General features: G+C 67.1%; 107 protein-coding genes and 1 tRNA gene (1 of these 108 running past the window's edge). 77 read left to right on the forward strand and 31 right to left on the reverse strand.

What is annotated here, in order from left to right; genetic code table 11:
- Window positions 1-302 precede the first annotated feature (302 nt).
- Together AC3WS6_RS08850 and AC3WS6_RS08855 are read left to right on the forward strand one after the other, a co-directional pair.
- Complete coding sequence (locus tag AC3WS6_RS08850; protein ID WP_492500665.1) at window positions 303-518, forward strand: DUF2510 domain-containing protein; 216 nt, start codon at window positions 303-305, stop codon at window positions 516-518.
- Between the two features lie 150 nt (window positions 519-668).
- Entirely contained in the window at window positions 669-1820 is a 1152-nt protein-coding gene (locus AC3WS6_RS08855; RefSeq protein ID WP_492500666.1) for an SNIPE associated domain-containing protein, read from the forward strand.
- 229 nt (window positions 1821-2049) lie between these two features.
- Here the strand turns inward: AC3WS6_RS08855 and AC3WS6_RS08860 are convergent, their stop codons facing one another.
- Together AC3WS6_RS08860 and AC3WS6_RS08865 are read right to left on the reverse strand one after the other, a co-directional pair.
- Entirely contained in the window at window positions 2050-2352 is a 303-nt protein-coding gene (locus tag AC3WS6_RS08860) for a Dabb family protein (RefSeq protein ID WP_492500667.1), read from the reverse strand.
- Window positions 2349-2912, reverse strand: a complete 564-nt coding sequence (locus tag AC3WS6_RS08865; protein WP_492500668.1) for a YbhB/YbcL family Raf kinase inhibitor-like protein — start codon at window positions 2910-2912, stop codon at window positions 2349-2351. Before AC3WS6_RS08865 ends, AC3WS6_RS08860 begins: the two co-directional genes overlap by 4 nt.
- Window positions 2913-3048: 136 nt before the next feature.
- Between AC3WS6_RS08865 and AC3WS6_RS08870 the strand changes: the two genes are divergently transcribed.
- Window positions 3049-3423 carry a DUF488 domain-containing protein gene (locus AC3WS6_RS08870; protein WP_492500669.1) on the forward strand — a complete coding sequence of 125 codons (375 nt, stop codon included), beginning with the start codon at window positions 3049-3051 and terminating at the stop codon, window positions 3421-3423.
- A 16-nt stretch (window positions 3424-3439) separates the two neighbouring features.
- Here AC3WS6_RS08870 and AC3WS6_RS08875 read toward each other — a convergent pair whose 3' ends face one another.
- The 3 genes from AC3WS6_RS08875 to AC3WS6_RS08885 all read right to left on the reverse strand — a co-directional run bounded on the left by AC3WS6_RS08875 (window position 3440) and on the right by AC3WS6_RS08885 (window position 6893).
- Entirely contained in the window at window positions 3440-4579 is a 1140-nt protein-coding gene (locus AC3WS6_RS08875; RefSeq protein ID WP_492500670.1) for an MFS transporter, read from the reverse strand.
- Window positions 4580-4731: 152 nt separating this feature from the next.
- A complete protein-coding gene (locus AC3WS6_RS08880; RefSeq protein WP_492500671.1) occupies window positions 4732-6051 on the reverse strand; it encodes a PucR family transcriptional regulator in 1320 nt (439 codons plus the stop codon).
- Window positions 6048-6893, reverse strand: a complete 846-nt coding sequence (locus AC3WS6_RS08885) for a helix-turn-helix domain-containing protein (RefSeq protein WP_492500672.1) — start codon at window positions 6891-6893, stop codon at window positions 6048-6050. The genes AC3WS6_RS08880 and AC3WS6_RS08885 overlap by 4 nt, the downstream gene beginning before the upstream one ends.
- Window positions 6894-7099: 206 nt before the next feature.
- Here AC3WS6_RS08885 and AC3WS6_RS08890 point away from each other — a divergent pair, with 206 nt between their 5' ends.
- The 6 genes from AC3WS6_RS08890 to AC3WS6_RS08915 all read left to right on the forward strand — a co-directional run bounded on the left by AC3WS6_RS08890 (window position 7100) and on the right by AC3WS6_RS08915 (window position 11233).
- Window positions 7100-8041, forward strand: coding sequence for a Dyp-type peroxidase (locus AC3WS6_RS08890; protein ID WP_492500673.1), 942 nt, complete (start codon window positions 7100-7102; stop codon window positions 8039-8041).
- A gap of 105 nt (window positions 8042-8146) precedes the next feature.
- Entirely contained in the window at window positions 8147-8773 is a 627-nt protein-coding gene (locus AC3WS6_RS08895) for an acetate uptake transporter (RefSeq protein ID WP_492500674.1), read from the forward strand.
- Window positions 8774-8867: 94 nt separating this feature from the next.
- Window positions 8868-9173, forward strand: coding sequence for a nuclear transport factor 2 family protein (locus AC3WS6_RS08900; RefSeq protein ID WP_492500675.1), 306 nt, complete (start codon window positions 8868-8870; stop codon window positions 9171-9173).
- Window positions 9174-9181: 8 nt separating this feature from the next.
- Window positions 9182-9565 (forward strand): nuclear transport factor 2 family protein, encoded by a 384-nt coding sequence (locus AC3WS6_RS08905; RefSeq protein WP_492500676.1) that lies wholly within the window; start codon window positions 9182-9184, stop codon window positions 9563-9565.
- 61 nt (window positions 9566-9626) lie between these two features.
- Window positions 9627-9986, forward strand: a complete 360-nt coding sequence (locus tag AC3WS6_RS08910) for a UBP-type zinc finger domain-containing protein (protein ID WP_492500677.1) — start codon at window positions 9627-9629, stop codon at window positions 9984-9986.
- Window positions 9983-11233 carry an NAD(P)/FAD-dependent oxidoreductase gene (locus tag AC3WS6_RS08915; protein WP_492500678.1) on the forward strand — a complete coding sequence of 417 codons (1251 nt, stop codon included), beginning with the start codon at window positions 9983-9985 and terminating at the stop codon, window positions 11231-11233. The genes AC3WS6_RS08910 and AC3WS6_RS08915 overlap by 4 nt, the downstream gene beginning before the upstream one ends.
- Here AC3WS6_RS08915 and AC3WS6_RS08920 read toward each other — a convergent pair.
- Window positions 11230-14088: a helix-turn-helix transcriptional regulator gene (locus tag AC3WS6_RS08920; RefSeq protein WP_492500679.1), complete on the reverse strand. Its 2859-nt coding sequence runs from the start codon at window positions 14086-14088 to the stop codon at window positions 11230-11232. The genes AC3WS6_RS08915 and AC3WS6_RS08920 overlap by 4 nt on opposite strands.
- Before the next feature lie 232 nt (window positions 14089-14320).
- Between AC3WS6_RS08920 and AC3WS6_RS08925 the strand changes: the two genes are divergently transcribed.
- The 6 genes from AC3WS6_RS08925 to AC3WS6_RS08950 all read left to right on the forward strand — a co-directional run bounded on the left by AC3WS6_RS08925 (window position 14321) and on the right by AC3WS6_RS08950 (window position 19397).
- Window positions 14321-14872, forward strand: a complete 552-nt coding sequence (locus tag AC3WS6_RS08925) for a hypothetical protein (RefSeq protein ID WP_350538891.1) — start codon at window positions 14321-14323, stop codon at window positions 14870-14872.
- An 11-nt stretch (window positions 14873-14883) separates the two neighbouring features.
- On the forward strand, window positions 14884-15042 hold the full coding sequence (locus tag AC3WS6_RS08930) for a zinc transporter permease (protein WP_492500680.1): 159 nt from the start codon (window positions 14884-14886) through the stop codon (window positions 15040-15042).
- 68 nt (window positions 15043-15110) lie between these two features.
- Window positions 15111-16097 carry an NAD(P)H-quinone oxidoreductase gene (locus tag AC3WS6_RS08935; RefSeq protein WP_492500681.1) on the forward strand — a complete coding sequence of 329 codons (987 nt, stop codon included), beginning with the start codon at window positions 15111-15113 and terminating at the stop codon, window positions 16095-16097.
- 86 nt (window positions 16098-16183) lie between these two features.
- The gene (locus AC3WS6_RS08940; protein ID WP_492500682.1) at window positions 16184-17872 is read left to right on the forward strand and encodes an MFS transporter; all 1689 of its coding nucleotides are present in this window, start codon (window positions 16184-16186) and stop codon (window positions 17870-17872) included.
- Window positions 17869-18333 (forward strand): lipocalin-like domain-containing protein, encoded by a 465-nt coding sequence (locus AC3WS6_RS08945; RefSeq protein ID WP_492500683.1) that lies wholly within the window; start codon window positions 17869-17871, stop codon window positions 18331-18333. The genes AC3WS6_RS08940 and AC3WS6_RS08945 overlap by 4 nt, the downstream gene beginning before the upstream one ends.
- The gene (locus tag AC3WS6_RS08950; RefSeq protein WP_492500684.1) at window positions 18330-19397 is read left to right on the forward strand and encodes an FUSC family protein; all 1068 of its coding nucleotides are present in this window, start codon (window positions 18330-18332) and stop codon (window positions 19395-19397) included. Before AC3WS6_RS08945 ends, AC3WS6_RS08950 begins: the two co-directional genes overlap by 4 nt.
- Window positions 19398-19443: 46 nt before the next feature.
- Here AC3WS6_RS08950 and AC3WS6_RS08955 read toward each other — a convergent pair whose 3' ends face one another.
- A complete protein-coding gene (locus tag AC3WS6_RS08955; protein WP_492500685.1) occupies window positions 19444-20655 on the reverse strand; it encodes a cupin domain-containing protein in 1212 nt (403 codons plus the stop codon).
- A 158-nt stretch (window positions 20656-20813) separates the two neighbouring features.
- On the opposite strand from AC3WS6_RS08955, the gene AC3WS6_RS08960 reads away from it, so the two are divergent.
- Genes AC3WS6_RS08960 through AC3WS6_RS08975 form a run of 4 tightly spaced genes read left to right on the forward strand, consistent with a single transcriptional unit; the run spans window position 20814 to window position 24997 of the window.
- Window positions 20814-21542 (forward strand): DUF1275 family protein, encoded by a 729-nt coding sequence (locus AC3WS6_RS08960; protein ID WP_492500686.1) that lies wholly within the window; start codon window positions 20814-20816, stop codon window positions 21540-21542.
- A 19-nt stretch (window positions 21543-21561) separates the two neighbouring features.
- Window positions 21562-23022 (forward strand): class II fumarate hydratase, encoded by a 1461-nt coding sequence (fumC, locus tag AC3WS6_RS08965; protein WP_492500687.1) that lies wholly within the window; start codon window positions 21562-21564, stop codon window positions 23020-23022.
- Complete coding sequence (locus AC3WS6_RS08970; RefSeq protein WP_492500688.1) at window positions 23022-24281, forward strand: threonine/serine exporter family protein; 1260 nt, start codon at window positions 23022-23024, stop codon at window positions 24279-24281. The genes fumC and AC3WS6_RS08970 overlap by 1 nt, the downstream gene beginning before the upstream one ends.
- Complete coding sequence (locus AC3WS6_RS08975; RefSeq protein ID WP_492500689.1) at window positions 24278-24997, forward strand: YoaK family protein; 720 nt, start codon at window positions 24278-24280, stop codon at window positions 24995-24997. Before AC3WS6_RS08970 ends, AC3WS6_RS08975 begins: the two co-directional genes overlap by 4 nt.
- A 303-nt stretch (window positions 24998-25300) precedes the next feature.
- Here the strand turns inward: AC3WS6_RS08975 and AC3WS6_RS08980 are convergent, their stop codons facing one another.
- On the reverse strand, window positions 25301-25675 hold the full coding sequence (locus AC3WS6_RS08980; RefSeq protein ID WP_492500690.1) for a fluoride efflux transporter FluC: 375 nt from the start codon (window positions 25673-25675) through the stop codon (window positions 25301-25303).
- Entirely contained in the window at window positions 25672-26070 is a 399-nt protein-coding gene (locus tag AC3WS6_RS08985; protein WP_492500691.1) for a fluoride efflux transporter FluC, read from the reverse strand. The genes AC3WS6_RS08980 and AC3WS6_RS08985 overlap by 4 nt, the downstream gene beginning before the upstream one ends.
- A gap of 291 nt (window positions 26071-26361) precedes the next feature.
- Between AC3WS6_RS08985 and AC3WS6_RS08990 the strand changes: the two genes are divergently transcribed.
- A complete protein-coding gene (locus AC3WS6_RS08990; RefSeq protein WP_492500692.1) occupies window positions 26362-27198 on the forward strand; it encodes an alpha/beta fold hydrolase in 837 nt (278 codons plus the stop codon).
- 252 nt (window positions 27199-27450) lie between these two features.
- Here AC3WS6_RS08990 and AC3WS6_RS08995 read toward each other — a convergent pair whose 3' ends face one another.
- Complete coding sequence (locus AC3WS6_RS08995; RefSeq protein WP_492500693.1) at window positions 27451-27765, reverse strand: hypothetical protein; 315 nt, start codon at window positions 27763-27765, stop codon at window positions 27451-27453.
- Window positions 27766-27871: 106 nt separating this feature from the next.
- Here AC3WS6_RS08995 and AC3WS6_RS09000 point away from each other — a divergent pair, with 106 nt between their 5' ends.
- Window positions 27872-28093, forward strand: a complete 222-nt coding sequence (locus AC3WS6_RS09000; RefSeq protein ID WP_492500694.1) for a hypothetical protein — start codon at window positions 27872-27874, stop codon at window positions 28091-28093.
- 1106 nt (window positions 28094-29199) lie between these two features.
- Entirely contained in the window at window positions 29200-29928 is a 729-nt protein-coding gene (locus AC3WS6_RS09005; protein WP_492500695.1) for a hypothetical protein, read from the forward strand.
- A gap of 233 nt (window positions 29929-30161) precedes the next feature.
- On the opposite strand, the gene AC3WS6_RS09010 is transcribed toward AC3WS6_RS09005, so the two are convergent.
- A tRNA-Arg gene (locus AC3WS6_RS09010) sits at window positions 30162-30234 on the reverse strand.
- A 16-nt stretch (window positions 30235-30250) separates the two neighbouring features.
- Entirely contained in the window at window positions 30251-31057 is an 807-nt protein-coding gene (locus AC3WS6_RS09015; RefSeq protein ID WP_492500696.1) for an SGNH/GDSL hydrolase family protein, read from the reverse strand.
- A gap of 71 nt (window positions 31058-31128) precedes the next feature.
- Between AC3WS6_RS09015 and argS the strand changes: the two genes are divergently transcribed.
- Window positions 31129-32793 carry an arginine--tRNA ligase gene (argS, locus tag AC3WS6_RS09020; RefSeq protein WP_492500697.1) on the forward strand — a complete coding sequence of 555 codons (1665 nt, stop codon included), beginning with the start codon at window positions 31129-31131 and terminating at the stop codon, window positions 32791-32793.
- 39 nt (window positions 32794-32832) lie between these two features.
- Complete coding sequence (locus AC3WS6_RS09025; protein WP_492500698.1) at window positions 32833-33687, forward strand: LmeA family phospholipid-binding protein; 855 nt, start codon at window positions 32833-32835, stop codon at window positions 33685-33687.
- A gap of 4 nt (window positions 33688-33691) precedes the next feature.
- On the opposite strand, the gene AC3WS6_RS09030 is transcribed toward AC3WS6_RS09025, so the two are convergent.
- The gene (locus AC3WS6_RS09030; RefSeq protein WP_492500699.1) at window positions 33692-34750 is read right to left on the reverse strand and encodes a YihY/virulence factor BrkB family protein; all 1059 of its coding nucleotides are present in this window, start codon (window positions 34748-34750) and stop codon (window positions 33692-33694) included.
- A gap of 149 nt (window positions 34751-34899) precedes the next feature.
- Between AC3WS6_RS09030 and lysA the strand changes: the two genes are divergently transcribed.
- From lysA to prfA, 5 genes are all read left to right on the forward strand, one after another.
- Window positions 34900-36318, forward strand: coding sequence for a diaminopimelate decarboxylase (gene lysA, locus AC3WS6_RS09035; RefSeq protein WP_492500701.1), 1419 nt, complete (start codon window positions 34900-34902; stop codon window positions 36316-36318).
- 63 nt (window positions 36319-36381) lie between these two features.
- On the forward strand, window positions 36382-37689 hold the full coding sequence (locus AC3WS6_RS09040) for a homoserine dehydrogenase (protein ID WP_492500702.1): 1308 nt from the start codon (window positions 36382-36384) through the stop codon (window positions 37687-37689).
- Window positions 37686-38621: a homoserine kinase gene (thrB, locus tag AC3WS6_RS09045; RefSeq protein ID WP_492500703.1), complete on the forward strand. Its 936-nt coding sequence runs from the start codon at window positions 37686-37688 to the stop codon at window positions 38619-38621. Before AC3WS6_RS09040 ends, thrB begins: the two co-directional genes overlap by 4 nt.
- Window positions 38622-38818: 197 nt before the next feature.
- A complete protein-coding gene (gene rho, locus AC3WS6_RS09050) occupies window positions 38819-40849 on the forward strand; it encodes a transcription termination factor Rho (protein ID WP_492500704.1) in 2031 nt (676 codons plus the stop codon).
- A gap of 11 nt (window positions 40850-40860) precedes the next feature.
- Complete coding sequence (prfA, locus tag AC3WS6_RS09055; RefSeq protein WP_492500705.1) at window positions 40861-41940, forward strand: peptide chain release factor 1; 1080 nt, start codon at window positions 40861-40863, stop codon at window positions 41938-41940.
- 52 nt (window positions 41941-41992) lie between these two features.
- On the opposite strand, the gene AC3WS6_RS09060 is transcribed toward prfA, so the two are convergent.
- Together AC3WS6_RS09060 and AC3WS6_RS09065 are read right to left on the reverse strand one after the other, a co-directional pair.
- On the reverse strand, window positions 41993-42646 hold the full coding sequence (locus AC3WS6_RS09060) for a response regulator (RefSeq protein ID WP_492500706.1): 654 nt from the start codon (window positions 42644-42646) through the stop codon (window positions 41993-41995).
- The gene (locus tag AC3WS6_RS09065; RefSeq protein WP_492500707.1) at window positions 42643-44289 is read right to left on the reverse strand and encodes a sensor histidine kinase; all 1647 of its coding nucleotides are present in this window, start codon (window positions 44287-44289) and stop codon (window positions 42643-42645) included. Before AC3WS6_RS09065 ends, AC3WS6_RS09060 begins: the two co-directional genes overlap by 4 nt.
- 173 nt (window positions 44290-44462) lie before the next feature.
- Here AC3WS6_RS09065 and AC3WS6_RS09070 point away from each other — a divergent pair, with 173 nt between their 5' ends.
- A complete protein-coding gene (locus AC3WS6_RS09070) occupies window positions 44463-46007 on the forward strand; it encodes a CitMHS family transporter (protein WP_492500708.1) in 1545 nt (514 codons plus the stop codon).
- A gap of 67 nt (window positions 46008-46074) precedes the next feature.
- Entirely contained in the window at window positions 46075-46476 is a 402-nt protein-coding gene (locus tag AC3WS6_RS09075) for a hypothetical protein (RefSeq protein WP_492500709.1), read from the forward strand.
- Here AC3WS6_RS09075 and epsC read toward each other — a convergent pair whose 3' ends face one another.
- Both epsC and cysK read right to left on the reverse strand, forming a co-directional pair.
- Complete coding sequence (gene epsC / locus AC3WS6_RS09080; RefSeq protein WP_492500710.1) at window positions 46477-47046, reverse strand: serine O-acetyltransferase EpsC; 570 nt, start codon at window positions 47044-47046, stop codon at window positions 46477-46479. It lies immediately after the preceding gene.
- Window positions 47047-47054: 8 nt separating this feature from the next.
- Window positions 47055-47993, reverse strand: coding sequence for a cysteine synthase A (cysK, locus tag AC3WS6_RS09085; protein WP_492500711.1), 939 nt, complete (start codon window positions 47991-47993; stop codon window positions 47055-47057).
- Window positions 47994-48091: 98 nt separating this feature from the next.
- Between cysK and prmC the strand changes: the two genes are divergently transcribed.
- The 16 genes from prmC (at window position 48092) to AC3WS6_RS09165 (ending at window position 64093) form a co-directional block, all read left to right on the forward strand.
- A complete protein-coding gene (gene prmC, locus AC3WS6_RS09090; RefSeq protein ID WP_492500712.1) occupies window positions 48092-48952 on the forward strand; it encodes a peptide chain release factor N(5)-glutamine methyltransferase in 861 nt (286 codons plus the stop codon).
- Between the two features lie 50 nt (window positions 48953-49002).
- Entirely contained in the window at window positions 49003-49710 is a 708-nt protein-coding gene (locus AC3WS6_RS09095) for an L-threonylcarbamoyladenylate synthase (protein ID WP_492500713.1), read from the forward strand.
- Window positions 49707-50879 (forward strand): MraY family glycosyltransferase, encoded by a 1173-nt coding sequence (locus AC3WS6_RS09100; RefSeq protein ID WP_492500714.1) that lies wholly within the window; start codon window positions 49707-49709, stop codon window positions 50877-50879. The genes AC3WS6_RS09095 and AC3WS6_RS09100 overlap by 4 nt, the downstream gene beginning before the upstream one ends.
- Window positions 50876-51451, forward strand: a complete 576-nt coding sequence (locus AC3WS6_RS09105) for a Cg1360 family ATP-synthase-associated protein (RefSeq protein WP_492500715.1) — start codon at window positions 50876-50878, stop codon at window positions 51449-51451. Before AC3WS6_RS09100 ends, AC3WS6_RS09105 begins: the two co-directional genes overlap by 4 nt.
- Window positions 51452-51597: 146 nt before the next feature.
- Window positions 51598-52380 carry a F0F1 ATP synthase subunit A gene (atpB, locus tag AC3WS6_RS09110; RefSeq protein WP_201469476.1) on the forward strand — a complete coding sequence of 261 codons (783 nt, stop codon included), beginning with the start codon at window positions 51598-51600 and terminating at the stop codon, window positions 52378-52380.
- A gap of 59 nt (window positions 52381-52439) precedes the next feature.
- Window positions 52440-52676: an ATP synthase F0 subunit C gene (gene atpE, locus AC3WS6_RS09115; RefSeq protein WP_042541851.1), complete on the forward strand. Its 237-nt coding sequence runs from the start codon at window positions 52440-52442 to the stop codon at window positions 52674-52676.
- A 27-nt stretch (window positions 52677-52703) separates the two neighbouring features.
- Window positions 52704-53258, forward strand: coding sequence for a F0F1 ATP synthase subunit B (locus AC3WS6_RS09120; RefSeq protein WP_201469477.1), 555 nt, complete (start codon window positions 52704-52706; stop codon window positions 53256-53258).
- Complete coding sequence (locus tag AC3WS6_RS09125) at window positions 53258-54046, forward strand: F0F1 ATP synthase subunit delta (protein ID WP_492500716.1); 789 nt, start codon at window positions 53258-53260, stop codon at window positions 54044-54046. The genes AC3WS6_RS09120 and AC3WS6_RS09125 overlap by 1 nt, the downstream gene beginning before the upstream one ends.
- A gap of 47 nt (window positions 54047-54093) precedes the next feature.
- On the forward strand, window positions 54094-55734 hold the full coding sequence (atpA, locus tag AC3WS6_RS09130; RefSeq protein WP_053095761.1) for a F0F1 ATP synthase subunit alpha: 1641 nt from the start codon (window positions 54094-54096) through the stop codon (window positions 55732-55734).
- Between the two features lie 20 nt (window positions 55735-55754).
- The gene (locus AC3WS6_RS09135) at window positions 55755-56654 is read left to right on the forward strand and encodes a F0F1 ATP synthase subunit gamma (RefSeq protein ID WP_053095762.1); all 900 of its coding nucleotides are present in this window, start codon (window positions 55755-55757) and stop codon (window positions 56652-56654) included.
- Between the two features lie 21 nt (window positions 56655-56675).
- A complete protein-coding gene (atpD, locus tag AC3WS6_RS09140; protein ID WP_492500717.1) occupies window positions 56676-58130 on the forward strand; it encodes a F0F1 ATP synthase subunit beta in 1455 nt (484 codons plus the stop codon).
- A 2-nt stretch (window positions 58131-58132) separates the two neighbouring features.
- On the forward strand, window positions 58133-58393 hold the full coding sequence (locus AC3WS6_RS09145) for a F0F1 ATP synthase subunit epsilon (RefSeq protein ID WP_053095764.1): 261 nt from the start codon (window positions 58133-58135) through the stop codon (window positions 58391-58393).
- A gap of 71 nt (window positions 58394-58464) precedes the next feature.
- Entirely contained in the window at window positions 58465-59211 is a 747-nt protein-coding gene (locus AC3WS6_RS09150) for a YaaA family protein (RefSeq protein ID WP_492500718.1), read from the forward strand.
- Window positions 59212-59329: 118 nt separating this feature from the next.
- A complete protein-coding gene (locus AC3WS6_RS09155; protein WP_492500719.1) occupies window positions 59330-60205 on the forward strand; it encodes a large exoprotein in 876 nt (291 codons plus the stop codon).
- Window positions 60206-60477: 272 nt separating this feature from the next.
- A complete protein-coding gene (locus tag AC3WS6_RS09160) occupies window positions 60478-61275 on the forward strand; it encodes a PP2C family protein-serine/threonine phosphatase (protein ID WP_492500720.1) in 798 nt (265 codons plus the stop codon).
- A 58-nt stretch (window positions 61276-61333) separates the two neighbouring features.
- Window positions 61334-64093 (forward strand): FtsK/SpoIIIE domain-containing protein, encoded by a 2760-nt coding sequence (locus AC3WS6_RS09165; RefSeq protein WP_492500721.1) that lies wholly within the window; start codon window positions 61334-61336, stop codon window positions 64091-64093.
- Between the two features lie 40 nt (window positions 64094-64133).
- Here the strand turns inward: AC3WS6_RS09165 and AC3WS6_RS09170 are convergent, their stop codons facing one another.
- Window positions 64134-65129 (reverse strand): asparaginase, encoded by a 996-nt coding sequence (locus AC3WS6_RS09170; protein WP_492500722.1) that lies wholly within the window; start codon window positions 65127-65129, stop codon window positions 64134-64136.
- A gap of 92 nt (window positions 65130-65221) precedes the next feature.
- Between AC3WS6_RS09170 and AC3WS6_RS09175 the strand changes: the two genes are divergently transcribed.
- Window positions 65222-65716 carry an OsmC family protein gene (locus AC3WS6_RS09175; RefSeq protein ID WP_492500723.1) on the forward strand — a complete coding sequence of 165 codons (495 nt, stop codon included), beginning with the start codon at window positions 65222-65224 and terminating at the stop codon, window positions 65714-65716.
- A gap of 12 nt (window positions 65717-65728) precedes the next feature.
- On the opposite strand, the gene AC3WS6_RS09180 is transcribed toward AC3WS6_RS09175, so the two are convergent.
- Complete coding sequence (locus AC3WS6_RS09180) at window positions 65729-66508, reverse strand: lysophospholipid acyltransferase family protein (RefSeq protein WP_492500724.1); 780 nt, start codon at window positions 66506-66508, stop codon at window positions 65729-65731.
- Between the two features lie 123 nt (window positions 66509-66631).
- On the opposite strand from AC3WS6_RS09180, the gene AC3WS6_RS09185 reads away from it, so the two are divergent.
- Together AC3WS6_RS09185 and dxr are read left to right on the forward strand one after the other, a co-directional pair.
- Window positions 66632-67621, forward strand: coding sequence for an FKBP-type peptidyl-prolyl cis-trans isomerase (locus tag AC3WS6_RS09185; protein ID WP_492500725.1), 990 nt, complete (start codon window positions 66632-66634; stop codon window positions 67619-67621).
- Window positions 67622-67658: 37 nt separating this feature from the next.
- Entirely contained in the window at window positions 67659-68741 is a 1083-nt protein-coding gene (dxr, locus tag AC3WS6_RS09190; RefSeq protein ID WP_492500726.1) for a 1-deoxy-D-xylulose-5-phosphate reductoisomerase, read from the forward strand.
- A gap of 14 nt (window positions 68742-68755) precedes the next feature.
- Here dxr and AC3WS6_RS09195 read toward each other — a convergent pair whose 3' ends face one another.
- From AC3WS6_RS09195 to AC3WS6_RS09205, 3 genes are all read right to left on the reverse strand, one after another.
- Window positions 68756-70378 carry a Mur ligase family protein gene (locus AC3WS6_RS09195; protein ID WP_492500727.1) on the reverse strand — a complete coding sequence of 541 codons (1623 nt, stop codon included), beginning with the start codon at window positions 70376-70378 and terminating at the stop codon, window positions 68756-68758.
- Between the two features lie 88 nt (window positions 70379-70466).
- Window positions 70467-71144 (reverse strand): YcnI family copper-binding membrane protein, encoded by a 678-nt coding sequence (locus AC3WS6_RS09200; protein ID WP_492500728.1) that lies wholly within the window; start codon window positions 71142-71144, stop codon window positions 70467-70469.
- A gap of 89 nt (window positions 71145-71233) precedes the next feature.
- Window positions 71234-71812 (reverse strand): hypothetical protein, encoded by a 579-nt coding sequence (locus tag AC3WS6_RS09205; protein ID WP_492500729.1) that lies wholly within the window; start codon window positions 71810-71812, stop codon window positions 71234-71236.
- Window positions 71813-71894: 82 nt separating this feature from the next.
- On the opposite strand from AC3WS6_RS09205, the gene AC3WS6_RS09210 reads away from it, so the two are divergent.
- A complete protein-coding gene (locus tag AC3WS6_RS09210; RefSeq protein ID WP_492500730.1) occupies window positions 71895-73211 on the forward strand; it encodes a M50 family metallopeptidase in 1317 nt (438 codons plus the stop codon).
- Window positions 73212-73247: 36 nt separating this feature from the next.
- On the opposite strand, the gene AC3WS6_RS09215 is transcribed toward AC3WS6_RS09210, so the two are convergent.
- On the reverse strand, window positions 73248-75131 hold the full coding sequence (locus AC3WS6_RS09215) for a chorismate-binding protein (protein WP_492500731.1): 1884 nt from the start codon (window positions 75129-75131) through the stop codon (window positions 73248-73250).
- 251 nt (window positions 75132-75382) lie between these two features.
- On the opposite strand from AC3WS6_RS09215, the gene ispG reads away from it, so the two are divergent.
- A complete protein-coding gene (ispG, locus tag AC3WS6_RS09220) occupies window positions 75383-76513 on the forward strand; it encodes a flavodoxin-dependent (E)-4-hydroxy-3-methylbut-2-enyl-diphosphate synthase (RefSeq protein WP_492500732.1) in 1131 nt (376 codons plus the stop codon).
- An 81-nt stretch (window positions 76514-76594) separates the two neighbouring features.
- Window positions 76595-77461, forward strand: a complete 867-nt coding sequence (locus AC3WS6_RS09225; RefSeq protein ID WP_492500733.1) for an alanyl-tRNA editing protein — start codon at window positions 76595-76597, stop codon at window positions 77459-77461.
- A gap of 80 nt (window positions 77462-77541) precedes the next feature.
- On the opposite strand, the gene AC3WS6_RS09230 is transcribed toward AC3WS6_RS09225, so the two are convergent.
- Complete coding sequence (locus AC3WS6_RS09230; RefSeq protein WP_492500734.1) at window positions 77542-78957, reverse strand: RNB domain-containing ribonuclease; 1416 nt, start codon at window positions 78955-78957, stop codon at window positions 77542-77544.
- Between the two features lie 155 nt (window positions 78958-79112).
- On the opposite strand from AC3WS6_RS09230, the gene AC3WS6_RS09235 reads away from it, so the two are divergent.
- Window positions 79113-79883 carry an isocitrate lyase/PEP mutase family protein gene (locus AC3WS6_RS09235; RefSeq protein ID WP_492500735.1) on the forward strand — a complete coding sequence of 257 codons (771 nt, stop codon included), beginning with the start codon at window positions 79113-79115 and terminating at the stop codon, window positions 79881-79883.
- A gap of 43 nt (window positions 79884-79926) precedes the next feature.
- The gene (locus tag AC3WS6_RS09240; protein ID WP_492500736.1) at window positions 79927-81684 is read left to right on the forward strand and encodes a proline--tRNA ligase; all 1758 of its coding nucleotides are present in this window, start codon (window positions 79927-79929) and stop codon (window positions 81682-81684) included.
- A 75-nt stretch (window positions 81685-81759) separates the two neighbouring features.
- Here AC3WS6_RS09240 and AC3WS6_RS09245 read toward each other — a convergent pair whose 3' ends face one another.
- Entirely contained in the window at window positions 81760-82263 is a 504-nt protein-coding gene (locus AC3WS6_RS09245) for a pyridoxamine 5'-phosphate oxidase family protein (RefSeq protein WP_492500737.1), read from the reverse strand.
- A gap of 122 nt (window positions 82264-82385) precedes the next feature.
- Between AC3WS6_RS09245 and AC3WS6_RS09250 the strand changes: the two genes are divergently transcribed.
- A complete protein-coding gene (locus AC3WS6_RS09250; protein WP_492500738.1) occupies window positions 82386-83426 on the forward strand; it encodes an LOG family protein in 1041 nt (346 codons plus the stop codon).
- On the opposite strand, the gene AC3WS6_RS09255 is transcribed toward AC3WS6_RS09250, so the two are convergent.
- Window positions 83395-84750 carry a flavin monoamine oxidase family protein gene (locus tag AC3WS6_RS09255; protein WP_492500739.1) on the reverse strand — a complete coding sequence of 452 codons (1356 nt, stop codon included), beginning with the start codon at window positions 84748-84750 and terminating at the stop codon, window positions 83395-83397. The two genes, AC3WS6_RS09250 and AC3WS6_RS09255, sit on opposite strands and share 32 nt — an antisense overlap.
- A 131-nt stretch (window positions 84751-84881) precedes the next feature.
- On the opposite strand from AC3WS6_RS09255, the gene nusA reads away from it, so the two are divergent.
- The 5 genes from nusA to AC3WS6_RS09280 all read left to right on the forward strand — a co-directional run bounded on the left by nusA (window position 84882) and on the right by AC3WS6_RS09280 (window position 91825).
- On the forward strand, window positions 84882-85865 hold the full coding sequence (nusA, locus tag AC3WS6_RS09260) for a transcription termination factor NusA (RefSeq protein WP_201469502.1): 984 nt from the start codon (window positions 84882-84884) through the stop codon (window positions 85863-85865).
- Window positions 85866-85939: 74 nt separating this feature from the next.
- The gene (locus AC3WS6_RS09265) at window positions 85940-86179 is read left to right on the forward strand and encodes a YlxR family protein (protein WP_492501477.1); all 240 of its coding nucleotides are present in this window, start codon (window positions 85940-85942) and stop codon (window positions 86177-86179) included.
- 95 nt (window positions 86180-86274) lie between these two features.
- The gene (gene infB / locus AC3WS6_RS09270; protein WP_492500740.1) at window positions 86275-89049 is read left to right on the forward strand and encodes a translation initiation factor IF-2; all 2775 of its coding nucleotides are present in this window, start codon (window positions 86275-86277) and stop codon (window positions 89047-89049) included.
- Window positions 89050-89120: 71 nt separating this feature from the next.
- Complete coding sequence (rbfA, locus tag AC3WS6_RS09275) at window positions 89121-89555, forward strand: 30S ribosome-binding factor RbfA (protein WP_492500741.1); 435 nt, start codon at window positions 89121-89123, stop codon at window positions 89553-89555.
- Between the two features lie 119 nt (window positions 89556-89674).
- The gene (locus AC3WS6_RS09280; RefSeq protein WP_492500742.1) at window positions 89675-91825 is read left to right on the forward strand and encodes a LuxR C-terminal-related transcriptional regulator; all 2151 of its coding nucleotides are present in this window, start codon (window positions 89675-89677) and stop codon (window positions 91823-91825) included.
- Window positions 91826-91842: 17 nt separating this feature from the next.
- On the opposite strand, the gene AC3WS6_RS09285 is transcribed toward AC3WS6_RS09280, so the two are convergent.
- Window positions 91843-92742: an HhH-GPD family protein gene (locus tag AC3WS6_RS09285; RefSeq protein WP_492500743.1), complete on the reverse strand. Its 900-nt coding sequence runs from the start codon at window positions 92740-92742 to the stop codon at window positions 91843-91845.
- Window positions 92743-92817: 75 nt separating this feature from the next.
- On the opposite strand from AC3WS6_RS09285, the gene truB reads away from it, so the two are divergent.
- From truB to AC3WS6_RS09315, 6 genes are all read left to right on the forward strand, one after another.
- Window positions 92818-93711 carry a tRNA pseudouridine(55) synthase TruB gene (truB, locus tag AC3WS6_RS09290; RefSeq protein ID WP_492500744.1) on the forward strand — a complete coding sequence of 298 codons (894 nt, stop codon included), beginning with the start codon at window positions 92818-92820 and terminating at the stop codon, window positions 93709-93711.
- Window positions 93708-94076, forward strand: a complete 369-nt coding sequence (locus AC3WS6_RS09295) for a hypothetical protein (protein ID WP_492500745.1) — start codon at window positions 93708-93710, stop codon at window positions 94074-94076. Before truB ends, AC3WS6_RS09295 begins: the two co-directional genes overlap by 4 nt.
- A gap of 85 nt (window positions 94077-94161) precedes the next feature.
- A complete protein-coding gene (locus AC3WS6_RS09300; RefSeq protein WP_492501478.1) occupies window positions 94162-94581 on the forward strand; it encodes a hypothetical protein in 420 nt (139 codons plus the stop codon).
- A complete protein-coding gene (locus AC3WS6_RS09305; protein ID WP_492500746.1) occupies window positions 94578-95531 on the forward strand; it encodes a bifunctional riboflavin kinase/FAD synthetase in 954 nt (317 codons plus the stop codon). Before AC3WS6_RS09300 ends, AC3WS6_RS09305 begins: the two co-directional genes overlap by 4 nt.
- A gap of 209 nt (window positions 95532-95740) precedes the next feature.
- On the forward strand, window positions 95741-97897 hold the full coding sequence (locus AC3WS6_RS09310) for a DEAD/DEAH box helicase (RefSeq protein ID WP_492500747.1): 2157 nt from the start codon (window positions 95741-95743) through the stop codon (window positions 97895-97897).
- A gap of 213 nt (window positions 97898-98110) precedes the next feature.
- Window positions 98111-99139 (forward strand): ATP-dependent 6-phosphofructokinase, encoded by a 1029-nt coding sequence (locus AC3WS6_RS09315; protein ID WP_492500748.1) that lies wholly within the window; start codon window positions 98111-98113, stop codon window positions 99137-99139.
- A 147-nt stretch (window positions 99140-99286) separates the two neighbouring features.
- Here AC3WS6_RS09315 and AC3WS6_RS09320 read toward each other — a convergent pair whose 3' ends face one another.
- Window positions 99287-100120, reverse strand: a complete 834-nt coding sequence (locus tag AC3WS6_RS09320; RefSeq protein ID WP_492500749.1) for a DUF559 domain-containing protein — start codon at window positions 100118-100120, stop codon at window positions 99287-99289.
- A gap of 208 nt (window positions 100121-100328) precedes the next feature.
- Window positions 100329-102428 (reverse strand): S9 family peptidase, encoded by a 2100-nt coding sequence (locus AC3WS6_RS09325; RefSeq protein WP_492500750.1) that lies wholly within the window; start codon window positions 102426-102428, stop codon window positions 100329-100331.
- 159 nt (window positions 102429-102587) lie between these two features.
- On the opposite strand from AC3WS6_RS09325, the gene AC3WS6_RS09330 reads away from it, so the two are divergent.
- The 4 genes from AC3WS6_RS09330 to AC3WS6_RS09345 all read left to right on the forward strand — a co-directional run bounded on the left by AC3WS6_RS09330 (window position 102588) and on the right by AC3WS6_RS09345 (window position 106824).
- Window positions 102588-103979 (forward strand): inorganic phosphate transporter, encoded by a 1392-nt coding sequence (locus tag AC3WS6_RS09330; RefSeq protein ID WP_492500751.1) that lies wholly within the window; start codon window positions 102588-102590, stop codon window positions 103977-103979.
- Window positions 103976-104311 carry a peptidase gene (locus tag AC3WS6_RS09335; protein WP_492500752.1) on the forward strand — a complete coding sequence of 112 codons (336 nt, stop codon included), beginning with the start codon at window positions 103976-103978 and terminating at the stop codon, window positions 104309-104311. The genes AC3WS6_RS09330 and AC3WS6_RS09335 overlap by 4 nt, the downstream gene beginning before the upstream one ends.
- A gap of 44 nt (window positions 104312-104355) precedes the next feature.
- Window positions 104356-105270: a phosphodiesterase gene (locus AC3WS6_RS09340; RefSeq protein WP_492500753.1), complete on the forward strand. Its 915-nt coding sequence runs from the start codon at window positions 104356-104358 to the stop codon at window positions 105268-105270.
- Window positions 105271-105363: 93 nt separating this feature from the next.
- Window positions 105364-106824, forward strand: a complete 1461-nt coding sequence (locus AC3WS6_RS09345; protein ID WP_492500754.1) for an aspartate ammonia-lyase — start codon at window positions 105364-105366, stop codon at window positions 106822-106824.
- A 62-nt stretch (window positions 106825-106886) separates the two neighbouring features.
- Here the strand turns inward: AC3WS6_RS09345 and AC3WS6_RS09350 are convergent, their stop codons facing one another.
- A complete protein-coding gene (locus AC3WS6_RS09350; RefSeq protein ID WP_492500755.1) occupies window positions 106887-107756 on the reverse strand; it encodes a fumarylacetoacetate hydrolase family protein in 870 nt (289 codons plus the stop codon).
- Between the two features lie 89 nt (window positions 107757-107845).
- Between AC3WS6_RS09350 and AC3WS6_RS09355 the strand changes: the two genes are divergently transcribed.
- The 4 genes from AC3WS6_RS09355 (at window position 107846) to AC3WS6_RS09370 (ending at window position 111155) form a co-directional block, all read left to right on the forward strand.
- The gene (locus AC3WS6_RS09355; protein WP_492500756.1) at window positions 107846-109129 is read left to right on the forward strand and encodes a PrsW family intramembrane metalloprotease; all 1284 of its coding nucleotides are present in this window, start codon (window positions 107846-107848) and stop codon (window positions 109127-109129) included.
- 9 nt (window positions 109130-109138) lie between these two features.
- Window positions 109139-109834, forward strand: coding sequence for an alpha/beta fold hydrolase (locus AC3WS6_RS09360; RefSeq protein ID WP_492500757.1), 696 nt, complete (start codon window positions 109139-109141; stop codon window positions 109832-109834).
- Window positions 109835-110055: 221 nt separating this feature from the next.
- Window positions 110056-110424, forward strand: coding sequence for an FKBP-type peptidyl-prolyl cis-trans isomerase (locus AC3WS6_RS09365; protein ID WP_053095804.1), 369 nt, complete (start codon window positions 110056-110058; stop codon window positions 110422-110424).
- A gap of 176 nt (window positions 110425-110600) precedes the next feature.
- Window positions 110601-111155: a YceI family protein gene (locus AC3WS6_RS09370; RefSeq protein ID WP_492500758.1), complete on the forward strand. Its 555-nt coding sequence runs from the start codon at window positions 110601-110603 to the stop codon at window positions 111153-111155.
- Window positions 111156-111183: 28 nt separating this feature from the next.
- On the opposite strand, the gene AC3WS6_RS09375 is transcribed toward AC3WS6_RS09370, so the two are convergent.
- On the reverse strand, window positions 111184-112476 hold the full coding sequence (locus tag AC3WS6_RS09375; protein ID WP_492500759.1) for an MFS transporter: 1293 nt from the start codon (window positions 112474-112476) through the stop codon (window positions 111184-111186).
- Window positions 112477-112661: 185 nt separating this feature from the next.
- On the opposite strand from AC3WS6_RS09375, the gene rpsO reads away from it, so the two are divergent.
- Together rpsO and AC3WS6_RS09385 are read left to right on the forward strand one after the other, a co-directional pair.
- Window positions 112662-112931 carry a 30S ribosomal protein S15 gene (gene rpsO / locus AC3WS6_RS09380; RefSeq protein WP_017203073.1) on the forward strand — a complete coding sequence of 90 codons (270 nt, stop codon included), beginning with the start codon at window positions 112662-112664 and terminating at the stop codon, window positions 112929-112931.
- 128 nt (window positions 112932-113059) lie between these two features.
- Window positions 113060-113495, forward strand: the 5' end (the start) of a protein-coding gene (locus AC3WS6_RS09385; RefSeq protein WP_492500760.1) for a hypothetical protein. It continues 443 nt past the right edge of the window; 436 of the gene's 879 nt are visible here — the first part of the coding sequence; its start codon is at window positions 113060-113062; its stop codon lies beyond the right edge, outside the window.

Below are 113495 nucleotides of genomic sequence, written 5' to 3' on the forward strand. Positions count from 1 at the left end.
TAAGCCACAGTTGCTCTTCAGCCTCCCTCCGGAGTCGCGAGCGCGGTGCAGGAACCAGCGCGACCACGCCCCCACATCGTGGGCCTACCGCGAGGGACGTTGGGACACGCCTCGCGCCGGGCTCCTTGATCCCGCTTGGTCTCGACTCGGCACCACCGCGGCTCAGCGTTGGCGGACGCCGATAGATACCTACTTGGACACCTGCGTCCAAGCCTCAGTTTTTGACGTCCGCTACTGCTTGGATCGGCTCGGGATGAGTTCATCCTTAGTGTTGCTTGCCTTCGCTGCGTTAGCTTGAGCGGGTGACCTTCGAGAGTACGCAACCCGGTTGGCATCCAGATCCGTCTGGGCAGTTCGAGCAACGTTACTGGGACGGCGCTGTGTGGACGGAACACGTCTTCGCTGCCGGTGCGCAGACTGTTGCCCCGCTGGCCCGCAGCCGTGCAGAGGCTCGAGCGCTTGCATCGTCGCCTGCGGGCGCTTCGGCCCCGGCGCAGGACCCTCCCGCCGTTGAATAGGCGCCGGTTGCGGTTGCCCCGGCAGCTGGAGCGCAGAACGCGCTGGTCCTCGAGAACATCCCGCTCGTCGGTGCACGCAAGCACGCCGAGAAGCTCCGCTCGGAGGTCGCCCGGCTTCAAGGGCTCATCGACCAGTACGGGTTGCAGGAAGTGGCCGCCCTCGATGACCTGAAGCGCCACCTGAACCAGGAAGTCGACGGCGTTCGCGGGCAGGTCGCAGCCGCCTCGGCGGAGCTCGCATCGCGTCAAGCGGACATCGCTTCGACGCAAGCCTCGCTGCTGGACCTGCGCGGAGCCGTCGAGGTCCAGGAGCTCGGTCTCTACGACTACGAGCATCCCGCCGAGGACTCGGTCGCCCTGGCCACGCAGCTCGAAGCACTGCGCGCAGACATCAAGACGGCCGTCCGCGCCGGCCGGGCCACGCAGGCGACGAGCAACTTCACTTTCAACAACAGCACGGCCAAGGGCGCGAAGTTTGTTCGCGACATGTCGAAGCTCATGCTCCGCTCTTACAACGCCGAAGCCGAGAACTGCGTCAAGGCTGTCCGTGCCGGGAACTTGGCCACCGCTCAGAAGCGACTCACCACGGCGCAGGAGCAGATCGCTCGTCTCGGCACGATGATCGATCTGAACATCACGTCTTATTTCCACCAGCTTCGTCTCCGTGAGCTTGAGCTCGCCAACCGACACCTCCGCGCCGTGCAAGAGGAGAAGGAAGCAGATCGCGCGCACCGTGAGGAGCTTCGGGAACAGCGCAAGGCGGAGAAGGAACTCGCTGCGGAGAAGGCGCGCCTCGAGAAGGAGCGCGGGCACTACGCGAACACCATCGCCGCCCTCGAAGCGAACGGCGATCTCGAAGGTGCGGAGCGGATGCGGGCGCGCCTCGCTGATGTCGAGCACGCCATCGAGAACGTCGACTACCGTGCGGCGAACATCCGCGCCGGGTACGTCTACGTCATCAGCAATGTTGGATCGTTCGGGCCTGAGGTGGTGAAGATCGGCCTCACCCGACGCCTCGAGCCGATGGACCGCGTCAACGAACTCGGAGATGCTTCCGTGCCCTTCCGGTTCGACGTCCACGCGCTGTTCTTCGCCGATGACGCCGTGAGCATCGAAGCGATGCTGCACCAGCACTTCGCGGACCGTCGCATCAATCAGATCAACTTGCGCCGCGAGTACTTCCGCACGACGCCCACTGAGGTGCGTGAGGTGTTGAAGGCGCACTCCGTCGAGCTGCTCGACTTCAAGTTGGAGCCCGCCGCGGAAGAGTACATGGCGACCCGTGCGCTGCAGGGCCAGTGAGGCCTTCAACACATAGACGATTGCTAATCTGGGCCGGCGCGAGCGCGATCAGGAATCCAGCAGTCCATGTTGATGATTTGGTTTAGTCTGCATCCCGCCCAGCTCAGGAACGCTTTCAACCGCACTTCGTCGCCGCGACAACGCCCCAAGATGCCTTGATTCCAGTGCGTAGGCGCAGCGTGGCCGTTCCACTGTGTAGGCGGAGCGACCACTAGCCACTCGAGCACGCTTAGGCGTTCGGCGTCTCCCAGTCGATGCCGCCACGCTCGGTGATGAACGTGTGGATCTCTCCGACAGCGGCGCGGTGGATGGGGTTGTTCGCGAAGGCCTCGAGACCTGCCACGTCGTCGAAAGTCGCGAGGACCGCGAAGTCGTGGTTGACCTCCGGGAACGCGACGTTCTCGATGACGTCGATAGACCGGATCGAATCGACGATCCCCACGAGTCCAAGGAGCAGCTCACGGGTTCGGCCGATGGACTCGGCGCGGTCGACATCTTCCCGAAGCTTCCAGGAGACAAGGTGATGGATCATGCGCTCGCTCCGTCCTCGCCGTATGCCGGCTTTCCATCTGCGGTGGTCTCCTGGTATCCGACGAGCTGAGCCCGGCCGATGATGTGCGGTCGCAGCCTCAGGCCGACGATGGCCGGGGTCGCGTCGGCGGCGACTTCGAGTGTCGGGATGTCGAGCGCACTCAGCGTGTAGACATACCGGTGCGGACCGTGGCCGGCGGGCGGAGCGGCGCCGATGAAGATGTCCGTGCCGTATTCGTTGCGGCGGCGCTTCGCTTTCGGCGGCAGCAGATCGTCCTCGGTTCCTGCTCCGCGGACGAGTGCGGTGACACCGGCCGGGATGTCGATGAGCGTCCAGTGCCAGAAGCCCGAGCCGGAAGGCGCGTCCGGGTCGAACACGGAGAGCACATAGCTCTGCGTGCCTTCGGGAGCACCCGACCACTGCAAGGCGGGGGAGCGGTCTTCGCCGCCGCCGGAGGAACCGCGAACCCACATAGGAAGATGCGCGCCGTCGACGAAGTCCGGGCTTGTCAGGGAGAAAGAGGGAACCTCGGGGAGTTTCCAGTTCGGGTCATTGGTCATGACCTCATTCAACGGCTGCACCCGAGCGCGAGCATCGAGCGGGAGTCGGACGCTGCTTCTACATTCGTCCGGTGCGTCCGGTCGGACAGCGCTTCTACCGTGGAGCCATCGTTGCCCGAAAACCTGCGAGGACCTCATGAACAGCCTGCTCATCAAGCGCGTCTACGAACCTGCGGCCGTGGAGGACGGGTTCCGCGTGCTGGTGGACAGGGTCTGGCCGCAGGGCGTCTCGAAGGGGCATGCGGATCTGGATGAGTGGATGCGAGACATCGCACCCACCCCCGTTCTACGGACGTGGTGGGATCACGACCCGGCTCGGATGGTCGAGTTCGCGCAACGGTACGAGGCGGAGCTGGATGCGAACGAGTCGGAGGTGCGCCATCTCGCGGCGGTCGTGAGCGCCCACCCCACAGTCACGCTCCTCTACGGGGAGCACGACCCGGTCGTGAACCACGCCCGCATCCTCCGGGACTACCTTCTGCGGCGTCTCGTGGACGACTTCGACAGCTGAACAGTCTCGCTTGCGTCTATCGCGTCTGTCTGCGCATACGTAGCGCCGCGATGACGGTGACCAGGGCGACCAGAACGACGAAGACGAGCAAGACGGTCGTCTGCGGGACAACCGTCAGGGCTGCCCCAATCGCGAGCACAGGCAGCGCAAGACCGCAGTATGCGATGAGGAAGATGGCAGCCAATGTCTCACCGCGTCGACCAGGTTCAGCGAGCTCGCCCGCCACGGTGACCGCGCACTTGAACAAGGCCCCCACTCCGGCTCCTGCCACTACGCCGCCGATGAGGAACAGAGCAAAGGACGGGAGGACCGCGCCGACAGCGATACCGGCGAGACCCACCCCGCACGCGATAGCGGCGAACAGGAGCTGCGCGCGGCGGGGTACCGCCGACAGCACTACCTGCGCGACGGCTGCCGAGCCGAACACCGCAAAGACTGTGATGCCGGCGATCAGGTGGCTGGTTTGGTCGAACGTGCCGATGAGGATGCTGGGTGCGAGCGACGTGAACAATCCGAAAAGGGAAAATCCCGCGAACGCAGCGAATCCAGCGGCGATGAACGCACTGCGCGCAGCGAGCGGGACCGCGATGCGTTGCGGTCGATACGGACGCGGGGAAACCTGAACGGTTTCCGGGACCAACGTGATGGCAATCGAGAGTCCGACGAGAAGCAGCGCGAACACCGTATGGGGAAGGTGCAGCGGATCCGGGAGGAAATCGGCGAACAGCCCTCCGATGAGCGGACCGAGCGCGAGTCCGCCGAGGTTGGCGCCTCCTGCGACGGATGCCGCGACGATGGTGTTCTCATTCGGTTTCGCTCGTGCGCGGAGCTCTCCGAGGTGTGCGGTCGCTGTTGCTGTGAGGACACCGATGCTCGCGCCGTTGATGACTCGAGCGACCAGAAGACCGGCTACGTCGGTGAACACCATGAACAACACGGCAGAGAGTGTCGAGACGAGGACGGCGATAACGAGCATCCGTCGTCGTCCCATCCAGTCGCTGACGTGCCCGAGGAGGAAGAGGCTCGCAACGACCCCGACGGCGTACGCGGCGAAAATCACAGTGATAGTAGCGACCGGGAAGCCGTCCAGATCCTGGTACAGCGGGTAGAGCGGTGTCGGAACGGTCGAGTACGCCATGACCAGGAGGAACGTCACCGCTACGAGCCAAAAGCTCGCCGCGTGGTGGCGATAAGACGGTGGGGACACGCTCTGACTAGTCACGGGATCTGCTTTCGACATCTGGGACAAAACGGCACCGCCTGATCTTGCCAGAGCGGGCCTCGCTCGAGAGGAGCGGAGAGTGGAGATCATCGAATATGTCCGGCACTCTCCCAGTACGTCGCGAGCTTCAGCGCTAGGTGCAGGGCGCTGCGCTGCATCCCGTTATCCAGGGCCTCCTTCACTACAGGCGGCATGTTCTCGAGCCGGTAGTAAAGAGTGGTGCGGTGAATGTGGAGCGTTTCGCAGACGTCGCGGACGTGATTGGCGGTATCCAGGAGGACCTCGACGGTCTGACGGCGCATCGGGTCGGGATCGTGGATGAGTGTGTGCGCGGCTGGCGAATACCACCGCAGGCGCTCCGGATCTACCAGCACATCCGCAAGGAACAGCCACGGGCCCACGTTGTCCGCGTGAGCGCTCAGCCCGAGCTCCGGAAGCATCTCTACGACTGCTGCGGTCGCGACCGCTCGCCCCGCGACGGGAAGAAGGTCGGTCTCAGTCGCCGAGAGGGCGGCAGATCCAATCGCTTTGAGGGCGACGCCCGCTCTGTCAGCCTCGGACGTGATGAGTGCATCGATGTTCTCCGGGACCCCGTGGCGGCCGACGAAGAGGAGCGCTGCCCCCAACTCGCCGATGAAGATAAGAGCCTGTCGGGCTGTGCTCTCCAGCGCCTGGCCGAGCGCCGCACGTTGGATCACAGGTGCGTCTTCCGCGACGGTGATGGCGCGTACGACCGTCTCCGGCCCACGGGTGACGCCGTGGCTGCGAACGGCCGTAGCAAGCGCCTCGCGACGTGAGGCTGGGTCGCTCGCGAGGAGGGAGCGGAAGACGCTTTCGCGGGCATTGCGTGCCGTTCCCCCCGACCTGGCTTGCAGGAGCGAGCTGGCGACAGTGACGGTCGCGTCGATGGCGCGGAACTCATCTTCTTTAAGGGGGGCGAAGCCGGTCTTGATGAGCCAGATCGTGCCGAGCTGCTCATCGTCGCCCCAGATCGGAACGATGAATCGCTCGTGCGCACCGAACTCGGCGAAGTCGACCGTGAGGGGATGGCGAGTTCGGCTGACCCCGCACTGTTCCGCCCATTCGCGCTCCACCTCAGGTGTCATTCTCGTGAGAAGTGTGCGCACCTGCAGCTCATCGATGTCGTCTCCCTGCGCGCTGGCAGCAACCAGCCGGAAGTCGGTGTCCTGCATCATCACCGAACGGCCGAGGACGTCGGAGAGTTCGTCTACGAGATCCTGCAGGCTTGTCGCTCCGCCCCCCGCAGGCAGCGGGATGAGGTCGGGGCGGATCCCCGCGCGGTGCTCAACGGGTGCTCGAGTCTGTTCTGGCCACACCAACGACGCTACGGAAGGACCGCCGGCAGGTAACAGGTCCGCGTTGTACCACCCTGAGTCAGCGCTCATCGCTCGACTCCGGTCATCCGCACGGTGGCGGCTCCGCCGGGCAGCGACTCCGCGAGCCGCGTAAATAGGCTTGCGCCCAGTCCGCCTGGCTGCGCAGACAACACCGTCAGCTGATATCCCGGCATACTGCGAACCGCGAAGTTCTGCGCGTCGATGGCGATCTCGCCCACCCCGTCGAAGACGAAACGGAAGGTCGCGTCCTCGGGGCCCGAGACATCGTGACGCTCCCAGATGCGTCGGAAGTCGTCGTGAACGGACAACTGCCGGAGAAGCTCCCGCAGGCGCGGAGAGTGCGGGTGTGCGTCGCGCCGCAGCGTCGCAACGGCCGCACGGGCCATCGGCTCCCATTCGCGGAGGCTGCGGCGCATGCGCTCATTGAACAGCGCGCTGACCTGATTCGACCCGGCCGCGAGCCCACCTTCACCGAAGATCGTCGCGAGCGGGTTCGAGGCGATGATGTCCCGGTGAGGGTCGGAAACGTATGCGGGGGTGTGCGTCCACTGCGACAGGGTGCGCGCAATCCGATCTGGCGTGTCGCTGTCGCGGACGAATCCGCGCGGCATCTGCCCCGACACGAGACGGAACGCGTACGCCGTGGATTCGACATCCAGCCGGAGGGCGCGTGCGATTGCGCCAATGACCTGGTCGGAGGGCCGCGCGCCTCGCCCCTGTTCGATGCGCAGGTAGTAGTCGTTGCTGATCCCTGCCAGTTCCGCCACCTCGTCCCGGCGAAGGCCCGCGACACGACGACCACGAGTGCGGGGGAGACCGACATCCTCCGGAGAGATAACGGCGCGCCGTGCCCGGAAGTAGTCTCCGAGTGCAATCAAAGCGGTGTCCATGCGCGCTCCCTGGGGTCGGTGTTCTCAACGTCTGCGTTGGAAACGTACCGGTGGCCGGAAGCCCGCCACATCACCCGAAGCGGCCGCCGATATCCCACGTCAGAGAGTCGAGCCCGTGTTCGACATCTGTCGGATGCCGCCTACTTCCGGAGCGACTCACACTTTTCCAGGCGCCGAGGTACGTGCGCGTGGGAGCGAGGATCTCTATGGCTGGGACGACCGAGGCGGTACAGGCGTTGACGGCGCCGTTGACCGCGAACGCTGTCTTTCTCGTCACCACAATCACCTCTGGCGGGCTGGATCAGGTGCGAGATGTTCTGACGAGTCTTGCCGACACAGTCAAAGCGCTCACTTTCCGTTTTCCCGAGACAGCGTTGACCTGCACGGTCGGGATCGGGAGCCGAATCTGGGATGACTTGACTGGGCTTGCTGCACCGCACCAGTTGCGAGAGTTCACACCGGTCACCGGTGCCGCGCACGCCGCTCCGGCAACGCCCGGCGACCTCCTCTTTCACATTCGAGCTGAGCGTGCGGATGTCTGCTTCGAGCTCGAACGGCAACTCCTGGAGGCGCTCGGTACCTCCGTTGTCGTCCAGGACGAGACGGTCGGGTTTCGCTCCTTCGACCGTCGAGACCTCCTGGGGTTCGTGGACGGCACCGCCAATCCCGTGGGGCCCGACGCGGAATCGTCGGTGTTGGTCGGGGACGAGGACCCTGTGCATGCTGGCGGCACGTACGTGGTCACGCAGAAGTACGTTCATCCGCTCGCTGCGTGGCGAGGTCTCCCCACGGAAATGCAAGAGGCCATCATCGGGCGCACGAAACTCGAGGGTGTCGAGCTGGATGACGCGGAAGAGGGCCAGAAGTCTCACAAGACGCTGACGACCATCACGGACGACGCCGGCGCCGAGCACGACATCCAACGGGACAATATGCCGTTCGGTAGTCCGGGTCGCGGTGAGTTCGGCACGTACTTCCTCGGTTATGCGCGGAACCTCTGGGTCATCCAGCAGATGCTGGAGCGGATGTTCATCGGCGACCCTCCCGGCCTGCACGACCGGCTCCTCGACTTCTCCACCGCCGTGACCGGCTCCGTGTTCTTCGCACCGCGCGTCGACGTCCTCGCCTCCCTTCGTTCCCCGGAGTAACGGCGGCAGGTGATGTCCCCAGCGGCGCCGGGGGATGTCCTCGCTCCCATCCCAGACCTACCGTCACATCCATCCACCGCACCGCAGACGCGACAGAGAGCACCCATGACTACCCACACCGCACCGGCCATGACCGAAGCCCCGAAGCCGGTCGCATCCGTTCGCCACCCCGTCATTCGGGGCATCGCTGACCCTGCAGCCCTCGGCCTCGGCGCATTCGGCATGTCGACTTTCCTGTTGAGCTTTGCCAACGCAGGCATCTTCCCCGGCGCGGCTGTCGCTGTGCTCGGACTCGGCCTGTTCTACGGCGGGGTCGCTCAGATCATCGCCGGCATCTGGGAGTTCGTGCAGGCGAACACGTTCGGCGCACTCGCCTTCGTGTCCTACGGAGCGTTCTGGCTCGCGTACTGGTGGACCATCACCACCCCAGGCATGGTGGAGAAAGCAGGCGGAGAGGGTATGGGAACGTTCCTCATCCTGTGGGCCGTCTTCACCGCATTCCTCGTCGTCCCGTGCACCCGTATCTCCGTGCTGCTCACCGTTCTGTTCAGCGCCGCAGCCATCACGTTCGTCCTTCTCGCCATCGGCGCATACGCATCCTCGGACGTGATCACCCGTGCAGCCGGGTACACCGGCTTCGTTGTGGGAATCCTCGGACTCTACGGCTGCTTCGCATCCGTAGTGAACGCCACCTGGCACCGCACGGTCATCCCGCTGGGAAGCCGCGAGTGATGACATGAGGCCTCAGACCAACCGTTCGGCCCCCGCGGGAGTCGGGTCGCCTGCGCTCGAGCATGTGCGTCGTCTCGAAGGACACGTACCGTCCGTGGTGACCGATGCCCTAGATGCCGCAAACGCCCAGAACGCGGACGCTCTCACCCGATGCTTCCACCCCGACGCGGACGTGGACGCGTGGGGGATGCTGTTCGAGGGCTTTCAGGGGATCACCTTGTGGATCGAGAAATGGATCATCGAAAACCGCGTGCAGTTCACGGACCTCCTGCACACCTGGGATGGCAGCGACCTTGCCGTGCACACCCAAGTGCACGGGAACAGCTACAACGGTCCCGCTACTTTGACCTTCTCCACGCGCGGCGACACGATCTCTGCACTCCGGATCACCACGGCGTAGAGGGCAACATGCACGAGCACTGGGAACGCCCGCTGACAGCCATCGAGTTGCTGGAGATCGAACTCGTGGTTCGCGATTTCGTCACCATCTTGAACGAAGGTAGCGACCACGATATTCATGCGTTTCTGACCGAAGACGTCACCTATCAGCCCTCCGCGCGGGAGATCATTCGCGGGCGCGGCGCCGTCGTGTCGATGATCTGCGACATCCGAAACACGTTCACTGACTGGCACACGGAGCTCGTGAGCTTGGCGGTCTCGGGTCCAGTGGTTCTCGCCGAACTCGCAATGTGTCTCACCCTCCCCACGACCGGGCCCCAATGGGTCATGGGGTTCGCGAGTTTCCGTGTGGACAACTTCAGAATCAGTGCGTGGCATCAAGTACACGCTTGAGTGCCGACGTGAATCCAGTCACCATGATCCCGACAGAACACCAACGACAGGAGAACCACTCATGAGCGACGTCAGCGACTTCATCCGAGCGGACGTTCCGCCATCCGGGCCGGGGTGCGCGGAGTGCGAGAAGATCGGGTCATGGTGGCTGCATCTGCGCCGCTGCGCGTTCTGCGGGCATGTCGGATGCTGCGACGACTCCCTGCACAAGCACGCCACGAAGCACGCTCACGCGAGCGGCCATCGAGTCATCCAGAGTTTCGAACCGGGCGAGGACTGGCTCTGGGACTTCCACACCCAAACAGCGTTCGAGGGGCCTCTCCTCGCGCCTCCGCGAAGCCACCCACGATCCCAGACCACCCCCGGGCCGGCAGATCGCGTGCCGAGGAATTGGGAAGATCAACTCGCCGAGAACGCATGACTGAGATCACTCCTGGCAGCAAGCTGCCGCTCAAACTCCTTGCGGACGCGGATGGACGAGACGCCTATGCACTGCGCGACTATCTGACTCGAAGTGGAGTGCCCTTCTTGTCCATCAGCGTGCCGCCTGGCTCTCGCGAGGCCGAAGGCGTGCTCCTGACCGGTCGCCAGCTTCCCTTGGTGCTGTTCGCAGACGGGGAGGTGCTCGAGCACCCCACGCCAGCTCAGGTGGCATCCGTGTTGGGGTGGGTGACGCCGCCGTCACGGTCTGCGTACGACCTCATCATCCACGGCGCGGGCCCTGCAGGACTCTCGGCTGCCGTCTACGCTGCGTCGGAGGGTCTCAGTGTCGCTGTCGTAGAACGCGACGCTGTCGGCGGGCAGGCCGGCTTCAGCAGCCTCATCGAGAACTACCTCGGCTTTCCCGGGGGGATCTCCGGTGCAGAGCTCGCCGAGCGAGCCCGCCGCCAGGCGCTGTCTTTCGGTGCCGACCTCGTTCTCATGCGTCACGGCATCGCCCGGACGTTCAAAGACCATGACGTGCGCGCCGTCCTCGCCGACGGTTCGGAGATCCATGCCCGCGCGGCACTCTCGGCGACCGGCGTGCAGTGGAGGCGACTCGGTCTAGAGGGGGAGCATGAGTGGGAAGGGGCGGGCATCTACTACGGTGCGGGCACCAGCGAGGCCTCCGCCTGCATCGGGTTGCACGTGTACGTCGTGGGTGGCGCTAACTCTGCGGGACAGGCAGCGATGAACCTGGCCGCTCACGCCGCCCATGTCACCATCGTCGTGCGCGGAGCTTCGCTCTCCTCGACCATGTCGGCCTACCTACTCAACCGTCTCGCCGTGCAACCGAACGTCACCATCCTCCTTCATACCCGCGTCGTGGCCGTCGATGGCGGTGATCACTTGCGTGAGATCACACTCGAGCAGGCGGGTACGACGACACGGGTTGCTGCAACCCACCTATTCGTCTGTATCGGCGGCGCGCCGAACACCGAGTGGGCGAAGACGACCGATGTGCAGCTCGACAGTCGTGGGTTTGTCCTGACCGGTGTGGACCTGGCCCCCGCCGATCTTGAGCGGTGGCCTTTGGCGCGCCCGCCGTACTACCTCGAGACGTCGGTCCCCGGGATCTTTGCCGCCGGAGATGTACGCGCGAACTCCGTCAAACGGGTCGCATCAGCGGTCGGCGAAGGAGCGATGGCCGTAACCCTTATCCGCCGATACCTGGGGGAGTCGGACTAGCCCTGTTGGTTCGAGGTCGTCGCGGCGGCGGATTCCTCTTGGAAACGATGTGCCGCCTCACGCCTCGTATTCACGCCCCATTTCGAGAAGATGTGGCGGATGTGCGTGACAACCGTGTGCGGGGAGACCATGAGGTCCTCGGCGATCTTCTGTGTCGTCAGCCCTGCCGCAATACGTTCAGCGACCTGGTACTCGCGTGAAGACAGCCCCATCGGGCCGTCGCTGACCGACTTCGCCCTAGTCCGAACTCCGCGGTTTCGGAGGGTTCGGAGCACGCGACTCACTTCTCGGGCCGCGCCGAGCTCCTCGAACAGTCGCATTCCTTGCACATAGCAGCTCGCCGCTTCCTCGTCGGTCGGGGCGAGGCTGCCCGCGAGCTCGAGCAACCGAGCACGGATCAGCGGTCGTTCCACGTCCGCCATCAAGGCGACAGCTTCCATGACAGAGGAGAACGATTCATCGCGGACTGCGAGCACTGCTGATGACACCGCGGCAACGTATGCGTTGTTCGGGTTCTGAGATGCACGACTGGCGGCGTGCCGCGCGATTTTTTCAACGGCGGCGTCGTCGCCCATCTTTTTGCTCAGATAGGCGAGGTACACATCGTCGGAAAAGTCTGCCGGTGTGGTCATCGAGGGAACGGGCACGCTCACGCACTCGCGCGCTATCGCTGTGTACCCGTAGGCCGCCTCGATATCGCCGAGATCGAACGCTTCCAGGGCCAGACTCCAGTTGCCGGTTCGGGTCAGACTGAAACCGTCAGCGAGTTGCTGCACGAGCGGCCGAACAGTCTGGCGCAGTTCGACATCGCCCGTGTCCAGGGCGATCCGGTGTAGCACCACGCCCGCGGTGGCGTTCGCGAAGTCGCCGAGATGGAGCAGGTCGGCCAGGTCCAGAACAGTCTCGGCTTGCTCGCGCGCTTGATCGATACGACCGAGGTCGTAGAGGACCCGGGAGCGCACCATCATCCAGAACGCCTCGGCGACGACGTACTTCGCACTTCTCGCATCACGTAGACCCTCGTCAACAAGCCGAAGAGCGTCCACGCAGTCGCCTCTGCTGTTCAGCATGAAGGCCATCCACAGGCCCTCCGGTACCCACAGCGCCGCGGATCTGCCGGCGCGTTCGAGCTTCTCGAGCGCCGAAGCTTGCAACTGTTGCGCATCATCGAAGCGATTCTCGTTGAACAGGAGCACTGACTCGGTGGCGTCCACGGTGGCAAGTGCGAGGAGATCGCGTTCATCATCGGCGTGCTGACGCGCGCGTGCCAGGCTGTCCCGCAGGCCGACGGCATCAGCCTTATTCGCATAGTTGAGCGCCCGAACCGCGAGTAGTTCGACCACCGTCTTTTGCGAGACGCCCGCAAGCGCAAGTGCAGCTTCGGTCTCCTCGATGGCCCTTCCGAAGTCTGACTCCGTGAGCTGCCGAGCGAATGCGAGACTCACCCGTGCGCGCTCTTCCGCGCTGAGCCCGGGCGTGAGCGACTCGCGGATTCGATGGGCGTCGTCTTGCAGACCGCCAGCGAGGACCAAGGGGAGTAACTCGACCACACGAGCGGAGTGATGCGTTCGCCCTTGCGCCAGCCGTGCCCCGCGGACTGTCAGCTCGGCCGCGCCGCGGGCATCGATGGGGGCGAGTTCCATAGCAGCGGTAAAGAGCAGATCAATAGACGCGTCGTCTCCCGCCTCCGCCGCGGCGGAGATCGGGGAAGCCAGAGAGGATACGGACTCGCCCGCCCGCAATCGATGCTGGAGAACTTCGCGGGCGACCGCCCGGCGGACAGTCGGAGACAGGCTGTCGTATGCTGCCGTCTGAATCGTGTCGTGTCGGAATGCAAAACTGCTTCCGGTGTCGACGACGAACCCCAGGTCGAGGAGCTGCTGGACCGCGGGCACCACCTCCGCCGCAGATTGGCCGACGACTTCGAGGACGCCGTTGAGGGGGAACTCTCGACCGTAGAGGCTGCCGATCTGAATGATTCGACGAGCGTCAACGCTCAGCGCTGCGATGCGCTCGCGTACCGACGCCCCGTACCGGGCTGGGACCACGTCCTTTTCGAGGTCGACCATGCCCCGAGACGATTGGAGGAGGCCTTCTTCTTCCATCCCGCGAAGCATCTCGAGGATCAGAAGTGGCGACCCGCCGGTCTTGCGGATGGCCACCTCAACCTTCGGCCCCGGCGCGGCCCCGAGAATGTCGCGGGCCATCGCGTCGATGGCATCCAGGTCAAGCGAGGCCAGATCGATGACCGAAGCGAACTCTCGAAGACTGATGAGGAATCGCCGATGCTCCGGTCCGTAGGCCCCGCTGCGCGTGGCGAAGACCCAATACACGGGGAGGCCTTCGAGAATTCGCAGGAGGGCGGTGAGGACCGCAAGGGATGCGGAATCCAACCATTGGAGATCGTCAACGACGACGAGCACCCCTGCCCGGGAGCTGGCAGCTTCCAGAGTGTCGCCGAGGACACGGGTGATCCAATACTGCGGCGACGTGCCCTGAATCGCCGCGTGCAACTCGTCTGCAGTGAGCAGCGGCGGATCCGCTTCCACTACCGCGCTGATGAGGGCGCCCAACGGGGATAGCTGAGAGTCGAAATCGGGTGCCACGACCAGCGTGGCCCACCCGCGTCCGTGTGCCTGCTGCAGCGCATGCTGCAGCAGGCGGGTCTTCCCCATGCCGGGGTCACCGGAGAAAACCGTGACTGCGTTCTGGCCGGCGAACGCGAGATCGAACCCCTGCTCAATCGCATGAACTTCTGGCTTTCGGCCACGAACGGGAATCAAGTAGAGGTCGGCTGCACTTCCCGCGAGCGCGTCGCGGTTGCTGGCGCGATGTGGCTTGCGGGACGGGGGCACGCACTCACGATACTCGCGCAACGGCTGAACACGAGACGAAGCGACTTTCGCCAATCGTCGCAACGCTATTCGGCCAGAGGGTGCGCGAATAGAACATGCGATGTATCGGCGGGACCCGGGGGATGTAGCCCCCGAAACTGCCGAATAACGTCGCATCTGCGAACGCCGGATCGCCGGCTCGTGCCAATCCACACAACCGCCGAATCGCCGGCATGAACCAAAGGAGCCACTCATGGCTGCAACCCCTCGCCCCGACCTCGTGCTCTCGCACGCCGTGGTCACCTCCGACGTGACCGGCAACTTCGATGACATCGACATCGAAGCGTGGCTGAAGAACCTTCCCACCCACGAGTACCAGCGCTGTGCGCCCGGCGACCACAAGGCTGCCGGCTACACGGTCGACGACGACGGCACACCCATGTCGATCAACGTCGAGGTCATCGGAGCGGGCCTGGTCATCCAGAACTACCGCTACGAGGTCGCCTCCAAGCACTACTGCAAGATGGTCTCCATCTCCGACGTTCTCTCCCCGGCCGGCTGGACCACCACCCAGGTGATCTGGGAGCTCGGCATGGAGCAGCTCGAGGGCGACCAGCTGCGCTACGTCAACACCGTCACCTCGCACCCCACGGAGGAGTTCCTGGAGTTCATCACGGCCAGCGGACAGACCTTCGAGGAGGCCGCCGCCGCCCGCCAGGAGGCTTCGGGCCGTCACTGCGAGCTCGAGACGCCGCACTACGCGCAGAGCATCGTCGCGTACGCCAAGGCCAACGCATCCGCCTGAGCGGAGTGACCATGGCTACCACGGACACGCACGCCGAGCACCACAAGGTCGCAGAGCACGAGCACGGCGCGAGCTGCGGACACGAGGCGGTCGCCCACGGCGACCACGTCGACTACGTCCACGACGACCACCGTCACGCGCTTCACGGCGACCATTACGACGAGCACTAAGAACCCGTCTGGGTGGAGGGGGCAGACTGTCTCCTCCACCCGCTCGCGTTCGAGAACGAAGGAACCCCATGACCTCAGCAGTACGGTTCACCCGACCTGGTTCACCTGACGTGCTCCGCCTCATCTCGGTGGACCGACCCCACCCCGCACCTCACGAGGTGCGCATCAGCGTCCACGCCGCCGGCATCAACAACGCCGACCTGCTCGAACGTCGCGGCCACTACCCCGTGCCCCCGGGAGCTCCTCCCGGACTCGGGCTCGAATGCGCCGGAGTCATCGACGCCGTGGGCGCGGACGTCACCGGCTGGAAGGTCGGAGACGAAGTCTGCGCGCTCCTCACCGGCGGCGGCTACGCGGAAGAAGTCGTCGTCCCCGCCACCCAGGTGATGCCCAAGCCCACCACCATGACCATGCTCGAAGCGGCGGGCCTTCCCGAAGTCGCCTGCACCGTCTACTCGAACCTTGCGATGATCGCGGGCCTGAAAGCGGGTCAAACGGTTCTCATTCACGGTGCGGCCGGGGGCATCGGGTCCTTCGCTACACAGTGGGCAACCGCTATCGGCGCCCGGGTCATCGGGACAGCCGGAAGCAAGGCGAAGACAGATGCCGTCCTCGGCTTTGGAGCATCCGTCGCCATCAACTACCGCAGCGAGGACTTCGCCTCGGTCACGCGTGCCGCGACGAACGGGCGTGGCGTAGACGCCATCCTCGACATCGTCGGCACGCCCTACCTCGAGAGCAACATCGAATGCCTGGCCGACGATGGACACCTCGTCATCATCGGCGGATCCACAGGTCCCGCCACCGTCGATCTGTGGGAGCTGATGTCGCGCCGAGCCAGCATCTCCGCCACCCTCCTGCGGGCGCGCCCCGCAGCGCAGAAGGCCGAGATCATCGCCGAGGTCACGCGCGACGTCCTACCGCTCATCGAAAGCGGTGCCATCCGCGGCGCAGTCGACGCGGTCTTCCCGCTCGCAGAAGCGAACCGCGCACATGAACTTCTCGAAGGCGGGCAGACCGTGGGGAAGGTCGTCCTGAACGCCCTCGAGCAGTAGCCCGTCTGGGGCTGGATCTGTCGGGCAGCGGCATCGAACGGGGGTTGCTGCTCCCGGCAGATCACATCGACTTTGGAGACACCGCCATGAACACACCGGCACCCCGACCCGCAACCGGCGACGTCACGACGTCCGACGACACCGCACCCCGCATGTCGATCTGGGCGCCCCTGTCCGTCCCGATCTTCCGAGCACTGTGGTTGACGGCGCTGGTCAGCAACATCGGCACCTGGATGCAGACAGTCGGGGCGCAATGGTTCATGGTGGAGCAGCACACCCACCCGCTCCTCATCGCCCTCATCCAGACAGCGTCCGCCGCTCCTGTGCTGCTCCTCGGCATCCCGGCGGGAGTGCTCGGCGAATTCCTGAACCGTCGTTCAGTCTTGATCTGGATGCAGACGCTTCAGGTGCTGCTGAGCGCAGCTCTCGTGACGTTGACCGCGACGGGGGAGATGACGCCTTACCTGCTGCTGCTCATCACCGTGCTCCTCGGTGCGGCGACGGCCGTGCAGCTTCCCGCCTATCAGGCGCTGGCCACCGAGATCGTGCCGCTCCGTATGGTGCCGATGGCGGCCTCCCTCAGCGCCGTATCCGTCAACGTCGCACGTGCCATCGGCCCCGCCGTCGCCGGCGTCCTTCTCTCCGGGTTCGGTGTCGCATTCGTCTTCGGGATGAACCTGCTGTCCTTCGCCGCATTCCTCATCGTCCTCATCACCTGGCGCACCTACCGCCCGAACCCTCATCAGGCCGAGCGGTTCGTAGACGCGGCACGTGCAGGACTTCGCTACGTCACGCAGGCTGCCGTCGTTCGCCGCATGTACGTCCGCCTCGGCGCGTTCGTCGTCCCGGCCAGCGTGCTCTACGCACTCCTCCCGCTCATTGCCACACAGCGCTTGAACCTTGACTCCGCCGGGTACGGGCTCCTGCTCGCAGGGCTCGGCATCGGTTCAGTCGGTGCGGCGTTCCTCATCCCGTGGTTCCACGCCCTCGGCGCGAACCGGACAGTGCTGCTGTCGTCGGTGCTGTTCGGGGCCGCGACCATCGGAGTCGCCGTATCCCCATGGATCTTCCTCACACTGCCGATCCTCGCGATTGCTGGAGCAGCGTGGATCGGCGTCGTCGCCACGCTGAACGGCGCCGTCCAGTCCTTCCTTCCCGTCTGGGTCCGCGCCCGAGGTCTGTCCGTCTACCAGATGGTTCTCTACGGGTCGATGGCAGCGGGTGGTCTCGCGAGCGGACTCATCGCCGGATGGATAGGTGCCATCGCCACCAGCGCAATCGCTGGAGCAGCGACGCTCGTCGTCGCCGCATCCCAGCTCTTCTGGCCTCTGCTGGAAACGGCAGACAAGAAGAGAGACACGTTCGCCCTTCCGCTGGCGGACGCCGTCCAGGACATCGACGGGGACAGCCCGACTCTCGTCCTCGTCCGATACGACGTGGCAGGAGAGCAGGAAGACGCGTTCGTACAGCAGATGAATGCTGTGGAGCACAGCCGTCGACGCACTGGCGCCCGCACGTGGGCCTTGTACCAGGACCGAGAAGACGGCACGTGGGTCGAGGTCTTCGGCGTTGGCAGCTGGAGCGAACATCTCCAACAGCACCAGACCCGTCTCACGCAGTACGACCAGGTCGTCATTGAAACGGCCGGCGCGCTCGCACAGTCCGTCGACGTCAACCACCTCATCGAGCACGACAGCGTCGCCGGCGCACACACGAAACCGCGACACAAGCACGTCACCGTGCCAGCAGGCACTCGACAGGAGAAGACCTCATGACACTCTCAGCCTCGGACCTCGTCGGCGCATGGCGGCTTGTCAGCGCGACCGAAGTCTTCGCCGACGGCGTGCGGATGCCGGAGTTCGGTCCCCACGTGAACGGTTACCTCTCGTACAGCCCTGACGGCATCGTCTCCGCGACCCTCGGGTCAACGGATCGGGTTCGCACGAACGACGCTGACCCGCAGTCCGTCTCGACCGCGAACCTGGCGCTCATGGCCGGAGGCTTCATCGCCTACGCCGGGCCCTACACCGTCGACTCCACCAGCGACATGGTCACTCACCACGTGGATGTCGCCCTGTTCACTGGATGGGAAGGCAAACCGCAGGCGCGGCACGCCCGAATCGACGGCAACGATCTGTTCATCACAGGATCTCCACGCACCACCATCGACGGGCTCACCTTTCACAGCGAACTCCACTGGACGCGGGTGACCGCGCGAGCGACGCAGGATTCATGAGCGCGGCCCGCATCGCACGGGCGCTTGTGCATTTCGCTCCCGCGCCTCGCGCGTGGGTTCCCGCCACCCAAGCGGCCATCGCGGTCGCCGGGCCACCGGCCGTGTTCGCCGCCTTCGGACAACTGCGCCTGGGACTCCTTGCGGCGTTCGGGGCGCTCATCGTCCTGTACCTCTCCGGGCAAAGCCGGCGAGAGCGTGCCGCGAAGCTGCCTGTCATCGCGGGTGGCTTCCTCGTGGGCACCATCATCGGCATCAGCACAGGCAGTTCACTGCCGACAAGCCTTCTCGCGATGAGCATCGTCGCCGTCGTCTTCTCGTACCTGAGTTTGACGTTCAACGTGGGACCGCCCGGCGCCATCTTCCCGGTCCTCACTGCCGGCTCCATGGGGCAGCTAACGGCACCCGTGTCGATGGGCGGAGGTGGGGTGGACCCGCTTCTCGTTCTCTCGGTTGTGGCGCTAGGCGTCATCACCGGGTACGTCGTGGTTGTTGCGCCGCTCGCGCTGCCTCGAGTGCGGGCAGACGATGCCAAGCTCCCTCACGACTACCGCTGGACGTACAGCTGGGGGTCGGATTCTGTGCGCATCTTCGCGCGCCTCACTGTGGCAATCGTCCTCGCCGTTCTCGTGAGTGCGTCGCTGGGTCTTCATCACGTCGGGTGGGTGCTCCTCGCTGTCATCAGCATCCTGCAGAAAGATTCCGACCTGCACCTCGGGACTCTGCGGATGGCTCAGCGGCTCATCGGAACCGCCCTCGGCGTCTGCATCGCGCTGGTCTTCATGCTCTGGATACCCGAGGGGTTCGCGCTCGTCGGTGTCGTCGGCGGACTCGTGTTCGGGTTCGTGTTCTTCATCCGCAGCAACCTCATGTTCGCGCTCATGTTGGTAACTCCGATGGCGCTTCTTCTCGTGGCCGGCGGCAGCCGTCCGCTCCTCGAAGCGTCCATGAGCACACGCATCATTGACACCGTTGTCGGTGGCGCCGTCGCAGGCGCCGTGCTCTGCACTGTGGCTGTCGCTCGCCGGTGGGGCGTCCGCGGAACCCCCTCCTCGCAGCGCATGTGAAGGGGGTGTGACGCCCTGCGTCACACCCCCTTCACGAGATACGTCCTCAGCGCAGAGGCGTGATGCCCTGTGCTCCTCGGGGGAACGTCGCCAGCACCGCGGGGTCGATGTTCAGGTGGGCGGAGACGAGCTGCGGGGGCACGTGGGAGAGCCAGTTCGCGAGGGAGATCTCCTCGTACTTGTCGGTGCGGAACACTTCGAGGAACTGCAACACGTCGTCGCCGGTGTTCTCGATGTAGTGGCCGAAGTTCTTGCGCACCACGCCAACGTCGCCGGCACGGAAGTCGGTCGTGTTCGCGTGCGGACCCGTGTTGAAGACGGTCATGCGGGCGGATCCTCGCAGGTAGTACTGCCACTCGTCGGCGTTGGGGTGCCAGTGCAGCTCGCGCATGGATCCGGGCTCGACGGTGACGAGCGCGGCGGCGACCGTGTTCGAGTATGCGTAGTTGGTCGAGTCGGCGATCTGGATGGATCCGCCGGTGTTCTCATACAGCGGCTTCGACCGTGACAGCCGGAAGATCACCGGCTCCATGCCCCACTCGACGCCGGCGGCGGCCTGGTCGACGTCGAGCGCCGGCGGCTCTTCGCCGGGGAAGATCCAGAGGTTGTGCAGCGGGATGTCGGAGAAGACCTCCTGCGCGACGCCGAAGTTCTTCGCGAGGACCTCGGGTGGGGTGTGTGCGAACCAGTCGGTCAGCAGCAGTGTGTTGGACTCGGACTGGTCGCCGTCATCGAAGGCGAGCACGAACTCTGCCCCGTCCGGGCCGAGGCCCTGCAGGGAGTGCGGGGTGCCGGCGGGGAAGAACCACAGATCACCCTCTTCGACATCCTCCACCGCGGGCAGACCCGACCTGCTGAGAGTCGTCACCCGCGCCTTGCCGCGGGTCATGACCGCCCATTCGGCGGTCTGGTGCCAGTGCAGCTCGCGGATGCCGCCGGGCTCGAGGTACATGTTCACCCCGGCGATCTCGTCGGAGATGTGGAAGTCCTGCTTGGTGAGCTCCCGCGCCCAGCCGCCGCGCTGCACGCGGCGGGGTGAGATGTTGAACGAGGACCAGAAGAACGGCTGCGTGCTGATGTCTGTCGCGGGCGCGTGCATCTGGTTCGGGAACTGCGACTCGATGACCTCGTTCTGTGGCCCGGTCATCGTGTTGCTCTGCGGGCGGTCGGCGATGTTCACCTCGCCCTCCTGTGGCAGATCGGGGTTACCCAGCGTGGGGACTTCGTGGCCCACCTCGGGGCTCTCGGACATGTCCATGTAGTGCTCCTTCGTGACGATTCCGGACGGTACTGAGGAGTCTGCCGAGCGGGGAGCTCGGAACGCATCGAATCGTGACGAATGCTCACTCGACTCTCGTCGCAAGGGACTCAGTGCAATCGGCATTTTCATGAGTAGGCACCCACTCAGGAGGCCCCATGACGCACTCAGTCCACACATCCGCTCGCCGCTACCCGCTGTTGGAGACGGCCCCGGCAGCGGTCGCACTCGCCCTCGTGTCCGGGCTTCTCAACGCGTGGACGTTCGGTCAGGTGGGCACGTTCGCCACCGTCCAGTCCGGAAACCTGCTGTCTATCGGCTACTTCCTCGCCGACGGCAACGACGGGCGTGTGCTCCTCGCAGCGACCAGTGTCCTCGTCTTCGCGTTCGGTGCGTTCGTCTGCAGCATCTACGTCCTGTGGCGCGCGCGCGAAGACAAGCCGTACTCCGCCGAGGTCCTCGTCTTCGAACTCGTCATCGTCGCACTTCTCTCCGTGCTCACCGCGACTACCGGAATCAGCCCGTGGGCGGTTGCATGGACGGTCAGTTTCATCGCGGGTGTGCAAGGGAATGCCTTCCACCGCGAGACCGGCATGCTCTACGGCAACATCGCCGTGACCTCCGTCGTCCAGATGGCCGCAAGCCTCGTTGCCCGAGCTCTGGGCCGGCGGATCTCCGACGACGGCGAATCACACATGCGACCTGCCGGCGCCTACTTCGTCGTCCTCATCGCGTTCGTGGTCGGTGGCGGCACGGGCTTCGGCATCGACGAGCTGTGGGCCGGAGCGTCACTCAGTGCCGCCGCAGCCGTCCTCCTCACCTTATTCATCGCGGCATCGTCGGCGCGTGGCCCCATCGACCCCACTCAGAACAACCCGACCCCCTGAAAACGAGAAGGAGCAACCCATGACCACCACCGACGCGAACACCCCCGTGTACCAGAACGTGCCCATCGGCACCGGACAGACCGGCCAGCGGAGCGAGTTCGACAGCATGGGAACGGTCGACGTTCCGGCCGAACGCTACTGGGGTGCACAGACGCAGCGTTCCCTGCAGCACTTCTCCATCGGCCACGACCACATGCCCATCGAGGTCTACCGCGCGTACGGCGTCGTGAAGAAGGCCGCGGCCCTCGTGAACGAGAGCGCCGGGCGTCTCGCCCCTTGGAAGTCGAAGGCCATCGTCCAGGCATCCGACGAGGTCATTGCGGGCGACCTAGACGAGGAGTTCCCCCTCTACGTCTGGCAGACCGGATCCGGCACGCAGAGCAACATGAACGTGAACGAGGTGATCTCGAACCGCGCTATCCAGCTGCTCGGCGGAACGCTCGGCACCCAACAGCCCGTGGGTCCGAACGACGACGTCAACATGGCCCAGTCCAGCAACGACTCGTTCCCCACGGCGATGCACGTCGCTGCACTGACGGAGCTCGACGACCGGCTGCTGCCGAGTTTGCGGGCGCTGCACGCAGAGATCGCACGCAAGTCCAAGCAGTGGATGGACGTCGTGAAGATCGGCCGCACCCACCTCGAGGACGCTGTTCCACTGACCGTCGGGCAGGAGTGGTCAGGCTACGCGGCGCAGCTGGAATCGGGCATCCGCGACATCGAACACAGCCGTGAAGACCTGCTGAAGCTGGCTCTCGGCGGAACCGCGGTCGGTACCGGCCTGAACGCGCCCGAGGGTTTCTCGGTGCAGGTCGCGGCGAAGATCGCCGAGCTGACAGGCAAGAAGTTCGTCACCGCCCCGAACAAGTTCGAGGCGCAGGGCTCGCTGGACGCGATGGTCCGCGCTCACGCGGCGCTGCGCGGACTGGCCGTGTCGCTGATGAAGATCGCCAACGACATGCGCTGGCTCGCCTCCGGGCCGCGGACCGGATTCGCGGAACTCGTGCTGCCGTCTAACGAGCCGGGCTCGTCCATCATGCCCGGCAAGGTCAACCCGACCCAGTGCGAGGCCATTGTGATGATCTCCATCCAGGTCATCGGAGACGACTCGGCCGTGGCATTCGCAGGGTCGCAGGGCAACTTCGAGCTCAACGCGATGCGCCCCATCATCATCAACAACTTCCTCCACTCCGCGCGGATCCTCGGCGACGGGATGGCGAAGTTCCTCGAATACTCGGTGTCGGGCACGGAACTGAACGAGAAGAAGATCAGCTCCTACGTCGGCGAGAGCCTCATGCTCGTGACAGCGCTCAGCCCTGTCATCGGATACCAGACCGCTGCCCACATCGCGGAAGACGCCCTGGCGAAAGACCAGACGCTTCGCGAAGCGGCGCTCGCTTCCGGCAAGGTCACCGCCGAGCAGTTCGACTCCATCGTCGTGCCGACCGACCTCGTCGGTCGCGGAGTCGGCGGAGCCTGATGCAGCTGCACAATGACGCCGACGCGCTGGCGACGAGGCACGACCTCATCACCAGCGCGTCGGCGACGCTCCAAGCCTCAGGCGAATCCACCTCGGTAACGCTCGCCGCCATCGACCGGATGAACCACGGCCTCGGCACCGACGTCGAACTCATCCCCGCCTGGACAGCCGTGACACTGGCGGAACGCGGCACCGGCGTAGCCTCCGCGCCCCGCATCGTTGTCGCGCCACCGACCGGAATCGCCATGAACGCCGTCGCGAGGCTCATGGGAACAATCGACAAAGTGGGCGCCGGATCGGCAGGAGAGGCCGATCTTGCAACGGCACTCGCTGACGCGAAGAAGATGCGGCCGGCCAACATCTGGCTCTTCCTCCTCGCCAGCGCCACCGGCTCCGCCTCGTTGGCAGTCATCTTCGGCGCACAAGACGCAACGGCCGTAGGACTCGCAGCGGGCAGCGCAGTGCTCGGTGGCGTCGCCCGACGCGCACTCGCACGCCTACACGTCGGACCCATCGGGCAGGTCTTCACCGCCGCTCTCATCGCCGGGCTCATCGGTGGGCTTGCCGTACACGCAGATCTCAGCTCCGCCCTGCGCCTCATCGCTGTCTGCCCCGCGATGATCCTGGTCCCCGGACCGCACATCCTCAACGCCACGCTCGACCTGCTCAACCTGCGGATCCCGCTCGGCTTCGCGCGTCTCGGATACGCCGGCCTCCTTCTGCTGTCCATCGGGACCGGGCTCGCCATCGGCTTGGCCGCATTCGGCACGGGACTCCCACCCACCCCACCAGGACGCGAGGTCGCACTGGGACTGGACGTGCTCGCAGCAGCTATCGCCGCCGCGTCCTATCCGGTGTACTTCGCGATGCCGCTGCGGCTCATCTGGTGGCCAGTCGTTGTCGGCGCGGTCGCGCACGGGCTTCGGTGGTTCGTCATGGACGTCTGGGGCTGGAACATCGCGGTGGGCGCGCTTGTCGCGTGCCTGTTCGTCGGGTTCGCGCTGGCCCCCGTCGCCCACGCCAAGCACATCCCGTTCGCTGGCATCGGCTTCGCGGCCGTGGTCTCTCTTGTCCCAGGCGTCTACATCTTCCGCACCATCGACGCACTGGGGGTGCTGACGTTCGCCGGCAGCGCGTCACCGTCGTTCGGGGCGCTCACCGATGGTGCGACCGCGGTCTTCATCATCATGGCGATGGCGGCGGGGCTAGCCATCCCCATGCGGTTCTACGGACTCATCCGGCAGAGGCGGACGACATGAACCGACAGATCTCCGTACCCGCCGCCCTCGCGGTCATCGCCGGGGTCACTGACGTCACAAGCTGGCTGTTGCTCGGTGGATTCTTCTCCGCACACGTCACCGGCAACCTCGTGGTGATAGCCGCAGACGTCGTGCGTGGGACACTCCCCGACCTCGCCTCGATGCTCGCCGTGCCGGTGTTCATCGTCGCGACGGTGGCTGCGACCCTCGTCGCCCGCCGCATCGGCGCCCACACTCCCGCCACGAACCGGTTGCTCCTCGGAGTTCAGGCAGCGTTCCTCATCGCCGCAGCAGTCCTGTCCTTCACCACCCAGGCATCGGCACACCCGAAGTCCGGAATCGCCGTCCTTATTGGAATGCTCGCGGTGTGCGCAATGGCAGCACAGAACGCCTACCTCCATCTCGTCCCGGATCGCGCACTCTCCACCGCGGTGATGACCGGCAACCTCGTCGCGGGGACCATCGCCGTCACCGACATCGCCCGGTCGCGGGGAAAGGATCAACAAGCCCGGCAGAGATGGACGCAGACATGGCCACTGCTCGCGGGCTTCATCGGCGGGTGCCTGGTCGGAGCAGCGGGTGCGACCTTGTTCGGCGACCACGCGGCTGTCTTGCCCGCCCTGCTCGCGTTGGCCCTGTTCCTGACGACGATTCGCCCCGGTTCCTTCGACGTTCCGAATCCTCGTTCCCCCGACGTCCGTCAGAAAGGCGCCTGACGATGAGCCTCCGGCACTCGAATGCGAAGCCCCCGCGTACGCACGATTCGGCGAAGGCTGCTGTCGCGGTATCAGGGAGAAACGACGCGTTCGCCTTGCCTATCCTCGTCGCCTACGTCGTGCTCATTCTCCCGGTCCTGGTACTTCGCGTCCTCGTGATTGCGCTGTGGGAGCGTCTGGCGAGGAGACGGAGTTCGGCTGGGGGCCCGGAGCAGGGCATGTCGTGATCTCTCGGCTCAAGCGCGCAGATGCCTAGCCAGCGTCGCGAGTGATGCCATCAGCCGCGGCTTTACAGGACGATATTCACGCGGAGAACAGACCAAGTCCCAGCAGCCCCGCCGCGAGTGCCGCGGTAAGCATGCCGCCCGCATAACCGACAGCAAGCCTCGCGCGTCGGCGGGCGAAGAGCTCGGCGGCCTGAACACTCGCGGTGCTGAACGTCGTATATCCGCCGAGAAATCCCAGGCCGAGCACGACGCTCCATGGTTCGGGCAGCAGGGATGCGTCGGCGGCCCCGGTGACGACGCCGAGGAGGAAAGCTCCCGTCACGTTGATGATGAAAGTTCCCCACGGGAACGCACCACCGACGTGCGCCGTGATGCGGGAGTCGAGTGCACATCGCGCCGTGGCGCCTAGTCCTCCGGCCAGAGCGGCGAGGAGACCGATGGTAGGGGTCATGCCCGCGCCACCGGAATAGTGCGTGCCTGGCACGCGCGCTCGGCGAAGAACGCTGACAGGATCCCCAGCACGACCGTGGGAATGGCATACGTGGCGCCAAGGAGCAGGCGATCCCCGAGAATGAGGCCGTCCGTTCCGACGGCCAGAGTGCTGTAGGTCGTATAGCCACCCATCAGTCCGGTTCCCAGCAGAAGCCTCATCCGAGTGCGCGCTGAGGTGGATGCGACGAAGCGGCTGGTGAGCCCGTAAAGGACTCCCAGCAACCCCGCGCCAGTGATGTTGATCACGAACGTGACCCATGGAAACTCGGAGTTTCCGGGAACCAAGCCGAGCAGGATCCGCAGAAGCGTTCCGACCGTTCCACCGATGGATACGAGGATGTAGGGGTTCAACACCAACCACCCGGGAAGTGGATGTGCGCGCACATCACCGATACTCCGTGAGACATGATTGACCTCCTCCGTCTCAGCGACCTTAGGCGTGGTGGAACGGCGCGGAGCACGACGACCGTCGAGTCCGATGTCGACATTCGCTGATTCACCAGAGCGAGTAGGAGGACTCGTCAAACGTCGGAGCCGTCTCGCCTGCTCGGCCTCTTACCGTGAGGTGTGACTCCGCCGACCCGCGCGGAGATCTCATGACAGAATCCGGGCTCTGCCCGGCTCGACAACCCCTTGGAGACACCCATGTCCTTTGTGACCACGGACGACGGTACGGATATCTACTTCAAGGACTGGGGCCCCCGCGACGCCCAGCCCATCATGTTTCACCACGGCTGGCCGCTGTCGTCGGACGACTGGGACGCGCAGATGCTCTACTTCCTCGGCAAGGGATTCCGTGTCGTCGCCAGCGACCGTCGCGGCCACGGTCGCTCCTCGCAGACCAGCGTCGGCCATGACATGGATCACTACGCCAGCGACGTGAACGCGGTCGTCGAGCACCTCGATCTCCGGAACGCGATCCACATCGGACACTCCACCGGCGGCGGGCAGGTCGCCCGCTACGTCGCGAAGTACGGGGAACCGCAGGGACGCGTCGCGAAGGCTGTGCTCGTGTCGTCTGTTCCTCCGCTCATGCTGCAGACCGAGGCAAACCCCGAGGGTACGCCGATCTCGGTGTTCGACGGCTTTCGCGACGCCCTTGCCGCGAACCGCGCTGAGTTCTTCCAGGCGGTCGCATCCGGGCCGTTTTACGGATTCAACCGCGAAGGAGTGGAGCTCTCCGAGCCCGTGGTCGCCAACTGGTGGCGTCAGGGCATGACCGGCAGCGCGCTCGCACACTACGAGGGCATCAAGGCGTTCTCTGAGACCGACCAGACTGACGACCTCAAGGCCATCACGGTGCCGGTCCTCGTGCTGCAGGGCGACGACGACCAGGTCGTGCCTTACCAGGATGCGTCCGTCAAGCAGGCAGAGATCCTCAGCGACGCGACGCTCAAGATCTACGAGGGCTACCCGCACGGCATGCTCACCACGCACGCGGATGTCATCAACCCCGACATCCTCGCGTTCATCCAGCAATAACTCTCGATTCCTGGACCGGAGGCAGCGCGTTCGACGAGATCGAGCGCGTTGCCTCCTGCTAGTCCACTCGCTAGTTCCCCTTGCTCGCGACATATCCGTCCCGTTGCTTAGGCGCCGCAGGAAAGCTGGGTCCTCGGTCGAAACCGAGCATGGTGGGTGAGCGCCCTGCGCTGAGAAAGCACGGTCGCAGCAGGGCGCTCGACCCGCCTGACTGCACTGCACTGAGTACTCGGAGGGTTGGCAGTGTCCCGACTACGTCTCATCGACGGTTACAGCGTTGCCCCACACCCAGCACCGGAACGTCTGGTCGCCTGCCCGGAACTCGATGCCTGCGGCCAACGGTGTCGACCGCGCGAGCTTCGCATCGACCCGCACCGCTTCAGGGCCGAAGCGCACCCAGGCGCGGACCGCACGATACGGCTGCGGATAGATCGTGACGGGCTGTTCCCGGAGCGCGAGTTCGCGGTCTGTAAGCGTTTGGAGCGGACCGGCGCGCGCTGCGGTGATGATCGCCTGATGCTGAGAGCGCATGTCGTAGTGGGCCGCGAGACGCTTGCTCGTGCCCATGCCGGCTCCCTTCTCCGGCCCAGTGACAACGGTAGCAAGATTCGAAGATTTGTTCTATTCTCGATTCATGCGACCGGCTCCTGCTCATCTACCTGCGACTATATGGATGGTCGACGACATCCCGGCGCGAATGGTCTTCGCCGGGCGTCGATGGAAGGTCTCCGACACGCCCACGCGACTCAGGGACTCGATCTGGTCAGGGGTGCCGGAGTCGGACCGAGGGTTGCACGGATGGCGGTTCCAGGGCACGGATGACGAGGGCCACTCCCTGGTGTTCGACGTCTTCAGGGGTGAGCACGCCTGGCATGTTCACCGCAGTTACGAGTAGCCCAGGTCAGGCCGTGACCCGGTCCATGGCCCCGCGCGCTGTTCCCACGAGCCGTACCCCCGACCGGTATCGCACGTCCATGATCCACCGGCTCGCCGACGTGCTTGAAGTTCCTGCTGCGCAACCTATAACGGAGTCTGACCCTGGGGCTCTCGCCTCTCACGCTGACCCTTGTTTTTCCCAGCGCTGCGCAGAGGAGATGGCATACGGAACGGCGCTCGACGGCCGTCGCTGATCGCAGCAGGAACAGGCGTCGACGCGGCTTAGGTGAGAGAAGCTACCAGCTTCTCACAGCGAGCCCCACGAGGTCGTGTAGGGCCGGCCAGTGCCGGAGTCGATGCTTGAATAGCTGGGCCCTTGGGCGGTTCAGGGCCTCGAGTGGCAGGTTGGAGTAGTAGGTGCGGCTGTGCAGCGACTCGGCCGCGCATCGTTCGTCACGCCTGATTGGAGAGCGGCTCTGAAAGCGTTTAGCGCTTCGCTCCGGTGAGCTTTCGGTTCGCAGGCAGATACCCCATCGCCCGCAGCCGCTTCTCTGCACTAGCCGACAGTTTGTGTCCCATCTTCTTACGCCAACTCGGCACCGACCTCCTCAACCGAGCGGTGACCTGCGGAGCAAAGCCTGCATGGTGACGGAAAATGGTCTCGCAGACCATGCGGACCTCGCTCACGCGAGCGTCCTGGATCCAGTCCTCAAGGGGGCCTGCGATTGCTGCGGCACTAGAGGCGTTATGGGGGAGTGTTTCAAACACATCGAGCGCGCGCCGCCGCGCCTTCGTATTCGTGGCCAAAGTCAGGGTCTTCGCGGCTCGGTAGCGTGTGGTGTCATCCACACCACACATCGTTGTCGGCATTGGACATCACGCCCCGGCGTTTGGACCGGGCAAAGCGGCACGCACGATGTTCGAGAACATCGTGAGTCGCGGTCTTCAGCTCGACCACGTCATCGGGGACCGCGCGTACCTTCCAGGCGCCAAGGAAGCCGACCTCCAGAACTATCTTCGCTCCACCGGTGCGAAGCTCGTCATGGATTACCACAAGAACTCCCTCGGCTACCAAGACAGCTACGCAGGGGCCATCATGGTCGACGGCACTGGTACTGCGCCTCGATGCCGCAGACGCTCATCGACGCGAGCAAGCGCTACCGGGCCGGTGAGGACGCTGACGACAAGAACCGTTCGCTGACGAAGTCGCAGCGCGCCGCCCGGGCTCACTCTCGCACGCAGCAATGGCACAGCGACGTCGCGGCGCGTGCTCCCTATCTCTTCAGTCCGAAGGGTGCGCAGAAGCCGAACGGGATGAGGCCATGGTCCTGCCCAGCGGGCGCCAACACGCCCACAGCTTCGTGCCCGCGGAAGCCGAACAAGCTCGCGTCGGGAAAGGTGCCCCTCACGATCATCAGACGACCCGTGGAAGGGCCTGCGAAGGTATGCGACAACGTCACTAGCGTCAGTTTCCCGGCTGAGGCGGGCGGCAAGTTCGCCCAGGAGTATCAGTACGGCTCGAAGGACTGGCGTGAGATGTACGGCCATGGACGCAACAGCGTCGAGTCCTTCAACGCGTACCTCAAGGACGGAGGCAGTCATGCACTTGAGGACGGTTCCCGCCGCCGCCTCCGGGGTTCCGCTGCGCAGTACTTCCTCGCCACGATGACTGTCGTCGCAGCGAACCTGGACAAGATTCGGGACTTCGCCGCTCAGAAAATCGAAGACGGTCTGGACTACGAGGCAGGTGTTGAAGCTCCGCGCGCCAAGAAGCGCAAGCCACGCCGCAGCTCGCCTCAGCAGCGCGTGACCCATCAGCGGGGTCGGGCAAAACTCAGTCCAGCCCGCACATAGCCAGCGGGCGCACACCCCAGTCAGATCACCGGCTCGAAGGTCGGCGCCAGCATGCCCAGTTACGGGTCGCGGTGCCCACCTTCGGGCCGTCTTTGTTCGTCAAGGAATATCGAAGCCCCGACTAGTGCTTCCCGTTGCTCACCAACGAGAAAAGCCGCCTGGAACCAGGCGGCTTTTCTCGTACTTGGGGGTAACGCGTACGTATTCACATACCATCCGCGTACAACCCGATGTGCCCCCGACAGGAGTCGAACCTGCGACCTACGGTACCGGAAACCGGCGCTCTATCCACTGAGCTACGGAGGCGTACCGGTCGACAATATCACTGCTCGGCGGTGGTCTCCGACCCGGCCTCGGTCACGGGCGCGTCGCCGAGTTCGGCGAGAGCGGCGGCCAGCTTCTCCGCGAGGTACCGGTGGCCGTCGGTCGAGGGGTGCTTGCGACCCAGATCGACATCGATCACCGACAGGTAGTTCTGCTCCGTGATCCAATTCCCCGCGACGGGGGAGATGTACCACCATCCGCGTGCAGCTGCCAGCTCTCCGAGATCCCTGTCGATACGGGCGGTGCCCGCGCCGACGGGGAGTTCGTGCGGGGCGGGGCCCAGCACCACGATCGTGGCGTCGGGGTACTTCGCCGACAGTGCATCCCAGGCGGCGGTCACGGCTTCGCGATATCCCGCCTCACCCTGCTCGCGGTCGTTGATCGATCCCTGCACGATGACGAGGTCGGGCGCGAGCGTCGGGTCGAGCGCCGCGATCCGTTCGCCGAATGCGGGTCCGTCCAGTCCCGGCTTCAGGTAGCCGCTGCCGCGGACCCCGTTCACGATCGTCTCGCCGCCGAGCAGGTCGGCCAGAACATACGCGTACCCCTCTGTCGGGAGCGTCGCCGCAGAGCCGTAGGTCCACGAATCCCCGAAGACGAGCACGGTCGGGTCGTCCGGCAGCAGCAGCGGAGCAGGCGAGATCACGACCGCATTCTCGTCGGCGGATGCCGCCCCGACGGGAGCGGTGGTCGGCGCCGGAGTCCAGGGCCGGAGCACTCCGAGGACCACGGCCGCGAGAGCCAGGACGATCGCCACCGCCACCCCTGCGAGCGGCAGGCGGCGGCGGGTGATCGCGGGGCGCATGGCATGACTGTAGATCACGAATCTCGCGATGCAAATTCCCGCCGCAGGTCGAGCCGTAAACTGGGAGGCCTATGAACCCTGAAACGCTCGCCGAAGCCCTCCTCGCCGTCCTCGCACCGATCGCCGAGGAACGTCGTCCCGGCGAGCCGCTCGCCGTCTCCGCGTCCGACATCGTGTTCGAGCGTCCGCGCAACCGCGACCACGGCGACTGGGCCTCGAACATCGCGATGCGCCTGGCGAAGCCTTTCGGCACGAACCCGCGTGAACTCGCGCAGCAGATCGCCGACGGTCTCGCCCAGGTCGACGGCGTGCAGAGTGCCGAGGTCGCTGGCCCTGGATTCATCAACATCCGTCTGGATGCTGCCGCAGCAGGCGCGTTGGCCAAGGTCATCGTCGACGCCGGTCCCGAGTACGGACACAACGACACGCAGGCCGGTCACAGCATCAACATCGAGTTCGTGAGCGCGAACCCCACCGGGCCCCTGCATATCGGGCACACGCGCTGGGCGGCACTCGGTGATGCGATCGCGCGGGTGCTCTCGGCATCCGGAGCGACCGTCGCGAGGGAGTACTACATCAACGACGCAGGCGTGCAGATGGAGCGCTTCGCGAACTCCGTCCTGGCCGCCGTCAAGGGTGAGCCCACCCCGGAAGGCGGATACGCCGGCAGCTACATCGGCGATCTCGCCGCGCGTGTTCTCGCCGCACGACCGGATCTGCTCGAGCTCGCGGCAGACGAGCAGGTGGTCGTCACGCGCGAACTCGCCTACGGCTTCCAGCTGGAAGAGCAGAAGCAGTCGCTCTCGAAGTTCAACGTCGACTTCGACGTGTGGTTCTCGGAGCGCACGCTCCACGCCAAGGATGCGGACGGCGTCAGCTTCGTCGACCGCGCCGTCGACCGCCTGCGCGAGCAGGGCCATGTCTTCGACGCTGAGGGCGCGGTCTGGGTGCGCACGACCGACTTCGGCGATGACAAGGACCGCGTGATCCGCCGCTCCAACGGCGAGTACACCTACTTCGCGGCCGACGCCGCCTACTACCTCAACAAGGGAGACCGCGGCTTCGAGTACAAGCTCTACCTCCTGGGAGCAGACCACCACGGCTACGTGCACCGCCTGAAGGCGATCGCGGGTGCGGCGGGCGAAGATCCCGAGAAGAACGTCGAGGTGCTGATCGGACAGCTCGTCTCGGTCGGCGGGGCACGTCTGAGCAAGCGCGCCGGCAACATCATCGAGATGGACGACCTGCGCGAATGGCTCGGCACCGATGCGCTGCGGTACTCGCTGGAGCGCTCGCCCGCCGATTCTCCTCTCGCCCTCGATCCCGAGCTGCTGCAGAAGCGCACGAACGACAACCCTGTGTTCTACGTGCAGTACGCACACGCGCGCACGCACAACGTCGCGCGCAACGCCGCCGAGTCAGGGGTCGACCGTTCCGAGTTCGCCCCCGAGACGCTCACGCACGAGACCGAGGCGGCGCTGCTCGGCGCGCTGCAGGAATTCCCTCGCATCGTCGCCTTCGCGGCAGAGGTGCGCGAGCCGCACCGTGTCGCGCGCTACCTCGAAGAACTGGCGGGCCTGTACCACCGGTGGTACGACAACTGCCGAGTGATCCCGCAGGGTGACGACCCCATCGAGACCGTGCACCGCACGCGCCTCTGGCTCAACGACGCGGCGGGCCAGGTCTTCCGCAACGGCCTCGACCTTCTCGGAGTGTCCGCGCCCGAGCGCATGTAGCGCGTCGGCGGCGACTCGGGCGTAGGGCAGGATGGCACCATGAGCGACGACAACCCCACGCTTCCGTATCCCTCCGCCGATTCCGAGCACCCGACGCTCGTGGTCCCCGGCAGCGGCGGAGGAGCAGATGCGGTCGAGCCCGCGACGCGGCGGCGTCGGCGCTGGCCCTGGGTGCTCGCGATCGTGCTCGTGGTGCTGGTTGCGCTGGTGATCGCTGCGGAGTTCATCGCGAGAGCAGTGCTCCCGGGCGTCGTGCGATCGATCGTGATCGAACAGCTGGATCTGCCCAGCGACCAGCAGCTCGATGTGCAGGCCGACGGCATCCTGCTGCCGCAGCTCATCGCGGGGCGGCTCGACACTCTGCACCTCTCGACCGACTCGGTCACCCTCGAGGGGATCACCGGGGCCGTCGATGTCACCGCCCAGGGTGTGCCGCTCAGCGGGGGAGACCTCGCGGGCGCTGCGGGCACGATCCGCGTCGATGAATCGCAGTTCACCACCCTGCTCGCCGACACCGACCTCCCCGTCGACACCGTCGCCTTCGAGGCACCGAACGCCACGGTCTCCGGCTCCGTCAGCGTGTTGGGCGTCGCGATCCCGATCTCTCTCACCGTGCAGCCCGGTGTCGCGGACGGCGACCTCGAACTCACCCCGGTGGGACTCACGGTCGGAGGCCTCGAGATCGACGCCGAGCAGGTCGGACCCTCTCTCGGCGCGCTCGGGGCGAATCTGACCCAGACCCAGCGTGTGTGCATCGCGGATCAGCTTCCCGCGGGCCTCACGCTCACGGGCCTCGAGATCGACGGGAGCGCAGCCGTGATCGACGTCGACGTCGACGGAGCGATCGCCACTGAGAAGAGCCTTCAGGAGCCCGGAGTCTGCCCGCAGAGCTGAGCCGTCAGTCGCTGGGTGCGTCGACTCCGCGCGCTTCGCGCTCCGCCTGCTGAGCCGACCTCAGAGTCGCGGTGGCCAGGGCGACTTCAGCCTCGGCCCGCTGCACGCGCCGCTGCTCGAAGGTCGTCGCGCCGTACCGGGCGTGCACGCGGTCGTGGCGTTCCTCTTCCGAAGTGACGATGTAGGCGCACGCGACGAGCATCACCTGGGTCGAGAGGTTGAGCCAGATGAGCAGGGCGAGCAAGGAGCCGAACGAGGCCAGCAGCGGATTGCTCGTGGCGCCTCCGACGAAGAGACTCGAGAGCTCCTGCAGCACGAGAAGGCCCACACCGCCGATCAGGGCTCCGGTCCACAGCGACCGGGCAGATGCCGCGATGCCGGAGAGCAGTCGGAAGACGCCCGCGATGAGAACCGTGTTGAGTGCCAGAACCACGAGCAGCGAGACGATCCTGACGCTCCAGGTGGCCACCGCCGAGTCCGCGTCGAGCCCGACGAGCCCGGTGATCCACGTGATGCCGAGGCGCCCTGCGAAGGTCACGGCGGCTGACGCGACGAACAGCACCGCGACGCCCACGGCGAGCAGAAGATTGCGGAGCATCACCCAGATGAAGAGGATGTCGTCCTGAGCCGTGCCCGAGATCACTCGCACCGCGGTGCGCAGCGAACCCACCGCGCTGAGAGCGGAACCCGTGAGGGCGACTGCCGAGACGAGACCGGCGATCGAGAGAGACAGCGGCACACGCAGGTCATCGGGGTCGATCACACCGCCTTCGCCGATCAGGCCCGGCACCACGGACTGCACGGCATCGATGATCGCGCGCCAGGCCTGCGGGTTGCCCGCCAGCCAGAGCGCCGCGATCGAGAACCCGAGCAGCACGCCGGCGAAGACGCTGAACAGTGCCCGATACGTGACGCTGTCGGCGAGCATGGGGCCTCGTCGCTCGCTGTAGAGAAGCACAGCGCGCACGGCCCGACGCTCCAGCGCCCAGCGGATCGCCTTCTTGCTCGTCCGTGCGATCAGGCCGGGGGAATCGGCTTTCTGGGGCGGGGTATCTGTGCTCATCACCCTCCACACTACGAGGCGCCGGGGATCACCCACAGGGGGTTGACGCAGACGGTCACCATGACAGGCGCGGCATACCGGGTGCCCTAGAATCGGGGTCAACCTCACGCTGCGCCCTCGCGCCGAGACCGTCCCACGATTGGTGTTCCTTGCTTTCCCCTGTCGATTCGCTCGCCCCGGACTGGCTCGTCGTCCCCGACGACGTGAATGATCTCCCCGCCGCGGTGTGGCCGGCGTCCGCCGGGCGCAGCGACGCCGGGGCGCTCATGCTCGCAGGCATCCCCGCCACGGCCCTGGCGCAGACGTACGGGACTCCGCTGCTGGTGCTCGATGAAGACGAGCTGCGGTCCCGCGCGCGAGCCTTCCGCACCGCGTTCGATGCCGCCGCCGCAGACCAGGGCACCACGGCACAGGTGTACTACGCGGGGAAGGCGTTCCTCAGCGCGGTCGTCGCCCGCTGGGTCGTCGATGAGGGGCTGCGCGTCGACGTGTGCACGGGTGGCGAGCTCGAGGTCGCCCTCGCCGCGGGCGTGGCCGCATCGTCGCTCGGATTCCACGGCAACAACAAATCGGTGAGCGAACTCACCCGGGCGGTCGAGGTCGGTGTCGGCACGATCATCGTCGACAGCGCGATCGAGATCGAGCGTCTCGCCGCGATCACGGCGCGAGTCGGCGCCACCCAGCGTGTGCTCGTGCGAGTGATCAGCGGAGTGCACGCCGAGACGCACGATTTTCTCGCCACCGCCCACGAAGACCAGAAGTTCGGATTCCCGCTCGCCGACGCCGAGGCGGCCGTGGCGCGCATCCGCGAGATCCCCGGTCTCGACTTCGTCGGGCTGCACTGCCACATCGGTTCGCAGATCTTCGGCGTCGCCGGATTCCGCGAGTCCGCCGAGCGGGTGCTCGAACTCCACGCGGCGCTGCTCGAGGGAGGCCCGGTGCCGCAGCTCAACCTCGGCGGCGGATTCGGCATCGCCTATACGAGCGTCGACGATCCCACCCCCATCGAGACTCTCGCGGGTGAGATCGTCGAGGCCGTGGCAGAGGGATGCGCCGCGAGAGGGATCGCCATGCCCGCGCTCTCGTTCGAGCCGGGACGCGCGATCGTCGGCACCGCCGGAGTGACGATCTACGAGGTCGGCACCGTCAAGGACGTCGAGCTCGGCTCCGGAGCAGGACGCCGATACATCAGCGTCGACGGCGGAATGAGCGACAATGCGCGTCCGGCCCTCTACGGCGCGCAGTTCTCGGCCAGGCTCGCATCACGCCTCGGAGTCGGGGCCCCGCAGCTGAGTCGCGTGGTCGGCAAGCACTGCGAGTCGGGCGACATCGTGGTCGATCACGAGTACCTCCCCGATGACGTGGCACCCGGCGACCTGCTCGCCGTCCCCGCCACGGGCGCGTACTGCGCGTCTCTCGCGAGCAACTACAACCACGTGCCTCGCCCGCCGATTGTGGCGGTGCGCGACGGACGATCCACGGTCATCGTGCGGGGCGAGACCATCGCCGACGTGCTGTCCCGGGATGCTGGCATCTCGCCGGCCGTGACCGAGCACCGAAGCCACTGATCCGGACCCGCGAATCCGCGATCCGACGACGCATCACCCGAACCACCCTCCGAAGGAGAAGCAATGACGACTGAGTACCGACGACTTCGCGTGGCGCTGCTGGGCGCCGGAGCGGTCGGCTCCCAGGTCGCAGCCCTCCTGCTGCGCCACGGCGACGAGCTCGCGGACCGCGCGGGCGCCGCGCTCGAGCTGGCAGGCATCGCGGTGCGCGACCTCGACGCCCCTCGCGACACCGATCTGCCGAAGGAGCTGTTCACGACCGACGCAGAGTCGCTGATCCTCGGCTCCGACATCGTCATCGAGCTCATCGGCGGCATCGAGCCGGCGCGCACCAGCATCCTGCAGGCGATCGGCTCCGGTGCCGACGTCGTCACGGCGAACAAGGCGCTGCTCGCCACTCACGGCCCCGAGCTCTTCGAGGCAGCGGATCGTGTCGGTGCATCCGTGTACTACGAAGCCGCCGCGGCGGGAGCGATCCCCATCATCCGTCCGCTGCGCGATTCACTCGCCGGGGACCGGGTCGTGCGCATCATGGGCATCGTCAACGGCACCACCAACTACATCCTCGACCGCATGGAGACCGAGGGCGCCGATTTCGGCGACGTCCTCGCCGACGCGCAGCGACTGGGATATGCCGAAGCCGACCCCACGGCCGACGTCGAGGGCTTCGACGCGGCGCAGAAGGCAGCGATCCTCGCGAGCCTGGCCTTCCACACCGCGGTCCCGCTCGACGCGGTGTACCGCGAGGGGATCACCTCGGTCAGCGCGTCGATGATCGAGGAGGCTCGTTCGGCGGGCTTCGTCATCAAGCTCCTCGCGGTCTGCGAGCGCATCGAGGCGAACGGGAGCGAGTCCATCTCGGTGCGCGTGTACCCGGCGCTCATCCCGAACTCGCACCCCCTCGCAACCGTGCACGGCGCCAACAACGCGGTGTTCGTCGAGGCCGAGGCTGCGGGATCGCTCATGTTCTACGGCGCGGGCGCCGGCGGCGTGCAGACGGCCTCGGCTGTCCTCGGCGACGTGGTGTCCGCCGCACGCCGGCACATCGCGGGGGGAGTGGGCGTCGGCGAGTCCACGCGGGCCAACCTGCCCGTCGTCCCGATCGGGCACGTCACCACTCGCTATCAGATCACCCTCGAGGTCTCCGACTCTCCCGGTGTGCTCGCGACCGTCGCCGGTCTCCTCAGCGACGGCGGCGTGTCCGTCGCGACCGTCGTGCAGACTGTCGAGGGCGCAGACGAGACCACGGCGCGCCTGGTCATCGGCACCCACCGTGCGACCGATCAGGCGCTGAGCGCGACCGTCGCGGCTCTGGCCGACAGCTCCGTCGTCGAGCGTGTGGTCTCCGTGCTGCGCGTGGAAGGCGAGTGACGGTGGCACAGGGGCGCACGGTCGAGGTGACCGTGCCGGCGACGAGCGCGAACCTCGGTCCCGGGTTCGACACGCTCGGTCTCGCCCTCAGCATCTACGACACGCTGCTCGTCACCGAGCTCCCCGCGGGGATGCTCGAGATCGACGTGACCGGCTCCGGCGCGAGCGAGATCCCGCGAGACGAGACGAACCTCATCGTGCGCACGATCGCGCACGTCTACGCCGACGTGGACCGCCCTGTCCCGGGTCTGCGGATCGTCGCGGAGAACGGCGTGCCCCACGGGCGTGGACTCGGATCGTCGGGAGCTGCCGTGACCGCGGGAATCCTCGCGGCCAAGGGCCTGCTCGAGGGCGACGTCGAGATCAGCGACGAGGACATGCTGCGACTCGCCACCGAGATCGAGGGGCATCCCGACAACGTCGCGCCGGCGCTGTTCGGCGGCCTCACGATCGCCTGGGTGGGGGAGCGCGGACCTCAGCACAAGAAGCTCCTCGTGCATCGGGGCGTATCGCCGCTCGTGCTCGTGCCCTCGTACACGATGTCGACCTCGAAGGCTCGCTCGCTGCAGCCGCCCCACGTCTCGACCGAGGACGCGGTCTTCAACGTCTCCCGATCCGCGCTGCTGATCGCGGCTCTCATGCAGAGCCCGGAGCTGCTGCTCGACGCGACGGCCGACCGGCTCCACCAGGACTATCGCGCAGAGGCCATGCCCGAGACTCGACGTCTGGTGCAGGCTCTCCGCAGTGCAGGATTCGCTGCGGTCGTCTCGGGGGCGGGGCCCAGCGTGCTGGTGCTCGCTGACGGACCCGGCAGCCGACAGGACGCCGTCGAGCTCGCCGAATCCACCACCGACACCCCGTGGGAAGCCCTGCTGCTCGCAGTCGACGTGCGTGGTGGTACAGTGGGGAACCGAGCGGAGGGCTCCACGTAACTGCGTGAATCTGGCCCCATTGCAAATCTGCAAGACCCGCACGTGAACCCCTGATGCACCGATCCTGCTGAGAGCTCAGTTCTCTTCGCCGGCCCGGTGACAAGGCTTGCTGGCACCGAGTGCCAGCCCGTGCGACCGCGCGCAGCACCCGTTGTGCGCGTACCGCTCATGTCTTCGAGACCAAAGAGGGAGTACTCGTGGAGAATTTCTCCGAGACCCAGAACGACCAGGCGGCGCCCGCCGCCGATGCTCCGGCGAAGTCCGTGAGCTCCGACTCCGCATCCGGTGTCGCGGTGACCGAGAAGGCACCGCCGCGCAAGCGCGCTCCGCGCCGGGCGACCACCGCCACCGCCGCAGCCAAGGCAGAGAAGGCGTCGACTGAGGCCGAGTCCGCTTCTGCCGTGTCGGAGAAGCCGGCGAGCGACGCACCCGTCGCAGAATCCGCAGACGCGCCGAAGGCCAAGGCCCCGCGTCGCAGCCGGGCCAAGAAGGCCGATGCCGAGGCTCCGGCCGCATCGGCTGAGGCCGCACCGGCGGCGAACACCGCTGATGCAGTCACTGCTCCGGCCGCATCGACCGCTGGCGAGGGCGCCGAGTCGTCGGACGAGCCGAAGAAGCCGAGCCGCGGCCGCCGCACGGCCAAGAAGCCTGCCGTCGAGTCCGAGGCGTCGAACGCCGGCGAGCCCGGTGCCGACAACTCCGGCGCCGACAACTCCGGTGCCGACAAGTCCGCTTCCGGCAAGCAGGTGGCCGACAAGCCCGCAGCCGAGAAGCCCGCCCTTGGGGGCTCTTCGGATGACGCGCAGGGATCCCCCCGCGGCTCCGACGCTTCCGGCGACTCCGCCGACGGCGACGATCAGGGCGGCCGCGGTCGCAACCGCAACCGCAGCCGCAACCGCGGTCGCGGTCAGAACGGCAATGCTCAGGCACAGCCCGAACAGCAGCCGAGCGCTCCTTCCGACGACGACCAGTCCGCGGGCAACGGTCGCAACCGCCAGCGCAACAAGCGTCGCGGCGCGGCTCCGACCGACGAGTTCGACACCGAGATCGGCGAGGACGACGTCCTGATCCCGATCGCGGGCATCCTCGACGTGCTCGACAACTACGCGTTCGTCCGCACGACCGGATATCTCGCAGGCCCCAGCGACGTCTACGTCTCGCTCGGGCAGGTCAAGAAGTACAACCTGCGCAAGGGCGACGCGATCGTCGGCTCGATCAAGCAGCCCCGTGAGGGCGAGCAGCAGGGACGTCAGAAGTACAACGCGCTGGTGAAGGTCGACTCGATCAACGGTCTGTCGATCGACGACGCCGCGACCCGCGTCGAGTTCGGCAAGCTCACCCCGCTCTACCCGCAGGAGCGCCTGCGTCTCGAGACGGCACCGGAGAAGCTTACCCAGCGCATCATCGACCTCGTCGCCCCGATCGGCAAGGGCCAGCGCGGCCTGATCGTCGCGCCGCCCAAGGCCGGCAAGACGATCGTGCTGCAGCAGGTCGCCAACGCGATCGCGCAGAACAACCCCGAGGTCCACCTGATGGTCGTGCTCGTCGACGAGCGCCCCGAAGAGGTCACCGACATGGAGCGCACGGTGAAGGGCGAGGTCATCGCCTCGACCTTCGACCGTCCGGCAGAAGACCACACCACGGTCGCCGAGCTGGCCATCGAGCGCGCCAAGCGTCTCGTCGAGCTGGGTCGCGACGTCGTCGTGCTGCTCGACTCCATCACCCGGCTCGGGCGTGCCTACAACCTCGCGGCTCCGGCATCGGGTCGTGTGCTCTCGGGTGGTGTCGACGCCTCGGCGCTGTACCCGCCCAAGCGCTTCTTCGGCGCGGCGCGCAACATCGAGAACGGCGGGTCCCTCACGATCCTCGCGACGGCTCTCGTCGAGACCGGCTCCAAGATGGACGAGGTCATCTTCGAGGAGTTCAAGGGCACCGGCAACAGCGAGCTGCGTCTGTCGCGTCAGCTCGCCGACAAGCGCATCTTCCCGGCCGTCGACGTCAACGCGTCGAGCACTCGCCGTGAAGAGATGCTGCTCTCGGCCGACGAGGTCAAGATCACCTGGAAGCTGCGTCGTGCCCTCGCGGGCCTCGACCAGCAGCAGGCGCTCGAGGTCGTTCTCGGCAAGCTCAAGGAGACCCACTCGAACGTGGAGTTCCTCGTGCAGATGCAGAAGTCGATCCCGACGCTGCCTGCCGGCGGTCACGGACACGACAGCAACATCCGCTGAGCGGAGTCGGTGTGTTCGAGTCCGTCCAGACTCTGATCGACGAGCACCGCCGGGTCCAGGAGGAACTCTCCGACCCGGCGGTGCACGCCGATGCCGCTCGGGCGAAGCGCGTGAATCGGCGCTATGCCGAGCTCTCGCGGATCGTCGCCGCCTACGAGGCGTGGTCGGCGTCCGTCGACGATCTCGAGGCCGCGCGGGAGCTGGCGCGAGAGGATGAGGCGTTCGCCGCGGAAGTTCCCGGTCTCGAAGACGGGGTGCAGGCGGCGCAAGAGAGACTGCGCAGGCTGCTCATCCCGCGGGACCCCGACGATGCTCGCGATGTCATCATGGAGATCAAAGCGGGGGAGGGCGGGGCAGAATCCGCGCTGTTCGCCGCCGATCTGCTGCGCATGTACATCCAGTACGCGGCGTCCAAGGGATGGAAGACCGAGCTGCTCGAGCGCAACGAGTCGGATCTCGGCGGCTACAAAGACGTCCAGGTCGCGATCAAGGGTTCCTCCACCGACCCGGCTCAGGGCGTCTGGGCGCACCTCAAGTACGAGGGAGGCGTGCACCGTGTTCAGCGCGTGCCCGCCACGGAGTCGCAGGGGCGCATCCACACCTCGACCACCGGTGTGCTGGTGTTCCCCGAGGTCGATGAGCCCGACGAGATCGCGATCAACCAGAACGATCTCAAGATCGACGTCTTCCGCTCGTCCGGTCCCGGCGGACAGTCGGTGAACACCACGGACTCCGCGGTGCGCATCACCCATGTGCCCACCGGAATCGTCGTGTCCATGCAGAACGAGAAGTCTCAGCTGCAGAACCGCGAGGCGGCGATGCGTGTGCTTCGCGCCCGCCTGCTCGCAAAGCAGCAGGAGGAGCTGGATGCTGCGGCATCCGATGCGCGCAAGTCGCAGATCCGGGGGATGGACCGCTCGGAGCGCATCCGTACGTACAACTTCCCCGAGAACCGCATCGCCGACCATCGCACGGGGTTCAAGGCGTACAACCTCGATCAGGTGATGGACGGGGCCCTCGAGCCCATCATCGACAGCGCGATCCAGGCCGATGAAGAGGCTCGCCTCGCCGCGGTCGGCTCGGACTCCTGAACCCACGCGGCGTGCGCACGGCACCGGTCACGACCGGCGCGATGGGCGATGTTCAGCCGCGGGCCGCGTAGCGGTGCTCCGGACGTCCGGTGGCACCGTAGCGCAGACGCACCTCGACGATGTTCCTGGCTGCGAGTGCCGCGAGGTGTCGCTGCGCCGTCGCGCGCGAGATGCCGACGCTCTCGCCGATCTCAGCGGCCGACGCCTCCTCATCGCCCAGCGCCGAGAGCACCAGCTGCTCTGTCGCCGAGCGCGAGACCGACAGCGGTTCTCCGGATCCGTGCAGGATCGCCAGGGCGCGGTCCACGTCCTCCTGACGGAGGGGACGGTCACCCGCGAGCAGATTGCGGTACCGGGCATACCGCTCGAGCAGACCGGTCAGCGATCGGCGATCGAACGGCTTCCGCAGGTAGCCGACGGCGCCTGACCGCAGCGCCCGGCGTACCGTGGGTGCGTCGTCCGCCGCGGAGATCAGGATGACGTCGATGATCGCCTCTCTGGCCAGGGCTATGCCGTCGCCGTCCGGCAGGAACACGTCTGCCACGAGCAGATCGGGGGCGGAAGAGCGCAGCCCCTCCCGTGCCTCCGCGATCGAACGCACGGGATCGAGCGCGGTGAACCCCGGCTGCTCGTCGATGATGTCCCTGTGCAGCTGTCCGACGCGGAAGTCGTCGTCGAGGATAAGTACGCGAATCGCGTCGGTCATGGTCGCTCCTCCGGAGTCGGGGTGATGTCGGCGACGGCGCCGCCCAGGCGAGCGGCGAAGACCGCGCCGTGGTCGATGCCGCCGCGGTCGATGATCCATAGGTCTCCGCCACGTCGGCGCGCGATCTCTCTCGACAGCGGGATGCCGAGACCGTGACCGTGGACGTCGTCCGTGAGGTCCGCGCCCGCTGGGCTCGGTGACATCGGATCGCGATCGCCCAGACCCGCGCCCGAGTCCGAGACCGTCAGCACCAGCGCGTCGCCATCCCCGAACACGGCCACTTCGACCCAGCGCGGCACCCGCTCACCTGCGACGGCTGCCGTCACGGCGTTGTCTATGAGGTTCCCGAGCACCGCCGCGACGTCCTCGGGCTCCGTCACGCTGCCGATCACCTGGCTCTCCTCGGCGATGCGCAGTGCGACTCCACGCTCGCCCGCCTCGATACCCTTGGCGCCGAGGAAGGAGTGCAGGAACGGATCGCCCAAGAGGTCCAGTCCTGTCACCGGGAAGTCGACCGACCCCCGCTCCACGAGCTCGCCGAGAAAGGCTCTCGCCTCCGCGACCCGGGCCGCATCGAGAAGACCCGCTGCCACGTGCATGCGATTGGCGAACTCGTGCCTCTGCACACGCAGCGCCGCGGTCATGGTGCGCACCGTCTCGAGCCGCTCGGTGAGCGCCACGAGATCGGTGCGGTCGCGCACGATCAGCACGTCGCCCAGCGGTCGGCCATCGCGCTCGACGGACCTCGAGTCGAGGTACAGCACGCGTTCGCCGACCACCGCGCTGGATCGCGCGCTGCCGCCCGCCGCGACGGCGAGCACGGCCGGGGGCAGCCCGAGATCGGTGACACGGCGGCCGGTCGGTGCGTCGAGACCGAGCATCCGATCGGCCGCGTCATTGCTCACGCGCACGACGCCCGCGGAGTCGACGGCGAGGACGCCGTCGTCGACGCCGTTCAGAACCGCTGTCTGGTTCTGCACGAGCGCCGCGAGCTCCTCCGGCTGCACGCCGAGCGTGAGGTGCTCCCAGCGCCGTCTGAGCAGGAGGAAGGTGAGAGTGGCGAGCGTGAGTGCTCCCGCGGCGGTGAGGCCTATGGCTGCCAGCAGCGGCGGGAGGTCGTCGAAGACGCCTGTCCGCTCGAAGCCCACGCTGACCTCTCCGACAGGCGTTCCGGTCTGGTCGAGAACGGGCACCTTCGCGCGGGCGGATTCGCCGAGCGTGCCGGTCTGCCAGTCGACGACCTCGTTCCCCTCGAGGACCTCTTCGAACGGCGTGCTGACCACCTCGCCGAGGCGGGCCGCGATCGGGTGTGCGAGCCTGATGCCCTCGTCATCCGTGATCACGACGAACAGGGCGCCGGTGCGCTCGGCGACACTCAGCGCGATCCTCTGCAGGTCGCCGGAGCTCAGTGCGTCGGCATCCGGACGCTCCGCAGCGGAGGAGATCTCCGTGACCTGCGCCCGGACGTCGGGATCCTCCGCCAGAGTCCTGGCGATGCCGAGGGCCGTGGATTCGGCTTCGGCGCGCAGCTGCTGCACGGTGAGCATGAGGTACACGCCCGTGCACAGCGTGACGACCAGGACGACGGTCGCGAGGTGCAGCAGCAGGGCGCGCGTGGCGAACCGTGGTCTGATCCTCGTCATGGTCGGCACCGTGCCCCTCCACGCACCGGGCGGTGCGTCTGCGCAATATGCGCAGAACCGACGCTACGCGCATAAGGCCCGGGAATGCGTGATACCGCGCTCGTTCGCGCCGCTTTGCCTAGTCTCGTCAGGATCCGTCGCAGTCGACGGAGCGACGACGAAGGAGTCACCGTATGCCCGACGTACTCACCGGCCTGTTCACGGCCGCCGAAGAGGCACCCACGTATGACGTGGCGTTCGTGCCGCCGGAGTGGCTCCTGGTGCTCCTCGGGTTCACCATGGTCCTCGCGTTCATGACGCTCATCATGACCAAGAGGCTCACGCCGATGGTCGCCCTGATCCTCGTCCCCACCGTGTTCGGTCTGTTCGCGGGGGCCGGCCTCGGTCTGGGCGACATGATCCTGGACTCGATCGCGACGATGGCTCCCACTGCGGCGCTGCTGATGTTCGCGATCATGTTCTTCGGCATCATGATCGACGTCGGACTCTTCGATCCGCTCATCCGCATGATCACGCGGGTGCTGGGCGATGATCCCGCCAAGGTCGTACTCGGCACGGCGATCCTCGCGGGCGCCGTCTCGCTCGACGGCGACGGCTCGACCACGTTCATCATCACGACATCGGCCATGCTCCCCATCTATCTGCGGCTCGGCATGAGCCCTGTCGTCCTCACGTGCGTCGCGGGACTCATGAACGGCACGCTGAACATCGTCCCCTGGGGCGGGCCGACGGTGCGGGCTGCGACGGCGCTCGGACTCCAGCCGACGGACATCTTCGTGCCGATGCTCCCTGCACTCGGTGCGGGCATCGTCGTGACCCTCGGGTTCGCGTGGCTGCTCGGACTCGGAGAGCGCCGCCGACTGGGGCGCATCGATTCCGCCGGGCTCCTCACCGGGTCCGAGGGCGGCGCGCTCTCGACCGTGCCGAAGCTGTTCCGCGGGTCGGACGCGACACCGGGCGCGCGAGCGGCACTGCGCACCGGCAACATCGTCGTGGTCGCAGGGGGCCGCGGCCCCGTCGCGGCAGCGAGTGTCGACCTCGCCGACACCGCCATGGCCGACACCATGCTCGACCCTGCGCGGCCGACCCTGCGTCCCCGGCTGATCTGGTTCAACCTGGCGCTCACGGTCGCCGTCATGGTGCTGCTGGTGATCGACATCATGCCGCTTCCCTACGTCTTCATGGTCGGAGCGGCCGTTGCCCTGCTGGTCAATTTCCGAGGCATCAAGGACCAGGCGTCAGAGATCGTGGCGCACGCACCCAGCATCGTGGGCGTGGTGTCGATGGTCATCGCCGCCGGCGTGCTGGTCGGCGTGCTGACGGGCACGGGGATGGTCGACGCGATGGCGACGTGGATCACCGACGTGCTTCCTCCGGCTCTCGGTCCGTTCCTCGCACCCATCACCGGGCTGCTGTCGATTCCGTTCACGTTCTTCATGTCGAACGACGCGTTCTACTTCGGCATCCTGCCTGTGCTCGCACAGAGCGCGGCGGCGTACGGGATCGACCCCGTCGAGATGGCCCGCGCGTCGATCATCGGCCAGCCGGTGCATCTGCAGAGCCCGTTGGTGCCGGCGATCCTGCTGCTCGTCTCACTCGCGAGCGTCAACCTCGGCGATCATCACCGCAAGGTGCTCTGGCGCGCCACGATCGTGTCGCTGGTGATGCTCGGAATCGGGATCCTCTCGGGCGCGATCCCGTTCTTCGTGGCGCAATGAGACGCCCGCGGGGCACCGGTGGCGTCCGGTGCCCCGCCGCCTCGCAGGGGAGCGATATGCTCAGCGCGTGATCACGCTCCTGTTCCGCTCGCTCATGTACGTCGTGTCCGCCGGCCTCGGTCTCATCGCCGCCGACCTGCTGCTCGAGGGGTTCCAGATCCAGTGGGACGAGTGGTGGGGCTTCGTGGTCTGCATCCTGATCTTCGCGCTGTTGCAGAGCATCCTCGCTCCGTGGGTCAGCAAGATCGCAGACCGCTACGCGCCGGTGCTCATGGGCGGCATCGGCATCTTCTCGACGTTGATCGCCCTCGTGGTGGTCGTGCTGCTCCCGATCGGCGGTCTGCGGATCGTCGACCTCACCGGATGGCTGCTCGGATCCGTCATCGTGTGGCTCGTCACGGCGGTCGGCAGCGTGCTTCTCCCGCTGCTCTTCCTCAAGAAGCGCACCGAGAAGCGACGGTCCCGCTGATCAGATGGAGTAGTCCGGTGCGGTGAGCAGCGCGCGCGTATCGTCGTGAGCGCTGCGCATCCGCGGTTTCGCGGGAATCCCGACCAGAATGCTGTCGGCCGGCGCATCTCGGGTCACGACGGCGTTCGCTCCGATCACCGCTCCCGCGCCGATGACGATGGGACCGAGGACCTTCGCTCCGGCCCCCACCGCGACACCGTCGCCCAGAGTCGGATGCCGCTTGCCGGCGTCGCGGGTGCGACCGCCCAGTGTCACTCCGTGGTAGAGCATGACGTCGTCGCCGATCTCGGCGGTCTCGCCGATCACGACGCCCATGCCGTGATCGATGAAGAAGCGACGCCCGATCTGCGCGCCGGGGTGAATCTCGATCCCGGTCAGCCAGCGTGCGACCTGCGACGTCGTGCGCGCGAGCAGCCGCAGCCGTCGTCGCCACAGCGCATGCGAGAGCCGATGCACCCAGACCGCGTGCAGTCCCGGGTAGAGCAGCGCCACCTCCGCGGCGCTGCGCGCGGCGGGATCACGGAGTCGTGCCGCCGCGATGTCCTCGCGCATTCGGCCGATCATGCCCATCAGAGGGATCAGGCTTCGCGCAGGTGCTCGTACAGCGCGGTCGACAGGTAGCGCTCGCCGAACGAGGGGATGATCACGACGATCGTCTTGCCCGCGGCCTCCGGGCGCCGCGCGACCTCGAGAGCTGCCCAGATCGCCGCACCGCTCGACATGCCGACGAGGATGCCCTCTCTGCTCGCCGTCTCCCGTGCGACGCGGATGGCATCGTCGAACGTGACGTCGATGACCTCGTCGAGGACGTCGCGGTCGAGGATCGGGGGCACGAAGTTCGGTCCGATGCCCTGGATCTTGTGGGGTCCGGGGTGTCCTTCGGTGAGGATGGGCGAGTCCTTGGGCTCGACGGCGACGATCTGCACGCCGGGGACGCGTTCCTTGAGGACCTGGCCCACTCCGGTGATGGTTCCGCCGGTGCCGATGCCGGCGACGAGGTAGTCGACGGAGCCTTCCGTGTCACGGAGGATCTCCTCGGCCGTGGTGCGACGGTGGATCGCGGGGTTCGCCTCGTTGGCGAACTGCTTCGCCAGTACGGCTCCCGGCGTCTGGGCGGCGATGGCCTCCGCCTCGGCGACCGCGTGCGTCATGCCCTTCGTGGGGTCGGTGAGCACGAGCTCGGCGCCGAACGCCTTGAGGAGCATGCGCCGCTCCTTCGACATCGACGCGGGCATCGTGAGGATCACCTTGTAGCCGCGTGCTGCGCCCACCATCGCCAGCGCGATGCCGGTGTTGCCGCTCGTCGCCTCCACGATCGTGCCACCGGGCTTCAGCTCGCCCGAGGCCTCCGCCGCATCGACGATCGCGATGCCAAGCCGGTCCTTGACGCTCGACGCCGGGTTGTAGAACTCCAGCTTGGCGAGCACCGTGGCACCCAGGCCCTCGGTGACGCGGTTCAGACGGACCAGGGGAGTGTTGCCGAACGCGGTGGTGATGTCGGGGTGGATGCCGGACATGAGAAGGCCTTCCTGTGGTGGGGGACTGCGGGTCCAGCCTAGGTGAGCGACCCCGGGGGTCGGGCATTGTGACGGCCTTCCGGCTCTACGCTGGAGCAATGCCTGAGACCTCCCTCGCCTCCCTCGTCCACGCCGCGGCCCAGCGCCTGGCCGAGGCGGGGGTTCCCGATCCGCTCGTCGACGCGGAGCTGCTGATGGGTCATGTGAGAGGTGCCAGGCGGGGTGAGGTGCAGGCGGCCATCATCCGAGGAGACGTGGTCGACGAGTCCGAGCGCGCGGCGCTGGAGGCGCTGGTGGAGCGCCGCGCGGCCAGAGAGCCGCTGCAGCACATCACCGGTACGGCACCGTTCCGGCATCTCGAACTCGCCGTCGGTCCCGGCGTCTTCGTGCCGCGACCCGAGACCGAGACGGTCGTGCAGTTCGCGATCGACGCGCTCGTCACTGCTCCGGAGGCCGAGCCGATCGCCGTCGATCTCGGCACCGGGAGCGGAGCGATCGCGCTCGCGATGGCGACCGAGGTCCCGCACTCGCGCGTGTATGCGACCGAGCTCTCACCGGATGCGTACGCATGGGCTCGCCGCAACACCGAGGGTGTGGCGAATCTGACGCTCGTGAACCACGACCTCCGGCAGGCCTTCCGTGAGCTCGACGGCACCGTGTCTGTCGTGATCTCCAATCCGCCCTACGTCCCGGACGCGGCGATCCCGCGCGATCCCGAGGTGCGTCTCTTCGATCCGGCCATGGCTCTCTACGGGGGTGAGGACGGGCTCGACATCGTCCGCGTGCTCAGCGTGCGCGCGCTCGAGCTGCTGCGGCCGGGCGGTCTTCTCGTGATCGAGCACGGGGAGCTGCAGGGGGAGGAGATACGCAGCATCCTCACGCGTGACGGATGGCGGGCCGCGGCGACGCATCGCGACCTCACGCTCCGAGACCGTGCGACGACGGCGCTGCGGCCATGAACGCGCCGTCACGCAGCGCTCAGGCTGACCCCGGCTAGAATCGACTCGTCATGTCCTCCATCTTCGATTGCGGCGACGACGGTCAGCTCCTCGCCGGAATGCGTCACGCGCGCCAGGCCATCAGTCGCGGCGAGCTCATCGTCATGCCCACCGACACCGTCTACGGGGTCGCCGCCGACGCCTTCTCACCGCAGGCCGTGCAGCGGCTGCTCGACGCCAAGGGACGCGGTCGCAACCAGCCGCCGCCCGTGCTGATCGGCTCGATCGAGACCCTCGAAGCGCTGGCCGAATCCGTGCCGGAGCCGGTGCGGCGTCTGGTCGACGCCTTCTGGCCCGGCGGGTTGACCATCGTGCTCCCCGCTCAGCCGTCGCTCGCCTGGGACCTCGGCGACACTCTGGGCACGGTCGCCGTGCGCATGCCCGAAGGGCGGGTGGCGCTGGAGCTGCTCGCCGAGACGGGCCCTCTCGCGGTCTCGAGCGCCAACCTCACCGGCCATGACGCCGCGACCACCGCGGAAGACGCGGAGCGGATGCTCGGCGATAGCGTGTCCGTGTACCTCGCCGACGGCGTCAGCGAGACCGGCGTCGCCTCTACGATCGTCGACGCGACCTCGCTCGTGGCGCGCGCGCCTGACCCGAGCACCGGCAAAGTGCGAGTCCTGCGTGACGGCGCGATCAGCCGTGAGCGGCTCGAGGAGGTGCTCGGCGACCTGCTCGAGCCTGCTCCTGCGCAGGCCGACGCGGACGGGGAGTCGTGAAGCAGTACCTCTTCACCGTCCTCATCACCGCTGCGATCACGTTCGCGCTGACCTGGGCGGTCTGGAAGCTGAGCCTGCGGTTCAAGCTCTATCCGAGCATCCGCGAGCGCGACGTCCACACGACTCCGACCCCGCGTCTCGGGGGAGTCGCGATCTTCCTGGGAATCGCCATCACCATGGCGGTGTCGGCCGCGAACCCATTCTTCGCGACGATCTGGATGCCACCGCAGACGATGTGGTCGATCCTCGCCGCGGCTTTCCTGATCGCCGTGATCGGAGTGGTCGACGACCTGTGGGATCTCGACTGGATGATCAAGCTCGGAGCGCAGTTCCTCGCTGCCGGGATCATCACGGTCGGCGGCGGACTGCAGATATTGTCGCTCCCGTTCGGCGACCTCATCGTCTTCTCGAGTTGGCTCAGCATCACGATCACGATGTTCGCGATCGTGATCGTGATGAACGCCGTGAACTTCATCGACGGACTCGACGGCCTGGTCGCCGGGGTCTGCCTGATAGCGAACGGCGTCTTCTTCGCGTACTCGTACATCCTGACGCGAGACACGGGTGCGTCGAGCTACTTCAACCTCGCCTCGTTCCTCGCCGCCGTGCTGATCGGCGCGTGCCTCGGCTTCCTGCCCTTCAACTGGAGTCCCGCCAAGCTGTTCATGGGGGACTCGGGTGCACTGGTGCTCGGTCTGCTGATGGCCACCTCGGCGATCGCCGTCACCGGGCAGCTCGAGCCGTCGGCGCTCGACCTCGAACGGCTCGGCCGCTCCCAGCTGCTCGGTGCCTTCATCCCGATCCTCCTCCCGCTCCTCGTGGTGCTGCTGCCCCTCCTCGACTTCGGTCTCGCGGTCCTGCGACGCATGAACGCCGGCAAATCGCCGTTCTCGCCCGATCGCAAGCATCTGCACCACCGGATGCTCGACCTCGGGCACCGAGACCGCGATGCCGTGCTCATCTTCTACGCCTGGACCGCGGTGATCTCTCTCGCGGTGCTGCTGATGTACGTGGGTGCGCGCGAGGACTGGCCCGGACAGTATCTTCCGGGCGTCGCTTTCGGCGTGGTCGGCATCGCCGCCTGCCTCGTCATCACCCTGAATCCTTCGCGCCGACGCAAGACTGCGGCGTCTGCTGAGCCCGACCCGAAACCCGTGGAGTCCCCGTGAGCCCGAGCCCCGTTTCCAGCAACCCGATCCTGAGGAAGACGCTCCTCTGGTCCGCCCTGTCGATGGTGGTCCTCGCGATCGTGGCCGGTGTGATCGGTCTTCTCGTCGGTGGGGGAGAGGGCCTGGTGAGCGGTCTGCTGGGAGTCGTGCTTTCCATGCTGTTCCTCGGCATCACCGCCCTCAGCATCCTGATCGCGAACCGCTGGTTCGGCGACCCGCTCTACGTGCAGCTGTTCTTCGCGATCGTGCTGGGTGGCTGGCTGCTGAAGCTCGGCCTGTTCGTCGTGATCATGATCGTGCTCAGCGGCCAGCCCTGGATCGAGCCGATGGTGTTCTTCCTCTCCATCGTCATCGGAGTCGTGGCGACCCTCGTGATCGACGTGATCGTCATCACCCGGATGCGCCTGCCGAACGTCAGCGACGCGTCACTCCCGTCGGAGGCGCCGATCGACCGCGCCCCCGGCGTCGAGCTGCCCACTGTGGTGCCCGAGGATCGCGCTCCGGGAAGGCACCACATCGTTCCGGAACCACGCGAGCAGGATGGTCCGGCGGAGGATGCCCCGCGGTCTTAGGGCACCCTCTTATTCTGATAGTGTTGACACGTGCCCGCCGCTCGCCCGCGAGCGCTTGCGCTTGAAGCACACCGACCATCGTCGCCCCGGTTCTGACCGGTGCCCCGAAGCTGGAGCCCGCGCTGTTCAATCTTGCTGCGACCCTGATGCCCAAACTCGCCTCTGACGGCGAGTTCCACGGACCTTCGATCAACGAGTTCTTCCCGGAGATCCTCTTCGAAGTCGCGGGTATCCCCGTGCACCGAATCCACCTCGTGCAGCTGATCGCGGTCGTCGCGGTCGTGCTGCTGCTGGTTCTCGGAACCCGCCGGATGAAGGTCGTCCCCGGCCGCTTCCAGAGCGTCGTCGAGATGGGTCTGGACTTCGTCCGCACCAACATCGCGCACGACCTCCTCGGCCGCAAGGACGGCAACCGCTTCCTGCCGATCCTCACCACGATCTTCTTCATGGTGCTGTTCATGAACATCACGGGAATCATCCCGTTCCTGAACATCGCGGGAACCAGCATCGCGGCCGTGCCGCTGACGCTGGCTCTGGTCAGCTACATCACCTTCATCTACGCCGGAATCAAGAAGAGCCCCGTCGGCTTCTTCAAGAACGCGCTGTTCCCCTCCGGTGTGCCGTGGCCCGTCTACATCATCGTGACGCCGATCGAGTTCCTCTCGACTTTCATCATCCGGCCGGTCACCCTGATGCTCCGACTCCTGATGAACATGGTCGTCGGCCACATGCTCCTGGTGCTGTGCTTCGCGGCCACCCAGTTCTTCTTCTTCACCGCAGGTGGCGGCTGGGCCGCTCTCGGTGTCGGAACCCTCGCCTTCGGCGGCGCCTTCACTCTCTTCGAGATCCTGGTCGCCGTTCTCCAGGCATACGTCTTCACCGTCCTCACCGCGGTCTACATCCAGCTCGCGGTCGCAGAAGAGCACTAAGCCCACTAGGCACTGAGCGGGTCGGCGACTGCCGGCCCACCCAACGAAAGGAAAAACCCGTGGACGCTACTACGGTTCTCGCAGACATCAACGGTCACCTCGCTTCGGTCGGCTACGGCCTCGCAGCAATCGGCCCGGCCATCGGTGTGGGCATCGTCGTCGGCAAGACCATCGAGGGTGTCGCTCGTCAGCCCGAGCTGGCCGGCCGCCTCCAGGTCCTCATGTGGATCGGTATCGCCTTCACCGAGGCGCTTGCATTCGTCGGCATCGCCGTCGGATTCATCCCCTTCCCGTAATCCGTACCGACTTCTGAAGGAGACAGGATGCTGAACGCTCTTGTCACGAACCTCGCAGCCGAGGGAGAGACGCCTAACCCGCTGATCCCTGCGTGGTACGACATCATCTGGTCGGGCCTGTGGTTCCTCGTCATCCTGGTCGTCGTGTGGAAGGTCGCCCTTCCGAAGTTCACGGCGTTGCTCGACAAGCGGTCAGCCGCGATCGAGGGCAACATCGCCAAGGCCGACGAGGCGCAGAAGCAGGCTGAGGCCGCACTCGAGGAGTACACCCGGCAGCTCGCCGAGGCGCGTACCGAGGCCGGTGAGATCCGTGAGGCCGCCCGTGAGGACGGCAAGAAGATCGTCGCCGAGGCCAAGGAGACCGCGTCGAGCGAGGCTGCTCGCATCACGGCGACGGCGCACACGCAGATCGAGGCCGAGCGGCAGACCGCTCTCGTCTCGCTGCGCAGCGAGGTCGGATCGCTCGCGATCGATCTCGCCGGTGGCGTGGTCGGCGAGACGCTCTCCGACGATGCACGTGCGACTGCGGTCGTCGACCGCTTCCTCGCCGACCTCGAAGCATCCGAGAAGGCGGCTCAGTAATGGGCAGCGCGACCACTCAGGCACTCGCGGCATCCACTCAGACGCTTGCCGCAGCGAAGGACGTCACTCTCGACACGGCGCGGGAGCTGTTCGCAGCCGCGCGCGCCGTGGCGGAGTCGTCTCATTTGAGCGGCGCGCTCGCTGACCCCTCGGCTCCGGCCGTGGCGCGACAGAACGTCGTCGCAGCGGTGTTCGGCGGGTTCTCGCAGAACGCGCAGAACGTCTTGAAGACGGTCGTCGCCGAGCGCTGGTCATCTGCTTCCCAGCTCGTGGACGGCATCGAGGAGCTCGCGATCAGGGCTGCTGCGATCGCCGAGCCGCAGGCGGACATCGGGGGAGAGCTCTTCGGCTTCACCCGGGTGATCGCCGCGAATGCGGAGCTCGAGCTCGCGCTCGGTAGCCGCCTCGGCGGAGAAGACGCCAAGGGTGCACTGGTCGACAGGCTGCTCGCCGGAGGCGTCAGCGACGCCACCGCTGTGATCGTCTCGTCGCTGGTGCGTCAGCCTCGTGACCGCCGTGTCAGGCAGATGCTCACCCGTGCGACGCGGGTCGTCGCCGACCAGGGCGACCGTGTGGTCGCGACGGTGCACAGCGCCACACCGCTCACCGACGCACAGCGCACCCGTCTCAGCGACGCTCTCTCGCGTCGTTACGACGGCAAGATCTCGCTCAACGAGGTCAACGACCCCTCTGTCGTCGGAGGCCTGCGCGTGCAGATCGCCGATGACGTCATCGACGGCAGTATCTCCGCCCGTCTCGCCGATCTTCGCCAGAAGCTCGCCGGCTAACACGACTTCGCGCGGGGAACCGCGCACCCAGATACAAAGGGAAGACAATGGCAGAACTATCGATCAGCCCCGACGTCATCCGTGACGCGCTGAAGGACTTCGCCGCAGCATACGAGCCCACTGGGGCCGCGGCGACCGAGGTCGGCACCGTCATCGACGCAGCCGACGGCATCGCGCATGTCGAGGGACTGCCCGGGGTGATGGCGAACGAACTCGTCACCTTCGCGGACGGCACCAAGGGTCTCGCGCTCAACCTCGACGAGCACCAGATCGGTGTCGTCGTGCTCGGCGACTTCACCGGCGTAGAGGCCGGCCAGGAAGTCACCCGCACGGGTGAGGTCCTCTCGGTTCCCGTCGGCGACGGCTACCTCGGTCGCGTCGTCGACCCGCTGGGTAACCCGATCGACGGCCTCGGCTCCATCGCCACCGAAGGCGTTCGCGAGCTCGAGCTGCAGGCACCGGGTGTCATGCAGCGCAAGTCCGTGCACGAGCCGATGCAGACCGGCATCAAGGCCATCGACGCCATGATCCCCGTCGGCCGCGGTCAGCGTCAGCTGATCATCGGCGACCGCCAGACCGGCAAGACGGCCATCGCGATCGACACGATCATCAACCAGAAGGCCAACTGGGAGTCGGGCGACGTCAACAAGCAGGTGCGCTGCATCTATGTCGCCATCGGTCAGAAGGGCTCGACCATCGCTTCGGTGAAGGGCGCGCTCGAAGAGGCCGGCGCTCTGGAGTACACCACCATCGTGGCGGCTCCGGCATCCGACCCCGCCGGTTTCAAGTACCTCGCGCCCTACACCGGTTCGGCCATCGGCCAGCACTGGATGTACGGCGGCAAGCACGTCCTCATCATCTTCGACGACCTGTCGAAGCAGGCCGAGGCCTACCGCGCAGTGTCGCTCCTGCTGCGTCGTCCGCCGGGCCGCGAGGCCTACCCGGGTGACGTCTTCTACCTGCACTCGCGTCTGCTCGAGCGTTGCGCGAAGCTGTCCGACGAGCTCGGCGCGGGTTCGATGACCGGTCTCCCGATCATCGAGACCAAGGCGAACGACGTCTCGGCGTACATCCCGACCAACGTGATCTCGATCACCGACGGCCAGATCTTCCTCCAGTCCGACCTCTTCAACGCCAACCAGCGTCCGGCGGTCGACGTGGGTATCTCGGTCTCGCGAGTCGGCGGTGACGCTCAGGTCAAGTCGATCAAGAAGGTCTCGGGAACGTTGAAGCTCGAGCTCGCGCAGTACCGCTCGCTCGAGGCGTTCGCGATGTTCGCGTCCGACCTCGACGCGGCTTCACGTCGTCAGCTCTCCCGCGGTGCGCGTCTGACCGAGCTGCTCAAGCAGCCTCAGTACTCGCCGTACCCCGTCGAGGAGCAGGTCGTCTCGATCTGGGCGGGAACGAAGGGCAAGCTCGACACGCTCGAGGTCTCCGACGTCCTGCGCTTCGAGCGCGAGCTGCTCGACTACCTGCGTCGCAACACGAAGGTGCTCGAGACCCTGCGCGAGACCAACGTCCTCGATGACGACACCGTCGCCGAGCTCGACAAGCACACCGACGCTTTCCTTCTGGAGTTCCAGGGTGGCAAGGGGCAGGCCATCGGCGCCCCGGGTCACGAGGAGCACGCTGCAGCCGAGGCTGAGGACGTCAACCAGGAGAAGATCGTCAAGGGTCGTCGCGCGTAATCGCGTGAGGAACTGAATTCATGGGCGCTCAACTCAGGGTCTACAAGCAGAAGATCTCTTCTGCTCAGACGACCAAGAAGATCACGAAGGCGATGGAACTCATCGCGGCTTCGCGCATCCAGAAGGCGATGGCACGCGTCAAAGCGTCCAGCCCCTTCGCGCGGGCCGTGACGAGGGCCGTGTCCGCCGTCGCGACGCACTCGAACGTCGACCACCCGCTCACCCGCGAGCCCGAGACGATCCGCCGCTCCGCGGTCGTGATCTTCTCGTCGGACCGCGGTCTCGCCGGAGCCTTCAACTCGCAGATCCTCCGTGAGGGTCTCGAGGTGGCGGAGCTCCTGCGCGGGCAGGGCAAGGAGCCGGTGTTCTACCTCGTCGGACGCAAGGCGGTCGGTTACTTCCAGTTCCGCCGCATCGCGGCCGCTGCGGAGTGGACCGGCGACACCGACACGCCGTCGTTCCACACGGCGGAGGAGATCTCGGCCACGCTGCTCGAGGACTTCTCGCGTGGCGCGGACGAGGGCGGCGTCGACGAGATCCACCTCGTGTACAACCGCTTCGTCAGCATGATGACGCAGTCGCCGGAATCCGTGCGTCTGCTTCCGCTGGAGATCGCGGAAGCCGATGACTCGGAAGCGGGAAGCGCCGTCTACCCGCTGTACGAGTTCGAGCCGGATGCCGAGACGGTTCTCGACGCGATCCTGCCGGTGTACATCCAGAGCCGCGTCTTCAACGCTCTCCTGCAGTCGTCTGCCGCCAAGCAGGCCGCGACGCAGAAGGCGATGAAGTCGGCCAGCGACAACGCCGACAAGCTCATCACCGACTACACCCGTCTGCGCAACAATGCGCGCCAGGCGGAGATCACGCAGCAGATCGCGGAGATCGTCGGCGGCGCCGACGCCCTCTCGTCGAGCAAATAGACCATCAGGAAAGAGACGGAAATGACTACCACCGCCACGGCTGACCAGCCGGCGACCGCGGTCGTCGGGCGCGTCGCACGCGTCAACGGTCCGGTTGTCGACATCGAGTTCCCGCACGACTCGATCCCCGACATCTACAACGCTCTGAAGACCACCATCGCCATCGGCGAGGAGTCCACGGAGATCACGCTCGAGGTCGCGCAGCACCTCGGCGACGACCTGGTGCGCGCGATCGCCCTGAAGCCGACCGACGGCATCGTCCGCGGCCAGGAGGTGCGCGACACCGGCGAGGCCATCTCGGTCCCCGTCGGCGACGTCACCAAGGGCAAGGTCTTCAATGTCATCGGCGAGGTCCTGAACCTCGAGCCCGGCGAGACGATCGAAGTCACCGAGCGCTGGCCGATCCACCGCAAGGCTCCCAACTTCGACCAGCTCGAGTCGAAGACCACCATGTTCGAGACCGGCATCAAGTCGATCGACCTCCTCACGCCGTACGTGCTGGGTGGAAAGATCGGTCTGTTCGGTGGCGCCGGTGTCGGAAAGACCGTCCTCATCCAGGAGATGATCCAGCGCGTCGCGCAGGACCACGGTGGTGTGTCGGTGTTCGCCGGTGTCGGTGAGCGCACCCGTGAGGGCAACGACCTGATCCACGAGATGGAAGAGGCGGGTGTCTTCGACAAGACGGCCCTCGTGTTCGGCCAGATGGACGAGCCGCCGGGAACGCGTCTGCGCGTCGCCCTCTCGGCTCTGACGATGGCGGAGTACTTCCGTGACGTGCAGAAGCAGGACGTGCTGCTCTTCATCGACAACATCTTCCGCTTCACGCAGGCCGGTTCCGAGGTCTCCACGCTCCTGGGTCGCATGCCCTCCGCCGTGGGATACCAGCCGAACCTCGCCGACGAGATGGGCCTCCTGCAGGAGCGCATCACCTCGACCCGTGGCCACTCGATCACCTCGCTGCAGGCGATCTACGTGCCCGCCGATGACTACACCGACCCGGCTCCGGCGACCACGTTCGCCCACCTCGACGCCACCACGGAGCTCTCGCGTGAGATCGCGTCGAAGGGTCTGTACCCGGCCATCGACCCGCTGACCTCGACGTCGCGCATCATGGACCCCCGCTACTTGGGCGAGGACCACTACCGCGTCGCCACCACGGTCAAGCAGATCCTCCAGAAGAACAAGGAACTGCAGGAGATCATCGCCATCCTCGGTGTCGATGAGCTCTCCGAAGAGGACAAGATCGTCGTGTCGCGTGCACGTCGCATCCAGCAGTTCCTCTCGCAGAACACCTACATGGCCAAGAAGTTCACGGGTGTCGAGGGTTCGACCGTCCCGCTCAAGGAGACCATCGAGTCGTTCGATGCGATCGCGCGCGGCGACTTCGACCACGTCGCCGAGCAGGCCTTCTTCAACGTCGGTGGAATCTCCGACGTCGAAGAGCAGTGGGCGAAGATCCAGAAGGAGAACGGCTGATCATGGCATTGCATGTCAGCCTCGTCTCCGCGGACGCGGAGGTCTGGACGGGAGAGGCGAGCCTTGTGGTCGCCAAGACCGTCGAGGGCGAGATCGGATTCATGGCCGGCCACGAGCCGGTCCTGGCGATCCTCGCTCAGGGCGAGGTCCGGATCACGCAGACGGATGGCACCAAGGTGCTCGCCAACGCACAGGACGGATTCCTCTCCATGGAGAGCGATGTCCTGACGATCGTGGCAGGCAACGCGGCTCTCATCGCCTGAGCAGTTCAGTTCATCGCGTCCGCCTCGGCCCCTGTGGGTCGAGGCGGACGTGTCTGTGTTACCGAGGATTCATGAAGATTCTGCTTCCGCCATCTGAGACGAAGCGAGCAGGCGGCGCCGGCTCTCCTCTCGATCTGGCCGCGCTCTCGCTGCCCGCGCTCGTCGACAAACGTCGGGCGGTCGCCCACGCCCTCGTCGAGCTCGCTGCCGATGAGGACGAGTCGCGGAGAGTCCTCAAGCTCAGTGCGAAGCAGGCGGGGGAGATCGCACACAACCGCGCGCTGCTGTCCTCTGCGACCATGCCGGCGGTCGATCGCTATACCGGCGTTCTCTACGATGCTCTCGACGCTGCGACTCTGCCGAGCGCATCCCGGCGGTGGCTCGCATCCCACGTGTGGATACACTCGGCCCCTTTCGGCCCGGTGGGCGCACTCGACGGCATCCCCGCCTATCGTCTCGCCGCGGGAGCGGCGCTGCCCGGGGTTCCGGCTCTCCGTCGACACTGGGCCGACGCGACGAGTGCAGCCATTGCCGCCGAGTCGCCGTCGTTCGTTCTCGACCTGCGCAGCGAGGCCTACGTGTCGCTCGGGCCCGTGCCGCCATCGGTCTCCACGGCGTACGTGCGCGTCGTCACGCAGAACGGGCGCGCGCTCAATCACTTCAACAAGAAGTCCAAGGGCGTCCTCGTGCGCACGCTCGCAGAAGACCGTCCGCGGATCCGCTCCCTCCGCGCCCTGCGAAGCTGGGCGGAGAGCCAGGGTGTGGTGCTGCGCGACTCGGGTGATCCGGGCGTTCTCGAGCTCGTCGTCGCCGAGTGACGGATGCGTCGACCACTGTGACGGACGGCGGCGTGGGTCGTTGCCCGTAATATCGGGGCACCGCTATGGTGGGTGACGCGGCGCGCACGGCGCCGCTCCATGGGATCCGGAGGGGATCATGTACGACGATTACTACGGTTACGGCGGGCTTTCGGGCGGCGCTCTGGTCGCCCTGATTCTGGTTTATACGGTCTTGCCTCTGGCCATCTACGCGATCTACTCGTGGTTCTACATGAAGGTCTTCGAAAAGGCCGGCGTGCAGGGCAAATGGCGGGCCTGGGTGCCCGTGTACAACACGATGATCTTCTACAAGCTCGGCGACCTCAGTCCCTGGATGATCCTCTACCTCCTCGGGGCGGGAATCCTCGGCGCGGTCATCCCGTTCCTCGGGTGGTTCCTGATTCTTCCGCTCGTCGGAATCGCTGCCCGCATCCTCGATCTGATCGCTGCGTGGCGCGTCGGCCTCAAGCTGCAGAAGGACGCCGTCTGGGTGATCCTGTACTTCTTCCTCCCGGTCGTGTGGCTCGGCATCAACGCGTTCGACAAGTCGCAGTGGAACCCGAACATCGCTCCGGCCTCGTGGGGGACGAACAAGCTCCTCGCCGACACCACGGTGTGGCAGGGTGTCCCCGTGCAGCCGCGTCCGGCCGCCCCGCAGGGGTACGGGGCACCGCAGGGCTATGGCGCGCCGCAGGGCTATGCGCCTCCGGCCCCTCAGGGCTACGCGCCGCCGGCACAGCCCGGATACACGCCGCCGGCCCAGCCCGGATATGCGCCGCCGGCAGGTCCGACGGATCCTCAGGGGCCTGGCGTGCCTCCCGCAGCCCCGCAGGTCCCGCCGGCCGCCCCGCAGGTGCCGCCGGCACCTCCCGCGGCCCCGCCCGCTGCACCGTCAGCTCCGCCCGCGGGCCCGCCCGCACCGCCCGCTGGTCCTCCGGCCCCGCCCGCGAGTCCTGCGGCACCGCCGTCGGACCCGACGCAGCCGCCGGCATAACCGAGCGACACAGAGCCCCCGGCTTCGGCCGGGGGCTCTGTGCGTGCGGCGGCACCGCGTGGAATGCGGCCACAGCCGCCCGAGGCGATAGCGTGGAAGCATGGTCACCTCGCAGCGCGCTGTCGGCGCACCAGGACTTCCTTCGTCTGTCACAGGTCCGAGGCCCGGTGGGGTCGGTGACGCGACCGGACGGCGAGGCCTGCGCTCCGCCTCCGCTACGATGTGTGGATATGCTGGGGCGGCCCGATTCCCGGGCAATTCGGAGGCAACGCGTGGCTGAGACGACGACGAAGACGCACAGCGTCACCGTTTCCGACGGGGACCTGATCGTCTCCTGGGCGGGCGTGACCGATGTGGGCCGTCGCCGTGAGACCAATCAGGACGCATTCCTCGCTGCGTATCCGCTGTTCATCGTCGCCGACGGCATGGGGGGCCACGCGGGAGGCGAGATCGCCAGCTCCAGCACGGTCAAACGGCTCGAGGCCGTCGCCGCAGCGGGAGATGTCGAACGCTCGTCGATCGAGGGCGCTCTTCAGCTCGCCGTCGCAGACATCGCCGATCACCCCGAGACCACGGACGAGGGCACAGGCACGACGCTCACCGGCATCTTCCTCGAGTTCAGAGACGGAGAGCCGCACTGGGTGGCGTTGAACATCGGGGATTCGCGCGTGTACCTTCTTCGCGACGACCGGCTTGTGCAGGTCACGACAGACCATTCGGTCGTGCAGGAGCTGATCGCATCGGGCAAGATCAGTCCCGAAGAGGCCGAGGGACACCCGTACAGCAACGTGATCACGCGTGCGGTCGGCGCAAGCGAACTGACGGCTCCCGACTACGTGGCTCTCGACCTCCGAACGGGTGACCGATTCGTCATCTGCTCGGACGGACTCACCAAAGAACTGACTGACTACGGAATCCAGCACTTTCTGCGGGAGAACGCGGATCCCGCCGAAGCGGTCGATGCGATGCTCGCAGCGGCGCTCGAGAACGGCGGGCGTGACAACGTGACACTCGTCATCGTGCAGGTCGCCGCCGAATCCTCCTCCACATCGCTCGAGCTCGACGACTAGGTCGTTCCGCCCTGTGGAGGGCGTTCTGTCCCCGCCGTGATGCGGTCCACTGGAGGGTATGGACTCTCTCCCCATTGTGATTCCCGCTGCGCAGGTCGATGCGCGCAGACCACCCGTCCCGATCGTGGCGGCACTCGTTCCCGTCGTCGGGGGAGTCGCCCTCTGGTTGATCACCGGTTCGCTCTTCGCGCTGTGCTTCGCGGCACTCGGTCCGCTCATGATGTTGGCCTCCGTCATCGATGGCGCACGCGCACGACGTAAGACCCGCCGCGCGGCGATGATCGAGGGAGAGCAGGCGTGGACCGACGCCGAGAACGAGCTCGTGTCCCGCCACGATGAAGAGCGGGAAAGACGCTGGCACCGGAACCCCGACGCGGCGGTCTGTCTCGCGCACCCTCCGCTGCGAGGAAGAGAGCGTCCTGATGCGGGCACGGACATCGTCGTGGGCAGCGGATCGCTGCCCAGCGGACTTCGAGCGTCAGGTGGCGAGGGCGAGAGGGAGCGCGCGTTCCAGCGCCGGTGCCAGACGATATCGCGGGTTCCGATAGTGGTGGCGCTCGGAGGCGGAATTGCGCTGCGCGGTCCTGCCCCGATCACCGCGGCGGTCGCCAGAGCGCTCGCGGTTCAGCTCTGCGTGAGATTCGGACCACGAAGTCTCTCGCTGGAGGGTGAGGCCGTCGCCGCACTCGGACTCAGTGACTTCCCCCACGTTCAGACAGCGCGGCGGGGGGTCTTCCGACTGGGAGTCGCTCGGACGGGGGAGGCGCTTCCTGACAGCGAAGCGGTGATCTGGCTTCTGAAGGGTGGGGAGGAGGTGCCCGATGGGGTCACCACTGTGATGGACGTGCGCGAGCTCCGTGGTGCGACGGTGCGCACGGCGGAGGGGATCTTCGACGTCGATGCGGAGGCATTGTCCCTCGCGCAGTCGAGGGCCGCCGCGGCTCATCGTGCAGGGGAGGCCGACGACATCGAGGTGCTGCCGGATGCCGTCTCGTTGGCCGAGCTGACGCAGACCTCCGCACCGGGAGGTCTTCCAGTGACGATCGGGCGAGGCGCTGGCGATGCGATGGTCCTCGATCTTGTGGACGACGGTCCGCATGCGATGGTGACAGGAACGACCGGAGCAGGCAAGAGCGAGCTCCTGGTCACCTGGGTGACAGCGATGGCAGCCGTGTACGGCCCCACGCGGGTGCTGTTCGTCCTCGCCGATTTCAAGGGCGGCACGGCCTTCGAGCCGTTGCGGGTGCTGCCGCATGTGACAGCAGTCATCACCGACCTTGACGACGACGGTGCGAGGCGCGGAGTGTCCAGTCTCCGTGCTGAGCTGCGTCGGCGCGAATCGGTCATCGCTGCTGCCGGGGCTCGCGATATCAGTGCTGTCGAGATGCCGCGGCTCGTGATCGTGGTCGATGAGTTCGCGGCACTTCTGCAGGAGCACTCCGAGCTCGGTGGGGTCTTCACCGACATCGCCGCACGCGGCCGGGCGCTCGGCATGCATCTCATCCTCGGCACTCAGCGGGCGTCAGGCGTGATCCGTGACGCACTTGCGGCGAACTGCCCGCTACGGCTCAGTCTGCGAGTGAGCGACGCGGCAGACAGCCGGTTGGTCCTCGGCACGGACGCGGCGTCCGAACTCCCGGGTGGACTCGAATCACGAGGCATCGCGTTTCTCCGGCGCCCGCGAGACCGAGAACCGGCAGCCATGCGGGTGGCGCTCACCGGCGCCGCCGACCTCCGTGCTGCGGCGGTGAGATGGGGGAATGAGCAGAGGGCCGCGAGCCCCTGGCTGCCGGCGCTCGCCCGGCTCATCCCGCTCGACGAGATCGGCCCTGCAGCGCCCGACGGCGCGCTCGTGCTGGGCAGGGCGGATGATCCACAGCGTCAGAGCCAGCCGATGGAACTGATCCGTCCCGGTGTCGATCGAGGGGTGGCGATTCTGGGCGCCGCGGGAAGCGGACGCACCTCTGCCCTCCGAGCTCTCGCAGAGCAATGCGACGGTGCTGTCTGGATCCCCGCCGATGCAGAAGCCGCATGGGACATGCTCGTGCAGCTCGTCGAGCGATCGCATGCTGCGCCGCCACTGATCCTGTGCGACGAGATCGACGCGCTCATCGGAGATCTCCCGCTCGAGCATGGTCAGCACCTGGCTCAGCTCTGGGAGCAGCTGATCCGCGGCTCGGCGGCGACGACGTTCATCCTGACCGCGTCGAGGTCATCCGGAGCGGTCGGGCGCATCCTCGATGCGCTTCCACGGCGCGCCCTGCTGCGCATGCCCAGCCGCGTCGAGCATCTCGCCGCGGGAGGCGATGCGCAGACGTTCGACCGAGACAGGCCCGCCGGACGAGCGGTGCTCGGCGACCGCGAGGTGCAGGTGGCCTGGGTGCCGGTCGTTCGTCGGCCGACTGACGAACGGACGCGCGACGGCCGTTCGCGCCAGACGCCCTCGTGGTCGCCGTCCAGAGCGCTGACAGCACTGGTGACTGCGGGTGCCGCCTCGGTGGCTCATGCGCTCGCGTCGGCTCACCCCGAGTACACCGTGGTGGTGGCGTCCGGGCAGCACACAGAGATCGACACTGCCACCGGGCCGGTCATCGTCGTCGGTGAGGCGGAGGTGTGGCACCGCGAATGGGCTCTCTGGCAGCGTGTGCGCGGCGAAGGAGAGGTGCTGATTCGTGCGGAGAACCCGAGTGAGTTGCGACAGCTCGCCGGAATACGTCACCTTCCGCCATATGCCGCGATTCACGCCGGACGCGCGTGGTCGCTGCTGGCAGACGGTCCGCCCAGAAGAGTGTTCCTGCCGACGCTCGTGCCGCGTTGACGGACGTCGAGGGTGCGCGGAGCCCGGGAACCGAGCGGCGTCAGATGCCGCTTCCCGGCCGTATGACACCGACACTCTGGCTGCCGCCGAGCACCTCGAGAGGGAGCGCCGCCGCAAGCGTCGCGACGTCGGCCTCGGTCAGCGCTCCGGCCCTCGACAGCAGCGTCGCCGCCACGATCGTCGAGGCGCGCGACGCACCGTCGAGCATCTTCAGCGCGACGGTAGTGCCGTCCTGGGCGACCATGACCATGACGCCCTCCGCGCCGCCCTTCGCGAAGACACCGAGCTTCTCGATCGCCAGCGTGTCGGGGCGCCCGGGGCCGTCGATGGTCCACGGGTGCTCGCGAACCGCGCGCACGAGCGACCCGGCGACCCGGTGCAGGGCGAACGGCGATCGGTCCGAGGCGGTACCGATGCGGTGGATGGCCCGCGCGAGTCCCGTCAGGCTCATCGCGTAGACCGGCGCACCGCAGCCGTCGATCGCCGTGTGAGCGATCTTCTCGCCCGTGAGCCGTTCGATCACCTCACGGATGTGCGCCTGCAGCGGGTGGGAGACGTCGAGATAGCCCTCGGTGGGCCAACCGGTCGCCACGCAGGCTCGCAGCATCGCGGCGTGCTTGCCGGAGCAGTTCATGCGAATGCGCGCCGGTGCCATGTGCTCGCGCACCATCTCATCGCGCGAGGCGGTGTCTGTCGGCCACGCCGGAGGACACGCCAGGTGGTCCTCGGTCAGGCCGCCTTCGGCGAGCATGTCGCGCACCACCGACGCATGTCGATCCGTGCCGCTGTGGCTCGCGGTCGAGAGGGCGAGGCGCTCGCCTTCGAGCACCGCACCTGCGGTGATGCACGCGATGGCCTGCAGCGGCTTCAGGCTCGAGCGGGGGAGGATGAGCGCGTCGGCGTTCCCGTGACGCGCGATGACCTCACCGTCAGGGGAGAGCACGACGGCCGCTCCTGCGTGGCGGGATTCGACGAATCCGCTCCGCTCGACAACGGCGAGTTCTACGGCATCCGGCACGGTGATAGTTTCCAGCACCAGCCAAGGATACCTGCGGCGGCGGCCACCCTCTGAGACTGAGCGGCGGGCGAAGCGTCGCGAGGTGGCGGAGGCGCTGGCAGACTGGGGATATGGCAGATCGTCACGCCGCGCTTGGCGAGCATCACTACTCCCTCACCTCCACCTGGACCGGGAACACCGGCTCCGGTACCAGTGGCTACCGCGACTACCGGCGCGATGTGACCCTCCACGTCGAAGGCAAGCCCGAGGTGCTGGCATCCTCGGACAAGCCGTTCCGCGGCGACCCGACCCGATGGAACCCTGAAGACCTGCTGCTCGCATCGCTCTCGGAGTGCCACCTGCTGTCGTATCTGCATGCGTGCGTGACGGCCGGAGTCGTCGTCGTCTCCTATCGGGACACGGCCTCGGGATTCATGCGCGAGGACGGTACCGGCGGGGGAGCATTCGTCGAGGTGATGCTCCGACCCGAGGTCGTCGTCGCGGATGCGTCGATGGTCGAGGCAGCGGAGCACGCGCACGCCCAGGCGAACCAGTGGTGCTTCATCGCGAACTCGATGAACTTCCCGGTTCGCCACGAGGCGACGGTCACCGCGCAGGCCGAGTGACGCCGGTCGGGCTCAGCGACGCTCGTGGGGGAGTGCCTGCCTGATCTTCTCGATCGTGTTCTGGGCGGGTGCCTCGTTGTAGCTGCCGGCGAGCTCCTGGCCCGACAACGCATGGATGGCGGCCATGATCTCATCCGTCGCGAGTCGGCGCGCGCGACCACTGGACGCAGGTCCGTGCGGTGACAGGTCGAGCGGCGCACCGAAGCGCACCGTGATCCTCTCCTTGAGCGTCGGGACCTTGGCACCGACCGGCATCACCTTATCGGTGCCGATGAGCCCCACGGGCACGACCGGTGCACCCGTCTGGAGCGCCAGGAACGCCACCCCGGTGCGTCCCTTGTACAGGCGCCCGTCTGTGGAGCGTGTTCCCTCGGGGTAGAGCGCGACCGCGAGTCCCTCGTCGAGAAGCTGACGCTGGAGGTCGAGCGCATCGAGTGCCGCCTGCCCTGCGCCGCGTCGCACCGGGATCGCTCCGATGGACTCGAAGAAGGTCTTGCTGAGCCACCCACGTGGACCCGTTCCCTCGAAATAGCTGGACTTGGCGAGGAAGTGAACGGGCCGCGGAGCGGCGACCGGGATGGCGATCGAGTCGATGAACGACAGGTGATTGCTCGCGAAGATGACCGCGCCCTCGAGGGGGACGTTCTCGCGGCCTTCGATGCGCGGGCGGTAGATCAGGCGAGCGAGCGGTGTGATCAGGCTGCGTCCGAGTGCGTACGCGAATCCGGCGTGGCGAGGCTTCGCAGTCTCTGCGGGCGAGGATTCGGGCTCCACGGACTGCTCTGACGTCATCAGAGCAGATTACCCCCGGATCCATGCCGCACCGGGAATGGTGGACGTGCGCGCGTCTCACAGCCTCGGCAAAGGCCGATGAGAGATGATGGTGTGTCCCGCCCGCGATCCTGAGGTCCCACTGTGCGCAAGCGTCCGCTCATCGTCCTGTCCACCGTCGCCGCGGCGACCCTTCTGCTTGCGGGGTGTTCCGGCGATGCGGCTCCCGAGTCGACGTCGACTCCCGGAGCTTCGGCGGACCCGTCCTGCCTCGCCGACCTCCCTTCCGGAGCAGGATCCGACGCCGTGACGGTCGAGGGCAGCGGCGCGTCCGCGAAGATCACCGTTCCCGAGGGAGCCGATCTCGCGGCCGCCGAGCGCACCGTGATCTCAGAGGGCGACGGAGACGAGCTCTTCCCCGGCGACTTCGTCTCGCTGCGCTACCAGCTCGTGGATGCCACGACCAACGAGGTCCTGAGCACGTCGGAGCGCGGCCCGGACGGCGTGCTGCCCGCCCTGCTCGCTCAGCAGCAGTCGCAGCAGATGGTCGACCCGACACAGTCGACCGTGTTCACGGTCGCGGCCGAGTGCCTTCCGCTCGGATCGAGCGTCGTGCTGACCCTGCCTGCCGCGCAGGAGGGGTCCAACCCCAGCGTCCTCTACGTCGAGACGATCGACAAGCTGCCGACCGTCGCCACCGGCACCGAGGTGGACCCCACCGAGGGCATGCCGACGGTCGAGCTCGATGACGCGGGCGCGCCCACGATCACGCTCCCGGACGGCGACGCGCCGGCTGAGACCGAGGTCGCAGTCCTCAAGGAGGGCGATGGCGCAGTCGTCGAGTCGGGCGATCTGGTCACCGTGCAGTATCGCGGCGTCAAGTGGTCGGACGGCAGTGAGTTCGACTCCAGCTGGAGCCGCGACGCGGCCCCCGCACAGTTCCCGACCACCGGCGTCGTCACCGGATTCAAGACTGCCCTCGAAGGGCAGAAGGTCGGATCCCAGGTCATCGTGACGATGCCCCCGAAGGACGGGTACGGCGAGGGTGAGATCAACGAGAACGATCTCACCGGCGAGAGCCTCGTGTTCGTGGTCGACATCATCGGAACGACGCCGCTCGAGCAGGTTCAGTAGCAGCGGAGGAGCCGGGGACGTGCCATAGGCTGGCGGCATGCGTCGCATCATCGTCCTCGGCTCCACCGGCTCCATCGGCACTCAGGCGCTCGACGTCATCCGCGCGAATCCTCGTCGGTTCGAACTGGTGGGTCTGTCTGCAGGCTCGAATGCCGAGAAGCTCGCGGAGCAGGCCGAGGCCTTCCAGGTCGAGGACACGGCTCTCGGCGCGGCAGAGGCCGAGCAGCTCGTGCGCGACGTCGAGGCAGACGTGGTGCTCAACGCGATCACGGGCTCGATCGGACTCGGCTCGACTCTGGCAGCGCTGGAATCGGGACGGACGTTGGCGCTCGCGAACAAGGAGTCGCTCATCGTGGGCGGCGAGTTGGTCCTCGCCGCAGCGAAGGCGGATCAGATCGTGCCGGTCGACTCCGAGCACTCCGCTCTGGCGCAGGCTCTTCGCAGCGGCACGCACGCCGAAGTGAGGCGTCTCGTCGTCACGGCATCCGGAGGGCCGTTCCGAGGGCGCACCCGCGATGAGATGAACGGCATCACTCCCCAGGAGGCGCTCGCCCACCCGACGTGGGACATGGGGCGCATGGTGACGACGAACTCCGCGACCCTGGTCAACAAGGGACTCGAGGTGATCGAGGCTCACCTGCTTTTCGACATCGCGTACGACGACATCGACGTGGTCGTGCACCCGCAGTCGATCGTGCACTCGATGGTCGAGTTCATCGACGGATCGACGATCGCACAGGCCTCCCCGCCCGACATGCGTCTGCCGATCTCACTCGGACTCGACTGGCCGAACCGGGTCGGCGGGGTCGGGCGTCCCCTCGACTGGACGCAGGCGACTTCGTGGACGTTCGAGCCGCTCGACGATACGGCATTCCCTGCCGTCGCCCTGGCGAAGTCCGTGGGGCGCGCGGGCGCCACATTCCCCGCCGTCTACAACGCGGCCAACGAGCAGGCGGTCGACGCGTTCCACGAGGGACGACTCTCGTTCCTGGCGATCGTCGACACGATCGCCAGGGTCATCGACGCGCATGAGCCGCCGCCGAGCCTCACGGTCGAGTCCCTGGCCGAGGCCGAGGCGTGGGCGCGCCGCAAGGCCGATCAGCTGATCGCTCAGGCCTGACGGCAGCGCCGCGCTCAGTCCGCGTCGGTGTACGGCACCGGCCACCTGGGCTCGGGCACCGGCCATCCGGCGGCGCGAAGCGCCCGTCGGGCCAGCTCGCGGGCCGAGTACGGCGTGCGGACGCCGCGGATGTCCCGGTAGTCCTGATGCCCTGGCCCTGCCCAGAGGATGGCGTCGCCTTCACCGACGAGGTCGATCGCGGCGACGATCGCCTTCTCGGGCGGTGAGAACTCATGGATCTCCGCGTCCGGACGAGCCTTGCGGGCGCCTTCGACCAGGGTGGCTCTGATCGAATCCGGATTCTCGAAGCGCGGGTGATGGTCGGTCACGACGAGGATGTCGCTGCCTTCGACCGCAGTACGCGCCATGTCGTACCGTTTCGTGGCGTCTCGGTCCCCGTCGGCTCCGAAGAGCATCAGGACCTTGCCCGGCGTCACGCGGCGTACGGCGGCCAGGGTCTTCTCGAAGGCGTCTGGAGAGTGTCCGAAGTCGACGAAGACCGCAGGCCCGGTGTCGCCTGAGACCAGCTGCGTGCGTCCCGGAAGGTACGCCTTGATCGCCCCGTCGCGCTCGAGGGCTGCGACGATCCGATCCCACGCGTAGCCGCCCTCCAGGAGCATGACGATCGCGAGCGCGGCATTGGCCGCCATGTGGGGGCCGATGACGGGGACCACAGTGGTCAGCGATCCGGCGGGACCGGTGAGGGTGAACGTGGTGCCCGTGGTGCGCTCGTCGTCGATCACGACCACCCAGTCGGCACTCCCGGCCGCATCGGGGTCGGCGGCGATGGACGGCGTCCCGACGGTGACGATCGGGATCTCCGCTCGTTCGACCACGGTCGAACCCGAGGCGGAGTCGATGCACACCACGCCGCGCCGCGCACGGTCGGGGCGGAACAGCGGCAGCTTCGCCTCGAAGTACTCCTCCATGTCGGCGTAGTCGTCGAGATGATCGTGGCTGAGATTCGTGAAGCCCGCGACATCGAAGCGGATGCCGTCGACGCGGTGGCGCGACAACGCCTGCGCGCTCACCTCGACCGCGACGGCTTCGACGTCGCGCTCACGCATCAGCGCGAGCAGTGCGTGCATCTCCGAGGCCTCGGGCGTGGTGAGCCGCGAGACGATGACCTCTCCGGCGATGTGCCGCTCCGCCGTCGAGGAGAGTCCGGTGACCACGCCCAGCTGGTCGAGGATGCCCTCGAGCAGGTGCGACACGCTCGTCTTGCCGTTCGTCCCGGTGGTCGCGAACAGGAGAGGCAGTGCGTCGTCAGCGCCGGTGCCGTAGACCCACGCGCTGAGCGCCCCGAGAACGCCCCGCGGATCGTCGACGATCAGGATCGGGAGCCCGGCGGAAGCGGCGATCTCGGCGCCTGCGTCGTCGGTGATGATCGCGACGGCGCCCTTCTCCGCGGCCGCGGCTGCGAACTCGGCGCCGTGCCTGTTCACTCCCCGGATGGCGACGAAGGCCTCTCCGGCGCGGAGATCGGCGGTGGCGAGAGTGATTCCCGTCACGTCGACACCGGCCGTGTCGCCGCGCACGTCGCGGGCGAATCGGGAGGCGAGTTCGGACAGCTCACGCCGGGGCGGGTTCGCGGGGCGGAGCACGGGAGGCAGGCTCGGTTGTTGTTCAATCGACATGTCTCTCCCATGATCTCACGTCGTCGCGCGCGAGCCGGGTGCGGCGCGTCTCCCGATCTGCGGAGCTGACCAGGAGACGCGCCACGGCTCACGCGCTGCGGCGGAAGGCCAGCACGGACACGACGAGCGCGGCGAGACCGGCCACGAGACCGCCCGCCCCGAGCACTGCGGGCAGAGCGTCCGGGGCCGTCGAGCCAGCGGGGTCGGCGGCGTCGCCCTCGGCGGTCGCCTCATCGTCGTGGTCTGCGTGGTCTGCGTGGTCGGCGTCAGCCGCGCCGACCGTCACGACGGGTGCGGGTGCATCGAGGTCGTGCGGGTCCTCGCCGTCGTCGGCCAGCTGGGTCCATTCAGTGCTGCCTTCGACGCACGTCTGGATCACGGGGAAGGCGAGGGACTCGGGAGTGCTCTCGTCGAGTCCGACCGACATGCTAACGGCGCCTCGGAGGTCAGTGGCGACGGGCGTGACAGCGGTGTAGGTCACAGCGCTGACGAGTCCGTCCTCGCCTCGTTCGATGTCGATCGCCCAGTCGCTGTCCGCCGTCGGCGCGACGGAGGTCAGCCCTTCGGGCATCGTGATCCTGAGCGAGGTGGTCGGCGAGCTGTCGCAGCCGTGGGCGAACGAGAAGGTGAGCACGCCGTGGTCGCCGGCGGCCAGTTCGTCGGGGGTGACACTCACATGGGCGCTGGCTGCGATGGGCACGGCGAGTGCGAGGATCGCGCCTGCGATGAGGCCGGTGGTCAGGGTGCGGGGGGTGGTGGAACGCATGGTGATACTCCTGAGTGCTGATGTGCGGGCGCGCTGGATGTGCACGGCATCCGCCGAAAATGGGACGCCTCGACGAGGCGCACGAGTAATCAGGAGAACAGCGGCGGCCCGCGGCGCGAGACGCACGCCGAGGGCGCGAAGGCGATCGGTCGCGGGTGGGGGAGGATCGGCGGGGCGGGGCTCTCGTGCGGTGCGCGGAAGATCGGGATCGCTCGGCGCAGCCGCGCCTCGACCCACCCGGCGATGGCGCGCACCATCGATTCGCCATGCCACAGTGCGGCGGTCGTCAGGACTGCGGCGAGCAGGTGGCCGAGAAGCATCAGGGAGGAGGAGCCGGGTGCCGCTGAGGAGACCGCGGTGCCCAGCGCGCTGAGGTCCAGATGGTGCTGATGGCCGGAGACGACCGCGGTCGCGGACGGAGCGCCCAGCATCTGGAACGCACCATGGAACAGGGTCTGGGCCACGACGACGGTCGCCGCCACTCGGGATCGCGACGCCCGCGCGCCGAGAAGCACCGCGGCGAGCGGGACGAGGAACGATGCCATCGCGACGACGAGCAGAGGATGCGGAACCGAGCCGCCGGCGACCGTATGCGACACCGCGGCGAGGGTCGTGGCCACCGTGGACGCCGATGCTGCGCGCAGGAGTCGCAGCTGGCGGGGAGTCACCGTCAGAGCCTACCCGGCCGGCCGCCGTCGGCACGTCCGAGCATGGGGCGTATTCCTAGGCGGCGAGCACTAGCGTGGGGGAGTGGAAATCCTGCTCTACCTGGCCGGCATCCTGTTCATGCTGATCGGCCTCGGTATCTCGATCGGCTTGCACGAGATCGGTCATCTCCTGCCCGCGAAGCTCTTCGGCGTGCGCGTCGGCCAGTACATGATCGGGTTCGGGCCGAGGCTGTGGTCGAGGCGGATAGGCGAGACCGAATACGGATTCAAGATGCTGCCGCTCGGCGGCTTCATCTCGATGTCCGGCATGTACCCGGCTTCGAAGACGGCGGGACCCGCGAGCGGAGTCTTCCGATCACTCGTGCAGGATGCCCGCGCGGCCAACGACGAGACCATCGCGGAAGGCGCGGAGGATCGTGTCTTCTACCGGCTCCCGGTGTGGAAGCGCGTGGTCGTCATGCTCGGCGGCCCGTTCATGAACCTGATCCTGGCGGTCGTGATCTTCACGGTGCTCGTCTCCGGGATCGGGGTCCAGCAGGGTACGACGACCATCGCCGCGGTGAATCAGTGCGTTCTGCCGGCGTCGTCGACGGCCACCGAGTGCTCCGCCGAAGATCCGCCCACACCGGCGGCCGAGGCCGGCATCCAGCCCGGCGACGTCTTGGTGTCGATCGACGGCACGCCCGTCTCGACCTTCGCCGAAGCGACGTCGATCGTGCAGGCGGCGCCCGGAGAGGAACTCGCCCTCGTGGTGCGGCGCGACGGGGTGGAGACCGACCTGACCATCACCCCGGTCGAGGCCGAACGCACGCTGACCGATGCCAGTGGTCAGCCGATCCTGGGTGATGACGGTCAGCCGGTCGTGAAAGAGGTCGGCTATGTGGGGATGGCAGCGCAGATGGGCTTCGTGCAGCAGCCGCTCTCGGCCGGACCGCAGATGGCCGCAGACACCGTCGTGCGTGTCGGGTCGATGATCCTCACGCTCCCCGTGCGCATCTGGGATGTCGGCGTCTCCCTGGTCACGGGCAGCGAACGAGATCCGAACGGTCCGCTGAGCGTGGTCGGCGTGGGGCGCATCGCGGGAGAGGTCGCAGCCACGGACGCGCCCGTCCTGAACCGCTTCTCGGTGCTCCTGGGGTTGCTCGGCTCACTGAACGTCGCGCTCTTCGTCTTCAACCTGATCCCGCTGCTTCCGCTCGATGGCGGACACATCGTCGTGGCGCTCTGGGACGGCGTCCGTCGGGCCTGGGCGAAGCTCTTCCGTCGTCCGCCACCCGCGCCGGTCGACGCGACGAAGCTCGTGCCGCTCACCGTCGTCGTCGCGACGCTGCTGATCGGCATGGGAGCTCTGCTGCTGCTCGCGGATCTCTTCAACCCCGTGAACATCTTCGGGGGGTGAGACCAGCGGCCGATCAGGCCGAATGCGCGTGCGGGCTCAGGCGAGAGCGTGAGCGACGAGACGCTCCAGAGTGCGGATCCCGTCGCGCGACAGGATCGACTCGAGGTGCCCCTGAACCGAGGCGAAATGTGCGCCGCGCAGCGCGTAGACGTCGCCCGTGTCGGGGTCGGCCGAGACCTCAGCCGATCCGATCTGCGCCGTGCCGGGGGAGACGCGCGCCGTGAACGTGTTGTAGAAGCCGATCGACGCATCCTCACCGAACACGTGCACGGCTTTCTGCAGTCCCTGGTGGGGAGCGTCCAGCGGGGTGAGGTCGATGCCGAGGCGATCGCTGAGGATCTGGTGGCTGAGGCAGACCGCGAGAAGCGGTGCGCCCGCGTCGACGCGGCGGGCGACGACATGTCGCATGCGCGCAATCCGCGCGCTGTCTTCGTCTCGGGGGTCACCCGGGCCCGGGCCCGCGACGACCAGGTCAGCGCGATCGAGTGTCTCGTCGTCGGCGTCGCTCCACGGGCTGATCGTGACATCGAGACCGAGGTGTCGCAGCTGATGGGCGAGCATGGTCGTGAAGCGATCCTCGGCATCGACGACGATCGCGGAGCGTCCGGCGAACGGACCTGTGAATTCCTCGCCCTGTGGGTTCAGCCAGAACTCGGCAAGACGCGAGTTCCGCGAGGCCAGCAGAGCGGTGACGGTGGGATCTTCGGCGAGCGAGAGCGGTCGACCGGGCGCATCCGCGTCCTCGCGGGCCTCCACCGCGCTGTCGCGATCGATCGCACCGATGGCTCCGAGCACGCCGGCAGCCTTGCCGTGAGTCTCCGACACCTCGCCGTGCGGGTCGGAGTGGCGCACGAGCGTCGCCCCCACGGGCACGTTCAGCGATCCGCCCTGCACGTACACGGTGCGGATGAGGATCGGGGCGTCGAGGTCGTGTCCGCCGTCGTCGTTCGGTGTGAAGAGCGCTGCCACGCCCGAGTAGTACCCGCGCGGCTTCTGCTCGTGGCGCCGGATGACCGCGCAGGCGTTCTGCATGGGCGAGCCCGTGACGGTCGGCGCGAACATCGTCTCGCGCAGGATGTCGCGAGGATCCAGGGTGCTGCGCCCTCGGAGCATGTACTCCGTATGGGTGAGGCGCGACATCTCCTTCAGGTGCGGGCCCGTGATGCGGCCGCCGTCCGAGCAGACGGCGCTCATCATCTTGAGCTCCTCGTCGACCACCATGAACAGCTCTTCGGTCTCCTTGGTCGAGGAGAGGAAGTCGACCAGCGTCTCCCTGGTCGCGCCGCCCGCGGGGTGGCGGAACGTTCCCGAGATCGGGTTCATCGTGACGACGCCGCCACGAGCCACGACGTGGGCTTCGGGGCTCGCGCCCACGGCGATGTGTCCGGGGGTGACGACCGCGAAGGTCCAGTACGCGCCGCGTTCGTGCGTCAGCAGGGCGCGGAACCAGGTGAGGGCTGCGGTGCGGTCGTCGACATCGATCTCGGCCGTGAAATCACGGCGGATCACGAAGTTCGCGCCCTCGCCGCGGCCGATCTCGTCGGCGATCACGGTCTCGACGATCTTCGCGTACTCATCGTCGCCGATGTCGAAGCCGCCGTCTCTCAGCGCGACGGGTGCAGTCGGGAGGTCTGCGAGCAGCGACGCCGTCTCCAGCTGAAGGTGTTCCTCGACCACGATGCAGCGCAGCGGGGCGCCGTCGTCCTGCGCGACGAAGCCGCGCTCGCGCACCTGGCGATAGGGCACCATCGCGAAGACCTCGCGGCGTGCGCCGTCGATCGTGAGCGGGATGTCTGCGAGCAGGTCGACGTCGACGACCTCGCCCGTGAGCAGCTCGACGGTGTCGGCCCCGTCACGCGCGATCAGCACGAACGACGCCGTGGGATCGGAGGTGAGCTCGGCTAGACGTGAGAGGGTCATCGGTGTCTCCTGTGCGTGGCTCCGGCTCGGCTCAACGAAAAGACCGCCCCGGAGGCGGTCTGGATTCGTGGGAACGCGAACACACCGCCTAAGAGGCGGGCCACCAGGTGAAGTTCGCGAGCATGGGCTGAAAACTATCACACCGCGCTCCGTCGCCCTGGCCGGATGACGCGCATCCGAGCCGTGCGACATCCAGCCCGCGTGCATGGAGGCGGCGTAGGCTGGGGGTTGTGCCAGCAGTGAATCTTGGGATGCCGAAGATCCCCGAAGTCCTCGCCCCGCGCCGCAAGTCTCGCCAGATCAAGGTGGGCAAGGTGCTCGTGGGCGGTGATGCTCCCGTGACCGTGCAGTCGATGACCACCACCAAGACCACGGACATCAATGCGACGCTCCAGCAGATCGCCGAGCTGACGGCATCCGGATGCGAGATCGTCCGCGTCGCCGTCCCGCATCAGGATGACGCCGACGCGCTGAAGATCATCGCGATGAAGAGTCAGATCCCGGTGATCGCCGACATCCACTTCCAGCCGCGCTACATCTACACCGCGATCGACGCCGGCTGCGGAGCAGTGCGCGTGAACCCGGGCAACATCCGCGAGTTCGACGGCAACGTCGGCAAGATCGCCGAGGCCGCGAAGGCCGCCGGCGTCTCGCTGCGCATCGGCGTGAATGCCGGTTCGCTCGACCGCCGCATCCTCACCAAGTACGGCAAGGCGACGGCCGAGGCGCTCGTCGAGAGCGCCGTCTGGGAGGCGTCGCTGTTCGAGGAGCACGACTTCCACGACTTCAAGATCTCGGTCAAGCACAACGACCCCATCGTGATGGTCAAGGCCTACCGCCAGCTCGCCGAGCGGGGCGACTGGCCGCTGCACCTCGGTGTGACCGAAGCGGGTCCGGCGTTCCAGGGGACGATCAAGAGCGCCACGGCGTTCGGCATCCTGCTCGGCGAGGGAATCGGTGACACCATCCGCGTGTCCCTCTCGGCGCCTCCCGCCGAAGAGGTCAAGGTCGGACATCAGATCCTGCAGTCGCTGAACCTGCGCGAGCGCAAGCTCGAGATCGTGTCCTGCCCCTCGTGCGGACGTGCGCAGGTCGATGTGTACACGCTCGCCGAGAACGTGACCGAAGGCCTCAAGGACATGACCGTTCCGCTGCGCGTGGCCGTCATGGGCTGCGTCGTGAACGGACCCGGCGAGGCTCGCGAAGCCGACCTGGGAGTCGCTTCCGGCAATGGCAAGGGGCAGATCTTCGTCAAGGGCGAGGTCATCAAGACGGTTCCCGAAGCCGACATCGTGGCGACGCTGATCGAAGAGGCCAACCGGATCGCGGCCGACATGGGGCCGGAGGCACCGCTCGGCACCGCCCAGGTCGTCACCGTCTGACGGCGGAGCACTCCCGCGCGCTGACGCGATCGCCGTCCCCGCAGCGAGGGACGGACTGAACCGAACACCTCAAGGAGCCGCATGCCCTCGTCAACCGTCGTGTCCTTCGCCGGCGGCGATGTCTCGGGCTCGAGCACCGTCACGCGGGTCGAGTCGACAGCCGCGGGGGATGTCGTCGTCGTCGACGCGACACCGTTCCACCCGGTCGACCACACGTGGCCCGATCAGCCGGGCGACAGCGGCGAGATCACTCTCGAGGGGTCTGCGGCGCGCGTCAGCGAAGCGGTGATGGCGGCGGTCTCGGACCAGGGCGACTTCGCAGTCGGGTCCGACATCCCGGTGAAGCGCGGTGCCGAAGGATGGACCTGGTTCGTCGGTCATCCGCTCGAGGAGGCGGCTCCGTCCTGGCTGGTTCCCGGCACGCGAGTGGATCTGTCGGTCGACTCGTCCCGGCGGGCGGGGCTCAGCCGGGGACACACCGCCTGCCACCTCGCATCGCTGGCGCTCGATCTGGCGCTCGCAGACCTCTGGCGCAAGGAACCGGGAGAGGATGCTCTCGGGAATCCGAACTTCGAGGGCAGGGCCAATCAGTCCAGCCGCATCCACGAGGACGGCGCGGTCGACGAGTACCGCCTGGGCAAGAGTCTGCGCCGTGCCGGATTCGACACCGAGACTTTCGCGGCGACCCTCGCCGAACGCGAGTCGTCGATCAACGCCCGACTCGCCGATTGGGTGGCATCCGGAGCATCGAGTCGTGTCGTGCCCGAGGGGCCGACGATCGTCGATCGTCGCAGCTGGCACTGCGAGCTCCCCGAAGGCACCGCGGAGATCCTGTGCGGTGGCACGCACGTGGCGACTCTCGCCGAGTTCGTGTCGATCTCTGTGACGCTCGACCTGACGGATCCGCAGCTGCTGGTCATGACGACGAGAGCAGTGCCCGCGTCCTGAGACCGTTCGCACGCTGCCTGCACTTCTCGCCTCCGGCCGTCACCCGGGGTGCGCGGCAGCAGGCTCGCGGACCCGGAGCCTCAGGCGGTGAACTCGATCTCGCCTCGGCCGACGTCGACGCGTGCGACTTCGAGCCGCACGACCGTCCCGGGCACGGCGCCCGCCGGTATCGGTGCGGATGCCGTCACGGCGGGATCGGCGATCTGGACCGTCGCCCGCTCGCCGCGGAGCTCGATCACCGTCGCGTCGACCGTGGTGCCCACGAGAGGGGTCATCAGCGCGGCCTCGACGCGATTGATCGTCGCGGAATCGAGCTGCGAGGCCCGCTGACCCGACTCCTGCATCAGCGCGGGGAGCTCGGCGAGCGACTCCCGCACCCAGCCCGGTATCTCGCGCCCCTCTGAGACGGCGAGGCAGATCGCCAGCGACCAGCGATCGACGAGTCGGCGCAGGGGCGCTGTGGCGTGCGCATAGGGCGCGGCGATGGCCGCCTGTTCGGTATCGGGCGGCACCGAGCCGTCGAAGGTCAGATAGCCGGCGCCGCGGAAGAGCGACGCCGCCGCCTCGAGGATCGGAAGGGTCATGGGGTCCTCGCGATCCAGGTCGCGAAGGTAGTCGCCGTATCGGCCGGTCGTCCAGGGCCGACCGAGCGCCTCCGTCTGGTGACGGAACGCGTCGAACGACCTCTCGTCGGGCTGGGGCATGGTCCGCAGGATGCCGATCCCGGCGTCGATCATCACGGACGCGGCGGCCATCCCCGTCATGAGCGAGAGCTGAGCGTTCCACTCCTCGACCGGGAGCGGGTGTCGGCGTTCGATCGCGTAGGTCCCGTCGGAACCTCGCACGACCTCTTCGTCCGGCAGGTTGAGGCTCGCACCGCCGCGCTGCTTCTCCTGCGCGATCCGCAGCGCACCGATCTCGGGCAGCAGCGCCGCGGGGCCGTCCTCGCCCCGGTCGAGTGCGGCCTGAGTGCTGGCGTAGTCGAGTTGGGCGCGCGAGCGGATCAGGGCGCGCTCGAGGCGGAAGTTCTCGACGACTCCCGCGCCGTCCAGGGCGAAGGTCCAGACGAGCGCGGGGCGATCCACGTCGGCCAGCAGCGACGCGCGATCCTCGCTCAGCACCTTCGGATGCAGCGGGATGGTGCCGTCTGCCGCATACAGGGTCTGCCCTCGGCGTCGGGCCTCGGCATCGACCGCACCGCCGGGTGCCACGAAACCCGGGACATCGGCGATCGCGTAGTGCACGGTGTATCCGGAGTTCCGTCGCTCGAGGTGGAAGGCCTGGTCGAGGTCACGTGAGCCTCGGGGATCGAGTGTCGCGAACGGAATGGCGCGCAGGTCGATCTGCGGGGTCGCCGCCTCCGACGCCGCGGCCTCGGCCAGCACTGCGGGAGGGAAATCCGCGGGGGCGCCCACGGATTCCCGCAGCGCTGCGAGTGCGGCAGCGAGTTCGGTCTGCGCGGCGGACGGTGCAACGTGAGATCGGCGCTGAGGCATGACCCCACACTATGTCGCCGGCAGGGGAGGGCGTCATGAGGGCGCCCGGCTGCGCGAGGATGAGCGCGCCGGTCGACGGCGGTCGCGGGGTCGGGTGCGCGGATTCGGCGTGTCCGTCCGGCCCGGACCGGAATGGTGGGCGTTAGCGTGGGGACATGACCACTGCTGCGAAAGCCCAGACCCTGCTCGCACTCTACGAGGCTCCGGAGATCCTCCGCGTCGTGAATGTGTGGGACGTCGTGTCCGCCCGCGCCGTCGCGAAGCTCCCCGAGACGAAGGCGATCGCGACCGCCGGTCACGGCATCGCCGCCTCGTTCGGCTTCGAGGACGGCACGATCACCCGCGACATCATGATCGACATGGTCGGCCGCATCGCAGCATCCGTCTCCGTGCCGGTGACCGCCGACCTCGACGACGGGTATGGCGACGCCGGAGAGACGACCCGGCTCGCGATCGGCGCCGGTGTCGTCGGCGCCAACATCGAGGATCGGCTCAAGCCGTTCGACGAGTCGGTCGCGGCGGTCGAGGCGATCGTCAAGGCCGCAGAGGCCGAGGGTGTTCCGTTCGCCCTGAACGCTCGCACCGACGCGTTCGTGCGCGCAGGGCACCGTCCCGTCGCCGAGAGCGTCGCCGATGCGATCCAGCGCGGCCGAGCGTTCCTCGACGCGGGCGCCACGGCCGTCTTCGTGCCGGGCATGCTCGACGCCAACATCACGCGTCAGCTCGTCGAGGGTCTCGGCGAGGGCAAGCTCAGTGTCATCGGACTCCCCGGAACCCTGGCCGCCTCGGAGTACGAGAAGCTCGGCGTCGCCCGCATCTCCTACGGCCCCCTTCCTCAGCGGGTCGCGCTCACCGCTGTCCAGGACCTCGCGGCCAGCCTCTACGCCGGCGGCGTGATCCCGAACGGACTGCCCGCACTCAACTGATCCATCGCGAAACCGAGTGGCCGCCGGTCAGTAGACTTGCCCGGTGGTCACTCGTCTTTCGAATTTCTTCCTCCGCACGCTCCGCGAAGACCCTGCAGGCGCAGAGGTCGCGAGTCACAAGCTGCTGATCCGCGCCGGATACATCCGACCGCAGGCAGCGGGCATCTTCGCGTGGCTTCCGCTCGGGCTCCGCGTCAAGGCGAAGATCGAGACCGTCGTCCGCGAGGAGATGGCAGCCGCCGGAGCTCAGGAAGTGCACTTCCCGGCGCTCATGCCCCGCGAATCCTACGAGGCCACCGGCCGTTGGGACGAGTACGGAGATCTGCTGTTCCGCCTCCAGGATCGCAAGGGCGGCGACTATCTGCTCGCGCCGACTCACGAAGAAGCGTTCACGCTGCTTGTGAGGGACCTGTACTCGTCCTACAAGGACCTGCCTCTCACGCTCTTCCAGATCCAGGACAAGTACCGCGACGAAGCGCGCCCCCGGGCGGGTCTGCTCCGCGGCCGCGAGTTCACGATGAAGGACGCCTATTCGTTCGACTCGTCGGATGAGGGCCTCGAGGTCAGCTACCAGGCGCAGCGCGATGCGTATGAGCGCATCTTCCAGCGGCTCGGCCTCGAGTACGTCATCGTCCAGGCGGATGCCGGTGCGATGGGGGGCTCGCGGAGCGAGGAGTTCCTGCACCCCACCCCGGTCGGCGAAGACACGTTCGTCCGGAGCGCCGGGGGATACGCGGCCAACGTCGAGGCCTTCACGACGGCCGTCCCCGAGGCGATCCCGTTCGACGCGGACTCCGGGCCCGTGATCTTCGACTCGCCCGACACTCCGACGATCGACACGCTCGTCGCACACGCGAACGCGAACCTGGAGGGGCGATACACCGCTGCCGACACGCTGAAGAACGTCGTGCTCGCCCTCACGCACCTCGACGGGACCCGTGAACTGGTGGTCGTCGGCATCCCCGGCGATCGGGAGGTCGACGAGAAGCGGGCTGAAGTCGCCTTCGCTCCGGCCGAGGTCGAGACGGCCACGGCCGACGACTTCGAGAACAATCCGCTCCTCGTCAAGGGCTATATCGGTCCCTGGTCGCACACCGGCGCCGTCCTCGGAGAGGAGTCCGCCACCGGAATCCGCTACCTCGTGGATCCCCGCGTGAGCGAGGGCACCAGCTGGATCACCGGCGCGAACATCGATCAGAAGCATGCGCACTCGGTCGTCGCAGGTCGCGACTTCTTCGCCGACGGCATCGTCGAGATCGCGAACGTCCGGGCGGGCGACCCTGCTCCGGACGGCTCCGGTCCGGTCGAGCTCGCGCGCGGCATGGAGATCGGACACGTCTTCCAGCTCGGACGCAAGTACGCCGAGGCGCTCGGGCTCAAGGTGCTCAACGAGAACGGCAAGCTCGTGACGGTCACGATGGGCTCGTATGGAATCGGCGTCACCCGCATCCTCGCGATCATCGCCGAGCTGAACAACGACGAGAAGGGTCTCATCTGGCCTGCGTCGGTCGCCCCCTTCGACGTGCAGGTCGTCGCCGCCGGACGCGATCAGGTGGCGTTCGACGTGGCCGCCGAGCTCTCCGGCGAACTCGAAGCCGCGGGTCTCGACGTGCTCTACGACGACCGCGCGAAGGTCTCGCCCGGAGTCAAGTTCGGTGACGCGGAACTCGTCGGCGTGCCGAAGATCGTCATCGTCGGCCGTGGAGCCGCCGAGGGACAGGTCGAGCTGTGGGATCGCCGCACCGGCGACCGCAGTGCGGTATCCGTCGCCGAGGCAGTGGAGCACCTGACCCGCCGCTGATCCGCGAACCGAGGATGCCGCACACCGCGAATGCGGTGCGCGGCATTCCTGTCGTTACGAGGATGCGTCTTCCCGTCAGCGCACGATGCGCCCGTGATTCATGGTGTCGTCATCGGGGGTGTCCTTGGTCACGAGGGCCTTGAGCGCTCCCGCGGCCATCGCGATCTTGCCCTTGGCGGGCTCCCAGAACTCGGTCACCGTCGGCGTCACCTTGAGGAGGGCGATGCCGGGGGTGTCGAGGCCGTCCTCGAACCAAATGTCGAGCGAGGGCGAGTAGAGCTCTTCCATCTTCGCGCGGTCGTGCACGACCGAGGCGTTTCCGGCCACCGACACGTATCGCATGCCCTTGGCATCGCAATAGGCGAGGCCGACCTGGCGGTGAGCCCGTGCCTCTTCGACCTTCTCGGTGTCTTCAGCCGTGAAGAACCAGATATCGCCGGCGTCGTCCATCTGCCGGGTCGACATCGGTCTGCTCACGAGGTTGCCGTCGTCGTCGGTCGTCGTCAGCATCGTGAAGTCGATGTCCTCGACGAGCTCGGTCACGCGCGCCAGTGCTTCCGGTCCAGTGATCTCTGTCATCCTGCCACTGTGCCCCAGGGCGTCCGACATCGCATGGGCGTTGACACGGGGCTTCGCGCATGGTGGGGAGGTCGCGGCGTTGCGTCGACCCGCCTACCCGCGCCCCGTGACAGGCTGGGCGTATGACCGACGACCTGCTGCCGGAAACATTGAGCGCCGAGATCAACAACGTCCTCGATGAGGCCGGCGTGAAGGCCGATCGCCGACTGGTGATGCGCATGATGCGCACGGCTGTGCAGCTGGGAGAGGACGGAACCGACCGCCTCGATCTCAAGATCGCCTCCGCTGCCCTCGCGGAGATGCGGGATGCCTTCCGGCTGTTCGCCCCGTTCGAGGGCGTGCCCAAGGTCACGGTGTTCGGCTCGGCCCGGACCCGCCAGGACGATCCGCTCTACGTGCAGGCTCGTGATGTCGCGGCCGCCCTGGCAGCGGACGGGTGGATGGTCGTGACCGGAGCCGGGCCGGGAATCATGCAGGCCGCCGCGGAAGGAGCGGGCCCCGCGCTCTCGCTCGGGGTCTCGATCAGGCTGCCCTTCGAAGAGAAGGCGAACAGCCTGATCGCGGCGAGCGAGCACGTCGTGGCGATGAAGTACTTCTTCACCCGCAAACTCATGCTGATCAAGGAATCCAGCGGCTTCATCTGTCTGCCCGGCGGATTCGGCACGCTCGACGAGATGTTCGAGCTCTTGACGCTGCAGCAGACCGGGAAGGCGGGGCCGACGCCGATCGTCCTGCTCGATGAGCCGGGAGGCACTTTCTGGCACGGGCTCAAGCGATTCATCGACGAGGATCTCGCGCCGACAGGAGTGATCTCGGAGGGCGACTTCGATCGCGTGGTCATCACCGATTCGGTCGAGTCGGCGGCAGCGGTGATCGCGGGGTTCTGGCGCAACTACGACTCGCTGCGGTGGGTGGGGGATTCCCTGGTGCTCAGACTGCGCGTCGCACCGACCGATTCCGAGCTCGAGGATCTGAACGACCGATTCGCGAGCATGCTGGTGAGCGGACGGATCGAGCGGACTTCTCCGCGGCCACCGGAGGTCGCGGACGACGACGTGCTGCACCTCCCTCGTCTCACGCTGCATCTGGATCAGCGACAGGTCGGGAACCTGTTCCACCTGATCCGGGCGATCAACTCGCTGGAGTCTGCTCCCGCGCAGTGATGCCGGCGGCGAACGCGTCGAGTGCCACCGGCCGACCCAGGATGCGTTCGGCCGCACGGTGCCCGGAACAGTAGGCGGCCCCCACGGTGGCCGGCTCATCGCCCCAGGTCGCCTCGCCCGCGAAGTGCAGGACTCCGTCGACAGGGCCGGCGAGCTCGTCGTGGTCATGGTGCGACGACCCCACGGCGAGATGCGAGTACGAACCGTTCGAGAACGCGTCCTGCCCCCAGCGGGTGACCCACTGAGCGGTGGGATCGCCGACGCCGTCCGGGTACAGGCGCCGAAGGGCGGTCACGACGTCGGCGACGACCTCGTCGTCTGACAGCTCCTGCATCCGTCGTCCGAAAGGGCCGGCGGCGAAGGTCAGCAGCGTCGGGATGCCGCTGATCGCCGAGACGTCGTACCACGAGTGCCAGTGTTCGCCCGCCTCGCCGAGCGCCCGGAGAACGTAGCTGTCCTCGCGCCAGAAGCGCTCCGGGAACTGCACGAACACCTTGTTGAACACTCCCATGCCCAGTCGTGCGATCGGCCCGGCGACAGCCTCGGGCAGGGGAGGGGTGAACTCGATCGACTCCGCCTGGAGCACGCCGAGCGGCACGGTCAGCAGCGCGGTGCGGGCCGAGAACTCTCCGTTCGCGGTCGACACGGTCACGCCTGCGTCGGTCCGCGCTATGCGGGTGACGACGTGCCCGAGCCGGATGTCGAGACCGGCGGCGATGCGCCGGGGCAGCTCGTCGTATCCGCGAGGGAAGATGACCTCATCGCCGTCGATCGCGTCTTCATCGAGCCCGTGGGCGTCGAGGTCTCCGATCCATGCGCCGCACTGCTCCTCGACGCGGTGCCGGAAGAACTCGCGGATCTCGTCGATGCGCTCGGGGTCGAATCCCGAGCTGTCGAGCGCACGCTCCGTGACATCGAGATAGGTGTCACCGGGGGAGGACCTGGTGATCTCCTCTGCCAGCAGCAGATCCGCCCGTTCGACATCGGCGACCCACTGAGAAGTGCTCGCGGCATCCATCGCCCTGCCCTCCCCGTCGAAGTTCTCGACCGGCCGGCCTCCGGCCTGGAAGCTGCCGACGGTGTATTCGAGTGTGGGGATGCCGAGCGCCTGCACGAGGTCCCACAGCGGCGAGCCGTCGATGCCGTGGACCCATGACGCGCCGAGGTCTACGGGGAAGGCAGCCGCACGATCGGTGTGCATCCGACCGCCGATGCGGTCCCGCGCCTCCAAGACCACGACGTCGCTTCCGGCGTCGGCGAGCATGCGCGCGGCCGTCACGCCCGACATCCCTGCCCCGATCACGATGGTGTCGTACGTCGTCACTGAGTCCTCCTGCGTGCTCGGCACCGCGTCGGTGCGGCCGCCTCCGTGGCAACGGGCGGTGGGCACAGGGTATCGTGGTACGGATGTCACGCGTGCACACCCGCGTGACGAGAGCTGAATAGGGAGCCGTCATGGATATCGAACTGAGTCTGCTGCGTGGGATCGAGAAGGAGAAGGCGATCCCCTTCGACGAGCTGGTCTCGATCATCGAACAGGCCATCCTGACCGCCTACTCCAAGCATGTCTCCGCCGACGGCCCCGCACCCGAGGGCGTGCGCGTCGAGCTCGATCGTCGCACCGGTCATGTCGCGGTGCTGCAGGCGGTCAAGGATGAAGAGGGCGCGATCATCGGCGAAGAGGACGCGATGCCGGATGACTTCGGTCGCATCGCCGCCTTCGCCGCGAAGCAGGTCATCAGTCAGCGTCTGCGCGACATCGCGGACGACGTCGTGCTCGGTGACTTCAAGGACAAGGAGGGCGACATCGTCGCCGGGGTCATCCAGCAGGGACCCAACCCGCGGATGATCCACGTCGATCTCGGAGCGGTCGAGGCGATTCTCCCGCCGGAGGAGCAGGTCCCGGGCGAGGAATACACGCACGGCTCGCGCCTGCGCGTCTACGTGACCAGCGTCGCGAAGGGACTCAAGGGTCCCCAGATCACCGTCTCCCGCACGCACCCGGGCCTCGTCCGCAAGCTGTTCGCGCTCGAGGTTCCCGAGATCGCGGCCGGTCTCGTCGAGATCGTCTCGCTCGCCCGCGAAGCCGGTCACCGCACGAAGATCGCGGTCAGGGCCAACGACCCGGCGATCAACGCCAAGGGTGCCTGCATCGGCGAGATGGGGCGCCGCGTGCGCGCCGTCACGGAAGAGCTCGCGGGGGAGAAGATCGACATCGTCGACCACGATCCGGAGCTCGCGGCGTTCGTCGCCAACGCGCTGTCGCCGGCGAAGGTCACGAGTGCCTTCATCCTCGATGCCAACACGAAGGCCGTGCGCGCCCTGGTGCCGGACTATCAGCTGTCGCTGGCGATCGGCAAGGAGGGGCAGAACGCCCGTCTCGCCGCCAAGCTCACCGGCGCGAAGATCGACATCCAGCCGGACAGCGTGCTCGACTGACCGCTCGTCACATCCGACTCGCGGCCGTCGCGCGAGTCGGATGGGAAGTGAGGTGTAAGATGGAACCTGTACGAATGTGCGTCGGCTGTCGCACGCGTGCTCCCCGCTCCGCTCTTCTCAGAGTGGTGTGCCGGAACGACACGCTCATTCTCGATGAGCGAGCAGTTCTGCCGGGGCGAGGCGCGTGGGTCCATCCGACACCTGAATGCATGGATGCCGCTGTGCGGCGTCGTGCTTTCGGACGAGCACTGCGGGTGTCCAGCGATCTGGACACACGGAACATCGAACAGAACCCACCAAGAAACAAAGGCTGAACGGCTATGGAAACAAAGTGAACGGCTCGAAATGAGACCCGTCCGCGACTAGTGGTCTGCCCTGTCTGGGTGGACCGACCCCAGACAGGAGAATTGTGGCTGGTAAACCACGCGTACACGAGATCGCCGCCGAGCTCGGCGTCGACAGCAAGATCGCACTTGCGAAGCTCAAGGAACTCGGAGAGTTCGTCAAGAGCCCCTCTTCCACCATCGAGCCGCCGGTTGCGCGCAAGCTGCGTGCTGCCATCGAGTCCGATGCATCGCTGAAGGCGTCCGCCGAGGCGGCTCCTGCAGCCAAGCCCGCGGCATCCGCCGCGACCGGTGCCAAGCCGGCTGCGCCCGGACGTGCCCCGAGGCCCGGTGCTCCGGTTCCCGGTCCCAAGCCCGGCCCGAAGCCTGCTCCCGAGGCTCCGGCCGTCGAGACCCCGGCTGCGGCTGCACCTGCCGAGGCGTCTGCTCCGGCGGCGTCCTCGACTCCCGCATCGGGTGTCGACGCGTCTCCGAAGCCGTCCGGCGACGGTGGGCCCAAGCCCGGCGCCCCGCGTCCCGGCAACAACCCGTTCTCGTCGGCACAGGGCATGGGCCAGCGCCCGACGGGCCCGCGTCCCGGCAACAACCCGTTCGCGTCCGCGCAGGGCATGGGCCAGCGCCCGACGCCCGGCAACATCCCGCGTCCGCAGGCTCCGCGTCCCGGCGCTCCGCGTCCGGGTGCTCCTCGCCCCGGTTCCCCTCGTCCCGGCGCTCCGCGCGGTGGCCAGGGTGGTCGTCCCGGTGCTCCGTTCCAGCAGCGTCCTGGCGGTCCCGGCCGTCCCGGCGGTGCAGGTGGACCCGGTGGTGGCCCCGGTGCTCGTCCCGGTGGCGGTGGCGGCTTCGCCGGTCGTCCCGGTGGCGGCGGCGGTCGCGGTCGTGGACCCGGCGGAGGTACCGCAGGTGCCTTCGGTAAGGGCGGCGGCAAGAGCAAGCAGCGCAAGTCGCGGCGGGCGAAGCGGCAAGAGTTCGAGATGCGGAGTGCTCCGGTCGTCGGTGGCGTCAATGTCACCCGCGGCAACGGAGAGATCATCCGCATGCGCCGCGGCGCGTCCATCGCGGACTTCGCCGACAAGATCGAGACGCTGACCGGTTACACGGTGCAGCCCGGAACCCTCGTAACGATCCTCTTCAACCTCGGCGAGATGGCCACGGCCACCGAGTCGCTGGACGAGGCGACGTTCGAGGTCCTGGGTGAAGAGCTCGGTTACAAGATCCAGATGGTCTCGCCCGAAGACGAGGACAAGGAGCTCCTCGAGGGCTTCGGTCTCGACCTCGAGGCCGAGCTGGAGGCGGAGAGCGAAGACGACCTCGAGATCCGTCCCCCCGTCGTCACGGTCATGGGTCACGTCGATCACGGTAAGACCCGACTCCTCGACGCGATCCGTCAGACCAACGTCATCGAGGGCGAGGCCGGCGGCATCACCCAGCACATCGGTGCGTACCAGGTCTGGACCGAGCACGAGGGCATCGAGCGCGCGATCACCTTCATCGACACCCCCGGTCACGAGGCGTTCACCGCCATGCGTGCCCGTGGCGCGCAGGTCACCGACCTCGCGATCCTGGTGGTCGCGGCCGACGACGGCATCATGCCGCAGACGGTCGAGGCGTTGAACCACGCCCAGGCGGCGAACGTGCCGATCGTGGTCGCGGTCAACAAGGTCGACAAGCCCGACGCCAACCCGGCCAAGGTCCGTCAGCAGCTCACCGAGTACGGTCTGGTCGCCGAGGAGTACGGCGGAGACGTCATGTTCGTCGACGTGTCGGCTCGTGCCAACACGGGCATCCAGGAACTCCTGGATGCGGTGCTGCTCACCGCCGATGCCGGTCTCGACCTCACGGCGAACCCGAACAAGGCCGCTCGCGGTGTCGCCATCGAGGCGAAGCTCGACAAGGGTCGCGGTTCGGTCGCCACGGTGCTGATCCAGTCCGGAACTCTGCGCATCGGTGACGCGATCGTCGCCGGCACGGCCTACGGTCGTGTGCGTGCGATGGCCGATGAGAACGGCGAGCAGGTCCTCGAGGCCTACCCGTCGCGACCGGTGCAGGTGCAGGGTCTCAACTCCGTGCCGCGCGCCGGCGACGTCTTCATCGTCACCGAGGAAGACCGCATGGCCCGTCAGATCGCTGAGAAGCGTGAAGCCGTCGAGCGCAACGCTCAGCTGGCCAAGGCCCGCAAGCGCATCTCGCTCGAGGACTTCACCCGTGCTCTCGAAGAGGGCAAGGTCGAGTCGCTCAACCTCATCATCAAGGGTGACGTCTCGGGTGCCGTCGAGGCACTCGAGGAGTCTCTGCTCAAGATCGAGGTCGACGACTCGGTGCAGCTCCGCATCATCCACCGCGGTGTCGGTGCGATCACGGAGTCCGACGTCAACCTCGCGACGATCGACAACGCGATCATCGTGGGCTTCAACGTCCGCCCCGACACGAAGGCGCGCGAGCGTGCACAGCGTGAAGGTGTTGACATCCGGTTCTACTCGGTGATCTACAACGCGATCGACGAGATCGAGAGCTCGCTCAAGGGCATGCTCAAGCCGGAGTACGAAGAGGTCCAGTCGGGTGTCGCCGAGATCCGCGAGGTGTTCCGCTCCTCGAAGTTCGGCAACATCGCGGGTGTCATCGTGCGCTCGGGAACGATCACGCGAAACGCCAAGGCTCGTGTCATCCGCGACGGTGTGGTGATCGCCGATGGCCTCGCCATCGAGTCGCTGCGTCGCTTCAAGGACGACGTCACCGAGGTCCGCACGGACTACGAGGCCGGTATCGGCCTCGGCAAGTTCAACGACATCCAGATCGGCGACGAGATCGAGACCACTGAGCTGGTCGAGAAGCCGCGCGGCTGATCGAGTTCGATATCTTCGGGCGGGGGTGCATCACGCACCCCCGCCCGAAGAGCACGTAGAGGGAGAGAACAATGGCTGGTGAACGACAGGCCCGACTGGCCGATCGCATTCGTGTGATCCTCGCTGAGCGACTCGAGAAGGGGCTGCGCGACCCGCGGCTCGGTTTCGTGACCATCACCGATGTCCGCGTGAGCGGTGACCTGCAGCACGCTTCGGTGTTCTACACGGTTCTGGGCACTGAGGAGGAGCGTCTGTCCAGCGGAGCGGCGCTGACCTCGGCGACCGGAATGCTGCGCAGCGAGGTCGGAAAGCAGCTCAGCACCCGCCTGGTGCCGACGCTCGAGTTCATCCCGGACGCTCTGCCCGAGAACGCCGATCACATCTCGGCGCTTCTGCGTGAGGCGCAGCAGCGTGATGCGGATGTGGCCAAGCTGGCGTCGTCGGCATCGCACGCCGGAGACGCCGATCCCTACGTTCGTCAGGAAGACGACGACGCCTCGGCGTGATATACCAGCACGTCGGCAGAACCGGTCTGGAGCCTTGATAATCTCAGCCTGACGAGCGCATGCTCGTTCGGACTGGGGGGTTCGGAATCGACGTTCTTGGTGCGCGCATCGCGCCTTCCGTGACGATCGAGATCCTCGAGGGAATCCTCGAGGATCTCCTGGCTCACGATCTCGGATCGGCCCCGCATGTCGTGGCACGGATCGTGTCCGAAGTGACTGCCGACGTCTCGAGCATCCGCGCGGTGGCGGGGATGCTCGATCGACAGCAGCGCCACGGCCTGCGGCCGCTGCCCTCGCCGCTACCCATGACCGATTCGATCGCGGCCATGTTCACCGGCCTGGAACTCGCGCCGCGTGACCGGGACCTCCTCACCGCGGTATCGATGCGGCTGGATGATCGCCTCGGGCCGCTGCTCGAGTTCGACGGGCGTTCGGCCGATGACCTTGCGGTGTGCGCGGTGTCGGAACTGCTCGACATCCACGCGGGCCGCGTGCGCCTCGCTGATCCGCGCCTCGCGATCTGGTTGCGAGCGACCACCGGGCCCTCAGCGGCGGCGCGTGTGCACGCCCGATTGCATCTGGTCTTCCAGGCGCGTGGCGAGCGCGTGGACGCCGCCTGGCATCGTGCGCGCGCATCCGTCCACGGCGTGCCTGACGCCGCTGCCGAGCTGACGCGCGTCGCACGCGAGCTCTCCGAAGCGGGCGCGAACGAGCGAGCCATGCATCTCGCCACCGAGGCCGCGGTGCACGCGACCGGCGCGGAACGTGACGAGGCCGCTGCGCTGGCCGGAGTGTCGGCGATCGCGGCGGGCTTCGCGGTCGAAGCGGTGAACCGGCTCGGTGGGCTGTTCCCCGACGGGGCAGAGCCGCACCGATTGCGTGCGCTGGGAGGGATGCTCATCGCGCAGGCCCACCTGCAGGGGGCGGTGCCACAGGTGGACCCCGCCGCTCTCCGCCCGCAGGGCGGTGGCCTGGATGACTGGTATCTGTGGGCCCGGGCAGCCGCCTTCGCCGCCGTGCTGTGCGCCGAGCGCGGAGACCGGGAGGGGATGCGTTCCTGGATCGACGCGCTCCGGGAAGGCACGGGCAAGACGGCCGCCGGTGTGCGATTGCGCGACCCGGTCGTCGCTCTCGCCTGGCTCATCGCAGGCGACCGTGATGTCGACGCGGATATCACGGGCGCGGGACCCCTCACAGGAGGAATGCTGCGCGCATTCCACGCAGCGATGGACGGAGACATCGATGGCGCGCTGCGCGCGTTGGCCGCGGGAGACTCGGGGATCGGGATCGACGCGGATCCGTTCGTCGCAGGCTTCGAGCGCAGTCCTCTCGTCGCCGCCTATCGGGCGATCGTCGAGGTGCTTCTGCTCATGTGGGGCGGCGACATCGGCACCGCGCGTGCGAAGCTCATGAGCGCATCCGTGGAGTTGCCCGTGACGATTCCTTTCGCGGGGCTCGCCGCTGTCGTGGCACGTCGACTCGACCTCGCAGTCCTCGGGCACCTCGGCCCGTTCGCTCGCTCACTCACGGCTGTACTGCCGGCTGCCATGCGCATCGACGAGCTGGTGGACAGGGGCATCGAAGCCTTTCTCGCGGGGTCCTTCGAGCAGGCCGCCGCCTGTATGCGGCTCTGGCGTGATGCGGGAGCCCCTCAACCCACGCTGTCTGTCCCCGGGTTGGAGGAGGCGGTCCTGGTGGGAGATCGTGCCGGTTCGCGCCAGCGTCGAATCGAGCCTCCGGGGATCTCGCTCGCGCAGGAACTCCGGGTGCGGATGTTGAGCTGCTCCGACGAGGAATGGCGGTCCGAGCGCGCAGCGGTCGTCGAAGCGGCGAAGACACTGCCATCGCCGTTCTCACGGGGCAGGGTGGAGGCGATGATCGGCGCCCGCTGTCTCATCACCGGGGACGTCACCCGCGCGCGGGAGCACTTCGAAGCCGCGCGCAACCTGCTGGAGGTGTCAGGAGCTCGGGCGTGGGCGCGCGCCGTGGGTGCCCGGCTCGCGCGGATTCACGCGGATGACGGGGCCGGTCTCGCCTCGGCGGACCCACTCGCGACGTCTCGTCGCATCTGGGAGCCCATGTTGACGGCCCGCGAGCTCGAGGTGACCATGCTGGCGACGGCAGGCGCGTCCAACCGAGACATCGCGGAATCTCTTCACGTGTCCGTGCGCACGGTCGAGGTGCATCTCGGTCGGGTGTTCACGAAGCTCGAGGTGCGCACGCGCGTGGAGCTGACGGTGCTCGCACACCGGATCGGACAGTACGTGTGAGTCGCCTGAGACCGCCGTCATCGGGGGAGCGACAGCATCTCGCCGTCGGCTTCAGCGAGCCCATCGGCGATGAGTGAGTCGATCGCCCGGTCCCGCTGCAGCGGATCGGCCCATTCCGGGATCACGGCGTCGAGGGGAACCTGGTGCGGTGATGCCGCGCGCAGGGCGCGCATCACTGCCCCTCTGGCCTGCCGATCCGAACCCTCATAGGCCGCCTGCCGTCGCCGGGTGTCGCCGGTGTCGGGCCGTCCTGCGACCAGCCAGGCGCAGCTGCCCGCCAACGGGCAGGATTCGCAGCGCGGGGCCCGCGCGGTGCAGACGACCGCACCCAGCTCCATCGCCGCCGCATTGAACACGGCTGATTCGGCATCGCCTCCGGGCAGGAGCGATTCCATCAGCTCGAGGTCGCGTCGCGAGGGTGATCCTGGTTGGGACTGGCCGAGCACAGCGCGCGCGAGCACCCGCCGTGTGTTCGTGTCGACGACCGGGTGGCGGTCTCCGTACGAGAAGACGGCCACGGCCCGCGCCGTGTAGTCCCCGATGCCCGACAGCTGGAGCAGCGATTCCACGTCGCGCGGCACGACGCCGCCATGTCGTCGCGTGACCTCGATCGCTGCGCGGTGCAGCCAGAGCGCGCGGCGGGGGTAGCCCAGGTTCGCCCATTGCTGCACGACTTCGGCGGGGGTCGCGGCGGCGAGATCGACGGCTGAGGGCCAGCGATCGAGCCATGCCGCGAGGTGGGGGATGACCCGGTTCACGGGAGTCTGCTGAAGCATGAACTCGCTGACGAGGGTTCCCCAGGCGCCGTACTCCCGGTGGAAATCCGGACGACGCCACGGCAGATCCCGTGCAGACCGGCGGTACCAGTCGATCAGGGGTGCCACCAGCTCATCAGCGGGACGCGTGTTCGGAGGCACAGCCCACAGCCTATGCGAATGCGGCCGGTCGCCACCCGTTCCGGGGCCGGGCTCGAGGCACCGTATCCTGGAGGGATGGTCTCACCCGGCATCCTTCTCGTCGACAAGCCGGCTGGACTCACCAGCCACGATGTGGTCGCCCGCACTCGGCGCGCATTGGGCACCCGCAAGGTCGGCCACGCCGGCACGTTGGATCCCATGGCCACCGGGCTGCTGGTGATCGGAGTCGAAGGTGCGACGCGTCTGCTCACTTACGTCGTCGGTGCGGACAAGACCTACGCGGCGACCATCCGGCTGGGCCAGACCACGCGTACCGACGACGCGGAGGGCGAGACGCTCCGCCGCGCATCGGAGGATGCGGTGGCCGCCGTGAGCGCCGACGACATCGCCGCAGGTGTGCGGACCCTCACCGGCGCGATCCGACAGGTGCCGAGCTCGGTCTCGGCGATCAAAGTCGATGGCCGCCGTGCATACGACCGCGTCCGCGCAGGGGAGGAAGTCGTGCTCGCCGCTCGCGAGGTGACCGTCTCCCGGTTCGAGGTGCTCTCCCGTCGCGAGGGCGCCGGGTTCATCGACCTCGATGTCGTCGTCGACTGCTCATCGGGCACGTACATCCGTTCGCTGGCTCGGGACCTGGGCGCCGATCTCGGCGTGGGAGGTCATCTCACTGCGCTGCGGCGCTCGCGCGTGGGGAACTTCGACGTCGCGGATGCCGTGGGAATCGATGACCTCGACGGTGCGGGCCTGATGACTCCGGCCGCTGCCGCAGCCCGCGTGCTGGACGTGCTCGAGGTGTCCGCGGCGGACGCGACGGATCTGCGGCACGGAAAGCGGTTGGCCGGGCAGGCGTCCCGCCTGAGCGACGCTCTGGCGGCAGCGGTCGACGAGGAAGGGATACTCGTCGGGGTGGTCGAGAAGCGCGGGGCGGACCTCAAGAGCGCCATGAACATGCCGGAGGGCGCGCGATGATCCTCTGGTTCACCGTCGTGCAGATCGTCGTCGCCGTCGTCGCGGGAACGGTCTGCCTGATCCTCGGGCTCGTCGGTCGCCGGCCGAGCGACTTCTCGGTGGGTGCGTTGGCGCTCGTCGAGCTCCTGCTGATCGCGCAGGTGGTGGCCGCCATCGTCGCGCCGCTCGCGGGCAACCCGCCCACCGGCGACCTGCTCGAGTACTGGGTCTATCTCGTCTCGGCCGTCCTGCTGCCGGTCGGGGCGGTGCTCTGGGCACTCATGGAGCGCAGCAGGTGGAGCACCGTGATCCTCGGCGTGGCCGCGTTCGCGGTCGCGATCATGGTGTGGCGCATGCACGTCATCTGGACCGTTCAGATCGCATGACCGCGGACGGCCCGGACGCATCCGGAACCGCTGGGCCGCGCCTAGAATGGACGGAGCTATGAGCACCTCCGTCCCCACTTCGCGAATGACCGGCATCGGCCGTGTCCTCGTGATCGTCTATGCCGTCATGGCGCTCGCTGCGACGGGACGAAGCTTCGTGCAGATCTTCCGTCAGTTCGACGAGGCGCCCCTCGCGTACTCGCTGTCGGCCTTGGCCGCCGCCGTGTACGTGCTCGCGACCCTCGCGCTCGTTCTCGCGAACAAGCGCGGGTGGTATGCCGTCGCGTGGATCGCGATCGTCTTCGAGCTCACCGGAGTCATCGTGGTGGGCGCGCTGAGCGTGTTCTTCCCCGATCTCTTCCCGCACGACACGGTGTGGTCGATGTTCGGACGTGGATACCTGTTCATCCCGCTCGTGCTCCCGGCCTTCGGAATCTGGTGGCTTCGCACTCATCGCCCCGCTCGTCGTGCGGCCGACAGCGAGCGATCCGAGGTGAAGGCATGATCGTCTTCCGCGATCCGCACTCGGTGCCGGCCGACTTCGGCCCGTCCGTCGTCGCGATCGGCAAGTTCGACGGTGTGCACGCCGGTCACCGCGCGGTGATCGACCGGCTCAAGCAGAAGGCGGCTCAGACCGGCGAACGCTCGGTGGCCGTGACCTTCGACCGCAATCCGCTCGCCGTGCTCCGGCCCGATCGCTGCCCAGAGAACGTGGTCACCGTCGGGCGCAAGATCGAGTTGCTCGGCGAACTCGGGCTCGACGCCACGCTGCTCCTGACCTTCGACGCGGAGCTGGCTTCGCGCACCGCCGAGGAGTTCGTGGTCGACATCCTCGTCGGCGCCCTGCACGTCTCGACGGTGCTGGTGGGGGAAGACTTCCGGTTCGGTCGTGGTGGCGCGGGAACCCCCGCTCTGCTGCGTCAGCTCGGACCGGTCCACGGTTTCGCGGTCGAGGTCGTCGACGACGTCTTCCTCGAGGGCTCGGACCGACGGGTGTCATCCACCTGGATCCGCGAGCTGCTGATGGACGGCGATGTCACGATGGCCGCCCGAGTACTGGGGCGGAACGTCGACGTCCGCGGTGAGGTCGTTCATGGCCTCAAGCGCGGCAGGGAGCTGGGGTTCCCGACAGCGAACCTCTCGGCCTCGGTGGACTCGTTCGTGCCCGCCGACGGCGTCTACGCCGGCTGGCTGCACGATCACGCGACCGGGATCACGCATCCCGCGGCGATCTCCGTCGGGACGAATCCGACATTCGACGACGTCCTCGAGCGTCAGGTCGAGGCGCACGTGCTCGGCGAGACGGGCCTCGATCTGTACGGACACGACGTCACAGTGGAGTTCGTCGAACGGCTGCGCGGGATGGTCGCGTTCGAGGGCGTCGAAAAGCTCATGGTGCAGATGGCGGCAGACGTCGCGGATGCGGAGCGCGTCCTCGCGGTCGGAACGGCCTGAACGGCGACCCAACTCTCCGTGACGGATTCAGCGCCCGCGCGACGTGATGGCATAGTATGAGCAGCGGTCGTCGTCGATCTCGCGAGTCGTAACTCGCATCGTCGGTAACCGGAACCACTGTTCGTACGGTCCTGGCTCACGCCACACGCGGACATCGAGAACGGCCGTCGTATCCCCTCGATACCTCGGCCTTCACGCTCAGGAGGAGCATGCCGACCACGGCAACCGCCGCCACGCGGCGCAAGAAGACATCTCGTCGTGACGACGAGGCACCGCTGATCCCGATCCTCGCGCGCAAGGTGCGCGAGATCGAGGCCAAGTCCCAGCGCGGCAAGCTGGGCCCGACCAATCGGGTGAAGTTCCAGGTGATCGCGTTCCTCGTGCGCGAGGAGCGCGCACGGGTGAAGGCCGACACCGAGATCGCCGATGGCGCTCGGGCGGAGCTGCTCAAGCGGCTCGACGGCGTGGCGACGATCCTCGCGAAGACCGCCGCACGCGACACTTCGCTGATCCAGCTTCTCGAGGCCGATCAGGCCACCTCGCCCGTGGCGAAGCGCATGCGACGTGACTGGCTGCTCGAGTCGGGTGCGGAGCTCGCTCCCGAAGAGTTGATCATCGCGGATATCGCGCCGGTGCAGATGCCGGTCGTTCCGGCCGCGATCGCTGAACGTCAGGTCACCCCGCCGTCCGTCGAGGCTCGGCAGCTCGCGAACCCGTTCCTGGCACCCGACCTCACGCCCAGGTCGACCACGACACCTCGCCGTCGCCTCGACGGCTGGGAGCTGATGGGCCCGCTCTACAAGGCGTTCGAAACCGGCGCAGGGGGATCGGCGGCGAGCATGGATCTGCCGCCCGCTCCCGAGTACGACCATGTGTCGCCCAAGGGCCTCGAGGTCATGGTGCACCAGTCCCGCTTCCTCGAAGCGGTCCGAGCCGGGCACCGCAGCTTCCTGCTCGCAGACGAGCCGGGTCTCGGCAAGACGGCGCAGTCCGTGCTCGCGGCGTCGGTCGCAGAGGCGTACCCGCTGCTCGTCGTCGTGCCGAACGTCGTCAAGATGAACTGGGCGCGCGAGGTCGCGCGCTGGACTCCGCAGCGTCGTGCCACCGTCATCCAGGGTGACGGCACCGACATCGATGCGTTCGCCGACGTGTTCATCGTGAACTACGAGATCCTCGATCGCCATATGTCGTGGCTGGCCTCCATCGGTCTTCGGGGGATGGTCGTGGATGAGGCGCACTTCATCAAGAACCTGAGCTCGCAGCGCTCGCAGAACGTGCTCACACTGGCATCGCGAGTGCGGGAACGCACTCCCGGAGGCAAGCCGCTCCTGCTGGCGCTGACCGGAACGCCGCTGATCAACGATGTCGAGGATTTCGACGCCATCTGGCGGTTCCTGGACTGGACCACGGGGGAGAAGCCCGGGCCGGAGCTCATGGAGAAGCTGGAGGCGACGGGCCTGACGCCTGCCGACAAGGCCTTCTATCCCAAGGCGCGTGACGCGGTGATCTCGATGGGGATCGTGCGGCGCAAGAAGAAGGACGTCGCGGCCGATCTGCCGGACAAGCTCATCGCCGACCTGCCGGTGCAGCTCGACGACGAGTTCGGGCGCAGCATCCGCCATGCAGAGCGCGAGCTCGGAGAACGCCTCGCCGCTCGCTATCGGCGGATCGTCGAGGCGCGGACCTCGTCCGCGGGTTCGTCGCGTGTCGCCGCCGGTGAGATCGACGAGGACATCGTGCGGCTCGTCGCGCAGAACGAACTCGAGGAGTCGAAGGCGGCGGGAACCGGCGGAGACAATGTCTTCACCATGGTGCGCCGAATCGGTCAGGCGAAGGCTCACCTCGCCGCCGACTACGCCGCACAACTGCAGCGCTCTGTCGGGAAGGTCGTGTTCTTCGCGAAGCACATCGACGTGATGGATCAGGCGGAGGCGCACTTCGCGTCAGCCGGCATCCGCTCGGTATCGATCAGAGGCGACCAGACCTCGACCGCCCGGCAGCAGGCGATCGACGACTTCAACGGCGACCCGGGAGTCGGCATCGCGGTCTGCTCGCTCACCGCAGCCGGTGTCGGACTCAACCTGCAGGCGGCATCGAACGTCGTGCTCGCAGAGCTGTCATGGACGGCCGCCGAACAGACCCAGGCGATCGACCGCGTGCACCGCATCGGACAGGACGAGCCCGTCACCGCCTGGCGCATCATCGCGGCGCACACCGTCGACGCGAAGATCGCAGAGCTCATCGACCAGAAGCAGGGCCTGGCGGCACGCGCGCTCGACGGGGAGGCCCTCGACGAGGTCGCGGCCGAACCCGTACAGCTCGGCGCTCTCATGCACCTGCTCAGGGAAGCGCTGCGCGGCGTCTGACATCCACGCGAGATCGGCGTTAAGAATGCTCATTCTTAACGCAGATTTTCCGTTGGTGGTGGGCGTTCGGGGAATATCCGTGGCTTCGTCGATGAGAGGGCGCAAGATCCCCGGTTTTCGTCGTCTCGAATGGCGCACGATCGGCCCGGGCGCTAGTGTCGTTCGCAGGCAGTGTCGCCTGTTCCCCCTTTCCACTGACCGTCTGAGGCAAGCATGAAGATCGGCATCCTGACGAGCGGCGGCGACTGCCCCGGACTCAACGCGGTCATCCGCGGAATCGTGCTCAAGGGCACCACCACCTATGACATCGAGTTCGTGGGGATCCGCGACGGCTGGCGTGGCGTGGTCGACGGGGACTTCTTCCCGCTCACCCGACACGAGGTGAAGGGCCTGTCCAAGGTGGGAGGCACGATCCTCGGCACCAGCCGGACGAACCCGTACGAGGGAGAGCGAGGCGGTGCCGAGAACATCGCCAAGACTCTCTACGGCCACCGGATCGACGGCATCATCGCCATCGGCGGCGAGGGCACCCTCGCCGCAGCAGACAGGCTCGCGAAAGACGGCATCAACGTCATCGGCGTTCCGAAGACGATCGACAACGACCTGCGAGCCACGGACTACTCCTTCGGCTTCGACACCGCCGTCAACATCGCGACAGACGCCATGGACCGGCTGCGCACGACCGGTGACTCGCACCAGCGCTGCATGGTGGCCGAGGTGATGGGGCGTCACGTCGGATGGATCGCCCTGCACGCAGGAATGGCGGCCGGTGCGCACGCGATCCTCATCCCTGAGGTTCCGCAGACCATCGAGGAGATCGTCGCTCAGGTGACGAGCGCCCACGATCGCGGCCGCGCTCCTCTCGTCGTGGTGTCGGAGGGCTTCACGCTCCAGGGCATGGACGAGGCATACAGCGACAAGGGACTGGACGCCTTCAACCGTCCCCGGCTCGGCGGGATCGGCGACCAGCTCGCCCCCGAGATCGAACGCATCACCGGCATCGAGACTCGGGCCACCATCCTCGGCCACATTCAGCGCGGAGGCTCGCCGTCGGCGTTCGACCGAGTGCTCGCGACCCGATTGGGACTGCATGCGGCTGACGCCATCGTGGATCGTGCGTGGGGACAGATGGTCGCGATGCAGGGCACCGACATCGTGCGGGTCCCCTTCGCAGAGGCTCTCGGCGAGCTGAACACCGTTCCGCGGAGTCGCTACGACGAGGCTGCCGCGCTGTTCGGCTGAGCGTGATCGTGCTGCCCTGAACCCGCCGGGGGAGCTGCCGCGGAGATCCGGCAAACCGCGCGGGATGCGGATGCTTCAGCGTCGAGCATCCGTATCTCGAGCGGTCGACCGGATCTGGCGCGGCTCGTCACGACGCGGCCGCGAGAGTCAGCCGTCGAGATGCAGGCGCTGAGCGAGGGCTGCCCGAACGATGTCGGCGACGAGGTCCGGCATGAAGAACACCTGGTGGTAGTCGAACCTCAGCACGGTGTAGCCGCGCAGGCGCAGACGAGCGTCGGCTTCGATGTCCCGACGGCGCGACGCCGGATCGCTGTGGTGCGCGAACCCGTCCAACTGGACGACGAGCCTCCGGGCGATCAGAGCATCGACGCGGCGTCCGTCGAGCAGGACCTGCTGTCGGACCACCACCCCGATCGAACGCATCAGCAGGAGGAACTCGGTCTCGAGTCCGGAGTCCGAGAGACTGGAGGCGACTCCGGCGAGTCGGCGCGCGCGTACCCCCTGCCACGCGACGCGCTCCAGTACCTCAGCGTCGATGAGCCGGCGGTTCAGCGCTGACTCCCAGATCGCCAGCGCGACCGGCGGCTCCTGGCACCGAGCGACATGATGGAGCACATTGATCAGCGGATCGACGGTCTGGCGCCGGTGGACGGGCGCGGGGCCACGAGACCAGTGCACGCGGATGCCCGTCCCCACGGTCTTCCCCGCACCAGCCGGTACCGCCAGGTGATGCACATCATGCGCAGGTGCCCAGAGGCCCAGTCTGCGAGCGGCGCTCACGCATGTGAGTCGCCCTCCTGCGCCGACGGCAGCGCGCAGTTCGTCGTCACCGGGCTGCAGGAAGATCCAAGATCGGCGCACCCGCTGCACCCGACCTCGTGCCGCCGCCGTGGCGACCGCGTGCCTGCTGAACCCCGCGGCGTAGATCTCCGATGTGTGCGCCACGCCCTCGCGCGAAGCTAGCCATTCGTCCAGATGCATCCGACCACTGTGGCCGGTGGCGGGCCGCCGCCCGGAGCGTCGCCTCAGGCAACGAGAGAAGTCTCCGTGATCGACCGCCCGTGCAGAGGAGGTGTCCGCGACTCAGATCCGGCGAACCGGCCCGGATGCGGACGACAGCGCGCATCGCCGCCGTCTCTCGCGCGGTTCGCCGGATCTCGCGCGGTGAGAGCGCACGAGGGTTCGCCGCTCAGCTCTCGGCGAGCCCCACGGTGTCGAGCAGCCACGCGAGTTCGAACGCGCGCTCCTTCCACGAGTTGTAGCGTCCACTCACTCCGCCATGGCCCGCGACCATCTCGCACTTCAGGAGGACATCCTTCGCGCCGGCGTCCCGAAGCGCAGCGACCCACTTCGCAGGCTCGACGTACATCACTCGGGAATCGTTGAGCGACGTGACGGCGAGGATGCGGGGGTACTCGACGCCCTCGCGCACGTTCTCGTAGGGGGAGTACGACTTCATGTACTCGTAGACGTCGGCTCCGTGCAGCGGGTCGCCCCACTCGTCCCACTCCACCACGGTGAGAGGCAGGGAGGGGTCGAGGATCGTCGTCAGGGCGTCGACGAACGGGACCGCTGCGAGGATGCCGGCGAACAGCTCAGGGGCGAGGTTCGCGACAGCTCCCATGAGCAGCCCTCCCGCGCTCCCTCCTTCGGCGACGATCAGCTCGGGCGTCGTGACGCCGGTCTCGACGAGGTGCTCGCCGCACGCGATGAAGTCCGTGAACGTGTTGCGCTTGTTGAGCAGCTTTCCGTCTTCGTACCACTGACGGCCCATCTCCCCGCCGCCTCGCACATGTGCGACGGCGAACACGATGCCTCGATCGAGCTCTGAGAGGCGCGCGACCGAGAATCCCGGATCGATCGAATGCTCGTACGATCCGTAGCCATACAGGTGCACGGGCCGAGGCGATGATCCGGGGGCGCCGAACGAGCGCTTCCAGACGAGAGAGATGGGCACGCGAGTGCCGTCGGATGCTGTCGCCCACGCGCGTTCCTGCCCGTACTCGAGCGGGTCGTATCCGCCGAGCACTGCGACCTGCTTTCGCAGGACGAGTTCGCGCGAAGCGAGGTCGAGTTCGTAGACCGTGCCGGGAGTCACGAACGACGTGTAACCGAGGCGCAGGAACGGGGAGTGCCACTCGGGGTTGCCGCTGACTCCGGCCGAGTAGAGCGGCTCGTCGAAGAGAATGTCTTCGACGGACCCGGTCGCGTAGTCGAGCATACCGACGCGCTCGAGGCCTTCGCGTCGGTACTCGATGGTGGCGAAGTCCCGGAAGGCGTCCATGCCGAGAAGCCGACGTCCGGCCTCGTGCGGCAATACGACTCGGCGTTCGCCCTCAGGGGCTGACGCGGCGACCGACACGAGCTCGAAGTCGAGCGCGTCATCGTTGTGCAGGATGTAGAGACGGTCCTCACCGTCGACCACCGCGTGCTCCAGCGAGTACTCCACTCCCTCTCGTCTCGGCCAGACGACGCGAGGCGGGGCGGTGAGATCTCCTGTCAGATCGACCAGGTACTCCTCGCTCGTGATGCTCGACCCCACCGCGATCACCAGGTATCTCCTGCTGCGGGTGATCCCCGCGCCCAGCCAGAATTTCTCGTCCGGTTCGTGGAAGAGCTTCACGTCCTCGTCAACCGGGGTGCCGAGCCGGTGCAGCCACAGCGTGTCCGGACGCCACGCGTCGTCCCGCGTCGTGTAGAGGACCCCCGTGCCGTCGGGCGTGAAGAACGCGCCCGCGGTGTTCGGGATCTCATCCGCCAGAGTCTCCCCGGTCGTGAGGTCGCGCACGTGCACCGTGTAGAGCTCATCGCCCTCGAAATCGGTCGCCCAGAGAAGCCGCGTGGCGTCGTCCGAGGTGTCGAACGCGCCCAACGAGAAGAACTCGTGTCCCTCTGCCTCGGCGTTTCCGTCGAGCAGGACGACCTCTCCGGGAACCGCGACGCCTGGCTGCAGCACCGGGGGAGTCCAGTCGTCTTCGGCGGCCGCGGTGCGGCACTGGATTCCGTACTGGGAGCCTTCCTCGGTTCGGCTGTAATACCACCATGCCCCGCGGCGTGTGGGAACCGAGAGGTCGGTCTCCTGCACACGGCTCTTGATCTCCTCGAACAGCGTGTCTCTCAGCCCCGCGAGATGGGCGAGCCCGGCGTCTGTGTGGGAGTTCTCGGCCTCGAGATGTGCGATCACATCGGGCGAGTCCTTGTCGCGGAGCCATTCGTACGGATCCTCGAAGGTATCGCCGTGGTGCGTGCGAAGAGTGGAGCGGCGGTCCGCGATCGGGGCATCAGTCACCCTTCCCACGCTAGCCCAGGTCGAGTTGACCGGCACCCGGGAGGGTGGGAGGATCTACCGGGGCCGGTTAACGGAAGTAAAACCCACGGTGAACTCTTCGTTCGTCACGTCGATCCCGTCGACACCTCTCCTTTCTTCCTCAACGACCGAAAGCGAACGGTGGAAACCGCAGCCCTCATCGTCGTGCTGGTTATCCTGCTGGCACTCTTCTTCGACTTCACCAACGGGTTTCACGACACCGCCAACGCGATGGCGACGCCCATCGCGACGGGCGCGCTGAAGCCCAAGACAGCGGTTTTGCTCGCGGCCGTACTGAATCTCGTCGGTGCGTTCCTGTCGACCGAGGTCTCCAAGACCGTGTCGCACGGAATCATCCGCGAGGACACGATCCAAGGTGACGTGTTCCTCCCGATGATCTTCGCCGGTCTCATCGGCGCCATCACCTGGAACATGCTGACCTGGCTTCTGGGTCTGCCCTCGAGCTCATCCCACGCGCTTTTCGGCGGTCTCATCGGCGCCACGCTCGTGGGCGTCGGGGTCAACGGCATCGACTTCGGCATGGTCCTGTCGAAGATCATCCTCCCGGCTCTGATCGCACCCCTGACGGCGGGAATCATCGCGTTCGCCGCCACCAAGCTCGCGTACTCGATCACCCGTCGCTACGACGGGCGGCCGGACGGCAGAGACGGTTTCCGCTGGGGACAGATCTTCACCTCGTCGCTCGTGGCGCTCGCGCACGGGACGAACGACGCGCAGAAGACGATGGGTGTCATCACGCTCGCGCTCATCACTGTCGGATGGCAGAACAGCGAGCAGGCCGACCCCTATCTCTGGGTGATCATCGCGTGCGCCGTGACCATCGCGCTCGGCACGTATCTCGGCGGTTGGCGGATCATCCGCACACTGGGCAAGGGCCTCACCGAGGTGAAGCCCGCGCAGGGCTTCTCTGCGGAGAGCTCGACGGCGGCCACCATCCTCGCCTCCAGCGCCTTCGGCTTCGCGCTCTCCACCACTCAGGTGGCATCCGGATCGGTGATCGGCTCTGGACTCGGCCGTCGCGGATCGACTGTGCGGTGGCGCACGGCGGGCCGCATCGCGATCGGCTGGCTGCTCACACTCCCCGCAGCCGGTGCGGTCGGCGCGTTCGCCGCACTGCTCATCACGTGGCTCGGGCTGTGGGGCATCGCGATCGATGCCGTGCTCGCCCTCGCCGTGATCATCGGTCTCTTCCTGCGCTCGCGCAAGGACGCCGTGACCTCTGCGAACGCCATGAGCGATGTCGCGGAGTCCGGCCTGGCAGTCGATCTGCCCGACAGCCCTCCGCCCACACGCCGACAGCAGCGGATCGCACAGGCCAAGGCGGAGGCGAAGGCCCGAGCCGCAGCGCGCGAAGAGTCGAAGGCCCGCAGCAAGGCGGAGGCCCGGGCGAAGTCTGCTGCGAAGGCGAGCGGGAAGAGTGGCAGTGGAGGCGCGAAGCCGGGTGCAGGCGCGCCCGTCGACACCTCAACCGGTACGGATGCCCACATCGAGAACAGCGAGGGATCGAAGTGAGCGTCGACATCGACTGGGGGGCGTTCGTCCAGGTCTTCTTCGCCGCACTGCTCGGCGCGTGCGCGGTCGTGACCTTCTACGCCTGCGGCCTGCGACTCCTTGTTCGCAGCGGCCACGCGCCCGTGGTGAGCCCTGCGGAGTTCACCGATGCGATCACCGTGATCACCGAGAAGGAACTCAAGCGCGCTGCCAAGCAGGCCGCGAAGGCCGCACGCAAGAGTCCGCTCACCGATGCGCAGAAGAGACTCTCGCTGTTCGGCGCGTACGGATGCTTCGCGCTGTGCGCGGTCGCAGTCGTGGCCGGTATCCTCATCATCGTGGTGGGCCACTGAATCGCTCAGCGACACGGCGACCGGTGGCACTCTAGGCTGAGGGCATGCCCGAGTCCTCCGGCAGTTCTCACGTCTTCGGCCGTCATGAGCAGCCTTCGCACGTCATCATCCATGTCAGCGACCCCCACTTTCTCGCCGGTGGGGTGAAGCTCGGCGGTCGATATGACGTCGAGACCAACTTCGCTCGCACTCTGACCGCGATAGCGGCAGTGCATCCGAACCCGGCGGCGATCGTCGTCACCGGAGATCTCGCCGATCTGGGTGAGCCCGACGCCTATCGCCGGCTTCGTGCAGCCGTCGCTCCGGTCGCCGCGTCGCTGGGAACCACCGTCATCTGGGTGGCCGGCAACCACGACGAGCGCCCGGCGCTGAGAGCAGGACTCCTCGATCTCGAACCGTCGGAGGAACCGGTCACAGGCGTGTGGGACCTGGACGGACTGCGGGTGATCGCGCTCGACACGAGTGTCCCGGGTTGGCATCACGGCGACATTGACGAACGTCAACTCGCCTGGCTCGCCGATGTGCTCAGCGAGCCCGCCCCGCACGGGACCCTGCTGGCGATGCATCATCCTCCGCTGCCGAGTCATCTGCCGCTCTTCGACATCCTCGAGCTTCGTCGTCAGGACGAGCTCGCCCGCGTGGTGCGCGGCACCGATGTGCGGGGCATTCTCGCCGGGCACCTGCACTACTCCTCGCATGGAACTTTCGCGGGGATCCCCGTGAGCGTGGCATCCGCCACCTGTTACACGATGAATGTCGCGCGACGCGCGCAGGACGTGAACGGGATGGACGCCGCTCAGGCCTTCCAGATCGTGCACGTGCGACCCGACGTGATCACGCACACGGTCGTGCCGGTCGTGGATGCGCCGACGGGGGACTACTTCTCGGAAGCCTGGATCGAGAGAATGGCTGCGTTGACACCCGAGGAGCGGCTCGAGGCGTTCTCGCGCAAACGGTGACGCGCGGACGTATCCCCGGCGCTGCATGCACCCGGGCGTAGGATGGTGGCATCCCCCGCAGTCCACACTCGCCACTACCCACAAGGATGTGACATGGCATCTGCCGCGCCCGCTCCCACCCGCATCGAGACCGATTCGCTCGGGAGCATGGAGATCCCCGCCGACGCGTACTGGGGCATCCACACCGCCCGAGCCGACGCGAACTTCCCCATTACGAAGCGCCCGATCTCGGTCTATCCGGATCTCGTGATCGCGCTCGCGATGGTCAAGCAGGCGAGCGCCCGAGCGAACCGCGAGATCGGCGTGCTCGATCCTGCGCGTGCCGACCTCATCGACCGTGCTGCTCAGCGCGTGATCGACGGCGAATTCCACGATCAGTTCACCGTCGGCGTCATCCAAGGCGGCGCGGGCACCTCGACCAACATGAACGCGAACGAGGTCATCACCAACATCGCGCTCGAGATGGCCGGTCGGGAGAAGGGCGACTACGCGTATCTCTCGCCGATCGATCACACGAACCGCAGCCAGTCGACGAACGACGTGTATCCGACCGCGGTCAAGATCGGTCTGTCACTGACGCTGCGCTCGCTGCTCGAGGAACTGGACCTGCTGCGCATCTCCTTCCTGCACAAGTCGCACGAGTTCCACGACGTGCTGAAGGTGGGACGTACCCAGCTGCAGGATGCCGTGCCGATGACCCTCGGTCAGGAGTTCCACGGCTTCGCCTCCACGCTCGGCTACGATCACACTCGCCTCACCGAGAACGCGTCGCTGATGTTCGAGATCAACATGGGCGCCACAGCCATCGGCACCGGCATCACGACCCATGTCGACTATGCGCCCGCCGTGCTGAAGCACCTGCGCGAGATCACCTCACTCGACCTCGTGACCTCGGCTGATCTCGTCGAGGCCACGAGCGACACCGGTTCGTTCATGTCGTTCTCGTCGACGCTGAAGCGCAACGCCATGAAGCTCTCGAAGATCTGCAACGATCTCCGACTCCTGTCGTCCGGCCCGCAGGCCGGTTTCGGTGAGATCAATCTCCCCGCGATGCAGGCCGGTTCGAGCATCATGCCCGGCAAGGTGAACCCGGTGATTCCCGAGGTCGTCAATCAGGTCGCCTTCGCCGTCGCCGGAGCCGACATGACGGTGACGATGGCAGCAGAGGCCGGGCAGCTCCAGCTCAACGCGTTCGAGCCGGTGATCGCCCACTCGATCTTCCAGTCGATCACCTGGATGCGTCAGGCGATGTGGACTCTGCGGGTCAACTGCGTCGACGGCATCACCGCGAACCGCGATCGCCTGGGCGCCATGGTCGGTGCATCGGTCGGAGTCATCACGGCGCTCACGCCGTTCATCGGCTACGCCGCCGCCGCAGCCCTCGCCAAGACGGCGCTGCTGACCAACCGCAACGTCGCCGACCTGGTCGTCGAGGCCGGGCTCATGTCACGCGACGAAGTGATCAAGCAGCTGTCGCCGGCGCGGCTGTCGGGCCTGGAGGCGATCACGGCGGCGATCCCCGTGATCGCATCCGACGACCTCATCGAGATCTGACCTTCATACGACGATGGCCCCGGCACGTGCCGGGGCCATCGTCGTATGAAGAACGGGCGGGTTCAGTCGAGCACTCGACAGTGAGTCGTCAGCTCGCCGATCCCGTCGATCCCCACGGTGACCGTGGACCGATCGCGGAGGAAGATCTGCGGGTCGCGCGAGTATCCGGCACCTCCGGGGCTGCCCGTCGAGATGAGGGTTCCGGGAAGAAGCGTCAGGGACTGCGAAAGGTGCGTGATCAGCGTCGCGACGGAGCGCACCATCTGACCTGTGCTCGCATCCTGCACGGTCTGCCCGTCGACGACGGCCCAGATATGCAGATCCTGAGGGTCGGCGATCTCATCGGCCGTGACGGCGAACGGACCTGTGGGGGAGAAGCCGTCGAAGGACTTGCAGCGAGACCACTGCGCTTCCGAGAACTGCACGTTGCGCGCGGTGATGTCGTTGACCACCGTGTATCCCCAGACGTGCGAGAGGGCGTCAGCCTCGGAGACGTCCTTCGCAGGCGTGCCGATCAGCACGCCGAGCTCGGCTTCGTAGTCGACGGCCTCGCTGAGCGCCCGCGGCCATGAAGTCGTCTGCTCGTGGCCCGTCAGCGAGTTCGGCCAGAGCGTGAACACGGTGGGCGCGGCATCCGTCTTGAGGCCGAGCTCAGACGAATGCGCCGCGTAGTTGAGGCCGACGGCGAGCACCGCCGGCGGTGCGATCACGGCAGAGTCGAACGCCCAATCCGCGAGCGGATGCCGGGCCGCGTCACCCCGCTCCAGCGCCGCGCGCAGGGAATCGAGCGTCGCGTCTCCGCCCTCGATCAACTGCTGGAGCGTCGCGGGTGGGTCGGTGAGAAGGTCGGAGACGAGGATGGCGTCGGCACCGTCCACCACTGCGAGATTCGCAACGGTGGAGTCGGCACGACGCAGATGAGCGAACCGCATGCCTCTACGCTATCCGGTGACGCACGGTTATGTCGGGAGGAAATCTCCAGACGCGGACGAAGATGTCTGTTGCCAATATGCTCGTTCCCATGAGTACCGGAGGACCGTCCCAGCCATCGCCGCACACGCCGCCCAGGACGCCGCAGCAGCCGCAGTACTCGCCCGAGCAATACGCACGGTCGACCTATGTGCCGCCGCAGTACGCTCAGCATCCGGGCTACGCGTCAGTGCTCGCGCAGCCGACGTCGTACTCGCCGCCTGCACCTGTGGCCCCGGCTCCTGCGCCGGGACTGCCTGCTCTTCCGGCGAGCCGCAGTGGCGGTCGGGTCACCCTGTACGTCCTCTTCGCGGTCCTCGGCATGCTGATGCTGGGCCTGATCGCGTATTTCGGCCTGTTCCTCGGGCCGCTCGCTTCGGTCGTGGGTCTCATTCTCGCCCTGGTGCCGCTGGCCATCGTGTTCCTCGTCGTCCGCATGATCGACAGATGGGAGCCGGAGCCCAAGTCGCTCGTCTTCTTCGCGATCGCCTGGGGCGCGATCGCCGCTGTGGGGCTCACGCTTCTGGTCGACCTCGGTCTGACTCTCGTCCTGGGCTATCGCGGCGAGGTGGCGAGCGCCGTCGTCCAGGCTCCGATCGTCGAGGAGCTGTGGAAGGGCGTCGGCGTCTTCATCGTGTTCCTCATCGCCCGACGATCCTTCAACGGACCTGTCGACGGCGTCGTCTACGGCGCATTGGTCGGTGCCGGGTTCGCGTTCACCGAGAACATCCAGTACTTCGCGATCAGTCTCATCGAGGGCGGAAGCGGTCAGCTCACCGTCACGTTCATCCTTCGCGCGATCATGTCGCCGTTCGCGCACGCGATGTTCACTTCCCTCACCGGCCTGGCGATCGGTCTGGCCGCTCGACGACACGCGTCAGCCGGCGCTGCCCTCGGCACGGGCCTTCTGGGTCTGCTCGGCGCGATCGTCTTGCACGCGCTGTGGAACGGGTCGTCCTTCGCGAACTTCTTCCTGCTGTACTTCCTCCTCCAGGTGCCGCTGTTCGTCGCCTTCATCCTCGGCATCGTGGCGTTGCGGAAAGAGGAGGCGAGATTGACCAGGGCCCGCCTCAGCGAGTACGCGGCCGCCGGATGGTTCACGCCCGAAGAGGTGACCATGCTCGCGACTCCCGCAGGGCGCAAGACCGGCCTGGCCTGGGCCGCGCAACTGCGCGGTGATCGGCGACCGCTGATGCGCGAGTTCATCAAGGACGCCACGATGCTGGCATCCGTCCGTCAGCGGGCCATCACCGGTCGCGACCCGATGGCTTCGACAGACGAGCAGGCGCTGCTGGCCCGAACGCGCGCCACTCGGGCCGCGCTGCTGGCGTACTGAGGTCTCCTCATGGCCCTCTTCGTCCTCGTCCACGGAGCAGGGGACACAGGGTGGTCATGGCATCGACTCGCAGAGGTGCTGAGGCAGCGCGGGCACGAGGTGGTCGCGCCCGACCTGCCGGGCGACGACGAGTCCCTTACGCTCATGGACTACGCGGATGCCGTCGTCAGGGCGGTCGGGGGAAGTCGGGGCGGAATCGTGGTCGGCCACTCGTTCGGCGGTTTCACCGCGCCGATCGTCGCCGAGTTGCTGACCGCGGATGCTCTCGTGCTGCTCGCTGCGATGATTCCCGAGCTGGGGGAGTCGCCGGCGGACTGGTGGACGAACACGGGCTTCGAGGCGGCTGCACGCGCACAGGCCGTCCTCGATGGCGGTCTCACCGGAAACGACGATCCATTGATCGGCTTCTACCATGACGTTCCGCGACCGCTGGCGGAGGAGGCGATGAGCCGAGAGCGCGCACACCCTTCCCGGGCCTCGATGGCTGCGCCCTGGCCGCTCGCCTCCTGGCCGAATGTTCCGACCAGGTTCGTCGTCTGCACGCAGGATCGATTCTTTCCGCCCGCGTTCCTCCGGGAGCTCGCACGCGTGCGTCTCGGGGTGGTCGCGGATGAGATCGACGGTGGCCACTGCGTCGCGCTCAGTCGACCCGACGAGCTTGCGTCGATGCTCATCGAGTATGCGGGAGAGGTGCGTCCCGCCTGACGCCGCGTGCCGGGGAGCGGGGTGTCGTACCAAGACTCAGCGCCCGGTGCTGCGGCGATGCCTGCATGTCTACCGGGCGCTGAGTTGATCTGTAAACAGGGTGCACCCGGCATGCGCAGGTGTCAAGGGTTTACGGCAACCGCGCGGAGCGTGCCCCCGTTTCGCCGTCAGCGGAGCGATCACGTTGACCCGTGCCGGGTGGCTCGGGTTTGATGGTTGACATGACTGATCGCACAAAGCCTGAGTTCGACGCCCCCACCGGCCCCGCCCCCGCGGAGCTCGTGATCCGCGACATCATCGAGGGAGACGGAGCCGAGGCCAAGCCCGGCGACACCGTCACCGTTCACTACGCCGGTGTCGAGTTCGAATCCGGCGAGGAGTTCGACTCGTCCTGGGGGCGGGGAGAGACCATTCAGTTCCCCCTGCGTGGCCTCATCCAGGGGTGGCAGGACGGCATCCCCGGGATGAAGGAGGGCGGACGCCGCGAGCTCGTCATCCCGCCGCACCTCGCATACGGCCCGGTCGGCGGAGGTCACTTCCTCTCGGGCAAGACCCTCATCTTCATCATCGATCTCGTCGCCGTCGGCTGACCGGATCACGCCCGGAAGGCGCTGACCCCTCGCGGGTCGGCGCCTTCGTCGTTCGTGAAACATTCACCGCATGCCGGGAATATATGCGCCTGCATGTAAGTTGTTACGCGTGACGCCGTGAACACGGCCCCTCATCCGTCGCCGCACACGCGGCTGATCTCTCCAGAGGAGAAACCATGACCAGCATCGACATTCCCGGATACCGCGCAGGCACCTGGGTGCTCGACCCCTCGCACAGCGAGGTCACCTTCAGCGTTCGCCACATGATGATCTCGAAGGTGCGCGGAACGTTCGGCGTCAAGAGCGCCACGCTGATCGCTCCCGAGAACCCGCTCGAGGCGCGCGTCGAGGCGAGCGTCGACGTCACGTCGATCGACACCAAGGACGAGGGGCGTGACCAGCACCTCCGCTCGGGAGACTTCTTCGACACCGAGAACTTCCCGACCATGGACTTCGTCTCGACCGGTGCGCGTGCGGAGAACGGTGAACTGTTCGTCGACGGAGACCTCACCATCCGCGGCATCACCAAGCCGGTGAGCTTCGAGCTCGACTTCGGCGGATTCGGCTCGGACCCGTGGGGCAACTACAAGGCTGGTGCTTCGGCGAAGACCGTCATCAACCGCGAGGACTTCGGCCTCACCTGGAACGCGGCTCTCGAGACCGGCGGAGTGCTCGTCGGCAAGGACGTCACGATCAGCCTCGACCTGCAGGGTGCGCTGCAGCAGGACTGATCCGCTGCATCTCGAGAACCCCGGGTCCTCAGGGCTCGGGGTTCTCTGCGTCGTACGACCGGAATCCCGGACTGCGGCGTGCCAGCAGGGCCACCAGAGCGATCACGAGCAGCCCGCCGAGCAGCGGCGGGAACCACAGCGTCGTGAGGGTCGCGAGAGTGCCCGCGTACAGTGCGCCGATGCGGGGGCCTCCGGCGACGACGATGACGAAGACGCCCTGCAGGCGGCCACGCATGGTGTCGGGCACCGCTGCCTGCATCATCGTGTTCCGGTAGATCGAGCTCACGTTGTCGGATGCGCCCGACAGGGCGAGGGCGACGCACGCCGCGGCGATCAACCCGACGTTCGGCACCCGTTCGGTCGCCCCGCCGGAGAAGGCGCCGATCAGCATGACCGCGCCGAACAGCAGGATGGACGCGCCATAGGCCTCGACCGCCCGCTCGATGCCGCGTCCGTGCCAGCGATACCGCACGACCCGTCCGGAGAACAGGCTCGAAGCGAACGTGCCGGCAGCGACGGCGGCGGTCAGTGCGCCGGTCGTCACCGCTCCTCCGCCGAGCAGGACCGTGCCGAGAGCCGGGAACAGGACGAGCGGCTGTCCGAAGGTCATCGCGACGATGTCGACCAGGTACTGCATTCGGATGTTGCCCGCTCGCCGCAGGAATCTCCACCCGTCCACGAGCGATGCGAAGCCGGGCCTTACGATCTCGCCTTCCGGGCGAAGTGCGGGCAGGCTCCACAGGCCGAGGAACATCGAGAGCATCAGCATCACATCGAGGGTGTACGTCCATCCGTACCCCGTGAGTGCGACGAGGATCCCCGCGATGGCGGGCCCGACCATGACCGTCAGCCCGAAGGCCACGCCGTTGAGGGCTGACGCAGCTGCGAGCTTGTCGCGGGGGATGAGTCGGGGCACGATCGCCGTGCGCGTGGCCATGCCGACCGAGTTCGCCGCGGAGTTGACGATGCTCAGCATATAGAGCCACCAGATCGTCTCCATGCCGGTCCAGGTGAGCGCTGCGAGCAGAGCCGTGGAGACGAAGGTCACCGTGGCGGCGATCAATGCCACTCTGCGCCGGTCGAACGCGTCGGCGAGCATCCCGCCATAGAGGCCGGCGAGGATCATCGGCACGAGCCCGGCCACGGCGATCATCGAGACCGCGAAGGTACTCCCGGTGAGTGTGAACACATGCAGCATCACCGTGACGATCGTCAGCTGGCCGCCGATTCCCGCGAGGACGGACCCGATCCACATCCGGGCGAACGCCGGGCTGGCTCTGAGGGGGCTGAGATCGATCAGGTGGCTGCGTGCAGTGCTCACGCCGAATGTCCGTCATGCATGATTCGAGAGTATCCGAGACGTCATCTCGAGGGCGTGGCCTCTGTCGCTCTGCGGCAGCGATGCCTGGTAGACTCTACAGGTTGCCGTTCGATCGGCCGCGGATAAAGAGAGCTCACGCATCAGGCGTCGGGCACCGCGCAACAAGCAGAGAGGGGATCGAATCTATGGCACTGGAAGCAGACGTCAAGAAGGCGATCATCGAAGAGTACGCGACGCACCCCGGTGACACCGGATCCCCCGAGGTGCAGGCCGCGATGCTGACGCAGCGCATCAAGGACCTCACTGAGCACCTGAAGGAGCACAAGCACGACCACCACTCGCGTCGTGGCCTGTTCCTGCTCGTGGGTCAGCGCCGTCGTCTGCTCGGCTACCTCCAGAGCGTCGACATCGAGCGTTACCGCTCGCTGATCGCACGCCTGGGCCTCCGCCGATAAGGCTGAGCGAGCCAGCGTACAATCGCGCAGAACATTCTTGAGAAGGCCGTCCCAGGTGTGGGGCGGCCTTCGCCATGTTCCCGGCGCTGTCCGTTGACTTTCCTGAAGGAAAGTGATCAGCTTTCCATATGGAAAGCAACGTCGGTCGCCCCATCGCACAACAGCCGGTCCCCGGTCATGAGGCACTCGAGCCCCCTGACGCCTCTCTCGCACAGAGTTATCTCGACGAGGCGGATGCGGTCACGGTGCGCCGCGAGCGTTCAGTGGACCGCCGGGCTCTCGCCCGCCTGCAGATCGTCAATGCGGTAGCGATCGCTGCGTTCCTGGTCGCGATGGCGGCGGCGATCCGCGCTGACGAGAGCGCGACCTATCAGGTCATGCTCTTCAGCCTCCTCATCTGGGGCCAGCTCGCAAGCGGCATGGTTCAGCGAAGCGGCGTGCAGTGGAGACTGACATCGTCCCGGTGGCCGGTGCTGGCGGGCGGTGGCGTTCTTCTGGTGGCTGCGCTCGTGAGCTTCGGATTCGTCGCGTTCGACCCTGCTCTCCCTGCCATCTCCATCGTGG

Source organism: Microbacterium sp. EB106-03-03-XG65 (assembly GCF_058791955.1).

What these genes read in the sequence shown, in the direction of transcription:
- AC3WS6_RS09305 (WP_492500746.1), top strand. Translation starts at nt 94,578, where the DNA reads ATGATCGTCTTCCGCGATCCGCACTCGGTGCCGGCCGACTTCGGCCCG.
- prmC (WP_492500712.1), top strand. Translation starts at nt 48,092, where the DNA reads ATGCCTGAGACCTCCCTCGCCTCCCTCGTCCACGCCGCGGCCCAGCGC.
- AC3WS6_RS09135 (WP_053095762.1), top strand. Translation starts at nt 55,755, where the DNA reads ATGGGCGCTCAACTCAGGGTCTACAAGCAGAAGATCTCTTCTGCTCAG.
- AC3WS6_RS08945 (WP_492500683.1), top strand. Translation starts at nt 17,869, where the DNA reads ATGACACTCTCAGCCTCGGACCTCGTCGGCGCATGGCGGCTTGTCAGC.
- AC3WS6_RS08935 (WP_492500681.1), top strand. Translation starts at nt 15,111, where the DNA reads ATGACCTCAGCAGTACGGTTCACCCGACCTGGTTCACCTGACGTGCTC.
- AC3WS6_RS09370 (WP_492500758.1), top strand. Translation starts at nt 110,601, where the DNA reads ATGACCAGCATCGACATTCCCGGATACCGCGCAGGCACCTGGGTGCTC.
- AC3WS6_RS08960 (WP_492500686.1), top strand. Translation starts at nt 20,814, where the DNA reads ATGACGCACTCAGTCCACACATCCGCTCGCCGCTACCCGCTGTTGGAG.
- epsC (WP_492500710.1), bottom strand. Translation starts at nt 47,046, where the DNA reads ATGGGCATGATCGGCCGAATGCGCGAGGACATCGCGGCGGCACGACTC.
- AC3WS6_RS08905 (WP_492500676.1), top strand. Translation starts at nt 9,182, where the DNA reads ATGCACGAGCACTGGGAACGCCCGCTGACAGCCATCGAGTTGCTGGAG.
- AC3WS6_RS09165 (WP_492500721.1), top strand. Translation starts at nt 61,334, where the DNA reads ATGGACTCTCTCCCCATTGTGATTCCCGCTGCGCAGGTCGATGCGCGC.
- AC3WS6_RS08870 (WP_492500669.1), top strand. Translation starts at nt 3,049, where the DNA reads ATGAACAGCCTGCTCATCAAGCGCGTCTACGAACCTGCGGCCGTGGAG.
- nusA (WP_201469502.1), top strand. Translation starts at nt 84,882, where the DNA reads ATGGATATCGAACTGAGTCTGCTGCGTGGGATCGAGAAGGAGAAGGCG.
- rpsO (WP_017203073.1), top strand. Translation starts at nt 112,662, where the DNA reads ATGGCACTGGAAGCAGACGTCAAGAAGGCGATCATCGAAGAGTACGCG.
- AC3WS6_RS09235 (WP_492500735.1), top strand. Translation starts at nt 79,113, where the DNA reads ATGACCACTGCTGCGAAAGCCCAGACCCTGCTCGCACTCTACGAGGCT.
- AC3WS6_RS08930 (WP_492500680.1), top strand. Translation starts at nt 14,884, where the DNA reads ATGGCTACCACGGACACGCACGCCGAGCACCACAAGGTCGCAGAGCAC.
- atpA (WP_053095761.1), top strand. Translation starts at nt 54,094, where the DNA reads ATGGCAGAACTATCGATCAGCCCCGACGTCATCCGTGACGCGCTGAAG.
- AC3WS6_RS09155 (WP_492500719.1), top strand. Translation starts at nt 59,330, where the DNA reads ATGTACGACGATTACTACGGTTACGGCGGGCTTTCGGGCGGCGCTCTG.
- AC3WS6_RS08860 (WP_492500667.1), bottom strand. Translation starts at nt 2,352, where the DNA reads ATGATCCATCACCTTGTCTCCTGGAAGCTTCGGGAAGATGTCGACCGC.
- AC3WS6_RS09315 (WP_492500748.1), top strand. Translation starts at nt 98,111, where the DNA reads ATGAAGATCGGCATCCTGACGAGCGGCGGCGACTGCCCCGGACTCAAC.
- AC3WS6_RS09015 (WP_492500696.1), bottom strand. Translation starts at nt 31,057, where the DNA reads ATGCGCCCCGCGATCACCCGCCGCCGCCTGCCGCTCGCAGGGGTGGCG.
- AC3WS6_RS09350 (WP_492500755.1), bottom strand. Translation starts at nt 107,756, where the DNA reads ATGCGGTTCGCTCATCTGCGTCGTGCCGACTCCACCGTTGCGAATCTC.
- AC3WS6_RS09365 (WP_053095804.1), top strand. Translation starts at nt 110,056, where the DNA reads ATGACTGATCGCACAAAGCCTGAGTTCGACGCCCCCACCGGCCCCGCC.
- AC3WS6_RS08895 (WP_492500674.1), top strand. Translation starts at nt 8,147, where the DNA reads ATGACTACCCACACCGCACCGGCCATGACCGAAGCCCCGAAGCCGGTC.
- atpD (WP_492500717.1), top strand. Translation starts at nt 56,676, where the DNA reads ATGACTACCACCGCCACGGCTGACCAGCCGGCGACCGCGGTCGTCGGG.
- AC3WS6_RS08970 (WP_492500688.1), top strand. Translation starts at nt 23,022, where the DNA reads ATGCAGCTGCACAATGACGCCGACGCGCTGGCGACGAGGCACGACCTC.
- rbfA (WP_492500741.1), top strand. Translation starts at nt 89,121, where the DNA reads ATGGCTGGTGAACGACAGGCCCGACTGGCCGATCGCATTCGTGTGATC.
- AC3WS6_RS08990 (WP_492500692.1), top strand. Translation starts at nt 26,362, where the DNA reads ATGTCCTTTGTGACCACGGACGACGGTACGGATATCTACTTCAAGGAC.
- argS (WP_492500697.1), top strand. Translation starts at nt 31,129, where the DNA reads ATGAACCCTGAAACGCTCGCCGAAGCCCTCCTCGCCGTCCTCGCACCG.
- AC3WS6_RS09225 (WP_492500733.1), top strand. Translation starts at nt 76,595, where the DNA reads ATGCCCTCGTCAACCGTCGTGTCCTTCGCCGGCGGCGATGTCTCGGGC.
- AC3WS6_RS08950 (WP_492500684.1), top strand. Translation starts at nt 18,330, where the DNA reads ATGAGCGCGGCCCGCATCGCACGGGCGCTTGTGCATTTCGCTCCCGCG.
- AC3WS6_RS08865 (WP_492500668.1), bottom strand. Translation starts at nt 2,912, where the DNA reads ATGACCAATGACCCGAACTGGAAACTCCCCGAGGTTCCCTCTTTCTCC.
- AC3WS6_RS09065 (WP_492500707.1), bottom strand. Translation starts at nt 44,289, where the DNA reads ATGACGAGGATCAGACCACGGTTCGCCACGCGCGCCCTGCTGCTGCAC.
- AC3WS6_RS09320 (WP_492500749.1), bottom strand. Translation starts at nt 100,120, where the DNA reads ATGCATCTGGACGAATGGCTAGCTTCGCGCGAGGGCGTGGCGCACACA.
- AC3WS6_RS08975 (WP_492500689.1), top strand. Translation starts at nt 24,278, where the DNA reads ATGAACCGACAGATCTCCGTACCCGCCGCCCTCGCGGTCATCGCCGGG.
- AC3WS6_RS09120 (WP_201469477.1), top strand. Translation starts at nt 52,704, where the DNA reads ATGCTGAACGCTCTTGTCACGAACCTCGCAGCCGAGGGAGAGACGCCT.
- AC3WS6_RS09175 (WP_492500723.1), top strand. Translation starts at nt 65,222, where the DNA reads ATGGCAGATCGTCACGCCGCGCTTGGCGAGCATCACTACTCCCTCACC.
- AC3WS6_RS09345 (WP_492500754.1), top strand. Translation starts at nt 105,364, where the DNA reads ATGGCATCTGCCGCGCCCGCTCCCACCCGCATCGAGACCGATTCGCTC.
- AC3WS6_RS09245 (WP_492500737.1), bottom strand. Translation starts at nt 82,263, where the DNA reads ATGACAGAGATCACTGGACCGGAAGCACTGGCGCGCGTGACCGAGCTC.
- AC3WS6_RS09340 (WP_492500753.1), top strand. Translation starts at nt 104,356, where the DNA reads ATGCCCGAGTCCTCCGGCAGTTCTCACGTCTTCGGCCGTCATGAGCAG.
- AC3WS6_RS09355 (WP_492500756.1), top strand. Translation starts at nt 107,846, where the DNA reads ATGAGTACCGGAGGACCGTCCCAGCCATCGCCGCACACGCCGCCCAGG.
- ispG (WP_492500732.1), top strand. Translation starts at nt 75,383, where the DNA reads ATGCCGAAGATCCCCGAAGTCCTCGCCCCGCGCCGCAAGTCTCGCCAG.
- AC3WS6_RS09200 (WP_492500728.1), bottom strand. Translation starts at nt 71,144, where the DNA reads ATGCGTTCCACCACCCCCCGCACCCTGACCACCGGCCTCATCGCAGGC.
- AC3WS6_RS09250 (WP_492500738.1), top strand. Translation starts at nt 82,386, where the DNA reads ATGACCGACGACCTGCTGCCGGAAACATTGAGCGCCGAGATCAACAAC.
- AC3WS6_RS09230 (WP_492500734.1), bottom strand. Translation starts at nt 78,957, where the DNA reads ATGCCTCAGCGCCGATCTCACGTTGCACCGTCCGCCGCGCAGACCGAA.
- AC3WS6_RS09195 (WP_492500727.1), bottom strand. Translation starts at nt 70,378, where the DNA reads ATGTCGATTGAACAACAACCGAGCCTGCCTCCCGTGCTCCGCCCCGCG.
- AC3WS6_RS09150 (WP_492500718.1), top strand. Translation starts at nt 58,465, where the DNA reads ATGAAGATTCTGCTTCCGCCATCTGAGACGAAGCGAGCAGGCGGCGCC.
- AC3WS6_RS08885 (WP_492500672.1), bottom strand. Translation starts at nt 6,893, where the DNA reads ATGGACACCGCTTTGATTGCACTCGGAGACTACTTCCGGGCACGGCGC.
- AC3WS6_RS08890 (WP_492500673.1), top strand. Translation starts at nt 7,100, where the DNA reads ATGGCTGGGACGACCGAGGCGGTACAGGCGTTGACGGCGCCGTTGACC.
- AC3WS6_RS08995 (WP_492500693.1), bottom strand. Translation starts at nt 27,765, where the DNA reads ATGGGCACGAGCAAGCGTCTCGCGGCCCACTACGACATGCGCTCTCAG.
- AC3WS6_RS09005 (WP_492500695.1), top strand. Translation starts at nt 29,200, where the DNA reads ATGCCGCAGACGCTCATCGACGCGAGCAAGCGCTACCGGGCCGGTGAG.
- AC3WS6_RS09000 (WP_492500694.1), top strand. Translation starts at nt 27,872, where the DNA reads ATGGTCGACGACATCCCGGCGCGAATGGTCTTCGCCGGGCGTCGATGG.
- AC3WS6_RS09180 (WP_492500724.1), bottom strand. Translation starts at nt 66,508, where the DNA reads ATGACGTCAGAGCAGTCCGTGGAGCCCGAATCCTCGCCCGCAGAGACT.
- AC3WS6_RS09040 (WP_492500702.1), top strand. Translation starts at nt 36,382, where the DNA reads ATGACGACTGAGTACCGACGACTTCGCGTGGCGCTGCTGGGCGCCGGA.
- AC3WS6_RS09070 (WP_492500708.1), top strand. Translation starts at nt 44,463, where the DNA reads ATGCCCGACGTACTCACCGGCCTGTTCACGGCCGCCGAAGAGGCACCC.
- AC3WS6_RS08980 (WP_492500690.1), bottom strand. Translation starts at nt 25,675, where the DNA reads ATGACCCCTACCATCGGTCTCCTCGCCGCTCTGGCCGGAGGACTAGGC.
- AC3WS6_RS08940 (WP_492500682.1), top strand. Translation starts at nt 16,184, where the DNA reads ATGAACACACCGGCACCCCGACCCGCAACCGGCGACGTCACGACGTCC.
- AC3WS6_RS09030 (WP_492500699.1), bottom strand. Translation starts at nt 34,750, where the DNA reads ATGAGCACAGATACCCCGCCCCAGAAAGCCGATTCCCCCGGCCTGATC.
- cysK (WP_492500711.1), bottom strand. Translation starts at nt 47,993, where the DNA reads ATGTCCGGCATCCACCCCGACATCACCACCGCGTTCGGCAACACTCCC.
- AC3WS6_RS09295 (WP_492500745.1), top strand. Translation starts at nt 93,708, where the DNA reads ATGATCCTCTGGTTCACCGTCGTGCAGATCGTCGTCGCCGTCGTCGCG.
- AC3WS6_RS08925 (WP_350538891.1), top strand. Translation starts at nt 14,321, where the DNA reads ATGGCTGCAACCCCTCGCCCCGACCTCGTGCTCTCGCACGCCGTGGTC.
- AC3WS6_RS08880 (WP_492500671.1), bottom strand. Translation starts at nt 6,051, where the DNA reads ATGAGCGCTGACTCAGGGTGGTACAACGCGGACCTGTTACCTGCCGGC.
- AC3WS6_RS09145 (WP_053095764.1), top strand. Translation starts at nt 58,133, where the DNA reads ATGGCATTGCATGTCAGCCTCGTCTCCGCGGACGCGGAGGTCTGGACG.
- AC3WS6_RS09125 (WP_492500716.1), top strand. Translation starts at nt 53,258, where the DNA reads ATGGGCAGCGCGACCACTCAGGCACTCGCGGCATCCACTCAGACGCTT.
- AC3WS6_RS09360 (WP_492500757.1), top strand. Translation starts at nt 109,139, where the DNA reads ATGGCCCTCTTCGTCCTCGTCCACGGAGCAGGGGACACAGGGTGGTCA.
- dxr (WP_492500726.1), top strand. Translation starts at nt 67,659, where the DNA reads ATGCGTCGCATCATCGTCCTCGGCTCCACCGGCTCCATCGGCACTCAG.
- AC3WS6_RS09060 (WP_492500706.1), bottom strand. Translation starts at nt 42,646, where the DNA reads ATGACCGACGCGATTCGCGTACTTATCCTCGACGACGACTTCCGCGTC.
- AC3WS6_RS08915 (WP_492500678.1), top strand. Translation starts at nt 9,983, where the DNA reads ATGACTGAGATCACTCCTGGCAGCAAGCTGCCGCTCAAACTCCTTGCG.
- AC3WS6_RS09215 (WP_492500731.1), bottom strand. Translation starts at nt 75,131, where the DNA reads ATGACCCTCTCACGTCTAGCCGAGCTCACCTCCGATCCCACGGCGTCG.
- AC3WS6_RS09310 (WP_492500747.1), top strand. Translation starts at nt 95,741, where the DNA reads ATGCCGACCACGGCAACCGCCGCCACGCGGCGCAAGAAGACATCTCGT.
- fumC (WP_492500687.1), top strand. Translation starts at nt 21,562, where the DNA reads ATGACCACCACCGACGCGAACACCCCCGTGTACCAGAACGTGCCCATC.
- AC3WS6_RS08955 (WP_492500685.1), bottom strand. Translation starts at nt 20,655, where the DNA reads ATGGACATGTCCGAGAGCCCCGAGGTGGGCCACGAAGTCCCCACGCTG.
- AC3WS6_RS09300 (WP_492501478.1), top strand. Translation starts at nt 94,162, where the DNA reads ATGACCGGCATCGGCCGTGTCCTCGTGATCGTCTATGCCGTCATGGCG.
- AC3WS6_RS09265 (WP_492501477.1), top strand. Translation starts at nt 85,940, where the DNA reads ATGTGCGTCGGCTGTCGCACGCGTGCTCCCCGCTCCGCTCTTCTCAGA.
- truB (WP_492500744.1), top strand. Translation starts at nt 92,818, where the DNA reads ATGGTCTCACCCGGCATCCTTCTCGTCGACAAGCCGGCTGGACTCACC.
- AC3WS6_RS09095 (WP_492500713.1), top strand. Translation starts at nt 49,003, where the DNA reads ATGTCCTCCATCTTCGATTGCGGCGACGACGGTCAGCTCCTCGCCGGA.
- AC3WS6_RS09025 (WP_492500698.1), top strand. Translation starts at nt 32,833, where the DNA reads ATGAGCGACGACAACCCCACGCTTCCGTATCCCTCCGCCGATTCCGAG.
- AC3WS6_RS08910 (WP_492500677.1), top strand. Translation starts at nt 9,627, where the DNA reads ATGAGCGACGTCAGCGACTTCATCCGAGCGGACGTTCCGCCATCCGGG.
- atpB (WP_201469476.1), top strand. Translation starts at nt 51,598, where the DNA reads ATGCCCAAACTCGCCTCTGACGGCGAGTTCCACGGACCTTCGATCAAC.